The sequence below is a fragment of the Bacillus sp. N13C7 genome, assembly GCF_026790065.1.
Lineage (GTDB): Bacteria > Bacillota > Bacilli > Bacillales > Bacillaceae > Bacillus.
In genome coordinates this window covers 586695-702037 of sequence record NZ_JALAMO010000007.1, presented here as the reverse complement: position 1 = coordinate 702037, position 115343 = coordinate 586695, and the positions used below count along the sequence as shown (strand labels likewise).

Here is a 115343-nt window from a genome sequence, read left to right as displayed (position 1 = left end):
AACCAGACTCACCATATTTGTTTGTATCGTTGTGTTAATCGCACTGCTTATTACATTTTTTACAGTCGGTGCCCAAACCACCAAGCGGATTAGAGATCAGGAAAAGGCCACAGCGTTACAGACTGCTGAAATGGTAGCCGAAGCGCCGATCACAGCCTCCGCTTTAGAGAACGGGAAAAAACAGAAGGAACTGCAGAGCTACACAAAACGGGTTCAGAAAATCACCGGCACAGAATTTGTCGTCGTCATGGATATGAACGGTATTCGCAAAACCCATCCTGACCCAAGCAAAATCGGAAAAAAATTCATGGGCGGCGATGAATCCGAAGTATTAAAAGGACATGTCCATATCAGCACGGCCTCTGGCACGCTCGGGAAATCGCAGAGGGCTTTCGTCCCTGTCTACGCGGAGAACGGAAAACAGGTCGGTGCAGTCGCGGTCGGAATCACCGTAAATGAAATAGATGAAGTGATCAGTCACAGCTTACGGCCGCTCTACTTTATTATCTGCGTCAGCATCTTCGTCGGAGTGATCGGGGCTGTGATTGTTGCCCGCACGGTAAAAAATATTATGTACGGACTTGAACCTTATGAAATTGCCACTCTTCTTGAAGAACGGAGCGCGATGCTGGAATCGACGAAGGAAGGAATACTCGCTGTCGATGAACACGGCAAAATCAAACTTGCCAACGCGGAAGCAAAGCGCCTATTCGTGAAAATGGGCATTCATGCGAATCCCGTTGACCAGGATGTCAATGACATCCTGCCGAAAAGCCGCTTGAAAAATGTCATTGAGACAAAAAAACCGCTTCAAGACAGAGATGTCCGCATTAATGGCTTAGAGCTTGTGTTCAATGAAGTTCCCATCCAGCTGAAAGGACAAACAGTTGGAGCGATTGCGACATTCCGGGACAAAACCGAGGTAAAACATTTAGCTGAACAGCTTTCAGGTGTTAAAATGTATGCAAACGCACTGAGAGCGCAGTCTCATGAATTTATGAACAAACTGCACGTGATATTAGGTCTCGTCCAGCTGAAAGAGTATGACGATCTTGGAGATTATATTAAAGATATCGCCATTCAGCAAAAATCAGAAACAAGCGAAATTATAAATGATGTCAAAAGCTCCGTGCTGGCCGGTTTTCTGCTTGGAAAACAAAGCTTTATCCGGGAGCAGGGCGCAAATCTTGATATTGAATGCAGCGGTGTCATCCCGAACGCGGCAGACCCTTCAGTCATTCATGAACTCATTACAATCATCGGAAATCTCATCAACAATGCCTTGGACGCCGTTGCCAATATGCCGAAAAAACAAATCACCATGTCCATGCGTTTTCATAACAGCATACTGGATATTGAAATTACTGATACAGGAGCAGGCATGTCTGAAGAAGATCAAGCCAAAGTCTTTGAACAAGGCTATTCAACAAAGGGCAAAAACCGGGGATTCGGCCTTTACTTTACACAGCAAAGCATCGAGAATTTAAAGGGCCAAATGATCCTCACAAGCGAAGAGAATGAAGGAACGACATTCAGTCTTCGCATCCCGTACGAACCGAAGGAGGAAAATCATGATTAATGTACTAATAGTTGAAGATGACCCCATGGTGGGTGAATTAAATAAACGATACTTAAGCCAAATGGAAGGCTTTCAGCTGAAAGGCATCGCCTCTTCCTTCCAAAGCGCACTGCATATTTTAGGAGAGCATCACATCGACCTCATTTTGCTCGATATTTATATGCCGGGAAAAAACGGGCTGGAACTGCTAACGGAGCTGAGAGCCCAAAATGAAGCGGTTGACGTCATTGTCATTTCAGCAGCAAGCGAGCTTGACGTTATCAAAAAAACACTTCGTTACGGAGCTGTCGATTATTTAATCAAACCGTTTGAATTTGAGCGTTTCCAAACTGCCCTGTCCGATTACAGACGAAAACAAAAGGTATATTCAACCCATCGCAACATGAGCCAAAAAGAACTGGACGCCGAGCTGTTCCAAAAGAAAGAAGCAACAGAAAAAGTGCAGCTTCCTAAAGGCCTGACAAAAAGCACGCTGAAGCTGATTTGGTCCAGCATCCAGTCATTTGAAAATGAATCATTTACAACAGAGGACTTGGCAAAGCACACAGAAATCTCTCAAGTGTCCATTCGGAAATACTTAAAATTTCTTGAAGATATTCAGGTTTTAGATGTAGAAATGGCGTACGGAACAATCGGAAGGCCTGTGTTTCAGTACAACGTCAACACAGGAAACCTTAACGGAATTAAACAATACCTATAAAAAAATGCACTGTTCCCTCTGGACAGTGCGTTTTTTCTGTCATATCACTTGCCAAGATGCTTGATTCTATTGATGATACGTTATACAAGAATAATAAAGGGTTTTTTGCGTTTTTGATCAAACAATTCTAAAAATAGATATTTTTAAAAAAATTATGAGAAATTCTATTTCTTTCTTATGAGTAAAATGATAAATTATGATTGGTTAGTTGATCCCAAAAACTAAGTCATAAGTCTCACTTCAGAACGAGATGTCACGGTTTTCCGCCCGGAACGCCTTCCGCATCCTTCTCTTCCCCGCCTTTCGAAGGAAACACTCACACCACGCTTATACAGGGAAGATCAGACGGTCTAGCGCATTCCATTTGTTATTATCAGAAAATTTTATCGATTCTAAGAAATTGTTCAGGACAGCTCATCACATGACTGGCCGGATCAGCTATGAACCAAATTTTTCTGGGGGGTTATATCTTGAATAAACGAAAAATCGGATTGGCGATGTCCCTTGTGATCGCAGCAGGCACCATTTTAGGAGCATGCGGAAACAGCGAGAAAAGCAGCAGCACAAGTGCTGACAAAAACAAATTCAGTGTGGCGATGGTTACTGACGTCGGCGGAGTGGATGACAAATCCTTCAACCAATCAGCATGGGAAGGCATTCAAGCCTTCGGGAAAGCAAACGGTCTGGAAAAAGGAAAAAACGGTTACGATTATCTTCAATCAAAGTCAGATGCTGACTACACCACAAACTTAAATAAGTTGGCGCGTGAGAACTTCGACTTAATTTACGGCGTCGGCTACTTAATGGAGGACTCCATCAGCGAAATTGCTGATCAGCGCAAAAATACAAACTTTGCGATTATAGATGCCGTTGTAGATAAAGACAACGTTGCAAGTATTACGTTTAAAGAGCAGGAAGGCTCATTTCTCGTCGGAGTGGCCGCAGCTTTATCAAGCAAATCACAAAAAATCGGATTTGTAGGCGGCATGGAATCAGAGTTAATTAAAAAATTCGAGGTCGGCTTCCGAGCAGGCGTGAAGGCCGTAAAACCTCATGCAACAGTTGAAGTGAAATATGCAGGCGGTTTTGATAAAGCCGATGTCGGCAAAGCCATTGCCGAAAGTATGTATAAATCAGGCGTGGATGTTATTTATCACTCCGCTGGCGCCACAGGCACAGGTGTTTTTACTGAAGCGAAAAACCTGAAAAAAGAAGATCCAAAACGCGATGTCTGGGTCATCGGTGTCGATAAAGACCAATACGCAGAAGGCCAGGTAGAAGGAACAGATGATAACGTCACCCTCACTTCCATGGTCAAAAAAGTAGATATAGCGGTTGAAGATTTAACGAAAAAAGCGAGCGAAGGAAAGTTCCCGGGCGGCGAAACGCTCACCTATGGCCTTGATCAGGACGGGGTTGGCATTTCCCCATCAAAACAAAATCTTTCAGATGATGTAATCAAAGCGGTTGATGAATGGAGGAAAAAAATCATCGGCGGATTGGAAGTGCCGGCGACTGAGAAAGAGCTGAAAACCTTCAAAACTGAATAAGAATCGCAGGGATAAGGAGGTCGAGCCCTTATCCCTTGTTTTTCTTTTATTTTGAATAAAGGAGCGGTCAAATCAATGGAATATGTCATTGAAATGCTCAATATCCGAAAGGAGTTTCCAGGGATCGTCGCCAATGACAATATCAATCTTCAGGTCAAAAAAGGCGAAATACATGCGCTGCTCGGTGAAAACGGAGCGGGGAAATCAACGTTGATGAATGTCCTGTTCGGGCTGTATCAGCCGGAGCGGGGTGAAATTCGGGTGCGCGGCGAGAAGGTTCACATCAACAGCCCCAACAAAGCAAATGACCTTGGAATCGGAATGGTGCATCAGCACTTTATGCTTGTTGACACCTTTACAGTTGCTGAAAATATTATTCTCGGGAAGGAGCCAACAAAGTTTGGCAGAATTGACCGAAAACGGGCTGTCCAAGAGGTGCAGGACATTTCTGATCGATACGGCCTTCAGATTCGTCCAGAAGCAAAAGTCTCTGACATATCAGTCGGCATGCAGCAGCGTGCAGAGATATTAAAAACCCTCTACCGCGGGGCAGACATTCTGATTTTTGATGAACCGACGGCCGTATTGACCCCTCATGAAATCAAAGAGCTGATGCAAATCATGAGGAATCTGGTCAATGAAGGGAAATCAATCATTTTAATCACCCATAAGCTGAAAGAGATTATGGAGGTTTGTGACCGCGTGACCATTATCCGCAAAGGGAAAGGCATCAAAACACTTGATGTCCGTGATACAAACCAAGACGAGCTCGCCAGCCTAATGGTCGGCCGAGAGGTCTCGTTCAAAACCGAAAAGAAGACGGCTCACCTGGGCGCGGAAGTGCTTGCGATTGACGGAATGACCGTAAAGGATACCCGCGGAGTAGAGGCGGTCAGGAATTTATCGCTTTCTGTCAGAGCCGGAGAAATTGTCGGTATAGCCGGCGTCGACGGAAACGGCCAGTCGGAACTGATTGAAGCAATAACAGGGCTCCGCAAAACAGATTCAGGAACAATCACCTTAAACGGAAAACAGATCCAAAGCCTGACGCCCAGAAAAATCACCGAATCCGGTATCGGGCATATTCCCCAGGATCGCCATAAACACGGTCTCGTCCTCGATTTTCCGATCGGAGAAAATATCGTGCTGCAAAGCTATTATAAAAAGCCGTATTCAACATTTGGCGTGTTACATAAAAGTGACATGTACAAAAAAGCACGCAGCCTGATCAGCGAGTACGATGTCAGAACGCCGGATGAATATACACACGCCCGGGCATTGTCAGGCGGAAACCAGCAAAAAGCGATTATCGGGCGGGAAATTGACCGGAACCCTGATGTATTAATCGCCGCCCAGCCGACTCGCGGCCTTGATGTCGGGGCGATTGAATTTGTCCATAAAAAGCTCATTGAGCAGCGTGATGCCGGAAAAGCCGTTCTTCTCCTCTCATTTGAGCTTGATGAAATTATATATCTAAGTGACAGAATCGCCGTTATTTTTGAAGGACACATTATCGCCATCGTCAATCCGCAGGACACCACTGAGCAGGAGCTCGGTCTTTTGATGGCGGGTAGCACGCAAAAGGAAGCGGGGAACACAAATGGTTAAACGACTCTCTCATTTACTCGTGCCGCTCATTGCAATCATACTCGGTCTTGCGGCCGGCGCGCTGATTATGCTTGCGAGCGGATACAGTGTAATCAGCGGATATTCGGCTTTATGGAACGGGATATTCGGAGAAATCTATTATATCGGCGAAACCATCCGCCAAATTACGCCTTATATTTTATCCGGGTTGGCTGTCGCTTTTGCGTTCCGAACCGGACTCTTTAATATCGGCGTCGAGGGCCAACTGCTCGTCGGCTGGACAGCGGCAGTCTGGGCCGGAACGGCATTTGACGGGCCGGCTTATCTTCACATGTCGCTCGCTCTGATTACTGCGGCAGCTGCAGGAGGATTATGGGGTTTGATTCCCGGCGTTTTGAAGGCGCGCTTCTACGTTCATGAGGTCATTGTCACGATTATGATGAATTATATCGCGCTGCATATGACCAATTACATCATTTCAAACGTCTTGACTGATCGTCAGGATAAAACGGAGAAAATTCATGAATCCGCCTCCCTTCGCTCGCCGTTTCTAGAACAGATCACCGATTACTCACGGCTGCATTGGGGGATCATCGTCGCCCTACTCGCAGCAGTTGTTATGTGGTTTATCATCCACAAAACAACAAAGGGATTTGAACTTCGTGCAGTTGGATTCAATCAGCATGCCTCCCAGTATGCCGGCATGAGCGTTCGGAAGAATATCATGACCTCCATGCTCATCTCAGGTGCTTTTGCAGGCCTTGCCGGTGCCATGGAGGGCCTTGGAACATTCGAATACGCAGCAGTGAAAGGCGCATTTACCGGCGTAGGCTTTGACGGTATCGCTGTCGCTCTTCTCGGGGGGAACACAGCTGTCGGAGTTGTGCTGGCGGCATGCCTGCTTGGCGGCCTGAAAATCGGCGCGTTAAATATGCCGATTGAATCAGGCGTTCCGTCAGAGGTCGTCGATATTGTGATTGCCATTATCATTCTGTTTGTGGCTTCTAGCTACGCCATTCGTTTTGTCATGGGCAAATTGAAGAAAAAGGGGGCGAACTAAGTGGACTTTGTGCAGATTTTATCTATCATTGTCCCAGCCACACTCGTCTATGCGGCCCCGCTTATTTTAACGGCTCTCGGCGGCGTGTTTTCCGAGAGATCAGGTGTTGTGAATATCGGACTTGAAGGCCTCATGATAATCGGGGCGTTCACCAGCGTGTTATTTAATTTATTCCTTGGCCCGGTATTGGGTGCCGCCGCGCCTTGGCTTTCTCTCCTTGCCGCCATGGCAGCAGGCGCGCTGTTCTCACTGATTCACGCGGCAGCAGCAATTTCGTTTCGCGCAGATCAGACAGTCAGCGGAGTGGCCATTAACATGCTGGCGCTTGGCGCAACTTTATTTATTGTAAAACTGATCTATGGCAAGGCGCAGACTGACAAAATCCCTGAGCCTTTTTACAAGACGAAAATTCCCGGCTTAGGCGACATTCCCGTATTGGGAAAGATTTTTTTTTCGGATGTCTATTATACGTCTATTTTGGCAATTGCACTGGCGTTTATTTCTTGGTTTATCTTGTTTAAAACGCCGTTCGGCCTTCGTATTCGTTCTGTCGGGGAGCATCCTTTGGCAGCGGATACGATGGGAATCAACGTATATAAAATGCGCTATATCGGCGTGATGATCAGCGGACTGTTCGGCGGACTCGGAGGCGGCGTATATGCCTCAACAATTGCGCTTGATTTCACGCACTCTACCATTTCTGGGCAAGGCTTTATCGCCCTGGCAGCGCTTGTATTCGGAAAATGGCATCCGATTGGAGCACTGGGCGCAGCCCTGTTTTTCGGATTTGCCCAAAGCTTAAGCATCATCGGCTCACTGCTCCCTCTTTTTAAAGACATACCAAATGTGTATATGCTGATGGCTCCTTATGTATTAACGATTCTCGCTTTAACAGGCTTTATCGGGCGTGCAGATGCGCCTAAAGCCAATGGCGTGCCTTATATCAAAGGAAAACGATAAACCATTCTCCCTGGGAAGGCCGCTTCTCAGGGATTTTTTCTAATTCAAAAGACCCTCTTAATTTAGTTGTTTATCACTTTTTTAAATTAAAAAAATATAAAGTGTTAACGCTTTCTTGTAGACTGTAACAAACAATACATGGGGGTGTATGACATGGGAGCAATTCCAAAAACGGGGACAATTTCATCTGAGGAAAAAGACCCACAGGAGAAAAACCTGTTTCAAAAAATATGGTCCTGGGAAATCGGTGTGATTCCTCTGCCATTATACACAGTATTAGCTATTATTATTATTCTTGCAGCCTATTACAATGAGCTGCCCGCAAATATGCTTGGCGGGTTTGCCATCATCATGATTCTGGGCGTGTTTCTAGGAGACATCGGTCAGCGCATACCGATATTGAAGGATATTGGCGGCCCTGCCATTTTATCTTTGTTTGTTCCTTCATTTTTAGTCTTTTACAATGTGCTGAATCCAGCATCTTTAGACGCTGTAACCAATTTGATGAAAACGTCTAACTTCCTTTATTTCTATATCGCTTGCCTGGTTGTTGGAAGTATCCTTGGAATGAACAGAACTGTTTTAATACAGGGTTTTATCAGGATGTTCGTCCCGCTTGTTGCAGGAACGATCGCAGCAGTTGCGGCCGGCATACTTGTCGGATTTATTTTTGGCTACAGTGCCTACGATTCCTTTTTCTTTGTTGTTGTTCCGATTATTGCCGGGGGAATAGGCGAAGGAATTTTGCCGCTCTCCATCGCTTATTCACAAATACTCGGTTCATCTGCTGATGTGTTCGTGTCTCAGCTGGTCCCTGCTGCTATTATCGGAAACGTTTTTGCTATCATCTGTGCCGCTTTAATGAAAAAGCTTGGAGATAAGCGGCCTGATCTAAACGGAAACGGACGACTCGTTAAATCTAAAAAAGCAAATGAAATTTTCAATCAAAAAGAAGCTGAATCAAAAATTGATTTTAAACTGATGGGAGCCGGCGTTCTGCTCGCGTGTACCTTCTTTATTTTCGGCGGGTTATTGGAGAAATTCATCTTCATCCCGGGCGCGATCTTAATGATTATTTCAGCTGCTGCTGTCAAGTATGCGAATATTCTTCCAAAAAAAATGGAGGATGGCGCTTACCAGCTTTATAAGTTTATTTCATCAAGCTTTACATGGCCGCTGATGGTCGGTCTCGGCATCCTCTTTATTCCATTGGATGACGTGGCATCAGTGATCTCTATTCCATTTGTCATCATTTGTATTTCAGTTGTTGTCGCGATGATTGCTTCTGGTTATTTTGTAGGCAAGCTGATGAACATGTACCCGGTTGAATCCGCCATTGTTACCTGCTGCCACAGCGGTCTCGGCGGAACGGGTGATGTTGCAATTCTATCAGCGTCAGGAAGAATGGGCCTTATGCCATTCGCCCAAATTTCCACCCGTCTCGGCGGTGCAGGCACAGTCATTTGCGCGACCGTTCTGCTTCGTTTTTTCACTTCATAATGAGAAAAAGAGTTCCGTTCTATGCGGAACTCTTTTTTTATCTGTTCACAATTCGAATATACTCCCGTGGACCGAACGGCAGATCCTTTGATTCCATTTCACTCATTCTGGTTGACAGGTGGTGCTCCAATAAATACAGCTCCCACTCATCACTAGCCGCACCGCTGCGTCCGTCATATTGATTCAAAATGAATGCCCCTGTGAATACTGAGCAGAATAAACCTGAGCACATCATAACCTTTCTCTTCACATGACCAGCTCCTCACATTCAGCTTGATCAGGATTGATTTTAAATATACAAATAACATCTTTTTTGTTAGACTTATTTTGAGGTCAAAAGAACTCATAAAAACCTATTGCAGCAGTTCGAAGCATGGCGGCTTCCAAAAAAGTGCGATATAATTTGGACTGGGTCGTTTGACCGTATATTTGATACATAGCGCATTTCTTAATTGAGAACGAGAAAAAGGAGGTCTTATTTTTGCAGCTCTTACATTTTGCTATTTTATCGCCTTTTTTATTTGCTTTTATCATTCCCTTCTTGGCTAAGTACGCAAAAAGAGTGCACACGGGCTGGTTTGTTCTGATCCTGCCCGTCTTGCTGTTTATATACTTTCTCCCCATGATCAGGATGACACAGTCGGGAGACACACTGCGTTCGGTACTAGAGTGGATTCCTTCACTTGGCATTAACTTTACTGTTTATATAGACGGTCTCGGATTGTTATTTGCCTTGCTGATCACAGGCATCGGCTCTTTGGTCACTCTTTACAGCATTTTTTATTTATCGAAGGAAAAAGAACAGCTTGGGCCGTTTTATGTCTATTTATTGATGTTCATGGGCGCCATGCTTGGGGTCGTTCTTGTAGACAATGTCATGGTTCTCTATATGTTTTGGGAACTCACAAGCCTTTCATCCTTTTTGCTGATCGGCTATTGGTATCAGCGTGAAAAGTCACGCTACGGCGCCGCCAAATCACTTTTGATTACGGTCAGCGGCGGGCTGTGCATGCTCGGGGGATTTATTCTCCTTTATCTGATAACGGATTCCTTCAGTATTAGAGAAATGATTCATCAGGTTCAATTAATTGCCGGCCACGACTTGTTTATCCCGGCTATGATTCTTATTTTATTAGGGGCATTTACAAAGTCCGCGCAATTCCCTTTTTATATCTGGCTTCCCGATGCGATGGAAGCTCCGACGCCTGTCAGCGCTTATCTCCATTCAGCTACCATGGTAAAAGCCGGGATTTATGTGATTGCGAGATTCAGTCCTGTTTTCGCCTTTTCAGCTCAGTGGTTTTGGATTGTGTCCCTCGTTGGGCTCTTTACGATGGTTTGGGGTTCATTCCATGCGGTGAAACAAACTGATTTAAAATCGATTTTGGCGTTTTCAACCGTCAGCCAGCTCGGTATGATCATTTCAATGCTTGGGGTCAGTGCGGCAGCCCTTCATTACGGCCATACAGAATATTATACGGTTGCTGCGATGGCTGCCATTTTCCATTTAATCAACCACGCTACCTTTAAAGGAAGCTTGTTTATGGCAGTCGGGATTATCGATCACGAAACAGGCATACGGGATATCCGGAAGCTTGGCGGACTAATGGCGATAATGCCGATTACGTTTACGATTTCCGTAATCGGGACATTTTCAATGGCCGGACTTCCGCCATTTAACGGATTTTTGAGTAAGGAAATGTTTTTCACGAGCATGCTTCGCGTGACACATTTCGATTTGTTCAACGTGCAGACATGGGGTGTTCTGTTCCCTGTTCTCGCCTGGATCGGAAGTGTATTTACGTTTATCTACAGCATGAAATTGCTGTTTAAAACATTCAGAGGAAATTACCAGCCTGAGCAGCTTGAAAAACAGGCTCACGAAGCGCCAGTTGGCATGCTCGTGTCACCTGTCATTCTGGTCGCGTTCGCTGTCAGTCTCTTCTTTTTCCCGAATATCCTGTCCTACAGCTTGATAGAGCCTGCCATGAACTCCATCTATCCGACACTCCTGGACAGCCATGAGAAATTCCATGTTCACATTTCGCAGTGGCACGGTTTTACAACGGAAGTGCTGATGACTGCAGGGATTATTATTATCGGCACGATCGGATATTTGACGATGAATAAGTGGAAGGGAATCTATAGGCTGTTTCCTTCAAAGCTCACGCTCAATCGGTTATACGACAAGCTTGTCACTCTGATGGAAAAAGGCTCTTACCGAGTCACTAAACAATATATGACCGGGTTTTTAAGGGATTATTTGCTGTATATCTTCGCTGGTTTCATCATTCTGATGGGCGGAGCTTTTGTCATCAAAGGCGGATTTTCCTTTACGACGGAAGGCATGGCTAAAATCGGTGTATACGAAATCATTCTGACGCTTGTCATGATCAGCGGCACAGCGGCGACTGTTTTTGCAAGATCAAGACTGACAGCGATTATTTCACTCGGTGTTGTCGGTTATACGCTCGCATTGTTTTTTGTGATTTTCAGAGCCCCGGACCTGGCATTGACCCAGCTCGTCATTGAAACCATTTCTGTCGCACTGTTTCTGCTTTGTTTCTACCATTTGCCGAAACTGCGGCTGAAAAAGAAAACGAGAACGTTCCGGATGACGAATTTTATCATTTCTTTAGGCGTCGGTTTGATCGTCACTCTGCTCGGCATTGCATCTTCAAGCCAGCGCACAAAAGACAGCATTGCAGCCTTCTTCACAAAACACAGCCACGATCTCGGCGGTGGAGATAATGTCGTCAATGTCATCCTCGTTGATTTCAGGGGCTTTGATACGATGTTTGAAATAACTGTGCTGACGATTGCCGCTCTTGGCATTTACAGCATGATTAAAACAAAAGTAAAAGAGGAGGGGAAAAGCGGTGAATGAACAAAAAACAAATGACTTAATTCTTCAAACCGTGACAAAGCTTGTATCCTTTATCATTTTGCTTTTCTCTTTCTATTTATTTTTATCAGGGCATAACGCGCCTGGAGGAGGCTTTGTCGGCGGGCTGATTACATCCTCTTCCATCGTTCTATTGCTGCTGGCATATGATTTAAAAACCGTGCGTTCGATTCTGCCGGTTAATTTCATATATGTCGCGGGAGCCGGACTTCTTCTCGCTGTATTAACCGGCGTTGGCTCCTTTGTCTTCGGGGCTGCTTTTTTAACCCATACATTCGGCTATTTTCAGCTGCCGATCCTTGGGAAAACGGAGCTTGCCACGGCGACTATTTTTGATTTAGGCGTTTATCTTGTTGTCGTAGGCATTACCATGACCATTATTCAAACGATTGGAGAGGAAGAATAATGGAAATCTTAATGGCTGTTTTAGCCGGTATTATTTTTATGGCTGCGACGTATTTACTGCTGTCTAAAAGCCTGCTTCGCGTCATTATTGGAACAGCTTTGTTAAGCCATGGCGTTCATTTAATGCTTTTAACTATGGGAGGATTAAAGAAAGGCGCCGCTCCAATTTTGAGCGAGCATGCCAAATCATTTGTCGATCCGCTTCCGCAAGCCCTGATCTTGACGGCAATTGTCATTTCATTTGGCGTAACATCATTCATCCTCGTCATGGCCTTTCGGGCTTATCAGGAATTGAAATCGGACGATATGGATCAAATGAGGGGAAATGATCAACATGAATAATTTCGTTATTTTGCCAATCCTGATCCCGCTCCTGTCGGCCATTCTGCTGATTTTCATGACGAAAAATCTGATGCTCATGCGAATCTTCAGCACTGCGGCATCGGCAATCGGGATTGTGATCAGCGGCATACTCGTACAGACTGTCTTTACAAAAGGTATCCAGACACTCAGTCTGGGCGGCTGGAAAGCGCCGTACGGCATTGTGCTCGTCGCAGACCAATTCGCCAGCCTGCTCGTTCTTACAACAGCGGTCATCGGTTTATTGGTTGGGCTTTATTCCTTCCGTTCCGTCGGTGAAAAACGCGAGCGTTCCTTTTATTACTCTGGCGTGCAGTTCTTGCTTGCCGGCGTCAGCGGAGCGTTTTTAACAGGCGATTTATTTAATATGTACGTATTTTTTGAACTTCTGCTTATTGCTTCCTATATGCTGATTGTATTAGGCGGCACAAAAATTCAGCTGCGGGAGTCCATTAAATATATTGTGTTTAATATCGTGTCGTCGGCTATGTTTGTCATCGGTGTCGGCTTTTTATACGCTGTAACCGGTACGTTGAACATGGCGGACTTAAGCGCCAAAATCAGCGAATCAGGACAAACTGGGCTGATTACTGTCATCGGTGTCCTGCTGCTGATTGTATTTGGTATGAAGGGCGGAATCTTCCCCCTCTACTTCTGGCTTCCAGGCTCGTATTACGCGCCTCCGGCGGCAATCTCGGCATTGTTCGGCGCATTGCTGACCAAAGTCGGTTTATATGCGATCACCAGAGTGTTCACATTGATTTTTATTCATGATACAGCCTTTACCCACCAGCTGATGATTTGGCTGGCGGCGCTGACTGTGATTTTCGGTGTTATCGGTTCACTCGCTTATTCGGATGTCATGAAAATTGTGATCTACAACATTATCACCGCTGTCGGCGTGATTTTGTTCGGTGTGGCAGTTCATACCCCGGCATCCATTCAAGGTGCGATTTACTACCTGATTCACGATATGCTGATTAAAGGCGCTTTATTTATGCTGGCGGGCACGCTGATCGCGTTGACTGGAACTGCGAGCCTGCATAAAATGGGCGGACTGATCAAACGCTATCCTGTTCTTGGATGGATGTTTTTCATTTCAGCTATTTCACTCGCGGGCATCCCGCCTCTCAGCGGATTTGTCGGCAAATTTAAGATTGCGGAGGGCGGCTTCGCGGAAGGTGAATTTACGATATCCATGCTGATTCTGCTTTCAAGTCTGCTCGTACTATACTCTGTGCTGAGAATCTTTATACAAGCGTTTTGGGGCGAAGAAAAAGAAACACCAAAACCAAATCAAAGAACAGCTAAAGGCCTTCTTTATCCGGCAGCGATTTTTCTCTTACTGTCTCTCCTCTTCGGTTTGGGTACGGAATGGGTGTCACCTTACGTTGATCAAGCGGCTGAGACGCTGCTGAATCCGGAAAAATATATTGAAGCTGTTTTGAAGGAGTAGATCGCATGGCTTTTCAAATGTTATTAAATGTGTTTCTCGCATTTTGCTGGATGTTTTTGAGCAATGATCCAAGCGCCGCAGGATTTATCACAGGCTATATGCTGGGAATGCTCTCTCTCTTTTTCTTCCGGCGCTTTTTTACCCGCCGGTTTTATCTATGGAAAATGTGTTCTATCATCAAACTCTTTTTGATTTTTCTAAAGGAACTGTACCTTGCCAATGTCAGTGTGATGAAAACAGTCCTATCGCCGAAACTGAATATCAGACCGGGCATTTTTGCTTTTAAAACAGAGCTCACGAAGGATTGGGAAATCACCCTGCTGTCACTGCTCATTACATTAACGCCGGGAACCCTGGTGATGGATATCTCCGATGACAGGACGATTCTTTATATTCACGCGATGGATATTGAGGATGCAGAAAAAGCCATTTTTGATATTCGAGAGTCATTTGAGAAAGCCATACAGGAGGTGAGCCGCTGATGTTTACGCTGATCTTGCAAATCGCGCTCGGCATTATGGCAGTGTCTACCCTTTTGTATGTCATTCGTGTTATCAAAGGGCCGACTGTGCCTGACCGGGTTGTGGCTCTGGATGCAATCGGCATCAATCTGATCGCGATCACGGCGCTTGTCTCCATTTTGCTGAAAACAAGTGCGTTTCTGGATATAATTTTGCTGCTGGGGATCTTATCGTTTATCGGAACAATCGCATTTTCCAAGTTTCTGGAGAAAGGAGAGATTATCGAAAATGATCGAGATCGCTAAAATCATCGTGGCAGTATTCATTTTGCTCGGCTCTCTTGTTTGCCTGGCCGCTTCATTTGGGACGCTGCGTCTTCCTGATATGTATACACGCTCACACGCTGCTTCTAAAGGGTCTACGTTAGGCGTTAATATGGTTCTGCTCGGTGTCTTCTTCTTTTTGTGGTTTATAACCGGGGAAATATCAGCTAAAATCCTGCTCGGGATTTTCTTTATCTTTATTACGTCGCCTGTCGGGGGACACTTGATCTGCCGTGCTGCGTACAACTCCGGCGTCAAGCTTGATGAAAGAAGTGTACAGGATGACTATAACGGGATCAGAAACTTTGTAATTAAACGAAAAGAGGATTCTTACTTATAAAAATAAGCAGCCGGACAGGCAGAGTTCCGGCTGTTTTTTTATTTTTTGATGACAGCCAGCGTACATCTGGATATACAGATCAGCCTCTCTTGCTCGTCATAAATGTGAATTTGATAGACAATGGTCGTTCTGCCTTTATGGACAGGCTCTGCTACTGCCTTTACCGTTCCTTCCTTTACGGATTTCAAATGATTGGCGTTAATCTCCAAACCGACACAAGCTTGTGTTGTGTGATCAATCAGATTTAGCGCACCTGCACTCGCTGCGGTCTCCGCCAGAGCAACTGAAGCGCCCCCATGCAAATATCCGAACGGCTGCACTGTCCGATGATCCACCGGCATGACCGCAACGCATCGTTCCGCTGTGCTTTCAACAATCTCAATTCCAAGCGCTTCAAGCAATGTGTGTTTCATATCCATCATATACAACTCCCTTTATTTAAAGTACACCGTCTGATTTTGCAATCAAAACCGCTTCCGTCCGGGAACCGACATTCAGCTTATTGAAAATCGATGTCAGGCTGTATTCAATGGACCGCTTGCTCAAATGAAGCGCATCTGCGATTTCTTGGTTTGTAAATCCCTTTTCAACTTCTTGAAGAATCAGGCATTCCCTAGGTGTGAGCACATCTTGTTCTTTTTGAGAGGAAGGAGCCGGCTTTGTTTTTTGCTGAGTCATCAGCTGTTTAAAATAAGCAAAATCGACTAAAATTTCTCCGTTGAGTACGTGGTATATGTATTGGGTGATCTTTTCTTTAGATTCCGTTTTGCTGATGGCACCGTGCAGACCCGCGCGAATCGCTTCCTCGAAATAATCCTCGACCTCATAACCGGTATACACGATAATTTTGCAATGAGGATTCTCTTGTAAAATCTGTTTAGAAAGCTCCATCCCATTGACTTCGCCGCCTAAATTCAAATCCATTAAAATGAGATCATATGACGAGAAATCATGCTGCTTGATAAACTGTTCGCTCGGTTCAGGACTGAGACAATCAACAGACAAATTCGAATCCGTTTCCAAAATTGTCTTGGTGCCTTCCATGACAGCCGGATGGTCATCAATCACTAGTATCTTTTTCATGTTTTCCTCCCTTTTACTCACTCTTTTCCATTTTATAAAAAAGACTTGGCCTGTGCCAAGTCGTTTACGTTATAAAACCATTACAATTCGATTTCAATATCAGCCTTAAAGCCCTTCCCTTCACTTGTTTCAATCCGAAGGCGCCCATCTAAAGCCCTGACTCTCTCCTTAATGCCAGAAAGCCCCATGCTCATGGAATGCTCACTAGTTTTTTCTTGATCAAACCCTACGCCATCGTCCTCATAATGAAGAACGATTTTGTTTTGAATGCTGATCAGCATAATCAGCACATCCGTCGCCTGAGAGTGCTTGACCGCATTAGACAGAAACTCTTGGATAATCCGGTACAAATTCAGCTGCGAATCCAAATCAAGCGACGCCGTAAATCTGCCGGTATTTAAACGGATATGAAACGGAACCCGCTCCTGCTGCTGCGCCACCAGCTTCGACAGCGCCTTCACCAATCCCAGATCATACAGAAGCTGCGGCCGCAGCTCATGACACGTCTCCCTCGTCATCGAAATCACATCAGACATCTGCTCATTCATCTGTACAAGCTTGTCCTGCACCTCTTCCCGGCACGGATTATCGTCCTTCTTAAAATCAGCCAAAAACAGCTCACACTGGCGTTTTAAGGAGATCAGATCCTGAAGAACGGAATCGTGGAGATCGCGAGCGAGGTCGGAACGTTGTTTTTCTTCGATCGTGTACATGAGTTTTTTGAGCCATACGGGGTTGGATTCTTGTTGTTTTAAATCCTCAAGATGCACCATCAATTCTTCGATTTTCATGACGTTTTCCAATGAGACATTTGTATAAAACGCTAACGTTTGAAGCCATGCAATTTCATCTCTTGTTAATTTAAAAGTATTATAACTTGAGAAACAGAGTACTAAAAATGATCTGTCTCCCCGTTCACCTATTTTAATAATAAAACCTTGTTTAAACTCTTTAATTTTACCGATATCACCAGAAAATTTTTTCACATATTGCTCATGACTTTTATAAGTCAGATCTTTACTGTTGTTCTTACTAAGGAGGGTGATTTCCCCTTTAGAATTATCATACACGCAAGCATTATCTATGTTTAATACTTCTAGGATTGTATTTTTAAAGTGATTAAGTACTTGATCTACCGATGATGCTTGCTTAATCAACTGAGTAAATTTAAAAATTCCATCTTGATAATTAAATTTCTCTGTGAATCTTTTCAACTTGAAACGAAAATCAATGATTTCTTTAAAGTAAAAGACAGCAAACATAAGCAAATATATTACAACTGTTAGTTTAACGGAGTAAAAGTTATCTTCTGGTTTTTGAATGTAATTAAATATGGTGACCACAATAACAGTCGGTGTAATGGCTAAAAATCCATAGTACTTAAGCCGTCCTACAACAAAGTCAATATTATAAAGTCTATTTGTCATAAATTGATACACTAAAGAAAAAGGTATAACAAGTGTAAAAGCTGCCAAACTAAAGGGTGAAAGATACTTATCAAACAACACATAAGGAATAACAAAAAAGATAATAAAGGGACTAAAAGCCAGGATATTTATATAAGCAAGAATTTTTAAAATTGACTTTTGCTCATTTTGTTTGATTTTTTTAATCCCTTGATGGATAAGAATAGATACAGTAAGGACAAGGATAAAAAAGGAAATCAAGTTCAAGTTAGACAAAAAAGCCGAAGAATTTAATCTATTACTCAAAACAGCTTCTAGTAACAGGTTTACAAGTGGAAGTATATACATAATAATTAAAATCTTCTTTTTGAATAACTTAGTGCCCAATTCCGCAAAGTATTTATATATGAAATGTATATATAAAATTGGACAACTTACTAAAGTAAGGACAAGCAGGTAAGTGCTGACCTCTTCACCTCTTCTTGCCCCGCAGGCACTTACATATGCTACTGATACAAATAACAAAAATAAGATTAAAACAAAAGCAGAAGGTGATTTTCTTACTTTATTTATTCTGTAAACAAAAAATATACAAAATAAACAGATTGAATAAGATATGAGTGGAATGAGATACATAAATAAATTTTCTTCACTTATTAGACTTACATTTTGTAAATGAAATGATTTATTATCTCTCTCAACTGTTAAACTTTCTACGTTAACCAATCTTCCGCTCTCTAATTGGATTTCGTTTCCTTTTTGCCCATTAACTTCAAGAATAATGTCACCTTTTTTTACACCTGAATAATATTCATCTGTATAATCCACAACTTTGGTAACCTCTAACTTACCCTGTTCATTAATCTTCACATCCGCACCTACAAAGATATTAAAAACAGAAATATAAGAGAGGTAGATAACATAAACAAAACTTAAAATGATAAAAGCTAGAGACAAGTATTTATAGAAGTTATTATTTCTGTGCATCTCATCATCCCATAATTAAATAAAACTTTTTCTTTTATCGTCCTCAAAAAAACTACTGATAGTTTCTATAGGAGGCCAATTGCTTGTTCTCGGTGCCTCTCCTTCTTCAAACGCATATAATATTGCTTTCTTTTCTTTTTCATTTATATTTAGCAAGGTTAAATTCCCATTCTTAAATTGATCAAAAGCTTCCGGATTGTTTACTAGATGGCTGATGATTTTATCGATATGTTTCAATTTATATTCCCCCTTAATAATTGATCAAGTAGTTGATTCTTTCTTTGTTCATCTAATCTCAGTTTTTTGAATGATTCTTTAAAATTTTCCAGTGCTATATTTTTAATAACATTTAAATATTGGATTACACCTGATTCTTGTAACTTCTTTTTCAATTCATCCATATTATTTATCTGATTATTTTCTTGCGCATAAAAATTTAATAAGTCAATCGATGATTGGTTATATTTATTTTTTAGATAGTAGAAGGCAAGATTGTGTCTAGTTTTTATGTCATTATTGTCAGGATAATATAGCCCATGGTGATCATTCGCAATTTGTTCGACTATACCCAAATAACGTGAATACTCCTCAACTGTTTCATTAAATTCTCCAGTTGCCAAATATACACCAAGAACACTAGGCAATGTTACAAGAGAACCTGACTTAAGTTTAATCATTTCAATATACTCTGATTCTGAAGAGACTGTTACATTTAAATCTGCATGTTGCCCTTGTAAAGATTGGAGTGAATATTGTAAAGTCAGACTTAAATGTTGCGGATTGTCAGAAACTAAACTTATCACTTGCAAACTTAATGTATAAAGTACAGTGGCTGCGTTAATCACTATCGAAGGATCTATTTTCATCCAAGAAGCCTGAAGATTGTCCTTATCCTCAATATCGTCAAAAATGTCAGCAGATAAAATTAAAAGTTCTATACCAGAAGCCAACAACTCAATTGCTGTAACATCTTTTCCGTCAAAAGCTATGTAATGGTGATACGCTAATTCTGCAAATGAAAATTGTTTTTTTTCTTCAATAAAAGATATAAGTTTTGTTTTTAAGTCTTCATTTAAAATATTTTCAACTACAATCTCCTTCATTTTCTCCTTGATTCGGACAGAATCTAAACATATCTGCTCAATAACGACTTCCCCCTCCCCTTCCATTTTACTAAATGGGACATTTAAAGGACAGCAGGTTTTTCGTTTTTTAACAATCATATAATACTTTATCCATTTATTGTACGGGAAGAACGAAAAAAAAGACTTGTTTCCAAGTCTTTTTCACGAAATTTTCATTGCATAATTGTATTTATCGAGCTGATCAATGCTTTTGTTAATGTTTCGTAATGAATCTGTCGTTTCTTTAATATCAAGTTCGAGTCGGAATAATAATTGTTTTACTTCTTCAAGTTTCTTTTCCATCGTTTCCACACTCCTTTTTTTGAAAGATCAATGAATTGTGTATGGTGAACGAGTCCTAGGTATTTGATCTGTTACTAATAGTGTATCTTCTTTCGGCTTATTTTTCACCGAAAAGTATGCAAAAAGATCCTGCGTGACACCGCAAATCTCAATAGGTCCTTATACTCAAAGGGATCACACCAAGAACGGGACTATATTTCTATGAAAGGGAGCGTTTATTTCGGCTGAAATTGAGAAAGATTCTTAATTCCCTTGATTTTATGGTGTTTCGCATTTTTACTTAGCAAGACTATAGTCCTTCGTCCCGTATTTTCAAAATTGAATATGCGATTCTTGGCGTATCCTGACCGACAAACACCGAAAAAGACCGCAACGCTAAAGTTGTGGCCTTTTCGCTTTGTCATATTCGGCTATTTGAGATCTATATATATAGAAACATCCTTTTGTGTGAGGTGCTCCCATGAGATATCGTTATCCTTGGTTTTACGCCTATCCGTATGAGATACGCCGCCCTCCTGCTCCCGCAGTCAATACAGATACCTTTATCCGCTCAGCACGGGAGGCAGCAGGGCTCTTCACCGATGCGCAGCTCGTTCTCAGCCGCATTGCGGGCTCGCGGGAGCTCTCGCGCCGCATCCTGACCGCAGCCGAGCAGTCAGATAAACCATCTGTAAAGCGCCTGGTCAAACAAATGGGCGTCCGGCATGAAGTGGATGCGGTCTTTAATCCCGACGGCATCTACATCAGCCTTATCGGAACGCAAAGCCGAATCATTCTTGCTTTGCGGTGGTCTGAAGACCGCAATTATTTTGCGTCCATAAGCTTATGACACCATTCCAGAGCCTCAAGATAACATTCGTACGCTTCTTCTTTGTCCAGTTCTTTGCCTAATTCTGTGCAAGTGTCCCAGTTGTTGCTTTCAATTAATTTCACAAGCTCAAGCATTTGATAGTAGTCGTTTTGATGGCCTAATAACGCTTGCCCGACTTCATCTATTAAAGGCAATTCTTGAATAATCTCCTCTATCTCTCTATGCAGCAGGGTGTCAATGAGTGAAAACATGCCAATCAGCATATAAGAGGCAGGCTGCGGCCGGGCAGTTTTTCTCGCCAGCAGTTCACAAAGCTTTGCTCTCATCAGAGAAATCTTAATGATTTCGTGCTTGCTGGAATTCCCTTTTCTGCTTAAATCCTTAAAGGAAAGAATGTAGATCCATCGTTTGATTTCATTAAATCCAAGCAGCATGATGGCCTGTTGAATGCTTTCAATTTTCTGGCTCAGCCGGCTGTGGGATGAGTTTAAAAATTTTAAGATTTGATAGGACAATGATAAATCCCGTTCTATGTACTCTGTCACACGTTTTATGTTGGGCTGCTCTTTGCTCAATTCGTTCAGCAGTTCATAGTAAGAATAGAAATGAGTCGACAGGTCATGCCCGCTGATGATGCGCGGTTCGCTGAAAAAGTAGCCCTGGAATAGATGAAAGCCGTCTTGGGCAGCCTGTTTATATTCTTTTCTGGTCTCTACTTTTTCCGCTAAAAAAATCAAGCCGCTGCAGCCGTAGGTTTGCAAAATTTTTCTGCGTTCCATTCGTGTTGTTTTGAGGAAATCAATTTTCAATATATCAATATAGCTCATGAGCTTTTCCAGTAAGTCTTCATTTTGCGGGTTTATTGCATAAAAATCATCGAGCGCCAGCATATACCCCATTTTTTTCAGCTCTTTGCATCTTGAGATGAGGGCCGGCGTGATCGGTATATCTTCAAGGATTTCAATGACAAGCTGTTTCGGATTGAAGGAGGTAGGAAGATTCGAAAACATCAGGCTTTCCGTGAAATTCACAAAACAGCGTTTCCCTTCCGTCAGCTTCTCAATTCCGATGTTTAAAAAGCTGTTGATCACCAAATCTGTTGTTGCCTGGTCGCCGTCTTTAGCGCTATACACATTCTCTTCGCTCTCTCTATACAGCAGTTCATAAGCAACAACCTGTTCTTTTCTATTAAAAATAGGCTGTCTTGCAACAAACACCCTCATTGGTTTATCCCCCTTACAATACGCGCGGCATTCACCCCTAAGTATATCAAATAATTTGACGAAAATTGTCTAAACATGAAAAATAATATAACCATAAAGAAAACTGGCCTCTGCGCGAACGAAAGGCCAGTTTTTCTTTATTCTTCCTCAAGCTCTTCTTCAATTCTGCTTTTCACTTCGTGGATCCGCTGCATTTTATTGCTCCAGCAGTCCTCGCTTAGATCAACCGGATATTCCTCCGGCTTGCTGATTCGCTTATATTCCTCCCACAGCTGGCTGAGATTATCCTGTACATACTGCTGTATGTCTGAGATCTCAGGGTTTTGGTAGCAAAGAATACCCTTTTCAAAAATCAGCTCATGAAGATCCTTCGCATAAAAATTCGTAACAAATTTGCTGATGAATGTATGAACCGGGTGGAACATTCTGAGCCGCTTCTGATCATTCACCTGCTCATCATAAAGCGCAATATAGTCGCCTTCAGAATGATGATTGGACTGATTGATAATGCGGTATACTTTCTTTCTGCCCGGCGTCGTTACTTTTTCAGGATTGGATGAAATTTTGATTGTATCGACCATTTTCCCGTTTTCTTCAATGGCAACGAGCTTATAAACCGCGCCGAGAGCCGGCTGGTCATAGGCTGTAATCAGCTTTGTGCCGACACCCCAGACATCAATGCGCGCTCCCTGGGCCTTTAAATTCATAATGGTATGCTCATCCAAATCGCTTGAAGCAATGACTTTCGCGTCTGTAAACCCTGCTTCATCGAGCATTTTCCGGGCTTTTTTAGACAGATAGGCCAAATCCCCGCTGTCCAGGCGGATGCCGATGAAGTTGATACGGTCTCCGAATTCCTTGGCAACCCGAATCGCATTCGGCATGCCTGAACGAAGCGTGTCATACGTGTCGACTAAGAAGACGCAATCCTTATGCGTTTCTGCGTATTTTTTGAAAGCTGTATATTCATCGCGGTAAGCCTGCACAAGTGCATGCGCATGTGTGCCGGATACCGGGATATTAAAGCGCTTTCCAGCTCTTACATTGCTTGTTGCGCTGAAGCCGCCGATTAATGCTGCTCTCGCTCCCCACATGGCCGCATCCATTTCATGCGCCCGTCTTGTTCCAAATTCAAGCGCAACTTCATCGCCGATGACGCCTTTAATCCGGGCCGCCTTTGTAGCGATTAATGTTTGGTAGTTCACAATGTTGAGCAAAGCCGTTTCAATCAGCTGCGCTTCTACTAGGGGGGCTTCCACCCTCATAATCGGCTCATTGTTAAAAACGAGCTCTCCTTCTTTCATGGAGTAAAGTGAACCTGTAAACGATAAACCGCGCAAATATTCAATAAAGTCTTCTTGATACCCGAGTTCATCCTGTAAATAAGTCAGATCGCTCTCCGTAAACTTGAAATTTTCCAGATACTCGATGGCTTTTTCTAAGCCCGCAAATACCGCATAGCCATTTTCAAATGGAAGCTTTCTGAAAAAAAGCTCAAAAATCGCTTTCTTTTCATGAATGCCGTCTCTCCAGTAAGTTTCTGCCATATTGATTTGATAAAGGTCTGTATGTAATGACAGGCTGTCATCTTTAAATCCGTACTCTAACACTGTTTTTCCCCTTCCTTACTCTGCCACTTGCGCTCCGATGCTGTTTGCAAAATGGGAAAGAGCCCACGTGTGCCCCTCCTGATTAAAGCTGGCAACAGCCTGTTTGTGCACAACAATCCGGTAGCCTTTGTTGTATGCGTCAACCGCTGTATGCAACACACAAATATCTGTGCAGACGCCGGCAAGATGCAGTTCGCCAATCTGCCGCTCTCTGAGTTTAAGCTCTAAATCAGTTCCCGCAAAAGCAGAATATCTTGTTTTTTCCATGTAGTATACATTTGGTTCATGTTCATGTTTCTGATATAGAGGCAAAAGCTTTCCGTACAGATCTTTTCCTTCCGTTCCTTTCAAATTATGCGGAGGAAAAAGACGGGTTTCAGGGTGATATTGATCCCCTTCCTCATGAGAATCTACTGCTAATACGACGTAATCACCGTTTGTGATGAATTCTTCAGTCAAATTGACGATCGCCTCTTCAATCCTTCTGCCGGGCTCCCCGCAGGTCAATTTTCCGTCACTCGCCACAAAATCATTCGTATAATCAATACAAATAAGTGCTTTTTTCATAGCCGGCCTCCCCGCCATCAGTATGAGAACATTATATCTTATCTCCAGTTGTAAGTGAATTGCCATGAATAAAAAGACAAACGGTCCGTTTGTCTCTTAAGGTTTCAGCACTGACCGGTTAAAAATGTCGTCCTGAATATATATCGATTCACGATTTACAGCGATGTCAGCAGCAATCACAAGGCCTAAAGGCGTATGAAACTGAAGATCAGATACGATCTTGAAGTGCACTCCGTTCCGGTTCGCCATTTGGATATAGGGAGAGTAAGACTGATACTGCAGCTCTCCATTAATCAAAAGAGTGATGTTTTTGCTGTTTTTGAGCGCATGCTCCGCTTCTTCATACGGCTTGTGTCTGAGCACCTGCCCTTTCGTCAGTGCCAAAACCACTCTTTCCCTTAATGAGCCTAAAAACAAATGGCGCTCGTCAGGCTTTGTCTCCAAGGGTCCATACATTCCTTGCTGCAAATAGAGATCCATTTTTTCATCACTCAAAGGCTCGTCCTCCCGTCTTGTTTGTCTTCATTATCACCTGTTCAGGCAGGAGCTAAACTTTCAAAGGCCGTTACATTTCTGTTACCCAATGAATGATTTTTTTGGCTAGCTCACCAGCCGGGCCTTCCTCTGTATGCCGGCGCAAAGAAGCTTCCAGCCGTTCAGGCAGAGATGCTTTATCTTCTTCATAAGAAATGATCGTGCTCCACTCCAGCTGCGGAACCGCTACAAGCGTGCGCAGTTCTTTTCTGTTTTCATGCAGATACACGTCCGTGATCATTCCGGTTTGCGTATTGATATTTGCTTTTCTGATTTTCATAAACATAACCTCACTATTTCAAGACTAACCATATTATACAATAAAAAAAGCAACAGCCTCTCTGAAAAGGCTGTTACCCGTTAAAGGACACTGTTTCATCAATGATATCAGCATCATTGAGGATGGTTTTACTGTGTTCATTATTGATCTTTATATAATCACCTAATTGAAACGCGCCCGATCCAGCGCCTGTGTGATCAACGCTCTTTGGTGAAATTGCAAACACATCTCCAAAGCTGGCCGCTGCATCACCTGATATGGACATAATATAAATCGGACCTACAATTGCAGGCATTTCCCCACCTCCGCATTGATTTACAGCATCATATGCAAAGAGGCGCAATTGGTGCCCGCCTATTCGGCAGGCTTTTCGTTTCCGTCAAGGCGTGACCGCTGGCGCAGCTTGATTAATCGGACAATATTCAGGAAGAAGGCCTTCAATACCGCGTAGGCTGGCACTGCTAAAATCATGCCGAGAATTCCGCCGAAGCTTCCTGCTCCGATCAGCAGCAAAATAATCGTAAGCGGGTGTGTATTCAGCCGCTTTCCGATTACGAGAGGAGACAGCAGGTTCCCGTCGAGCTGCTGAACGACGACAACCACAATAATCGCAAACAGCGCTTTGGCCGGTGAGTCCATAAAACCGACAATGACAGCCGGCGCAGCGCCGAGAAAAGGCCCGACATAAGGAATGATATTGGTAATCGCCATGACAATCCCGAGAATCAGGGCGTACGGGAGCCCGGCAATTAAGTAGCCGATAAAACACGCTGTTCCGACAAAAAGACAGATTAACAGCTGCCCCTGAAAATAAGCCGCAAGCGTATCGGATAAATCCTTGAAAATCTTTAAGCCTTCTGTCCGATAAGAAGCCGGAAGAATTTTCACCGCTAAGTGCGGAAAGCGGTGTCCGTCTTTCAGCATATAAAAAAGGATAAATGGAACAGTGATAATAACAAGCGTGATATTTGTCACGACGCCAAACACCGCAGATAAACTGGACGTGATATTTTGCGGCAGGTTTTGGAGAAAGCTAGTCAATGACTGTTCAATTTTTGATATCGATACATAATCCTGATTCATCATCCAGGTAAACCATTGAGAATGGGACAAATCTTTTGTCAGCGCCTGAATCTGTTTTATATAATCAGGAAGATTGTTAAACAGTCCGGTCACTTGCGATGTAATGACAGGTCCGACGGACGCTGAAACAAAGGCAAGCAAACCGATAAAGAGTAAATAGATCAATAGAATGGATAATGTCCGCGGAATTTTTTTCTCAAGCAGACGGACGACCGGATTAAAAATGAAATACAAAATCCCCGCAATCAGCATCGGGAAAAACAGTGTCGAGATAAAGACAATAAACGGCTGAAATACAAATGAAACTTTTGTTGCTACATAAATAATCAGCAAAACAAATAAAATCTGCAATGTCCAAAAATGGACTTTTGATTTCAACAAGCTTTGTTCCTCCTAGTTTTTCTTTGTCTGTCAGATAAAAGGACTTATACCCCATCATTGTAACAAAAATGAACTCATATCAGAACTCTTAATATAATGAAAGGAGTGTTGGTGATGAAGGCAGTGACATACGATACAGATTCAGAACTGGCTTATATCTATGTTCTTCCTCCGAAAAGGAACAGGAATATACGGTCTGAGGAGATTAAAGTCAATGATTGTATCCTGCTGGATATCGACCAAGACGGCAAAATTGCCGGATTCGAATGTTTTGGTGAGGCAGCACACCTCTGTGCCCCATTTACCGGGAAATCACAGTTGTATGTAAAAGATTCAGACGGTTATCATTTTCGTGTCCGTCAGCATGCTGCAGTCCGCTCCTGCTATACAGTGTACGGCGTCACTTTCTGTTTTTCAGATGGTGACTATCAGGAATTCGCCGGTTTTGACCTTGACGAAATGATGTATCGCAGTGTGTTTTTACAGCGCTTAACTGAAAAATAGGACGTCCTGGTGTACGCCTATTTTTCATGCGCAAGCACTGTTAGACCCGCTCACTGTAATCTGGGGTGACGGAAATCATGTGCTGGATTCTGATCAAACAAACAGAGTTTCGGGCTCCTTCAATTGTGATATGGTCAGGGTTGACATCGATCAGTCTGCCTCTGACCGTATCTCGTACTGTCTGTATAACGAACCTTGAGCCGATGAGCTTTTTAATGGTCTGATAGACATAAGGATCGACTAAAGAGACCAGTTGCGGACTACCTTGGTTGACCATACTTTTATCCCCTTTGTGTGTTTTCTCTCAGCTTATGCCGTAATTATGGATAATGACACAGGCTTCCCTGATAAAACGAGGGGGCGGGGACAGACTTTAGGAGAATATGTTTTGAAGCGGGTATTAGGAAATGGCCAAGAAGCGGAGACAGCGGAGAAAGCTGGACGCTGTTCCGGGTAAGCTGCGGGACTTATACGGGTTTTATCATGGAGCTCTGGGCTTGGTCGATTAATCGGTCCAGCTTTTCTATTTTTTTGCGTGCAGTCGAAGGATCAATTTGGCGGTAATGATGGTGGCCGCCCGGCTCTTCATCAAGTTCGTCCGCTTTTTTGACAATCTGCTGCAGCGTGTTTTTATCTAATTCGCCTTCAGGCAAATAGGAATCGGTATGAAGCAAAATGGCAAGGGCAATCTCTTTGGCCGCTTTCGGTTCCTCGCCAAGCCGAATCAAAAGCTTATGTGCCCGTTCCGCCCCTTTGATGGCATGAATGTCATTTCTTTTGTATTTCTCATAATCCCATTTTCCGTCTGTATACCATTCATAATGGCCAATGTCATGCAGCAGTGCCGCTTTGGCAGCTAAATCAGGGTTGATGTCAGCCTTTACAGACATCCTGTATGCATGATAAGCGCAGGCAATCGCATGTGCCACACCTGAACGCTGTAGATACTTTTGTGCAATTGGATGGGTGAAAACATCCATTAATGTAACCTTTCTCATGGAAACCCCTCCTTTAGATATTTTTAGCATCCTAACATAATTTGCAGAGAAACTCAATTCTTATGTCACATCATTTTATCTTCATATCATCATTGTTATACCCTAAAAGCAGAGTTTCAGTCAGTATATGCGGCTGTTCAATAAAATGCGCAGGCTGTTGCCTTTTTTATAAAAAAAAGAGCAGAAAATATCTGCTCTACAAAAACTCTTTTATATCATAAATGCGGCCGTTTTCCGTGCCTGTTTCTAATAAAGAAAGCAATGTGCCGGCAATAAAGGCCGGACTGCGAAGGCTTCCTGTTTCATTTAATGTCCGGAATCGTTCAATGTCGTGGAAATCCTTTTTCGATGAAGAACGGATGACGGCTTGCATCTCAGTGTCCATAACACCCGGTGAGAAAGAAATCATGTTCACCGGCAGTTCTTCGTCCTCCTGTTCAAATCCGAAAGTCCTCGTAAACATGTCGAGCCCGGCTTTTGAGCTGCAATACGCGCTCCATCCCTTGTATGGGTTTTTGGCGGCGCCTGACGTAATATTGACAACCGTTTTTTTGCCGCTGTATGAAGCCAACCGTTTTGTAAACAGCTGACTCAAAAGCACGGGTGCTGTCAGGTTCAGCTGATAATGGCGCTGCAGTTCATCAAGAGATGCTTCACCGGCGCGTTTGATCGGCGTTACCATTCCGGCATTATTGATTAGGGTAATACCCGAGTAACGTTCCGGATTGATGGATGAAAGCAATGTTTCAAATTGCTGTTCAGCTTCTTCAAGATTGATGAGGTCTATCTGATGCTGCGTCAGTTTTTCATGAGAGACATCAGCCTTTGTTCTGGATAAGGCATGGACTTCATGGCCTTTCTCTAAAGCCTGCCATGCAATGGCTTCACCCAGTCCTTTTGACGCTCCGGTGATGATAAAAAGTTCCATTGGAAACCTCCTCCTTCCGTTATTATTGTACGTACCGCTTACACTCAATACAAGCACGGGAGCCTATGCCTTTTTGTTCTCCTGCGCTGTGACTTTTGGGATGAGGAACACAATGCCTGCAATTCCGAGCAGGATCAGCACGACATAAATCATCGGGAGCAGCAGTGAAGATGTTTCTTGTTCTTCCTCTGTTTCCGTTGAGGATGCCTTTGTCATTGGTTTTTCAGCAAAGGTAATTCCGAGCTGTTTCGATTGGAAGGTAATCGTGTTGGATTCCTCGGGATCCGTTGATGTAAACAAATCTTTTATCAGCTCGGCATCCTCATCCTTCGGCTTATCAAAGGTAATATCCTTTTGTTCCTCAGGCAGTTCTGTTTTCTCCTCATAGTAGGTATCTTCATGCAAATAATTCGTATCGATTTCAATGTCTTTTTTCTCATATTGGTTTGGCGCGACATCTGTAGTGTCTTCGGTTTCGGCAGCGGCGGCAGAGGGTATGAAAAGGGAAAAGGAGAGCATACAAATCATGATCCCCTTTTCCATGCTGCGATTACGCTTCATACGTTTCATCGCTTTCTGCTGTTTTTTCTGCCATCAGCCGGATAATAAGCGGCAGAGCCGCGGCTATCACCGTAATGATCAGCAGAACCGATATTCCCATTGCAAACAAATGCCCAGTGCCATACTGGATGTCGATATATACTTTCGATACCGGATCTTCAAATGTAAAGTTCGGCATAATCAAATCAATAAGCGGCGCGACGTAGAATAGAATCATGGCCGCTGAAGCAGCCCATCCAGGGATCGATCCGAACCTGAATGCTGTCCGGATGAAGGCAGAGCTTGCGACCAGCAATAGAATCGTAAACACCGACCACTTAATCGTCTGATCGTCCGGCAGTGAATAAATATTCAAACCGAACAAGCTGATCATCAATCCGACAAGGATATTCAGAATTCCGAATAGCGCTCCTTTGACGAGAAGCGGCGCATTTTGGTAATAGGAGCTGAAATAGCCGATTAACAGACTGCTGATCAACACAATAACAAGGATGACGACCGGCGGCACCGTCTGAATTTTTTCTTCTGGAACCTCTCCGCTGATTTTAAGCGGATTCGCCAAGTAATCATATACATAGCCGTTGTTCTGTCCGTCTACTAATGTATTTCCGAGTATGCCGTATACGTCCTTGCGCACGAGTTTCGTGGCAGCGACATTTTTCCCCCAGTTGTTGTTTAAGGTGTCGGCTTTCGTTTGAACATCATTGACGCTTTGCTGCATGTTGGTCGTGTATTCAATAATGCCTGACTGGCGATCAGACAATGAACCCATCATGTCCGACATTTGCAGCACTTCTTGGCCTACCGTATCTTGAACACTAAGCGCCATAGTGCCAGACAGCCCGTCGTTGCTGAACGTCGCAGCTTCTTGCGTGGTGCCCGTTACTAGCTGTTCTGACGCTTTTGCGGCACTTTCAGAGATTTTTGTCAGCTCGTCGAGAACACCTGCTTGAGAGTCACGGATAAAGCCGCTGTAATCGTCCGCAAATTTGGTCATGCCGTCGATGAAGCTATTGATGTCTTCATCAGTTTTCATTGTGTTGTTTTTGAGATCTTCCCAGCTGGAAGATTCTGCCGGCGAGAGAGCCAGGACTGATTTGACCTTGCCCTGCTGGCCTTCAATAGCGTTGGCTTTTGCAGTGCTGTCTATCGTTCCGGATAGCACTGAATCATACACAGATAGGTATTTATAGTATCTCATTAAAGCGGAGATGCTTTCTGTATTGATTTCTCCTGGGAATTGGAGCTGATCTTTATTTTCCAGCTCGCGAATCGCCCTGTAAATCCCTTCAAACTCTTGCTTTCGTTTCGCTTCAAGATTTTCAAGCTTCGTTTCGAGCTTTTTCACTTGGTCTTTCAAATCATCAATTTCATTATTAAGGCCATCCATTTGCTCTTTTAGTTCTTCTAGCTTCTTTTTGAGCTCTTCATTATGGGCAGTTTCTTTTTCCTTGAGCTCTTCTTCAATTTGCTTGATTCGCTCAGACGCTTTGCTGAGCTGTTCTTTTGCTTTGGCGATATCAGAAATGTCGTCGTTTCCTGGTTGATCTTGGTCCCCAGGCTCCGTCGTATCTCCGCCGCTGCCGGTATCTCCAGAATCTCCGGTTCCGTCTTCATTTGCCAGCTTGATCAATTGAAGGGCTGAGTCAGATGAAGCAGTCTGTTCAGCAGATGTGCCCGTTTCGGATTGTCCGCTGTCTGACTTACCATTAGAGGCCTCGCCGTTCGGTTCCTGACCATCTGTTCCCTGCTGGTCTTGATCGCCTTCTGTTTGTCCGTCATTCCCGGTATCACTATCGGTATCACCGTTTCCGGTATCTCCCTTTGTATCATCGGGATCTGTGTTACTTCCGTCATTAGGATTTTCAGGGTTGTCGGTGGAAGGCTCGTCTGTTCCCGGATTTTCAGTTCCCGGGTCCTCTTGCTTCGGCTCCTCTTTTTCAGGTTCCTTCAGATTGTCTGAAATGTCCTGAATATCCGCGGCGATGTTTTTCAGTTCTTCACGCTGTTTTTCAAGATCAATTTTCAGTTCCTCAGGGTCCTCTTCTTTCGGGTTTTTTCCTTTATCATCCGAACCATTATCTCCATCAGGCTTCGGTTCGGCTTTCGCAACAGTGAGCGCCTCGCGCGCTTCAACTAGCCGTTCGTACACCTGGTTTAGTGCAGCCTGTTTTGATGCGGCCTGATATTGATCAATTAGATTACTTTGGATATTCGCCATGCCAAGTTCCTGCTTTGGCACTTGACCCTCCCTAAGCTGCTGGGCATCTGTCAACACTGTACTTGTTTGTGCAAGCTGTGACTTCGCTTGGCTGATCCCAGTTGCCAATCCGCTCATGCGTTCGCTGAACTGATTCGCCTTTTGCTGTGCTTGGATGGCATCCAGACCTGTGTGGATTTGCTGCTGTGTTGAATCCTGGGCTGCCAAAAGCAGCTTTTTCTGGTTTTCTTGGTATTCTTTGTATCTTTCAACTGTATCAATGAATTCTTTCAGCGTGTTTTTGGCTTCCTCCGCTGTGGAAGCTTTTTCTTTTGTCGTGCCCTGCGCTTCGTTCATTGATTTCTTCAGCTCGTCGATTAAGTCTTTTTGCTGTTTGATTTCACCGGCTAAATCATTAGAGCTTGGTTTGTAAAAGTTGTACATGACATTCTGGAATTCAGATTCTTTATTGACGATGTTGTCAAATTCTCCTCTAATGTTGTCCACCTTTTGTGAAACAAAGTTCCAGTATAATGCCGACATTTTTTTGTTCATTGTCTTTTGGGCATCCTCAAGCTCACGCTGCACTTTTTCTTTGTTGACGGCATTCAGGTTATCTTGAATGCTGAATTCGAGCGTTGCTTTTTGAGGATGGTCCTTGTCATAGCTTAAAATGTTTTTTGAGAAATCGGAGGGAATATAGACGATCGCATCATATTTCTTTGATGCGAGACCACTTTCAGCCGCGCTTCGGTTTACGACCGTCCATGAATAATCGGGACGTTCACCCAGAACGGCCGCAACTTCCTTGCCGAACTGGGCGGATTTGTCCTCTTCATCAGACTTCACCTCATCACTCAATACGCCTGTGTCTTCATTCACCACCGCAATTTGCCGCGTAGAATTGACTGCTTTTTTTGTCGGATCGTCTCCGATAAAACGGAAAAACAAAACCGGCAGCAGCAAAATGATGATGACGGCGGATATTAACTTAATCAAGTTTTTTCGTTGTTCTGTCATCTAGCACTCTCCCTTTCAGCAGAACATAAAGGAATTTGAACTTTTTGCTCCTTCCCGTTTTCCACAATATATCCGAAGCCCGGCTGAATCTCCGGCTCCTGTCTTTGGTACGGGAGAGGAATGACATTTTGCTCAGATTTTTTCATCAGCAGAATCGCGTGGCGGATCTGCTTCATCTCTGTCGTCAAGGAGTCATAGCCTTTTGAGAATTCGCTGTGGTTTCCGCCCGGGATAAAGCTGAAGCCAAGATGCGCATATGATTTCATGAAGTTTGCAAGACGGTCTTGTATTCTCGTATCAATCGTCTGCTGGAATCTTGTAATCCCGTCAATCATCAGCACCACTTGAGAGAATCGCAGATTTTGCGCGTCTCCCTGGCGGACAGCTTCTACATACATGGCTTCTCTTGTTTTGAAAATGTCTTCTGCTGTTTCGATCCACTGCTCTATATCTTCTTTCGTTTCCAAGTATGAGACGTCTGATTCCTTCGCATATTGGGACAAGCCGCGGTCAATCGAGTCAAACAGGCCGATCATTTCGGTGTCATCATCAATCAGGTGTTCAAGCATTACTTTTATGACGTTCGTTTTTCCGCGCTGGGTCTGGCCTAAAATCAGGCAGTGCTTATGCTTGCCCAAATCAAAATAGACTGGGCTGACTGTTTCTTCATGAAGCCCGATCGGTACAGATAAAGGCTTGCGTTCCAGCTTGAAGCGGAGTGAAAATTCTCTCGTCGACAGGCTCTCAGGCAGCATCGGAATCGGCGCCGGCTGCTCCATTGAAGCAAAGCGATCCTGAAGTTTCTGGACGTCTGCTTTCAGCCCGTTGAACATGCCGATATCATCATCGGCGTCAACAGGCAGGAACATTTGCGCGAAATAAAGCTCTTCCTTTTGAATGATGACGCGACCCGGAATCGGTTCGAGATTGAACTTCGGCCGTCCGTAAATGGAATATCCCTCGGATTGATCCATGAGATAATGGACTACCTTTGTTTTCAGGTTATTTAACAATGACTGGCGGACAGCATTCACACGCGTTGCTGTCAGCATGAAGTAGATACCCAAACTCTGTCCGTCTCTGGAAAGCTGGACAAATTCCGATTCAAGCTCATGCATCTCGTCCTTGACAATGTCAAAGTTGTCGATGGTGATGAAAAGGAACGGAAGCTCTTCTTCGCTCAGCGCATTATACATTTTGATGTGGCTGATTTCTTTTTCCCGGAACAGACGCTTACGGCGGTCAATTTCTTCTTTGATTCGAATCATGAACTTTTCAATTTTTCTTGACTGATCCATCAGGAAGTAATCCGCGGTGTGCGGGAGCTTCGCTAATGGAAGCAGCGTTCCGTTTCCGAAATCAAAGATATAGACATGAAGCTCTTCAGGTGTGTATACGTCCGCAAAGCTCATCAGGAATGTTGCGGCTGCAATTGATTTTCCGTAGCCGGAAGAGCCGAATATACCGATATTTCCGTCTTCCATCATCTTATAAGCAATCGGCGCCTGTCTTTGCAGATCAGGTTCATCGACATACGCGAAGTGGAAATGGTCTTTTTCGTCTGAAGGGAAGAGAGTGCGCGGGATACGTTCCGCAAGCGGCGGCAGCCAAGGGCTTGGCAGCTTCTCAATTCCCATTTCATCTTGGATGCGTTCGATTTCGTCAACTACAGCTTCGATTTCTGTTTGAACGTCTTTTTTCGCAATATCTTCGGTATCCACTTCAGAAAGCGGGATCAGGCCCGTATCCGTGACGATCGCGATTTCATCCTCAGTTCCGTAGACTTCCTCTAAGTAAGGCGCCCCGCTCCAGGCGGATTGGAACAGCTCATATACTTCATTGTTGCCGACCTGCAAATAACCGCGTCCTGTCACGGTAATGTTTGCGGCATCGCTGTTTTTCAAAATTTCTTTACTGTCGGTAGCATCCTGAACCTTCAGCGCTACTTTAAAGCGCGAGTTACTCCAGATCTGGTCGTCGATGATGCCGCCCGGCTTCTGTGTCGCCAAAATCAAATGCACGCCGAGGCTTCGCCCGATACGCGCTGCACTGACAAGCTCCCTGATAAAATCAGGCTCCTCGCTTTTCAGCTCGGCGAATTCATCAGAAATTAAGAACAAGTGAGGCATTGCGACTTCTGCTTTCCCCTGCTTGTACAGCTTTGTATAGTCATTGATGTGATTGACTTGATACTGGTCAAACAGGCGCTGCCTTTTTTTCAGCTCGCTTTTAATGGAAGCAAGCGCCCGCATACTGAAGTTTTTGCTGCCTTCAATATTTGTGATCGTGCCGAGCAGGTGGGGAATATTGCGAAATGGCTGCGCCATCCCTCCGCCCTTATAGTCAATTAATAAGAAAGCTGCTTCATGCGGGTGAAAATGCACCGCAAGTGACAAAATGTAGGTTTGGAGAAATTCACTCTTCCCTGACCCCGTTGTTCCTGCAAGCAGCCCGTGCGGACCGTGGGCTTTTTCGTGAAGGTTTAGATACACAATGTCATCTTTCCCTTTATAGCCGATCGGCACAGACAGCGACTTCGACGATTCACTCGTGAGCCATCTTTGCTGAATGCCGATTTCTTTTACTTCCTTCGCATGGAAGAGCTCCAGGAACGATACCGTTTCCGGAATGGAATTCGTAATGCCGACCTGGTGATTCAGCGTCCGCAGCGTCCGTGAGAATCGTTCGTTGTCCCCTCGCTGATGGTGATCGAGGCGGAACGGAATTCTGACCGCTTTTTTCTTTTGGATTAAAATGTCGCCTTCATGCTCATTGATGTAGCGGACAAGTGTTGTAATGTTTTCCGACAAGCTTTCCTTTGTTTCTGCAGCGACAATTGTAGAGATGCCCAGATGCTCATGCTGTCCCTCTAAATATTCGAGAATGACGTGTTCTGAGATCAGCTGCTGATTCGTGATGACAAATACAAAATGCGGTTTGAACTGCAGTTTTTCTTTGTCATCTTCGAGATCGCGCTCTCTGATCAATTCGTAAAGTGAAGACAGGAGCTGATCTCTGGTTTGCTCATTATAAATAAATCCTTTTGCATAAATATGGGGCATTTGAAATTGCGGCAGCCATTTCATCCACTCCCAGTCTTTATACTCTTCTTCATGAAAAATAAATACAAAACGCAAATCGTGATAGCTGTTGAAGAACGACAGCTGTCCGATCAGCTGGTGAATCTCATTTTTTACAATTTGCGATTTACCGACGAGCCCCATCGGGCCTTCCGCCAAATCGACCGTAACCGGCGCATTGCGGATGTCCTTATAGACACGCTGCATATGCTGCGATTTCTCCATAAGGTCATCGATATCACGATTGGCTAAGTCTCCGCCGCTCATATTGATTTCATAGCTTGAAGGGACTGTTCCCGTCCCCAGACGCAGCTGGAGATAATCCTTGCTTTCAAGTGACTTTTCCCAGATTCGGTCACTGATTTCACTAGTTAAGTATTTCATTTGTTCAAATGAAGGGAAATGAAATTCAAGAACCTGCTTTTGCTTTTCAGCAAGCGCCTGAAGCTCTTTCCGCTTATTGTCCAGGTAAAGCTTATACACGCGCTCCCGTTTTTCCTCGCGTTTTTTCCGCTGGTTTTTATCCCGGAAATATTGCACTGTCGAGGTAATGAGGGTCATCATAAACATCGCCAGAGAAACGAGTATGAATATGCCTCGCGGCTGAATGATGGCGACAACGCCCATCACGATCAGCATCACAAGCGGAGGCAGAATGACGAGCCACAGCCCTCTGTTGGTTTGATCGCTCTCCTGAGAGGGAAAACTGAAAGAAACGCGGTCATCCGGCAGATCGTATACCATACGAGGCGTTCTTCTGTACTGCGGATATTTTTTCTGCATCTCTGTGCTAGGTTTGACCGTTTCTGTTAATGATGTTTCAAATGAGGGGAAATGAACAATTTCTAAAAGGTCTTGGTCTGTCACTCTCATTTGCGTAAAGTTCCAGAATATTTCATCCCCCGGCTGTAGCCTTGTATTGTCGGTGATCCTCTCTCCGTTCAAAAAGATTGTCCCGCTTTCAGGCTGAACCAACCAGCTTCCGCCGACGCGAAGCAAAGAAAACGTGCTTTGTGTTGCAAAAGCAAAATCTTGCGGATTTAGATAAATATCTGCATTCGTTTTTTCAGAAGAACATACAATTTCATCTCGATTTCCCATAAAATAAACGGATTTCTCAGGCTCACTGCCCGTCAATATCAAGCGTACATCCTGATCGTCCGTTTGGAGAGAAAAGGATGTATCGGGCTCAATCGTACCGAGACAATCATTTCCCAGGAAAACTTCGTATTGGCCGCCGGAATCCTTTCTTTGAAGAGAAATCACTCCGTTCTTAAACGGAATGGTGCCGATCGTAACGGAATCCTTCACGTCAGGCCCTATGGTCACCGGATGGGACGATGGGAGGTCAGACAGTTTCAGTTTTTGAACGTTATTTTGGTAAAAAACCCATAATAGACTCAAATGGCGAACCCCCTAACGGCCAAATGGCAGCATGCGATGACCTGTGTTTCATGTCTCACGTTATTTGTCATCTTTTTTCTCATCTTTCTTTTCTGTTTCTTTCTTCTCTTGTTCTTCTTTTTTCTTCTGTTCTTCTTTTTTCGCTTTTTCCTCGGCTGCGGCTTTTTCTTCTGCCGCTTTCTCTTCAGCTTGCTGTTTTTCTTCGTCTGTTTGTGTTTGTTCTCCAGATGTTTCAGTTGTTAAAGCATCAGTGTTCGATTCTTTTTTCTGTTCAGCGTTATCTTTATTTACTTTATCAAGTTCGCTTTCTACAGATTCAAGTTCTTTTTGAGTAGCTTCATCGTTACTGTCCTCAGCTAAAAGCTGCTGTTTATATTTATAAAGACCAAGCCAAATGTATGGGTTGTATTCGAGCTTATGTCCAATACTAATTGCTTCTTTATAATCCCCTCTACCAATATCAATCCAATAAAGAAAATGCTGTGGTTCAGATTGCAAAGTTACTAGCTTTTCAATATTATCTCGTTGATAATCCAAAAGCTGCTTTTCAACTTCTACATAGGAATAAGCCAGCTGATACTGCACCGATTCAGGCAGGCTTTCCGCATCGTACTTCGACAGTGTGCTGATGACTTCACTGTACTGCTTGTTGAGGAAAGCGCGGTTGCTGTCCACTATCGCCTGGTGCTTTGGCTGGGCGAAAAATAAGGCATACATTGAATAAATAAGGGCCGGCACAAGCAAAACTATGAGCCCCAGGCCGATATACCGCTGGATGTTCCACTTCTTTCTCGGAATATGTATGTATGTTTTTGCTTTGGCTTCAAGCTCGTCAATATGGGTTTGAATCAGCTCGAGCAGGTCATCATAGGACGCCGCATCCAATATCGCCTTAGCCTCTGCGGAGAACGTCAGCGTTTCATTGAATTTCAGGTAGTCTTCAAACGCAAAAGCGCCGTCAACTGCCAAAGCCGCTGTAGCTTTCAGTTCCCGCCACACTCTTTCCTCATCACGCCCGTAAGGAGGAATGCTTTCTTTTACTCCATAATGGAGAAAATAAGGCGTAAGCCCTTTATCAAATACAATGTTTTCAGGAGCGACAATTACATTCAGCCTCGACAGATTGTGCTGCTGCACTGCTTGAACAAGCTGATAGGCAAACTGCCATTTGCTTTTTTTATCTTTAGCTTTCATGAAGCGGAATGCTTTATAGGAGGGAGGAGGTTGGATTGTGATGATTACTTCATCATCCGTCACATCGATCTCTTTATGAAAAAATGGATTTACATCTTTGATCACGTTGGCTTCGAGACCGTCCAGAAGCTTTATTTTTTCCCGCTGAAAGGTAAATGTATAGCCGGCATCTGTTTTCTCGGCAACGGCTTCTAATTGGTTTTCTAAATATGATTTTTGTTTACCTGACATTCAACCAGATCCTTTCATAATATTTCAAGCCGGTCTCCGTTTGTAATGCCGCAATCAGACAGCTTGCATTCTCCGGAAAACACCGCATCCTTATTAACCACTCTGATCCAGTGCCCTTCGCGCGGAGGTATAGCTACGCTTTGAGCCTGCCAAGCAATATCAATTACTTTTTTCACCGGGTGGTAATCTGACAATCTGAGATCAAAGACACTGCCGTTATAATGTTTCAAATCTATTGTAATATCAATATACATTTAGGATCACCCTTACATAGAAAAAGCGCCGTCTTCTTGTGAATCAGGCGCTCCTTCCCTTTCATACTGTTATCCGCGGATTTGATTTGCGATGTCTTGGTCAGTAGACTCAAGTGTATTTGCTGTTTGATCAAGCTGCTGATTCACATCTTGAAGCAAATCTGACATTTTGATAAATGAAGGTTTGAGCTGCTCGTATTGATCTGCGAACGCTTCGCTTGAAGCACCTTCCCACATGCTTTTCAAATCAGAGATCATTCGGTTTAAGCGATCAACCTGATTTAATACTTCTTGGCTTTCAACGCCGTATTGCTTCGCCATCGCTCTTAGCTCTTCGGGTGTGACACGAATTAATCCTGCCATATTCCTCATTACCTCCTGTGCCATCAGCCTAAATATGGGCTAATTCACTTATTTTTAGAACGTCATTATTATAAAAACAGTTTTTCGGTACAGTCAAACAAATATGTTTTAATTTTACAAAATGAGTCCAATGGTTTACCCCAAATCACTTAAAAATGACATATACTGTAAAACAAGTAGGTTTATTTTCTTAATCTTCTCTTCATTCGCCGAATAATCCAAAAGACCCAAATGATTCCCCAACTCCCAAAAAAAACCTTTCAGAAAATTTGATGCTACAGCACCATTTCTGAAAGGCTCTGTTTTTTATTTCCTTAATCAGTCTCGCCTCCGATGACTTTCTTAGAAGAATAATAGGATAAGATTTTATATCATATAAGGATACAACTACGCTGTAAAAAGACGATTACACTGTCAATCATATGTAAGGTGTTTCTCTCAGTATGTCCTATAATTGTTTTTTGGCTTCCGCTCTTTGTTGTTGATTTTCACAAACAACAACAATCATAATAAAAGGAAGGAGATGAGATGTCAAAGAGAAATCAAGCATGAAAAGTAGGGAGATTTATGACCATACCCAATGATCCGTTTAAATACAGTTTTGATAGACTTGAAGATGTGGCTGATCATATCAGCGACGTTCTGCGCTGCCCGATTACCATAGAGGATTTCAACCACAAACTGCTTGCCTACAGCACACACAGCGACTGCACAGACCCTGCCCGAACGGCTACAATCATTGGCAGAAGAGTACCGGAGAAGGTCATTAACAAGCTGTGGAAAGACGGGACGATTCCAGCTCTTTTAAAAACGGACCAGCCGATCAGAGTAAAGCAAATAGATGAAGTCGGACTAAGCAATCGCGTTGCAATTTCCATTTGGAAAAACAACCAAGTGCTTGGCTTCATATGGGCGCTTGAGATTCAAAAAACATTGTCTGACGATGATTTGATGACATTGCAAATGGCGGCAAAAGCAGTGAGAAACAAGCTTCTCAAACTCCAAATCAGGAAGACGAAAAATGAAGAACGCAGCCAAGAGTTTTTCTGGAAAATGCTGACCGGACACATTCATCATGAGCAGGACATGGCAGATGGGTTCCACAAGCTTGGAATGGCCGCCCCTTCTGAGTTTTCCGTTATGATCATCAGGATAAACGGCGAGCTGACGGAAAAAATCGAACAGCAGCTGCAATATTTGCAGGAAACGACCCAGCAGGTTCACGTTCTGCTGACGACAGTGGATTCCAATGAACTCATCATTTTAACTGCGCCCAAAACAGACCACCCTTTTCAAGATTTAAAGCAATTTGCTTTAAGTACGCAAAAACAGCTGAAGGAGCGTTATAAAATAGAAGACGTGTCTATCGCTTTTGGCGGAATATACAACTCTATTTCTTTTGTCTCCCGCTCCTATCAGGAAGCATTGTCCGTCTTAAAAGCAAAGGAGCGGTTCGCAGAAGAGACAAAACATCTATTCAGTTTTTCTGAGTTAGGCATTTATCAATACTTGGATGTCTTGGATGAAAAACGGAAGCAGACAGGATATTTCAATTATGCGCTTTCTAAGCTGGAACAGTATGACCGAGACCACCAGTCAAATATGGTAGAAACGCTAGAGCGTTTTATTGAAGCAGACAGCAACGTGAATACAGCCGCCAAGGTGTTAAATATTCATGTTAATACGTTAAATTACCGCCTCAAGCGCATCAGCCAGATCGCTGAAATCGATTTGAAGAATATCAATCAAAAATTCACTATCTATTTAGATATCAAGCTTCGGCACATGGATTTGTGAAATTTCACAAATCCATGTTTTTTTATTTTCTTATTCAAACAAAGAATTTTCCAAAAAATCAAGCTACACTAAAAACATCACAGATACAGGAGGAGACAGATATGATCATAGGGGTTCCTAAAGAGATAAAAAACAATGAAAACCGCGTCGCACTAACACCTGGGGGCGTTTCTCAGCTTATTTCAAACGGCCACCGGGTGCTGGTTGAAACAGACGCGGGCCTTGGAAGCGGATTTGAAAATGAAGCCTATGAGTCAGCTGGAGCGGAAATCATCGCTGATGCTAAACAGGTGTGGGACGCCGAAATGGTCATGAAGGTCAAAGAACCGCTGCCGGAAGAATATGTCTACTTCCGCGAAGGACTTGTGCTGTTTACGTACCTTCATTTAGCTGCTGAGCCTGAGCTTGCACAGGCCTTGAAAGATAAAGGGGTTACGGCCATCGCCTATGAAACGGTTAGTGACGGCCGGACATTGCCGCTCCTGACGCCAATGTCAGAGGTTGCAGGCAGAATGGCAGCGCAAATCGGAGCGCAATTTTTAGAGAAACCTAAAGGCGGAAAAGGCATTCTCCTTGCCGGCGTGCCAGGCGTTTCCCGCGGGAAAGTAACGATTATCGGAGGAGGCGTTGTCGGCACAAACGCGGCCAAAATGGCTGTCGGCCTCGGTGCAGATGTGACCATCATCGACTTAAACGCAGACCGCCTGCGCCAGCTTGATGACATCTTCGGCCATCAAATCAAAACGTTAATTTCGAATCCGGTCAATATTGCAGATGCTGTGGCAGAAGCGGATCTTCTCATTTGCGCGGTATTAATTCCGGGGGCTAAAGCTCCGACTCTTGTGACTGAGGAAATGGTAAAACAAATGAAACCTGGTTCAGTGATTGTTGATGTTGCGATCGACCAAGGCGGCATCGTCGAAACTGTCGACCACATTACGACCCATGATCAGCCGACATATGAAAAACACGGTGTTGTTCACTACGCTGTGGCCAACATGCCGGGTGCTGTCCCTCGCACATCGACAATTGCGCTGACTAACGTTACTGTTCCATACGCGCTGCAAATCGCTAACAAAGGGGCATTGAAAGCGCTCACAGACAATGCGGCACTGAGAGCAGGTTTAAACACAGCAAACGGACACGTGACCTATGAAGCTGTCGCAAAAGATTTAGGATATGAGTATGTCCCTGCCGAGAAAGCTTTACAAGATGAGTCATCTGTGGCAGGTGCTTAATTCACATTGAGCTTGCAGAAAGATTTCTGCAGGCTTTTTTTATCTTTTAAAAGGAAAAAAGAGACCATTTCACGAACTAAAGCTATGAAGTTGATCATAAAGGAGGATTCATATGGCTGTTCAGCAATATGGCGTGTTAAAAGGCATTGTCTTAGACATGAAGCGTGAAACCGATGATGACAGTCCTCATTTCCAAGTCAAGGTGCTCGGTGAAGAGAATACGTATTACAGGTGCGCCATCAATGTGATGTCAAGTTCTGAGGAATCTGAAGTATTGTATTTGGCTGACGATCAGTTTGATTCAAGCTCGATTACGATCCTTCCGAACATGCCGTATGGATATACCAGGATCAATGAAGCAAATCGTGAAGTGGCGCTGGATTATGTGCGGGGGAATTTGTTCGACCCGCGGGACATGAAGCCTTTGCCGCATGAAATCACGGGGCCTGATAATGATTTAAATGATTTTATTGAAACGTATATGAAGAAAGCGAAAGATGAGAAAGCGCCAGTTTATATTTTCGGCTCAAAATTCGGGCCCGAACAGGCTCCAGATAAGATATTCGGTTTTACCCCGACCAACGGCATGCACAATATCCATATGAATCAAGGGAATGCAATGGATACCCGCTGGAAAAAAGACAACGGCTCTTGGCATGACGGAGGCATTCTGATTCAATTTGCCGATCAGTGGGCCGCTGTGTTTTTAGCGTTTTTATCCCAGTCTTGGTGTACGGATGAAAACGGAAACCCGGTCAGAGATTGTGATCATACCCAAACACCTGCGTAAGATAAAAAAAGAGACTGCAGCAAGCAGTCTCTTTTTTATTCGATTACACATTTTCAACAGGCTTTAAGCTACTTGGCCTCATATCGCTCCAATGCGATTGGATATAGTCCAGACAAGCTTCACGCCCTTTTTGCTCGTGAACGACTGTCCAGCCGCTCGGCACATCGATAAAACCGGGCCATAGGGAATACTGGCCCTCTTCATTGATCAGCACCAAATATGTGCCATCCGCATTTTCAAAAGGATTTGCCATCTATTGCTTCCCCCTTATTTATTCATCTCTTCCAGCTTGACAGCGAGAACCTTGCCAATTTGAGCAAGCGGTTCCGGCTGACAAAGGTCTTTATGACGGCAGTCGATGTCGATTTGTTCAATTTGTCCGTGAATATATGGCTTCCATTCATCAGGTTCAATTGGATCAAACCATTCAGGAATAATCGTTGATCTGAAAAACAAGACATCTCCCCGGAAGGCTTTCGGCTTATAGGAGCCTAAAATGCCGACAGAATTAACATACGTATTCTTCAGATTTAAAATGACCGATTCCTCCAGGCTCGCAAGCGCGCTGCCGTCACGGCGAAGAATCTCGATCGCTGTTTCAAAATCAAGCGGTTTGTCTCCTAAGCTGTCCGGGTCATACCCGCCTAGCGCCAGAAGGGCAATAAGCGCTTCCTCATCATCCGGCGCCTCTTTTATAGGAAGGAAATGATTCGGATAGGCGTCCAGCATCACCAATAGGGATACCTCTTCTCCTTGATTTTGCAGCTGGGTGGCCATCGCTTGAACGACATTCCCACCAAGGGACCAGCCCAGCAGATGATACGGTCCTTTCGGCTGGATTGTTCTGATTTGTTCAATGTAATCAGCTGCCATGTCATCAAGCGTTTTTGGAAGCTCCTCGCGCTGCCCGATTCCGCGTGCTTGCAAGCCGTAGATCGGATAATCTGTTCCTAAATTGGTCATCAAACCGGCATAGCACCAGCTGAGTCCCCCTGCCGGATGAACACAGAATAAAGGAAGCTTGTCTCCGCTTGTTCGGAGCGGCAGCAGAACGTCGAGTGCGCTTTGGCTTGAGCCCATTTCAAGTCTTTCGGCAAGCCCGGCTACTGTCGGTGCCTCGAACAAGTTGCCGATGCTGAGTTCAACGCCGAGCGCTTCACGAATGCGGCTCATCAGCTGAACAGCAAGCAAGGAATGTCCGCCTAAATCAAAGAAACGGTCATCAATGCCGACACGCGGCAAGTGAAGCACCTCCATAAACAGGTCACAGAGGATTTCTTCCTGCGGCGTTCTCGGTCCGCGCCCCGTCACTGCCGCAGCGAAATCCGGAGCGGGCAGCGCTTTACGGTCAAGCTTTCCATTCGGTGTCAGCGGCAATTCTTTCATCACCACAAAGGCAGAAGGCACCATGTAATCCGGCAATCTCTTAGCAGCAAATATGCGCAGTTTTGCCGTATCAAACGTTTCTTCCGAAGAAGGGATGACATAAGCTGCCAAACGTTTATCTCCCGGCTGATCCTCACGCACGATTACTGCTGCGTCTTCAAGCTGTGGATGCTGCACTAGCGCAGCTTCAATTTCTCCCAGTTCAATCCGGAAGCCCCGAATCTTCACTTGGTGATCGGCACGGCCGACATAGTCGAGAGAACCGTCAGCGCGAAGGCGGGCCACATCCCCAGTACGGTACATCCGGGTGCCCGGGGGACCGAACGGATCAGCTATAAAGCGTTCCGCTGTTAAATCTGGCCGACCTAGATAGCCTCGTGCCAAACCAGCTCCTGATACATACAGCTCTCCGGCAACACCCGGCGGAACCGGCTGCAAGCGCTCATCCAGCACATATACGCCAAGATCCGGAATGCCGCAGCCAATCAAGCTGTTTGCCCGTAAAGCTGCAATGCTACGGTCTAATTCGATATAACTTACATGAACCGTTGTTTCTGTAATACCATACATATTGACCAGCTGCGGTCTATTTTCGGGGTGGCGGTTATACCAATCCTCAAGGCGGCTGAGTTCAAGCGCTTCTCCGCCAAAAATGACACAGCGCAGGCTGAGCGCCTTTCCGAGATCCGGCTGCTCCCGTTCCGCCTGCATAAACTGATAGAATGCGGAAGGTGTCTGATTCAGCACTGTCACACCCTCTTTTACCAGCAGGCGCAGAAACGCTTCTGGTGACCTGCTGACGTGGTGAGGCACGATCACAAGACGTCCGCCATGCAGCAGAGGACCCCAAATCTCCCACACTGAAAAGTCAAACGCATAGGAATGGAACATGGTCCAGATATCGGCTGAGCTGAAATGGAACCAGTGATCAGTCGCTGCAAATAAACGCGTGACGTTTTGGTGAGGAATCATCACACCTTTTGGCACACCCGTTGAGCCGGATGTATAAATGACGTACGCCGTATTCAAAGGAGAAAGCGGATGGATTCTATCTGTATTATTCGGATTCTCAGCAGGGTATCTGTTTAGCTTCTCTGCCAATTCGGGATCATCCAGCACGATTTTCGGCACGTTTTCCGCTGGCGGATTGTGCTCTGCAGCTTTTGTATTCGTCATGATAACTGAAGGCTGGGCATCTTCCAGCATAAAGGCGATTCGGTCAGCTGGATAATCCGGATCAAGAGGGAGATAAGCCGCTCCAGCTTTCAGCACCGCCAATAGCCCCACAGCCATCTCCAATGACCGCGGCAGTGCCAAGGCCACAAATTGCTCCGGTCCGACGCCTTCACTGATCAGCATTCGCGCAATCCGATTTGCCCGTTCATTCAGTTCTGCATAGCTCAGCGCCTGATCTTCATAAACAACGGCAATGGCATCAGGACTTAAAGCAGCCTGCTTCTCAAACTGCTCCGGCAAACACGCGTGCGGAATCTTGTCAGAAACACTTTGCCAATCTGTCACCATGCTGCTGCGCTCCTCCGGTGCAAGGATGTCCAGATTTCCGATTTGCTCGTCGGGATCAGACTCGGCAGCCTCCAGCAGGCGCATCAGACGGTCAACAAGAGCCTGAGCGGTTTCCCGCTTGAAAAGATCAGTGCTGTATTCGAGCAGTCCTTCCAATCCGTTTGGTGTCCCGTCAGCAAGACGGTTTTCACTGATTTCCAGCGTCAAATCAAACTTGGCAGAACCGACACTGTGGATCCGCAGGCTGCTTTCCATGTCGGGAAGATGCAGTTCAGCGTCTGGTGTGTTTTGGAACGCAAGCATGATTTGGAATAAAGGATGCGTCGCCCGTGAGCGAGCCGGATTGAGCACCTCTACAAGTCTCTCAAACGGCAGATCTTGATTTTCATAGGCTGCCAGATTCACTTCCCGCACTCTGTCAAGAAGCTCACGGAAGCTTGGGTCACCGGACGTATCGGTTCTGAGCACCAATGTATTGATAAACAGTCCCACAAGATCGCCTAGCGCATCATCATTCCGACCCGCGATCGGACTGCCGATCGGAATGTCAGTGCCCGCTCCCAGTCTTGTCAATAAAGCGGCGAGACCGGATTGAAGCACCATAAACAGGCTCACCCTATTTGCGCGAGCCAGCTCCTGCAATCGCTTGTGAAGCTCAGGCTCAATACGGAAATGTATCGTATCCCCATCATGACTCGGCTCAGCCGGACGTGAATAATCGGTTGGCAGTTCAAGCTGATCAGGAAGATTCTTCAAGGTTTCTTTCCAGAAAGCAAGCTGTCCGGCAATCAAACTATTTGGATCATCCCCGCTCCCAAGCAGTTCTTGCTGCCAAAGCGCATAGTCTGCATACTGCACAGCAAGGGGCGCCCATTCGGGAGCTTTTCCGTGACAGCGAGCCTCATAAGCCGCCCCAAGGTCACGGGTCAGCGGCGTTAAGGACCAGCCGTCCCCGACAATATGATGCACGAGGAGAAGAAGCACGTACTCGTCAGGCCCGATGACAAATAGCTCGGCACGAAAAGCAGGTTCAGCTGCAAGATCAAAGCTGTAACGCACGGCTTCAGCAAACCGCTCAGAAAGCTCCTTCTCAGTAATCTCAGTAACATGTAAATCAGGCCTTGCTTGATCAGCGTCTAAAATATGCTGATAGGATGTCCCCTGTGATTCAGGGAAGATCGTCCGAAGGCTTTCATGGCGGCAGACGAGATCATATAGTGCAGCTTGCAGCACTCCTTGGTCCAGTTCACCCGACAGACGGACAGCAACCGGTATATTATAAGTAGGGCTCGGCCCTTCAAGACAATGGAGGAACCATAGCCGGCGCTGAGCAAAAGAAAGCGGAATTCTTTCAGGCCGCTCAGCTCTCTGCAATGCGGGACGTGCACTCTGCGCCTGATCAAGATGGGCAGCGAGTCCGGCTACTGTCGGTTCGTCAAAGAGCTTGGCAATACCAAGTTCGGCTCCCATTACCTCGCGAATGCGGCTCATCAGACGGGCTGCAAGAAGAGAGTGACCGCCCAGCTCGAAGAAACTGTCATCGATGCCGACCCGTGCCAAACCGAGAACCTCGGCAAACAAGTCACACAATATCTCTTCCTGAGGAGTTCGCGGTCCCCTATCGCTGACAGATGTGCTTAAATCAGGCGCCGGCAATGCTTTCCGATCGAGCTTGCCATTAGGTGTCAATGGCAGTTCGTCCATCTCTACAAATGCCGCCGGCACCATATAATCAGGGAGACTTGCACCCACATAACGGCGGAGCTCGGCAGTATCAATAGCCGAAACAGCGACTGCATATGCCACCAATCGTTTGTCTCCAGGCTGATCTTCCCGAACGACAACGGCTGCCTGTTCGATGTCCGGATGCTTAGCAAGCACGGCATCAATTTCTCCAAGTTCAATTCGGAATCCGCGAATTTTGATTTGATGATCCGCCCGTCCGATATAATCCAAAGACCCATCAGCGCGCCAGCGGGCCTGATCTCCGGTCCGATACATCCGAGCCCCCGGCGGTCCGTATGGATCTGCAACAAAACGCTCAGCCGTTAAATCAGGGCGGCGGAAATAACCTCTAGCCAAGCCGGTTCCTGCAATATAAAGCTCTCCGACAACTCCCGGCGGCACCGGCTGCAAACCGTTATCAAGCACATACACCTGCGTATTCCAAATCGGTTTGCCAATTGGCGGAACGCCCTTCAGTCCTTCTTCAAGAAAAGCTGCTGCAGACCAAATCGTTGTTTCAGTCGGACCGTATAAATTCGTGACTGGACAATGAAGCTCATGAAGCGCCTGTAAAAGTCCGCTTGGCAGCGCCTCGCCTCCGACAAGCACTCTAAGCCCCCGAAGTTTCTCAGGTTCATTCGTCACCAAGGCATGCCACAGTGTCGGTGTCGCCTGCATGATATTGATATCGAAATATTCAATCATTTGAGCTAATGCCTGTGGCTCACGGATCGTTTCTTTCTGTGCGATCACGATTTGCGCCCCGCTGATAAGCGGAAGATATAACTCTAATGCCGAAATATCAAAAGCGACAGTCGTCACAGCCAACAGCTTGTCTTCTTCTCCTAGAGAAAATGCCTCCTGCATGGACAGCAGGAAATTGCTTAAGCTTTTCAGTGTTACAACGACACCCTTCGGTCTTCCTGTTGATCCTGAGGTATAGATGATATACGCAGGATGGGCAAGTGAAACCGATACATTCGGATTGTCAGGCGAATAGCGTTTTACAACCTCCTGTGTGACAGCCTGATCAAGCACAAGCTGCGAAACAGCAAGGCCATCTGGCAGACGGGATGCTATTTCCTCAGTCGTTATGATGCATGAAGGATTCGCATCCTCCAGCATGTAGGAAATTCGGTCGGCCGGAAACTCCGGATCTAGCGGAAGATACGCTGCACCAGTCTTTAACACAGCGAGCATCGAAGCTACCATCTCTGAAGAACGCGGCAGCGCCAAAGCGACAAATTGCTCCGGCCCAACTCCTTTTTCGATCAGCAGATGCGCGAGGCGGTTTGCCTCTTCATTGAGCTCTTGATAGTTGACTTGGACATCATCGCATATGAGAGCGATACGTTCTGGCGTAAGAGCCGCCTGCTTCTCGAACATCTCCTGAAGGCTGAGCAGTTTCTCCGATTTTGCCGTCTCATTCCATTTATGAATGACTTGTTCTTTCTCCTCTGGCAACAGGAGCTCCATTTGCCCAATCAGCATGTCCTCCCCGGCCGAAGCTGTTTGCAGCAGCTGCAAGATACGCTGCTGATGCAGCTTAATATCAGATTCGCTGTATACCTCAGGATTCGCATCAACATCAATTCGCAGCCCGCTGCCATCCGTCCTGTCATATACATTGATTGATAGATCATCGACAGGACCGGCTGAAAGATTATGCGTCGTGCCCCGGGCTCCGGCAAAGTCGAGACCGTAATCAAAAGGCATGAGATTGATTTGAGGGCCAAATAATCTATGATTTTCTCCTATTAACTTCAGGTCGCGCCGAAGCTCTTCATGGCGATACTTATGATGTCGCCGAATACTGCGGATTTCCCGGGAAATTTGCAGAATAAGCTCTGATAAACTCATCGAAGAGCTTACTGACAGCCGGAGCGGGAGAAGATTCATCACCATAGCCGGCACATTCAGTGATGCGGACCCTATTCGCCCCATCATAGGCAGGCCGAGCACAACATCCTCAGAGCCGGTCATACGTTGCACATAAACAGCTGACACTGCAAGCATGACTTCATGCCAGCTACCCGAGAAATAGCGTGCCGCTTCTTTTAACGCGTTTACATCAGACGGAGGCAGGTATGCCGTATGGCGAAGAAAACTGTTAGATGTTCTTGGCGCCCGATCTGCCAAACTCACAACTTCAGGTTCATCTGCAAAACGGTCCAGCCAGAATTGGCGATCCTTTTCATACTGCTCTGAGCTGCGATAATCAGCATCTTCCTCCAAAATGGCCTGGAGAGACCCAAAGGAACGATCTTTAGCTGATTGTCCTTTCATAAGCGCGGTATATGTACTTGCCACACGCTGGGCAATCAGGGAAAAACCGAAGCCGTCGATCGCTATATGGTGAATGCGCTGATACCAAAAGAAACGATCAGGCCCGGCTATAAACAGCGCTTCATTGAACAAGGGGTCATGTCCTAAATCGATCGGATTTGCCAAATCTGCTTTCATCCAGTTTAATGCTGTTTTTTCCGGATCAGGCTCAGAGCTGACGTCAATGACATGCAGCTGTACATCCGGAGACGGGTTCATCTTCTGCCAAGGCCCGTCCATATTTTCACCGAAGCGGACATGCAGCGATTCCGCTTCCTTGATCACGTGCCGTAAAGCTTCTTCAAAAAGAGCAAGATTGATTGGTCCATTGATTTCTATATATTCCGCAGTATTGTATATTGGATTGTCCGGATCAAGCTGCTGGGCAAACCATATGCCGGTTTGCGCTCCGGTCAAAGAATATTGAAGATCTTTTGTATCAGGCATCCGTTTGTTGACCCTCCTTTTTATAAATAATCCGCGTTTGGCAGCACTTGCTGGCTGCGGATGGTGAGCAATTTCTGCCATTCTTCGATCGTCGGGCGTTCTGCCAGTTCCACGAAGGTCACCTCGGCTCCTTCACGGCGCCATTGTTCTACCAATGTCATGATTCTTACCGAATCAAGCCCCCGTTCCAGCAAATCCTCTTGATCTGTAATCTCCTCAGGTGTTTCTTGAAGAAGCTCAGCAATTTGCTTACGGATGTTCTCACATGTAAACACTGCTTTGCCAGTAGTTACTGACGTTTTCTGAGCAGGAGCCTGCTTCAGCTGGTCGAGAAGACTGTCAGTCATCACGGTAAACGCACAGCGCCCAGCCGCATAATCCAGCGCCATTTGATGTTTTTCTAATGAAAAATCAGCAACTGCGTCTCCTACAAAAAATGCTTCGATGTCCTCCATAAATGCTTCACATGCTGTAACGAGACAGCCGATATGGGCGTAAATGCCGGAAATGATCAGCTGGTCGCGTCCCTGCTTGCGCATAATCTCAAGCAGATTCGTTCTCTTGAACGCGCTGTATCTCCATTTTGTCAGCACGAGATCATCATCTTCAGGGGCGAGCTCGGTTATAATTTTCTCCTCATAAGGGCCGCTGTTTAATCCCGGACCCCAAAAGTCTGTCAGCAGCGCTCGGTCTGCTGGATTTTGACTTCCTGGCTGTGCGGTATAGACGACAGGTATCCCAAACTGAGCACATTGATCCTTCAGCTTGCGTATATTCGCCGAAAGCTCTGTTACCGGAGACGCTCCGGCTGTGAAAGCATCGACAAAATAGTTTTGCATATCGTGTATTAACAGAACTGTCCGACTTGGATCAGGCACCCATGAGACTTTGTTTTGCGGCATATCTGACGCTGTCGGCATTTGATACGGCTGAATGGCAGGTATAGCCATTTGAACACTTCCTCTCGAATTGTTGTTTTATTTTTTTGATCCTGCAAGAAGCTTCTCGGAAATGGCTTCACGAAGCGCTTTTTTGCTGACTTTTCCTACCCCTGTTTGCGGGAAGGAATCGACAAATTCTATACGGTCAGGGATTTTATATGCCGCCAGTCCGCGCTCTCTCAAAAACGCTTTGAGTTCTGCGGCTTTCGGGGCTTCATCCCGGGGGATAATGAACACACAAGATCTTTCGCCAAGAAACTGGTCAGGCATAGAGACCATCGCGGCATCATGGACAGCCGGATGCGCCAGCAAATGATTTTCCACCTCTTCAGCCGCAACTTTTTCTCCTCCGCGGTTAATTTGATCCTTCGCCCGGCCTTCAACGACGATATAGCCGTCTGATGTCAGCCTCACGATATCACCCGTGCGGTAAAAACCGTCCTCAGTAAATGAAGCAGCATTATGCTCTTCTGCCTTATAGTAACCTCGAATTGTATACGGTCCCCGCGTGAGCAGATGCCCTGTTTCACCGGGTTTTACGTCGCGCTCCTGATCATCCCAAACACGGACTTCATCGTATGGAGACATCGGTTTTCCTTGGGTGTTGACAATGACTTCCTCAGGGTCATCCAGTCTCGTATAATTGACGAGCCCCTCTGCCATTCCGAACACCTGCTGCAGCGTGCAGCCGAAAACAGCTTTTACCCTGCGCGCGGCTTCAGCACTGAACTTGGCGCCGCCGACCTGCAGCACTTGAAGGCTGGATAGATCGTCTTGACGTGAGGATGCCGCATCCATCCATACCATCGCAAGAGGCGGAACAAGAGCGGTTATCGTGACCTTTTCCCGATCAATTAAAGGAAATGCGTCATCAGGACTTGGAGAAGGAGATAATACCACTCTTCCTCCAGCGTATAATACGCCGAGAACCCCAGGCGAGCTCAGCGGATAATTGTGCGCCATCGGCAATGCAGCCAGGTACACTGTGCTGTGGTCGAGCCAGCAGACCTCCACACTCCTCTTCAGGCTGTAAATGTAGTCATCGTGGGTTCTCGGAATCAGTTTCGATAGGCCGGTGCTTCCGCCAGACAGCTGAAGGAACGCTACATCCGAAGACTTGACGTCAGGCAGTTGTACAGGTTCTGTATGCAAATCCGCTAGCGGCAAAAATTCTTCTGCCTCACCTGCCACAATGATGTGTTTCAAAGACGGCAGCTTGCTTTGAACCTGTCTGGCAAGTGAACGGTAGTCAAAACCGGAATAAGAGTCGGGAATGATATAAGCAGTTGCTTCTGCAAACTCGCAAAAATATGTAATTTCACTGCTTCGATGTGAAGGCAGTGCAAAGACCGGGAGCGCACCTAAGCGGAAGAGCGCAAAAATGACTTCAAAAAACTCTGCGATATTCGGCAGCTGCACTACGACACGATCCATCTGTTTAATGCCGAGCTTCTGAAATCCAGCAGCCAGACGATCAGCCCTCGTATCAAGCTCATGATAGCTCCAATGGGTGTTTCCGCAAGTAATGGCGATGCGGTCACCATGTTTGGCTGCCCGGTCCCTTAACAAATCTCCAAACGTCTGGCCGGCCCAGCAGCCGTTCTTCCGATATGTCTCAGCTAACTCTTCAGGCCAAGGAGTAAATCCATTCAGCATGTTGCATCCCTCCACCAATTCATTCTGATCATATGTGATTCACGCCCATTGCCCGCAGCATTGTCCGAAACTTCGCGGATGTCTCCTGAAGCTCGTCCTCAGGTTTTGATCCAGCAACCACACCTGCTCCTGCATACAGGCGGAGTGAGCGTTCTTCTGCCTCTGCGCAACGGATCGTTACGACCCATTCTCCGTCACCCGCATCGTCACACCAGCCAACCATGCCAGTAAAGAAACCGCGGTCAAACGGTTCAATGCTGAGAATTGCTTCTCTTGCAAGGTCAGTCGGTGTTCCGCAGACGGCCGGTGTCGGGTGGAGCGCCGCTGCTAACTCCAGTGAGGTTACAGACGGATCGGAAAGCTCTCCCTTAATTACGCTGGACAGATGCCACATCGTCTCCGTTTTGATCAGCGAGGGCTTTTCCGGAACCTCCAGCGTCCGGCAGAAAGGCCGCAGCGCTGCTGCAACCGCGTCAGCCACAACCGCGTGCTCATGGAGATCCTTTGCGGAAGAAAGCAATTCGTTAGCCCGGCGCTGGTCTTCAGCAGGATTGTCACTGCGAGGCCTTGATCCGGCTAATGGATTGGAAACGACCTGCGTGCCCATTCTTGAAACGAGAAGCTCCGGACTTGCACCGAGCAATGTTCGGCGGGAGGACGTTTCCGCTTCGCCGGACACGTCCGCGGCAAACGTGTAGCCATGCGTGTTGTGCTGCGCCAGATGCCGAAGCAGCTCATCCGTGTGAATCGGTTCAGATGATGTCAAATGCAGCGATCTGGATAGGACAATCTTACTGAGAGTCCCATCGGCAATGCGTGCCAGTCCTTGCGCCACACCATCTATATAATCCTCTGGTGCAGGAACAGGCTCTATCTGGTATGTATGCTCAGCCTGCTGTTCCTTCTCCGCATGGTCAAATTGAAGCGGTCCTGACCAGCGCACTTCTACAGGAACAACGAGCCGAGCTGCTTGTACATGATCAAAAGGAACAGCGCCGACAACAAGCGGACGGCTGTGCCCCGATTGCTTTGCTTGATTCAGCGTCTCTGCAATACGGCCGGATAGGGTTTCTATTTGGTTTTGCCCGTCTGCTTCCGGTACGATTTGACTTACGCCTTTCGCTAACAGAACGCGCTGAGGAGATGCTAGGAAAAAAGCCCCCGGCTGATACTCATGAAGCAAATGCTCCGCTTTTGTTTGTGATATAACGTTTTGTTCCAACATTCTTATGAACCTCCTTTAAATTGAGTTACACGCCTAAGGTCGCGCCGCCATCAACACATAAATTATGCATCGTAATATGCCCTGCCTGGCCTGAAACCAAAAAGAGCACGGCATTCGCAATATCTGAAGACTGAGCCAGTTTTTTGAGAGGGATCCCGGTTTTAAAGGTCTCAAGTGATCCTTTTATGACTTGCTCTGCTCCAGTTTCATCAGCCCATAATGACCACTGCATGTCTGTTTCCGTTGATCCGGGAGACACAATATTGCAGCGAATATTGTATTCTGCAAGCTCAAGGCCAAGGCATTTCGTAAACATCACAGCCGCAGCCTTTGAAGAGGCATACGCCGCCATAGATGTCCTCGGCACACCCGCAGCATTTGATCCGACCGTTACAATCGAACCTGATCTCCGCTCCATCATATATTTGCTGACTGAGCGAGAGGTGTTAAATACACCTGTCGCATTCACTGAGAACGTGGCTTCCCATTCCTCATCACTGAGTGAATGGATCAGTCCCGGGCGGAGGACACCCGCTACATTCACCAGAATATCGATCGGCCCCATTTCACGTTCGATGCGCGCCGTCATGTCGTCAATCGCCGCGCTGTCTCTTACATCCGCAGGAAAGGCTTCCGCATGGCAGCCTTCCGCTTTAAGGCTGCTCACAACCTTTTCCAGCTTTTCAGGATTATAATCTACTGCCGCAATGTGTGCGCCTTGATCGGCAAGCGTCCGCGCAACAGCTTCACCTATCCCTTGGGCAGCTCCTGTTATCAAAGCAATTTTTCCCTTTATACCCATAGCATTCATGTCATCAATTCCTTTCTTCGCCTCAGATGCCGAACGGGCATCCAGCGAAAAAGACTGCTGCGCCCCGAAAAGAAAGAGCGCTTTTTTATTGATAATGATTATCATTATCAATTATAAAAATAATCATATCCAAATGTCATGTGACAGTCAAATATAATTTCAGTGACGAAGACGAATATTTTATTTTTAGAAGCAATGCTGAGAATGAATGTCTCAGCCCATTGACCTATGCGGTCCGTCAGGGTGAAGCGCAAAACGCAGCGCCCGGCTGACCAAAACAGGAAGAACCGAAATATGCCCTTCTCCTGAAAACTCGCAAAATTCTGCCCGTATGCCTTGTTCAGATAAAACGGCCATCCGCTCGTAAAGCTCTCTCGCGTTAGCATTCATTCGGCTCTTGTGATGCTGCTCCAATTCTCCTGCGGCAAGGAGGATATTGATAGGCTGATTGTTTTTCTTGAAGCGGGCAGCGAAATGGTCCGCTTTCTCGAGAATAAATGGTTTATTCCAATGAATGGACGGGCTTCCCGCGACATACGTTTGAAACGCATCCGGCTTCGTTAACAGCACCTGCAGCACGAACAGTCCGCCAAGCGAGTGGCCAAAGATTGTTTGTCTATTTTTATCAATCTGGTAATCTCGTTCTATTTCCGGTTTCAGATCCTCTTCAATAAATCTGAAAAAGCCCTCTGCTCCGCCATGCTCCGGCCATTCTTTGCCGTCGGGCCTTTCCGGCAGCTTTGACTGAGCTGTCGGCATGGTAAAATCCCGGTGGCGCGCTGAGGAGAATGGCTCTGCTGTCTCATAGCCGATGCCGACGATCACTGCAGGAATCACCCCGGTTTTTTCAGGACGGCGCCCCTGTATTCGAACGGCCTCCGCCATTGTTCCAAAGACCGAATTGGCATCCAGCAGATAAATAACCGGATAACCTGCGGACGGCGGCGGCGTACTCGGTTTTGAGATGAAAATTTGATAGGCACGGTTTTCAGTGCGTGAAGACATCAGGCGCACTTCTGTACCAGGAATGGTAAATGCGTTTTGTATCCCGCCTTTCGCCCGGTCTGTTGTTTTCTCATTCATGCAGTACGACATTCCTCTCCTTAAACTAAACCGCAATTTATGATAATGATTTTCACTATCAACTAGACAACTCAAATAATAGGTTTTCTTCCAGAGAAAGTCAACTTTTTCCCAAATAAAAAAGGCACCTTCATCAAATAAGGTACCTGAAGACTATCCATATGGAAATAAAAACCTGATAAAGATGCGGATTGTCCCGCTTAAAATAGAACCTTAATCCCATGTAAATCTTTGATTTTGCCAAGGATCGCCTCTCATGTGATAGCCGTTCTGCTCCCAAAAGCCGGGGTGATTCTCTTTCGTAAATTGGATGCCTCGCAGCCACTTGGCGCTTTTCCAAAAATACAGATGCGGAAACACGCCTCGCAGCGGGAAGCCGTGTTCGGGCGTTAAAGGCTCGCCATTATGTGCATAAGCAAGAAGTGAGGTTTCAGCCAAAAAATCATCAAGCGGCAGATTGGTCGTCCAGCCTTCCTCTGCATGTAAAATGACGTAGCCAGCCTCTTTTTTCACACCCGCTTTTTCCGCTATATCACGAGCCCGCACGCCTTGCCACACATTATCAAGCCTTGACCAGCCAGTGACGCAATGAATGTCATTTTTCGATTCATACTGAGGAAAGGCTTTGACATCTTCAAAGTTTAGCAGCATCGGATGGTCAACCAATCCGTATACTTGAAGATTCCATTTCGCCATATCTTCGTAATATGGGACATTTCCGGTATGAAGCACAGGAAATGAAGTGGTGACGTTTTGATTCGGCGGCACTCTACCAGATTGATCGGACTGTTTTGTTTTTCCGAAATACATACAGAACCCTCCCTTTTGTTAACCTTATTTTAATTTATGTTGACAATCCATTTGTTCTTTATTACGCTATGATTGTGTATGTCAACCTAAGGGGGAACAACGATGAAACAACGTAAACTTCGTGCGGGAGATATGGCGCTGATTGGCATGTTCGCCGCACTTATGGCTGTCGGCGCCAACATTACATCAGTCGCACCCTTTTTACAAGTAGCCGGCATTCCGCTGTCGATGCAGCCGTTTTTCTGTCTCTTGGCAGCCTTGCTTCTCGGCAGCAAACGAGCAGCGATTGCCATGATGGTCTATGCCCTAGTCGGATTGGCCGGGGCGCCTGTGTTTGCTCAATTTTCAGCAGGCTTCGCACCGTTTGCAGGAAAAAGCGGCGGGTTTATTATCTCATACATCCCAGCAGCATTTGCAGCTGGATGGTTTTTAGAACGCAAAATGCAGCCAAGCAAAATCCGGTTTCTGATTGCTTCTCTTATCGGAACGGCCATCATGTATATTATTGGAACTACTTATATGTATCTTGCACTGAAGCTGTGGATTCATACGCCAGTGAGCTACGGTACGGCTTGGGGCTTTATGGCTTGGTTTATGGTAAAAGATACAGCGCTGGCCGTGATATTGGCGTTTATCGCACCTGCGATCTACCGCTCTATTCATAAAGCAACCGGCTTTAACCGACATCACATATCGTCCACGTAAAAACCGTTCTTTGGACGATTTTTTTATCATAACGGAGAAAAGGCTCCCCAGTAAAGGGGAGCCTTTTTCCTATAAAACAAGCGCTGCAATCCAGCCAAAGATGACAAGCGGGATATTATAAAATATAAATGTCGGCACACAAGTGTCCCAAATGTGGTGATGCTGGCCGTCCGCACTCAAACCTGAAGTCGGCCCAAGTGTACTATCACTTGCAGGTGAGCCGGCATCGCCTAGCGCAGCGGCTGCGCCTATAATCGCAATTGTCGCCATCGGGCTGAATCCGAGCTGCATGCAAAGTGGCACAAAGATCGTTGTAATAACTGGAATTGTCGCAAAAGATGAACCGATCCCCATTGTAATTAACAAGCCGACAATGAGCATCAGCAATGCGCCTAAGGACTGACTGTGTCCGATAAAACCAGCTGACGTTTTGACCAGCGACTCGACATCTCCGGTTTTCGTCAACACATTTGAAAATCCGGCAGCAACGAGCATAACAAAACCGATAAAGGCCATTAGGACCATTCCGTCAGTAATCAGTGAGTCCGCTTCATCACGCTTCATCACACCGCTGACAAACAGGATAATTAGGCCTGCCAGCGCCCCCATAATCATCCCTTCTACTCCCAAGGTCTGGGATAAGTAGAGCTGGACGCCGAGTGACACAATAATGGCGAGAACAGCGATAGCCAGGCTTCTTTTCGTATATGGAGAAGCTTTCGTACCAGATATTTCTTTTGTTTCGTATGTTTTCGGTTTACGGAATACAATCACTGATAAAATAAGACCGACAACCATACCTGCAACAGGAATAATCATTGCATAAGGTATGTCACCGAGCGGAACGTTTAATCCTGCATCTGCCATATTATCCTTGAGCATTCCCTGGAAGATTTGGCCGAAACCGACCGGCAGCAATATATAAGGCGCCGTTAAACCGAATGTAATCACACACGCAATCAGACGGCGGTCCATTTCAAGTTCATTAAAGATTTTCAAAAGCGGTGGAATCAGCACCGGGATAAATGCAATGTGAACCGGAACCACGTTTTGCGAAAAACAGGATACAATTAAAATAATCAGCACAATCAGCACTTTAGACAGTGCTTTTTTGCGAGAATCTTCTTTATTTCCTATTAATTTAACAGAGGCCTCCACCATTGCGTCCGGAAGACCCGTTTTCGTTAAAGCCGCAGCAAACGCGCCTAGCATGGCATAGCTGACTGCAACGGTGGCATTACCGCCGAGTCCGTCCGTAAAAGCTTTAACCGTTTCGCCAAGACCGAGTCCGCCTGTTAACCCGCCGGCCAGGGCGCCTATAATTAATGCGATAACAATATTGACACGCAGCAGGCTTAAGACAAGCATAAGCAGCACCGCGATGACGACTGCATTCATGATACCCCTCCAAAAATCCTTTAGTTTGCTAATGTAGTAGATAAATAAAGTATGAACGTATCGTATCATAATCGATACGCTTTAGTCAACTAAAGATTTTGGAAGGGAAAATCCCTGCCGCATGATGCAGCAGGGCTATCTCCTTATTCTTTTTCCAATGTAAATCGTTCCGCCAGTGTGGCCAATGTTCTTGCCATAACACCGGTGGCCCCGGACGGCCCGAAGCAGGTTGCTTTATTGGAAGTCGCAGTGCCCGCAATATCAAGATGCACCCAAGGTGTGGTTTCAGCAAATTCACCAAGAAACGTTCCAGCCATAATCGCATGCCCTTCGCGTCCCGGCGAATTGCTGAGATCCGCCATTTGGCTGCTTTTCACACGCTTTTTATCCTTCTCCGTGATCGGCAGCTGCCAGATCGCCTCACCGCACTCTTGTGCAGCTTCAGCTACCTGCTGGTAAAAGCTTTGGTTATTGGTCATAGCGCCAGTCGTTTCTGTGCCTAATGCCACAACGACGCCGCCGGTCAGCGTAGCCACATCAACAAGAACTGACGCACCATGCTGTTTCGCGTATGTAATGCCATCCGCAAGCACAAGCCTTCCTTCAGCATCCGTGTTGAGAATTTCAATTGTTTTTCCGCTTAATGATACAATCACATCATCAGGCTTCATTGCCCCGCCGGAGATCATGTTATCAGTGGACGGAATGACCGCCAGAACGTTTTGCTCGGGACGAAGCTCCCCGATTGTTTCCATAGCGCCGAGTACCGCAGCTGCTCCTCCCATATCTGATTTCATGCCGACAATTCCAGATTTCGTTTTAATGGAGTAGCCGCCTGTGTCAAAGGTAATGCCTTTCCCGACAAGTCCGACGACGTCTTCCCATTCCTTTTTGCCCTGGTATTTCAACACAATCATCTTTGGCGGTTCTGCGGAGCCTTGGTTTACCGCAAGTATTCCGCCCATGCCGAGCTCTTCCATCTCTGATTTCTCCAATATCTCACACTCAAAATCATATTTCGCCGCAAGCTCTTCCGCATAAGAAGCGAGGTCAGTCGCTGTCAGCATGTTCCCAGGCATATTCGCAAGCGTTCTTGCCGAATTTGTCCCTTGCCCGTATGCCTGGCCGACGCGAAGCCCCGCCTGCACTTCCTGTGTATCTTCATCTGTGACGGCGTACACGGTTTCAATTTGTTTGTCAGGTTCATTTGATTTGTGCTTATAATCCTGCACCTCATAGGAAGCAAGCAGGCAGCTCTCAGCTAAAGCATGAGCGGCGTCGGCTGCTGGCACGTCTTCCGAAATAAACGTGTCAAGCAGGACAGCTGCTTCTTGTTTCCGGTCTTTATGAAGGGCTTGAAAAACATGGGCAAAACATTCCTTCGCCTGTTCAAACGAATAATTCGCTTCTCTCCCCAGACCAACGAAATAAATCCGTTTCATACCCGCAGAAGATGGAGGGAATACTTTTGATACTTGATTTGGTTTCGAAGAGACATCGCCATCTTTTAAAAGCTGTGTCAGATGGCCTTCCAGCATCTCATCAATTTCCAATGCTTTGCCTGTCAGCTGGCTTTTTTGAAAAAGCCCGATCACAAGGGTTTCCGTATGCTCTAATTGCTGAACCGCATAAAACATGAGGCTTACACTCCTAACGTAATGGGTATTTGTAACGAACAATGGTATAATAGGAAAAACATTCTTTCCATTACACTTATTTTATCAAACAACAGTCTAAGACTTGCTTTTTTCTTTTGAAACACGAAGGATTTTTCAAATAGAAAGGATGTCGCCTATGGAACTTTTAACGAATTTCCCTTTATTATCAAGCTTGGCTGCGATTATTTTTGCTCAGGTCATCAAAGTGCCCATACAGTTTATCGTGTCCAGAAAACTGGACTGGTCACTGGTGACAAGCACAGGCGGCATGCCGAGCTCGCACTCCGCGGCGGTCACCGCACTTTCAACTGGCGTAGCCCTAGATCATGGATTAGGCTCCTCTCTCTTTGCGGTTTCCGCGATTTTCGCCGTCATAACCATGTTTGACGCAACCGGCGTCAGACGTCATGCCGGCGAGCAGGCAACAGTCATCAATAAGCTCGTCATTGATTTTAACCGCTTTGTAAATGAAGCAAAGGACTTCCCAAAAGCCAAAGATAAAGAAAAGCAAAAAAAGCTGAAGGAGCTTCTCGGACATCAGCCGATCGAGGTCTTTTTCGGAGGCTTAACCGGTATTTTTCTGACATTGATACTCGCTTACTTTTTCATGTAAAAAACGCCCCAGCCGCGGCTGGAGCGCTCAGATTGCTGACAAAAACCTAAAACGATTTAAGTTTTAGGTTTTTGTTATCTTTTCACGTGATTGAAAACCCTTGAAGTCTAGGAAGGGCGAGCATCGGAGCACAGCGAATGTTCTAATTCGTGAGCACAGACGTGACAATGAATGCGAGGGTTTGTCAACATGCTGAACGCCTCTGCTTCCGCTGGAGCGTTTTATTCTTTCACAGTTTTATATTGATTTCTGAACACTTGCAAAGATTTTGTCTCATTGAGCTTCTCAAGCTCATCCTCGGTAACCTTTCCCGTTCCCTTTTTAATTACATATACATTAAGGGTTTTTTTGCCCCATTCATTGTACACATCTTTGACGGTTTCGAAGTACAGATCAAGGCGGTTTCCCTTAATCGCGGATCCTGTGTCGGCCACCACTCCGAGACCGTAGTTCGGGATAAATAAAATCGTGCCGATCGGGAAAACGGACGGATCAGCGGCAACCGTGGAGTATAAATCCCGTTTCACTTTCACACCTGAATATGTAAGCCCGTATAATGGATCACCGGGCTCCTTACCCGTCGACTCAGCTCCTGCTGTGTAGCCTGTTGCGGTTACTCTTTGGACCGGATACTCGTCCCAATCAAATGCTTCTTCTAACGGTTTTGTTTTATCCTTGGCCGCTGACATGGTTTGTGTTTTTTTCTGCTGCAATGCTTTTAATGTCAGTCCTGCATGCTTTAAGTGCTTTTCTTGATGGTCCCGCACCCATTTTGACAAGTCCTTCGCTTCGATTCCTGACACTGATAAAAATGTCGTGCCAAATGCAAGCAGAAATAAACAGGTCATCAGCAAACGTCTGATCATATTCAACATCATTCACCTCTCCTCCGAATCATTGTTCCCAATTGGAGAGAGCAATATTCAAAATGGTGAATGAGCGGAAAGCATAAAAAAAGCTTTCTTTAGAAGAAAGCGGCATTTAAAACATTTGATATCCTCTTTTTCTGAGCATGTTGATCGCTATACCGGACACGATGGCACCAGCCAAACCGCTGGCCAAAATCAGCACATCGGCAGCCGCTAATGATACGACACGATGAAACAGGCTGGCAAAGGATTCTCCAGGTGACTGGACATAGCTGATCAGCTTTTCCTTGCTGATAATGAAAAGGCATACAATCGGATAAATCACAGCCATAATCCAGGACATTCTCAGCAGCATGTTTAATAAGAAACCGATTCCAAAAAACAAGACAAAAAACAAAACTATTGAGATGATTACGACTGGCAGACTAATCAACCTATCCCACCCCCCTGCGTTGTTTTTAGTGTAACGCGGAGGCTGAATTAAAGTCAACGGCTGGAAAAAGAATGACTGTCTTTTCCTGTCCCCTGGCAAGACGGACAAGTCTCTGAACCGCCGAGGATCAATTGAAAATACCCTTTTCCTGAGCAAAATGGGCATGCATGCGAAGCGGTTGTCGTTGCAGTTTTCATCTGATCATCACCCTTTTTCTTAATTTTCTGATAATATAACATATCGAGCTGTCAACAATAAAGTCAGATCATGTGACAAATCGTTTGATGTAAGCGGAAACATGCCTGTTTTCCTCTCGTTCTCTTTATATTTTGGCGTTTTTTAATAAAAAAACCCGCAAATGCGGGTTTTTAGAAAAACTTAAACTTTCCTTTTTTCAGCGTCAGTCCTAGTCCGCCGATCAAAAACAGCGAGCGGTTGTCGATGACTTTTTTCATAAATGAAGCCGGTGTGCCTTTCAGCTTCCTGCCATAAACGACTCCGACCGCGTTATGCTCGCCTAGTGATGCCACTGTTCCCTTAATGTCCGGCTTGAATTGCTCAAGCTCTCCGCCTTTAATGAGCCTGCCAAGGTTTTTGGCAACCGTTACCCCTTGCTGCATTGCAATTTGGGCAGTCGGCGGATACGGGCGCTCTGTATCTTCATTCATAAACAGTGAGCTGTCGCCAAGAATAAAGACGTTGTCATGTCCGGGTGCGCGCAGATCCGGATTCACTTTGACCCGGCCGCGCATATTTTCAAAGCCGGCTTCCTCCACAATCGGGTGGCCGCGGACACCTGCCGCCCACACAACAGTTTGCGATTTGATTTGCTCCGGCTCTTCATCTTTTTTCCCGACTCTGACTCCCTCCGGTGTACATTCTTGTACAGCCGTGCCGATCTTAAACTCAACTCCATTTTCCTCAAGATAATGAACCGCATAATCGACAAGCTCAGGATCAAAGCCCGGCAAAACGGTCGGCGCCGCTTCCACACAAATGATGCGGACAAGGCTTCTGTCCACGTCATACTCCTTGCAGAGCTCAGGCACGCGGGCTGCCAGCTCGCCAAGAAATTCAATCCCCGTAAATCCGGCTCCGCCTACAACAATCGTTAACCTGTCCGGCCGTTTTTCCGCTTCCGTATTGTAAGTTGCAAACTGCAGCTCGATATGTTCCCGCAGCAGGCGTGACGTGTTGATGTTGGCAATCGGAAACGCATATTCTTTTAACCCTTTAATGCCGAACGTTTCAGGCACTGCGCCTAGTCCGATGACTAAATAATCGTACTGCAGCTCTCCATTTGCAAGCACAACTTTTTTGTCTTCAATTTTGATTGCCTTTACAGTATCCTGTACAAAATTGACCCGCGACTGGTTGATTACGTCTTTTATCTGATAACGGCAGCGGTCATGATGGAGCGTACCCGCGCTCGCCTCATGCATCCATGTCGTTTCATAATGATAATTGTGTTTATTCACAAGCGTAATATCAGCATCATTCGGTCCGACAAACTTTGTCAGCCTAGTTACCGTCATCAATCCGCCATATCCTGCACCTAAAATCACGATTTTGGGCTTATTCAATGCCATCACATCCACCTTCTCTTTTTTTGCTTTTGTTAGACGCATAATAAAATTATCATTTGTGTTAGCTTCAGCTTATTGGCAGGATTTTATGAAATATATTGAAAAGTTTTTTGTGAAGTCCTTACCCAAAGCACTACTATCATATTTATCCGGCTGGCCCGAGAAACATTCAAAAAAAGATCAATTCATTTGGTTATCATCGTAGCGGCCGGCGGAAATATTTTCAAGAACGGATGCGCACGCCAAACACTTACGATTTTTTCTGCTGACTCGTCAATTTGAACGGCAATATGGTATAATTAATAACAATTTTCATTTAGGAGGCAATTTTCGTATGCGAGAGGATACAAAGGTTTATGATATTACAATTATAGGCGGGGGACCGGTCGGCTTATTCACCGCTTTTTACGGAGGCATGAGACAGGCAAGCGTCAAAATTATTGAAAGCCTGCCTCAGCTCGGCGGACAGCTTAGCGCCCTATACCCTGAGAAATATATATACGATGTAGCGGGATTCCCGAAAATCCGCGCACAAGAGCTTATCAACAACCTAAAGGAGCAAATGGCGAAATTCGACCAAACCATTTGTCTGGAGCAAGCGGTTGAATCTGTTGAAAAACAAGCGGACGGTGTGTTTAAGCTTGTGACAAATGAAGAAACCCACTACTCCAAAACAGTTATCATCACTGCAGGAAACGGCGCATTCAAACCAAGAAAGCTGGAGCTTGAAAATGCCGAGCAGTATGAGGGCAAAAACCTTCATTACTTCGTTGACGATTTGCAAAAATTCGCCGGCAGACGCGTTGCCATCCTTGGCGGAGGAGATTCAGCGGTAGACTGGGCTCTTATGCTCGAGCCAATCGCAAAAGAAGTATCCATCATTCACCGCCGCGATAAGTTCCGCGCGCACGAACACAGTGTGGAAAACCTTCATGCATCGAAGGTTAATGTCCTGACACCATTCGTCCCTGCAGAGCTGATCGGCGAAGACAAAATTGAACAGCTTGTGCTTGAAGAAGTGAAAGGCGACCGCAAAGAGATTTTAGAAATTGATGACTTAATCGTCAACTACGGTTTCGTTTCATCTCTTGGCCCGATCAAAAACTGGGGTCTGGACATCGAGAAAAACTCTATTGTCGTAAAATCAACAATGGAAACAAACATCGAAGGCTTCTTTGCAGCAGGTGACATTTGCACATACGAAGGAAAAGTCAACCTGATCGCAAGCGGCTTCGGCGAAGCACCGACAGCAGTAAACAACGCGAAAGCTTACATGGATCCAAAAGCCCGTGTACAGCCTCTTCACTCAACAAGTCTGTTTGAAAATAAATAACAAAAAGGAGCTTGTGTCAGCGACACAGCTCCTTTTTTATTTGAAGATATTTATATAATTCAACACAGTTCCAAGAACAAGCGCAATCACAAGGGCTGCGACAATCCAGATCATTGCCATAATAATGCGGTCTTGGATCTTTTGGGATTTCGGTGTTTTTTCTTCATTTTGTGTCATCTCATTCGCTCCTTCTTTCCAAATCATAAAGAAAGCCTGGTGCTGAACAACCAAGCTTTGCTGAACGTATATCATTCGCGTTTTGATCCGCTCTCTAAGACTTTTCGTTAAGACTATGATACCCAAACTCACTGAGCATGACAAGCTTCGGCACTTGTACATACGTGCAAGCAAATAATAATGTTTGACATCCTAAATAAAACAGAGTACATTATAGAAGGCGAACATTTCATGTAATATAATTTTAAATATTCGTTTTTAGGAGTGAAAACCATGGAAAACGTATTTGATTACGAAGATATTCAGCTAATTCCTGCAAAATGCATTGTAAATAGCCGTACAGAATGTGATACATCCGTACGTTTAGGCGGACGTACCTTTAAATTGCCCGTCGTTCCTGCCAATATGCAGACGATTATAGATGAAAAGCTGGCCATTCAATTAGCCGAAAATGGCTACTTTTATGTGATGCACCGATTTGAGCCTGAAACACGAATTGATTTTATTAAAGATATGAACGCACGCGGGTTATACTCTTCTATCAGCGTAGGAGTGAAAGATGAGGAGTATGAATTTGTCCGCCAGCTGGCAGAAGAAAACCTGGCCCCTGAATACGTGACAATCGACATTGCACACGGTCATTCAAATGCGGTCATTGAAATGATTCAGCACCTCAAAAAGCATTTGCCGGACAGCTTTGTCATTGCTGGCAACGTTGGAACGCCGGAAGCGGTCAGAGAGCTTGAAAATGCGGGAGCGGATGCCACTAAAGTCGGCATCGGACCGGGAAAAGTATGTATTACGAAAATCAAAACCGGCTTCGGCACAGGCGGCTGGCAATTAGCGGCGTTGCGCTGGTGTGCAAAAGCAGCCAGCAAACCGATTATCGCGGATGGCGGCATCCGCACACATGGCGACATCGCAAAATCAATCCGATTTGGCGCAACGATGGTCATGATCGGTTCACTATTTGCCGGACACGAAGAATCACCAGGCCAAACGATCGAAAAAGATGGAAAGCTTTACAAAGAGTACTTCGGCTCAGCCTCTGAATTCCAAAAAGGCGAAAAGAAAAATGTAGAAGGCAAAAAAATGCACGTGCCGCATAAGGGCTCAATCAAGGATACGCTGATTGAAATGGAACAGGATCTTCAATCTTCTATTTCTTATGCTGGCGGAACGAAGCTTGATGCGATCCGTAATGTGGATTATGTGATTGTAAAGAATTCCATTTTTAATGGAGATAAATATTAATAATAAAAAAGCCAAGTCAGCGGTTTGCCGCTTGACTTGGCTTTTTTTCTGTTTAGCACTCTTCTGGTGTACCTGCATTCGTCGCTGTTCTGAACGAAGAACCGCAGCCGCATGAAGCGATGGCGTTTGGATTGTCGATGGTGAAGCCGCCGCCGAGCATGGATTGCTTATAATCAATCACGGTGCCGGTCATGATATCAAGGCTTTCTTTGTCAACAAGAACAGTGATGCCGTGCTGATCAAACACACTGTCTGTTTCACCCTTTTCATGCTCAAAGCCCATGCCGTAAGAAAGGCCGCTGCAGCCGCCGCCTTTGACGCCGACACGCAGAAACGCGTTTTCTTCTTCATGCTCTTTCATCATATCTTTTATATGCAAAGCTGCTGCTTCTGTAATTGTTACCGGGTTGCCCATCATTGTGAACCTCCTTTTAAAAACCGGATGCTTTCTTTTATTATAAACATGATCGGTTCAATTCTCAAACAAGGTGTCTTACAAAAAATAGACACCGTCACAAACGGTTTCAGCCGGTCCTGTCATCATGACATGGCCGTTATCTTTCCAATTAATCACCAAATCTCCGCCTGCTAAATGCACTGTGATGTCTTGATTTCGTTTTGATACGCCGTTTAACACAGAGGCGACGGCCGCCGCACATGCGCCTGTTCCGCATGCCTGGGTAATGCCAGATCCCCGTTCCCAGACGCGGAAATGCAGTTCATGGTCGTTCACGGTTTCAACGAATTCTACATTGACGCCTTCCGGAAATCTCGGATCCTTCTCAATCACTGGTCCCAGTGTCGTCAGTGGTGCCTGTTCAATGTCAGCGATCGGAAAAACGATATGCGGATTCCCCATTGAAACGGCAGTGCCTGTTAGTTCTACTTCACCAAATGCCATCGTTTCATTGATTGTATGCTCTCCCCCGCCGCCAAGCATCGGAAGCTCGGCTTTTGTCAGGCGCGGCTCGCCCATGTCGACAGTGACAACATTCACTTTCCCGTTTTCAACTTGCACCTCTGCTTTCACGAGCCCGGAGAGGGTTTCAATCAGAAAAGATGTTTCCTCAACCAGCTTATGCTCATACGCGTATTTTGCAACGCAGCGCAGGCCATTGCCGCAGTTTTTCCCTTCGGACCCGTCATTATTAAAAATCCGCATTTTGACAGGCGCTTGATCTGAAGGACATATTAAGATCATCCCGTCGGAACCGATCCCTGTATATACAGAAGAAACCTGAACGGCAATCTCAGACAGTTTTTCTTCTGGAAGCTGTTCTTCAAATTGATTCACATAGATATAGCTGTTTCCCAGTCCGTGCATTTTGGTAAATCGAAATGAGTTCATAGGTGCCTCCAACTTTTTTTCTTTTTCTTAGTATAAAAGCTATTATAAGCGGACACAATACAATTATCCCCCGTTTTTCATACATAAAAGCTCCTTGCACTGACGCAAGGAGCTTTTATCGTTTATATAAACATGCCGGCAATGGCTGCGCTGAGCAGATTGGCTAATGTTCCCGCAAGGACAGCCTTCAGGCCGAGGCGCGCGATATCTGAACGGCGGCTCGGCGCTAAACCGCCAAGCGTACCGAGCATAATTGCAATTGATGAAAAATTGGCGAATCCGCATAAAGCAAAACTGATAATGGTAGCGGTTTTTTTAGAAAACTCGCCAATGTGCGGACCGAAGTTAGAATAAGCAACAAACTCATTCAGCACCAATTTCTGGCCGATATAGCTTCCCGCCTGCAACGCTTCATGCCAAGGCACGCCAATCAAAAAGGCGATTGGAGAAAACACATAGCCGAGAATGGATTCTAATGTGACACCTTTTAAGCCGAACAAGCCGAAAAACCCGCCGAGAATACCGTTTACTACCGCGATTAATGCAACGAACGCAAGCAGCATCGCTCCAACGTTTAAGGCAATTTGCAGGCCTGTTGACGCTCCCTTTGCAGCTGCGTCAATGACATTGGCTGCGCCTTCGCCTTCATCCATTTTGAAGTCGCTTTTGACGGTTTGCGGCTTTTCGGTTTCGGGAATAATCAATTTACCAAAGACAAGACCCGCCGGAGCAGCCATAAAGCTTGCCGCAAGCAAGTATTCAATCGGGATGCCAAGAAGCGCGTACCCAAACAAGGTTGAACCCGCTACAGCCGATAGACCGCTCGTCATAATCGTGAACAATTCAGAGCGCGTCAGTCCTGCAATAAGGGGCCTGATCACTAACGGAGATTCAGATTGGCCTACAAAAATATTAGCAGCAGCTGCAAGAGATTCCGTTTTGCTTGTCCCAAGGAGCTTCGACAAGCCGCCGCCAATGACACGGAAAATGAGCTGCATGATTTTCAAATGATATAAAACAGCAATCAGCGCTGAGAAGAAAATGATAACAGGCAGTACACTTAATGCAAATGCCGGACTGTCACCAACTTTTAGAAGCGGTCCAAAAATAAAACTGATGCCCTCATTCGCATAATCAATCAGAAGCTGTACGCGGCTTGAAAACCATAAAAAAACAGCGCGTCCCGCTTCCCATTTCAACACGATGTATCCAAACGCCACCTGTATGCATAAACCAACGATGACGGTTCTTATCTTAATATTGCTTTTCTTTTCTGAAAATAAAAACGCGATAGCAATGACCGCAACTGCGCCCAGCAGTCCCCACAGAACACTCATGAATACACCTACACCTCTTAAAATTTTATTTAAAAAAGATCTTTTATACGATAACAATAATATTTTTTGATGTCTACACATTTTTTAGTTCTTTTGTACGGCAAAATAAAAAAGGGCCTGCACAGGCCCTTTTCATTAAAACATTGGGTTTTCTTCAATAAAGGTATATATATTCTCAACAAGCTCAGCAGGCGTTTCACCCATGACAACTTCTCCGTTTACCAGAGCGAAGAGCGATTCCATGCATGTCCCGCAGTAGCTTAAGCAGCCGTATTCGAGGACATCCAAGTTGGGATCTTTCTCCAAAATCGCCCGGGCTTCCTGAGAGCCGTGAGCCAAATTGCTGACACAAAATTCAATCATTGGATTCATGCGGTTTCACCTCACATATGTCCATTATCGCGAATTTTACATGATTCGTCAAAGACACAGATTTATCGAAATTTATTATCGTAACATATCATTTTCTTAATAACGTTTTACTATTTTGCAATTTGAAGCTAATTTGTAGGTTATTTTGAATCTATTATTGTGATTTTAGATCAAATTCGATATAATTCTAGATGTTATTTTACATAGTTCGTAGTTTCTTCAATGTGTCTATCATACTCTTCGGATTAAAGGGGAATTCAAATGAAAAAATTGGTCTTGATCGGCGGAGGTTACGGGAACATGCGTGTTCTTCATCGCTTATTGCCAAACCAGCTGCCTGAAGATGTTTCAATCACGTTAATTGACAGAAATCCTTATCACTGCCTGAAAACAGAATATTATGCCCTTGCCGCAGGCACAATTTCTGACCATCATATCAGAGTGTCATTTCCAGAGCACCCTCGCCTGGATATCCAGTACGGTGATATCTCCTCAATTGATATTGCACAAAAACAAGTGCTGTTCCATGATCGTGAACCGATTTCTTACGATGACGCCGTGATCGGGCTCGGCTGTGAGGATAAATACCACAATGTGCCGGGAGCGCCTGAATTCACCTATAGCATTCAAACCATCGACCAGTCCCGTGAAACCTACCAAAAGCTGAATAACCTAAGCGCTAATGCTACTGTCGCCATTGTCGGAGCGGGCTTAAGCGGCGTTGAGCTTGCAAGTGAATTGAGAGAAAGCCGTGATGACCTGAACATTATCTTGTTCGACCGCGGCAATCTCATTTTATCAAGCTTTCCCGAACGTTTGAGCAAATATGTGCAAAAATGGTTCGAAGAGCACGGTGTCCGCATTATTAACAGGGCAAATATCACAAAAGTAGAAGAAGGCGTTGTGTATAATCACGATGATCCGATTTCTGCAGACGCCATCGTGTGGACAGCCGGCATCCAGCCAAACAAAGTCGTCAGGGACTTAGATGTGGAGAAGGATGCACAAGGGCGTGTCGTATTAACGCCTCATCACAATCTTCCTGGTGATGAACATCTGTACGTAGTCGGCGACTGCGCGAGCCTTCCTCATGCACCGAGCGCCCAGCTGGCAGAGGCTCAAGCAGAGCAGATTGTCCAAATCTTGCAAAAACGCTGGAATGGAGAAGCCCTTCCGGAATCAATGCCTGAGTTCAAGCTAAAAGGCGTTCTCGGTTCACTCGGAAAAAAAGCCGGCTTTGGTCTTGTTGCTGATCGACCGCTGATCGGCCGTGTTCCGCGTATGCTGAAATCCGGCTTGCTGTGGATGTACAAACACCATAACGGGTAATGATAGAGAAGAACCGCTGATCACATCAGCGGTTTTCTGTATACCCATGCTTCTCCATTGCCTCATAAACATCTTTTAATTTTGGATTGCCTTCACCGACAATTTTGTCTTCTACGAGCACAAGCGGATAAAAATACTCGTCATTTCTGATTTTTTCTGCAAGCTCTTTCGCATGTTCATTGTCAGGCGGCTCATAAATATCGATATATTGCATCAAAAAAGGCTGATTTGGATATTTTCTTTTGAGCGCAGCCTCAAGCCATTCGTATGTATCCTTAGCTGTCGGCATATTGACACAGCTTGCACAAACGGCTTCTGCCCCGTATATGCTAAGCATGACTGGTTTCGTCACTGATAAACGCCCCCTTCTCCCTATGTAAGTCCTTTCTTTTCAGTATACAGAGCGAATACACATTTTTATAGAAAAAAACCGTTTTTGTGTTCAAGTCTGAATGTGCTATAATAGGGAAAGCAACTTTGCAAACCAAACAATAGATTTTTATTGTTACACTGAATATAATGGTTTTATGATGACGAAAGGAGCGAATGTCATGACTGAAGTTGAAATGAAAGAACAGGTGCAGGAAGTACTGGACAAACTTCGTCCGTTTTTACTTCGTGACGGCGGTGACTGTGAACTTGTAGATGTAGATGAAGGTATCGTTAAGCTTCGCCTACTAGGCGCATGCGGCAGCTGCCCAAGTTCAACAATTACGCTGAAAGCCGGAATTGAACGCGCTCTTCTTGAAGAAGTGCCGGGTGTCGTTGAAGTAGAACAAGTCTTTTAATAAAGCAGCCAGGCTGAAATTTGATCAGCCTGGCTTTTTTATTAGAGATAGTTGTCAAACCATGAGCTGATATAATTCAAACGCTTGATCCGCTGTCCCGGGTGGCCGCTGCGTGATAAATTGTGCGACGCTTTCGGAAAACGGACGAACATGGTTTCCTTGCCCATTTTCTTCAAGGCAATAAACAGCTGCTCGGCCTGCTCGATCGGGCACCGGTCATCTCGCTCGCCATGCAGAATTAAAAGCGGTGTCTCAACGTTTGCTGCGTACTTTATAGGGGAGCGGTCCCAGAGCTTTTCTGTGTCTTCAAACACATCATGCTCAAGCTGCCAGTCTGTGAAGAAATAGCCGATATCACTGACGCCGTGAAAGCTGATCCAATTTGATATCGAGCGCTGGGTGACGGCAGCTTTAAAGCGGTTCGTCTGCCCAACGATCCAGTTGGTCATAAAGCCTCCGTAGCTTCCGCCCGTGACACCGAGCCGCTTTGGATCAATCTGCGGATCTCGTTTGATAGCCTCGTCCACAGCCTGCATCACATCATCATAGTCCTTTCCTCCATAATCTCCTCTGACGGCATTCACAAATTCCTGCCCATAGCCGTGGCTTCCTCTCGGGTTGATATAAACGACCGCGTATCCTTTGGCCGCCAGCACTTGAAATTCATGAAAATATGTATGCCCGTACATCATATGCGGACCGCCGTGTATGTTGAGAATAAGAGGATATGATGCCTCACCTTCCGACTGTGCAGGCTTCATCAGCCAGCCGTTCACCGTCACTCCGTCTTCTGTGACAAATTGAATATCTTCAGGTATTGAAATCGTATGCTCATCGACAAACTTGTCATTCGCGCCAGTCAGCCGTTCCTCTTCCTGCCCAAGCGGGATGCTGTATAGCTCACTCGGTCTGTCCGGTTTTGTCACACTGGCAATAAAGTGTTGTTCGTCAGGTGAAATGGAAAAGCTATTGATGTACTCTTTTTCGAGACGAATCGGATACACAAGGCCTTCAATCGAAATATAATAGATTCCCGTGCTTCCTTGATCTGTGCCGATAACATAAAACCCTTGGCAGTCTTTCGTCCAAATCGGGCGCTGTTCGGCACCTCCGATCAAAGAATCTCCAATCAGCGCATCCGCTAAATGAACGTCCAGCATCTCTGTCAGACATGTGAGGCGGTCTTGTTCGATATCATAGAGCCACGCCTTTGCGAGCGTTGCATTCTTATATTCCTTTTCATTCCCAAGCAAAGCAAGATATCTTCCGTCCGGTGAAAATGAGCTTGGTCCGAATGAGCCGCGATGAGGTGTAATCTGCTTAAGATCTCCAGACTCCAGCGACATTATATACACATCATACGGCTTGCTGGCATCATTCGTCTCAGTCAAATTAGCTGAGAAAACAAGCGATTTGCCGTCAGGAGAAAAAGCAGGGTCGCCATGATCGGCTTTGTGATTTGTCAGCTGCTTCACCTTACCAGACTTCACGCTGACAAGCACAAGCTGGGCATACGCACCTCTCGTCAGCCCTTTGCCGTCCCGTTTATAGGAGAGGCCTTGCACTTCAACAGGTTCAAAACTGTCCGGCTCCGTTTTTTCTCGGTCATCAATCCTTTCCCCCTCTCCCAAACTGACAGTGACAAGCACCGACTCACCATCCGGAGACCACAGCGGCTTTGATACGCCATACGGGATTTCAGTCAGTTTTCTCGCTTCTCCGCCTTCAGCGCTCATGATATACAGCTGTGCTGTATCGCCCTCACGATCAGAAATAAAGGCAAGCGTTCGCCCGTCCGGAGACCATCTTGGGTCGGTGCTTCGCTTTTCTCCATGTGTCCATGGAACAGACCCGCCCGTTTTTGTTTCATAGATCCATATATTTGATGTATATGCATCTTTCTCTTGGTTTACTTGTGACTTCACATATGCGGCATAGGTGCCATCAGGGGCGTATTGAGGATCGGTCACAGAGACAATCGCTGTGATGTCTTCTGCGGTTATCAGCTTTTTCATATTCATCTCCTCCTTTTTACATGTATTTCGTTTTCCTAAATAAAAACTCCTTTATCTCCAGCAAAAAAAAGCGCCCTCAGCTACACTGAGAGACGCTTGGCATGATCTAGACACTTTTTACTTGATATAAAGGATTTCGCTCTATGATACTTCCCTCTTTTGGAACGGTCAAAGCGTCTACTTCACAATGAGGGAAATGAAGCGCGAGCTGTTCTTTTAGCTCTTCTCCCTTTCCTTTTTCGGTCATGACGAGAATCGTCGGGCCTGCCCCGCTGAGAGCCGTTCCATATGCGCCCTTCATTTCGGCGACATGTTCTACTTTGGACAGCTCAGGCACAAGCATTGCCCGGTATGGCTGGTGGAACATATCCTTCTTCATGATTTTCCCGACGAGCGGCCAATCCTTAGACATGATCGCAGCAATGAGGATATTGCTGACAGCACTTGCCTTTACGGCATCGGCATATGGAAATTCCTTCGGAAGCACGTCTCTTGCGTCTCTTGTCAGCACTTCGTAAAAAGGAATGACAACGACAACGTCAATGCCGGCATCCGGGACGCGGATCATTTGGGTCTCTTCTTCTTCATGCAGGCCGATCACAAGTCCGCCAACGAGAGAAGCGCCCGCATTGTCCGGATGTCCTTCCTCAAGACTGGCTAAATGCAGCTTGTCCGCTTCAGACAGCTTTAAGCTGCATAATTCATCAGCCAGTTCAATGGCCGCTACAATCGCCGCGGCGCTGCTGCCAAGGCCGCGTGCGAGCGGAATGTCGCTCCACACCTTCACATGGACAGGCGGCATTTCTTTGCCGTACAAATCTGCTGTCCGTTTTGCCACTTGATAGATCATATTATCTGTACCCGCCGGAATTCCGGCGACTGTTTCTGTTTCAGCTTCAAAAGACCATTTGTCGCTTTCAAAGACGGTCAGCTTCAAATATCTGCTGAGCGCCATTCCGACTGAATCAAAGCCGGGGCCTAGGTTAGCTGTGCTTCCGGGAACAGTGACAGTGAACAGCATGTCGGCTTCGTTCATACACGGGCCGCTCCTTTTACATATTCAAGGATGCTGTCTTCATCAGTCGGCAATGTGACTGGCTTGATTTCTGAAATGTCGACCGCTGTGTTCGGATCTTTCAGTCCGTTTCCTGTTAGCACAGCGACGACCTTGCTGCCTTTCGGAATTTCTCCGGATTTCACCTGTTTCAGCACCCCTGCGATAGACGCGCAAGAACCCGGTTCTGCAAACACGCCTTCTTCACGGGCGATCAGCTGATACGCGTGAAGGATTTCATCATCAGTGACTTCGTCAATTTTCCCGTTGGATTCCTCGGCTGCCTTTACAGCTTTGTCCCAGCTTGCCGGGTTTCCGATACGAATGGCTGTCGCTATTGTTTCCGGATTTTCAATCACTTCATTTCGCACGATTGCCGCCGCGCCTTCCGCTTCAAAGCCGCGCATTTTCGGAAGGCCTGTGCCGTTTTTCTCATGATATTCCTTGAAGCCCTTCCAGTACGCAGTGATGTTTCCCGCATTTCCGACCGGGATCGCTAACACATCCGGCGCTTCTCCAAGCTGTTCGCACACTTCGAAGGCAGCAGTTTTTTGGCCTTCAATGCGGTAAGGATTCACTGAATTGACAAGGGCAATCGGTGATTTCTCACAGATGGAACGGACAATTTTAAGTGCATCGTCAAAGTTTCCGTCAATTGCGATAATCTCAGCTCCGTACATGACAGCCTGAGCGAGTTTTCCAAACGCAATTTTTCCGTTCGGGATGATGACGATGCATTTCATGTTAGCGCGGGCAGCATAAGCAGCCGCAGCCGCGGAAGTGTTTCCTGTTGACGCGCACATAATCGTGTCGTTTCCCTCTTCTTTTGCTTTCGCCACAGCCATGACCATTCCGCGGTCTTTAAATGATCCGGTAGGATTGACGCCCTCTGTTTTGACATGAAGCTCAATTCCGAGCTGCTCAGAAAGCTTCGGCAGATAAATAAGGGGTGTGTTTCCTTCATGTAAAGTAAGCGCCGGTGTTTGATCAGTTACAGGTAAAAATTCTTTATATTGATGGATAAGTCCTTTCCACATTAGCTCCAACCGTTCCCTTCTACACGATATGTGCTTTTGACTTCTTGAACGACTTCCAAATCATTTAGGTTTTGCAGGATATCACTGAAATCAGCTTCAGATGTATGGTGTGTGACAATGACGATTTCGGCTAACTCATCATGGCCTTTAATCGGCAGCTGCAGGATCTTTTCAAAGCTCACGCCCCGTTCAGAGAACACAGACGTAATTTTCGAGAATGAACCGACCTCATCTTTTACATGAATTCTCAAAAACTGCTGGGCGTAAATGTCAGACGGCGATTTCATGTTTTTCTCATATTGCGGCCCAACAAAGCTGTTGCCGGTTACGCCGAGTCGCATATTTTTCATGACAGCGACAAGGTCAGAAACAACGGATGTCGCAGTCGGCATGCTTCCGGCTCCCGGCCCGTAGAACATCGTCTCACCGACAGCCTCACCGTACACATAAACGGCGTTAAACTCATTATGCACAGCAGACAGCGGATGATGGTCAGGAAGCAGTGTCGGCTGAACGCTGACCTCGATTTTGCTTCCGTCACGCTGTGCAATCCCGATCAGCTTCATCGTATAGCCAAGGCGTTTGCTGAAGCTGATGTCCTCGTCTGTAATTTGGGAGATTCCCTTTACTTTGACGTCTTCCAGATCCACGTTCATCGAGAAACCGAGACGCGCCAATATCGCCATTTTCCGTGCGGCGTCAAGCCCTTCCACGTCTGAAGTCGGATCAGCTTCGGCAAAGCCGAGATCCTGCGCTTCCTTGAGCACTTCCTCGTAAGGGCTTTTTTCTTTAATCATTTTAGTTAAGATAAAGTTCGTTGTTCCGTTCACGATCCCCATCATCTTTGTAATCCGGTCTGATGAGAGGCCTTCCTCTAACGTGCGCAAAATCGGAATGCCACCGGCAACACTGGCTTCAAAGTAGATGTCGCAGCCATTTTCCTTCGCTTCCGCAAGCAGCTCGGAGCCGTACACAGCTATTAAATCCTTGTTTGCTGTGACCACATGCTTTTTCGATCTCAGCGCGTCGAGCAAATATTGTTTTGTCTGTTCAACTCCGCCGATCACCTCAATGACGACATCAACATCTGGATCATCGATGACATCATACACTTCTGTTGTGAGCACTTCCTTCGGCAAATCTACTTCTCTCTTTTTCTCTAGATCTTTGACAAGCACTTTTTTTATCGTAACCGGACAGCCGACCTGATGCATCAGCTTATCCTGATGGTCTTGAATAATTTTAACGACACCGCTTCCGACGGTACCTAAACCTAAAAGCCCTACACGAATCGCTTTCAAAAAAACTCCACCTTTCATTTGATTGTCTTCTCTAAAAAGACAATTGTTAACTCAACACAGACATATAAGTTACAAACATTATATAAGCCCATCCCCCTTTTGACAAGATAGCAAATGGCTGAATTTTGGGAATGTAAACGCTTAACGCGTTGATATGACAAGATTCTTTATTTTCTAATTATTTTTCTGCCTTTTCCGAGCCAGCCCACGCGGGGAACAAACAGCTTCTGCGCCCGCATATTCATGAATTCCTGTGCTGTATTGAGAAATTGTTCATAGCGTCCGCAGTCACCAAGAATGAAGTCAAGCTGCTCTTCATAATAATGTTTTTCTGATTCTGACGACATGTAGTAGCTCTCCACGGTTTCAAAATAATGAAGCGGGAAGAGCAAGCGGCTGTACAGAAGGCGTTTCGAAAACGAAGACAGCGGGGTGACTTGCCCGTATTCCTGTAAAAAAAGAAAGCCCTGCTGGTTAAAATCTTGTCTGTGATGCAAAAACGTATGCCTCATATATTCAGCCAAATCGCGTGAGGCGTGGTCAAATACCCAATCCGACGGAATCCTGATCAACGATTCGAATGACCATGTATGTCTTTCCATCCGCTGGTGGCATATCGTTCCTGAATCAGCGGCTTGGGGCTTGTCATCCAGCTCAGTGTCCACTAAATATTGTATCGCGTTTTCCGACAGTCCTAAATAATATGGAAATGATTCGATCATTTTTTTATCGAATGGCTCATGCGGAGGGGTCTGAACCTTTCGCTGCCAAAACGCTTCCAGCTGATCAATGCGTTTTCCCCACAGATCCTTCCACTGCCCGATTCTTCCGGCTGCTTTCACTTCATACGGGTAGCCTCTGCCTTTCCGGTGAAATTCCGCCAGCTCCGCCCCAATGGAAAACGCCCGGTTTGACAAAGGAGGTGCCGCCTTCAGCAGTGCGTACGTTTTTCCTTCATGTTCAAACGTCAGCTCACCTTCTTTTGTAAAGATAAAAACCGAAACGTATGGGTCACTTTGTTCTTGTAAATACTGACTCATGTAATAAAGCTCCGCCAGCTCCGTATCTGAGAATTGGGAAACGGGGACAATCAGAAAGAGTGAATTCGGCGTCTGAAAGCATTGATAAGTGTTCTGGTACATGGAAAGCTGCCTGATATGAATACCGTATTTTTCTTTTATTGTACCTTTCACAATGATCACCTGCCTGTAGAATTAGGGCTCATCACATCGTAGTCATACACGTCCGGAATTATGAATACATATTTTAATCCGACGAAGGCGCAGGAAAAAGTCGTAAACATCTCAAACATTTTGTATAAACTAGTAAAAAAGATTGGGTGAAGCTGATGTCAGAAAAAGAACAAGTCAGTCAGATGGAAGCAAAAGCAAGAGCACGGATGAAGGAGCGCGGCGTTGAGGTATCAGACATTGCCGAGCTTGTCTTTTTTCTGCAGAAAAAATATCATCCGGATTTAACCATTGATGAGTGCACGTTGAATGTCAATCGCGTTCTCGCAAAACGCGAGGTGCAAAATGCGATTTTAACGGGCATTGAATTGGATGTTCTTGCCGAGCAGAAAAAACTGTCTGAACCGCTGCAAACAATGCTTGAAACAGATGAAAGCCTATATGGAGTAGATGAAGTTCTGGCATTTTCCATCGTGAATATTTACGGATCGATCGGGTTTACGAACTACGGCTACATTGACAAAGAAAAACCCGGAATCCTTAAACATTTAAATGATAAATCAACCGGCGAATGCCATACCTTTCTGGATGACATCGTCGGCGCGATTTCCGCCGCAGCCTCAAGCAGGCTCGCACACCGCGCGCGGCACACAGAATAAGGGCACCCTTTGGGGTGCCCTTATTTATTTAAATGTATGGAATCCATTCAGTCAGAGAGTCAATGGCGTGAGTCGGTTTTTCCATATCGTCTGTCATATGCTCTCTTTTCGTTACGCCTGTGTGAACAAGCAGTGTATCCATACCGGCGTTAATGCCGGCCATGATGTCTGTCGCATAGTTGTCGCCGACCATAAGTGTTTCCGACACATCCGTGCCAAGAACGCGCATCGCCTGCTCCATAATAATAGATTCCGGTTTGCCGATAAATACCGGCTGTACGCCTGTCGATACGGTTAAAACAGAAGTCAGTGAACCGTTTCCTGGCAGGAGGCCTCTCTCCGTCGGAATCGCAATATCTCCGTTAGTAGAAATAAAGCGGGCGCCATTTCTGATTGCCAGGCAGCCAACAGCAAATTTTTCGTATGTAATGGAACGGTCAATGCCAACCACCACAAAATCCGCGTTTTCCCCGCCAAACGTCAGTCCGTTTTCTTCAATGGCCTGGCGGATCCCTTCTTCCCCAATCACATACACAGACGCGTCTTTTTTCTGCTGGGCGATATGCTGGGCAGTGGCCATGCTGGTTGTGAAGACTTGTTCTTCTGATGCCGGAATATCAAAAGACACGAGCTTGTCCGCCACCTGCTTCGGTGTGCGCGAAGAGTTGTTTGTCACAAATAGATAAGGCACGCCGCGATCCTTCAGCGTTCTGACAAATTCACACGCTTCCTCGATTTTTTCTGTGCCATTGTACATCGTTCCGTCTAAATCAATTAAATACCCTTTATATGTTTTCATTTCAACACTCCTGTGGCTTTCCAGTTGTTATTTAAACGCAGAAACAGGGCCAAGCTCTGTTTCCAAGTAGCTTCTGATCCGTTGCGGGAAGTCTTGAAGAGCAGTCTGATGTGCCGTGATCAGCCTGTAAAGCTCGGCACTGTCAGCAAACAGATACTGCTGAACCAATGTTTTGCGGTAGGCGATCAATTTTTTGAGCTCAGTTCCCTCTTTTTCCGTGACAACTTTTTCATCGACAAGTATGTCCATAATATCATCATAGCTGCCTGGATCCCGCATAATAAAACCGTCAATCATGTCATTGCCTGTATCAAGAATGCATTCGATTAACAGATGGCCTATTCGCTGAAGCGCCAGTCTCCCGATTTCAGTCTCCCAGTCTGTTTGTGAGTTGAAAAGCGCAAGCTGTTGTTCAAAGAACCCGAGTGTTTGCTCGATCTTGTTTCTGTCAACAAAATACATGACAGCATCCCCTTTGTGTATATTTATTTTCTGATCCGTTTCAAGACAAAATACGCACAGCCGAAATTGCAGTATTCGTAAATGTATTCATCTAGTGTGCTGATTTTCGTTTCGAAGGTTGCCTTTTGATTCTGGTCGTCAAAGAAGCCCTTGAGCCTAAGCTGACCGTACCCCCAGTCTCCCACAATATAATCGTATTTATTTAAAATATCGGAGTAGCGGGCTTTAAAAGCCTCTTCGTTGAAGCCGTCTTTGAAATTGTGCACCAATTCAAATTCGGCATTTTGAATAAGAATCATGATCTCACCTCTTTTTCACTCATTCCTATCATAATTCATTGCCCGTTCCCCATCAATTGCTAAAGAATAAATCATGCGATTTGGCTACCCTACATATGAGGAGGGATTTACAAATGAAACGAACTGCTGTCAGTCTCTGCCTGTTCACCGGGCTTTTATCCGGGTGCGGGGGTACAGGACTCGATAATGCCGAGCAAAATGTCCAGAATCAGGCGCAGAATCAAACCAGGCCCATTCATGTGTCTGACCGCAACGAGGCTTTTAACCGCCATGATGAAAACGAACAATTTGGCTATGTCCGCTATCAAAAAGAACAATTTGACGGCGAACAGCAGAAAGCGCCAGTGATGAACCGGGAAGAAACCGCTCACATGATATCAAGTGTAACGGTTCAGCTCCCCCATATTCAAGATGCTGCCACACTGGTGACAGATCAAGAAGCGCTTGTCGTGTACAAAACCGATTCCAAAAACCGCGAGCTGACCGCCGATCAGGTGAAGAAAACGGCGGCTTCTGTAATACCGCGATACTATCATGTGTATATTTCCGATAATCCAAACCATATGCAGTCGATTGAAAATTACAGCAATCTCGGCTCCGGTTCAAGAGACATCAGAGAGATCATGTCTGGGACGATTCAAGAAATGAAAGCCTCCCCGCAAGGAAGCCCTGTCTCAGATAATGAAAATGCCAACGGAGAAACCCGCCAGGACATGAAAATCAATAAGAATGACAAAAACGCCAGATGATCTGGCGTTTTGGCATTATGCTTGTGCTTGGCGCTTTTTAGATGCTTCGTTCACCTGTTCATCCGCGTGGTAAGATGAACGGACAAGCGGACCGGCTTCGCAGTGGCTGAAGCCTTTTTGCATGGCGATTTCTTTTAATTCTGCAAACTCATCAGGGTGATAGTATTTTTGGACTTTCAAGTGTTTCTTCGTCGGCTGCAGATATTGGCCGATTGCCATAATATCCACGTTGTTTGCCAAGAGGTCGTCCATGACTTCAATAATTTCTTCCTTCGTTTCGCCGAGTCCGATCATGATGCTTGATTTCGTCGGAATGTCAGGCTGCATTTCTTTTGCACGGCGCAAGAATTCCAACGAACGGTCGTACGTCGCACGCGCACGGACTCTTGGCGTCAGGCGGCGAACCGTCTCGATATTGTGATTCAGGATATCTGGGCGTGTATCCATCAAGGTTTTCAGGTTATCATAGTTTCCGCCCATATCAGACGGGAGCACCTCAATTGTTGTAAATGGGCTTTTTCTGCGGATTGCACGGACAGTTTCCGCGAAAATGCCTGCCCCGCCGTCTTTCTGGTCGTCACGCGCAACAGCGGTGATCACCGCGTGTTTCAGGTTCATAAGTGCGACAGAATCCGCTACGCGTTCCGGCTCCTGCAGATCAAGCTCAGTTGGAAGGCCCGTTTTGACAGCACAGAAACGGCATGCTCTTGTACAAACAGAACCTAAAATCATAAATGTAGCTGTACGTCTGACCGCCCAGCATTCATGAATATTCGGACATTTTGCTTCTTCACATACGGTATGCAGGTTGTTTTCCCGCATGAGTTTTTTGAGCCCTGTATAGTTTTCATTTGTATTTAATTTGATTTTGAGCCATTCGGGCTTTCTGAGGTGTTCGTCTTTCTTTGCCAATTCCCATCATCTCCAATATCCAATATACTCAATTTCTGACACGAAACATTCTGAAAACGAGAAAGGTGCAGGTTCTATTTCTGCAACAAAAATAATGTTTTTCTAACTAAAGAAAGTCTTTTCTCTAGACACTTTAACATAGGAAAAATTTCTCGACAAGGGAAGATGATTACTGACATTTTTAAGCCAGACTGCCGCAAACTATGTGTATTCAATATGAAAGGAGATTATTTTGTGAAAGTTTTGTTATCCGCCCTTCTTCTCCTTTTGTTTGCGTGTGAGCCTTATGCGTCTGGAAAAGAGCTTTCAGATCCAGTGCTGTCGAAACGGATGGAATTATATCATAAAGTCGAGGCTGTAACGCAGATTCCTTGGTATGCGCTCGCCGCTGTAGATCAATACGAGGAAAACGTGCGGAGCAACCGAAAAGATCTGCCTGACAAAGCGGGAATCATCAGCATTTATATACCGGATGAAATCTGGAGCGGGCCTGAAAACCCGAATCCGAAAGACGATGCGCCGTTAAGCATTAAAGTGTTTGACGGAATCGGAATGGATGGTGACGGTGACGGGAAAGCAGAGGTCAGCAACGATGAAGATATTTTGTATACGTTCAGCCAATACTTACTGTCATATGGCACAGATGAGGACAACATCCGTATTGGGCTTTGGAATTATTACCGTCGTGATCAGACAGTGGGGATCATATCTGAATTCATGAAGCTGTTTAAAGCCTACGGCCATATTGATTTAGGCGAGCATGCATTTCCGCTTCCAATCAGAACCGATTACAGCTATCGCAGCACGTGGGGGGATGCCCGCGGCTTCGGGGGGAGACGGATTCATGAAGGCACGGATATCTTTGCCCATTACGGCCTTCCTGTCAGATCGACCTGCTACGGCATAGTTGAAATGAAGGGCTGGAACCGCTTCGGAGGATGGAGAATCGGCATCAGAGACATTAACAATACGTATCATTATTTTGCCCATCTCAATGGGTTTGCCAAAGGGATTAAAACAGGACAAATTGTTGAACCCGGCCAAGTCATCGGATCAGTCGGAAGCTCAGGATACGGCCCGCCGGGAACCGCCGGGAAATTCCCGCCGCATCTTCACTACGGCATGTACAAAGATAACGGAAAAACCGAATGGTCATTTGATCCATACCCGCATTTGAGAGCGTGGGAGCGTTATGAATACAAAAAGAAGAAATAATGAAAAGCCGCCTCTTCGAGAGGCGGCTTATTTGCTGCTTTTTTCACTTTTCGAATCGGCACTGTCCTCTTCTTTGCTGCTCGGAAGCTGGACAGAAGGCGTGACACCGGAGGCGCCGCTTCCGTTATAAAACTGCGGCACTTCGCCCTGTACGGCTTTAATCGATACAGGCACATTATTGGTGACGACAGCGGTTTTGCTTGCGAACGGAATGATGACCTTCACTTTGATTTCGACAAAGATGCTGATATCAATAAGTGCATTATTAATGCCATACGGCTTGATTTTGGTTTTGACATCTGTAAAAGCGTCACCGATTAAATTGAACCGAACCGGGATTTTCGGGCCGAGGTTTCCGAGGAGGCTGTTGCCGGTCACCTGTCCCAGCGGAATGTTGATCAAAATGTTTTCACTAGCCCCGCTGTGCCCGGTGTGGGTTTCCATCTCTTTCAGATGAGCCTGAAGCTGCTTCGTTACTTTTGTTTTCACACTGTTTACAATCTGTGTATTAAAATCGATTGTCGTTAAGTTTCCGTTTTCATCAGAATTCATTTGAAACATATCTTTCATATTCTCACTGTCAGACATATAATCCTCTATCGAATCCTGGATCACCTCTGTCGCTATACGCTTCGTTTCCATCTCGCCGATGTCCATTAAAACAGGTTTGATCGAGCCATTGATCATCCAAAGGCTGACTGTTGTTGACAGGATAAAAAAGACAACTGACAGAAGCATCACGTACCGGAAAGGCAAAGGTCCTCTCTTGCGAAAAGGGCCGCGGTATCTTGGCAAGAAAATCCCCCCTTACATATCACAATGTATGCTTGTAAGGGGGGACATAGTAATAGCCGGGCCAAATTATTTTATTTCACCATTTTTAAAAGTGCGTCTCTGCCGCTCATTCCGGCATGGATGCCGAGATCTTCCGCGGCGTACGTGACGGATTCTAAAGGTGCGTCTAGCAGCTGGTCAATGGTGCGAACCCCAACTGCACGCCCCGCCACAATGCCACGCTCCTTTAATTTTTCATTGAGCAGCGCCACATCAAGCGCACCGCACATAATGTATCCGTGATCATTGGTGACGGCCATAAAATTTGTTTTTGGAAGCTTCACTGTCACAGCTGTAAAAGGCTGTCCTTCTATCATGATTGGTGTCAGATTTACCACGTCAACCACTCCCTTCATTCATCACTTTATGATGAAGGGCACAGCTTGTTGTGGGCTGACCGCCTTAATGCGCGAGCTTCCAGGCGAGCAGATCCCGCAAAAATTCCGGCATAAAATATTCTTTTTCTGCGGCGTCGCGAATCATCGGAAACAGTCTGCCGAGCGTAAACATGTCAAGCACTGCGACAGAGTATGGTTTATGTTTTTCAATATCCTCCCCGTTCAGGGTGATCCGTGTGACATGCGTGATTCCATCATCCAGCCGTTCCGTTTCTACATCAACACCCGCGTACACCATTTTTCCCATCACTTCTCCGCGGAAGCCGAGCCCTTTGATCCGGAGCTGTTCCATTTGTTCTGAAGCGGCATGGATAATCGTCTCTTTCAATTCTTCTCCCGTCAAGCGGACAGCCACCGGGTTGATCGGATGAGGACAGATTCGGTGCAGATCCAGCTTTGTCACAGGACCTGCTTTCAGCGGACCGAGAATGACACCGGAATTCACCATACTGATGTCGGTTCCGCACCATTCCTTTAACGCATACGCCAAAAGCAAAGGCAGCTCTGATTCTTCAAACCACTTGACCTCAGCATCCTGGGCAAGCTCCGCAACGGCATCGGACAGCTTCTCCTCGGCTTCACGTTCTTTTTCCTTGAGAAATGCTTTTGTTTCTGCGGATTCTCCTGTCCAATCCGCCATGTTCTGCACAGACGCTGTTTTGCTGATGATACTTCGCTGTTCGCTGTCTACCGTGATTTCTACACAGCCGACATAATGCCCGTATTTCTCGGCGCTGGCAAGCAACACGCCGTTCACCACTTGTCCATCTTCAAGCAAATGGTGAGTGTGCGATTCAAGGATCACATCAATCTCAGGCACCGCTTCAGCCACCGCCTGATCGTCAAGAATGCCTAAATGTGACAGCAGAACGATGATATCAGCCTGTCCTTTCACTTCCTGAATGGTTTCCTTGATGCTTTCAAGAGCATCGGTTACCGTCCATCCCAGCTTGTCATAGACAGGATAATATGGCACGGTTACGCCTAAGAACGCAATGGTCATTCCGTTTTTCAATGTTTTGATATGGTAAGGAACCGCCCAGGACGGACGGTTTCCGTTTTTGTCATACAGATTGGAAACGATAACGGGAAATTCTGCATGATTATACAAGGCAGCGAGCTCTTCATGCGGAAGCGTAATTCCTTCGTTATTGCCGATTGCCGCTCCATCAATGTGAAGACGGTTTAAGAGATCGACATTCGCTTTTCCGAAAGTCGCCTCTGTCACGAATTGAAAACGATCAAGATGATCGCCAATATCAAAAACGAGCGTCTCTTCGCTGTCTGATTGATGCTCTTTTCTTTTCTGCTCGATATAATCTACAATTTTCGGCCAGTTTTCAAAATGGCTGTGCAAATCATTTGTATGATATAAGCGGAGCTTCTCCTTCATATTATCTCTCCCTAATCGTTCAGCTGAACATGCCTTCATAAATGAGCTGGCAGCCGATCAAAATCAATACGATCCGCATGATCATAACGATCGTTTTCGTCTGCATTTTTCTGTTGATGGCGGCGCCAAGCTTTCCGCCGAACCAAGCGCCGGGCACAAGCGCCAGGGCATACAGCCAATTGACGTGCCCGGAAATAATATGTGAAACAGACCCTGTCATAGAAGACAGGAAAATAATAAACATGGACGTTGCCACCGCAACCTTCGGCGGAAACAGGAACAACAGCATCATCGCCGGAACCATCAGCGATCCGCCGCCAATTCCGAAAAGCCCTCCCAAAAAGCCGACAACAAAGGCAATGGCAATTCCGACAGGGGCCTGATATGAGTACGTATAAGGCTCACCGGCATCATCCTGAAATGTCCGAATAATCCCTTTGTGCGCTTTGTTGATCGGCCGGGCTTTCGTTTTCAGCATTAAAGATAATGAAATCAGAATCATAAAAATGCCAAACCAAACGGAAAATGAGTTTGAATTGAACATCTTTGACACGTAAGCCCCGATAATGCTGCCGGGTCCTGAACCGATAAAGAAAATGAGCCCGCTCTTATAATCAACGGTTTTATATTTAATATAAGCCAAAGTTGAAGAAAGACCCGTAAAAATAATGACCAAAAGCGAAGTTCCAATCGCGACCTGCGGCGTTACATCCTGAAACAGCGGCGTCACTGTGCTCAAAAACATCAGAGCCGGCACAATGACAATTCCGCCGCCAAGCCCGATCAGGCTTCCTACCGTACCTGCGATTAATCCCAGTACGACCAAAATCACAAACGACATCAGTAAAAACCTCTTTTCTAAAATAAATCGAGCTGTCTCGGAGCAAGTCCGCTGTACTCGATATCAAGCAGTTCAAGCATCTGCTTGCCGTTATCCGCGGCGTCTCCGCCGGAATTGTTATTGAACAGGACAAAAACATCCTTACATTGCTGCTGCAATTCATTCAGGTGCTTTTTCCAATCCGCCAGCTCCTGTTGATTGTAGCGGTATAAGTACCTGACCTCACGCCAGTTTTTCCCGCCATCAGGCTTCATCCAGCCCTGCTTGTTGCGTCCGTGAAACCTGACAAGCGTTTTGTTTTCATCGGTGGCGCGCAGCACAGTCGGAACGCTGCCTTCTCCGATTTGCGGTTCATCACAGACACTGTGAATCCAGCCTTCCGCTTTCATAAATGAAAGCGTCTGCTCATAAAACTGCGGCGAGAACCAGGAGCGGTTTCTGAATTCAAGCGCACAAGGAATATCTCCCATTTGGTGCTTGCACCATCTCAAATAGGCGACATTCTCCTTCTTGCAGTCAAACCACGGCGGAAATTGAAACAGCACCATGGCGAGCTTATTGCTATGTAAATATGGCGTTAAAGACACCTTAAACGCGTCAAACATCTCCTCTTTTGAGTCAAAGGGAATTTCGCCGCGCTGATGCCCTGTCATGCCCTGATACGCTTTCACGATAAATTGGAAGGTTTCCGGCGTCTCCTTCACCCACTTTTCATTATTGCGTGCCGGCTGAATCGCGTAAAAGCTCGCGTCTAATTCCACGATGGGAAAATGGGAGGAATAGGCCTGTAATTTTTTCTGGCTGGCCGTCTTTGGCGGATAGATGCTGTCATGATCCCCCCATCCCGTCAGTCCGATATAAATCACAATCATTCACCTCTCTTCCAGTTTATCACACGTGTTTTCAGGTTTCCTCGGAAATGCTGTTCATATGGCGGGAAAATGCGGAACGAAGATGCTGATATTGTTCCTCATTTGTATCTAAAAACGCCTCTTCTCTTGAGGAAGGAATATGCTGATATTCAATAGGCGTTTGAAACTGTTCACTCGTAAAGTCGTACATCACACCATTGATGCTGTTATAAAAATGCCAGCTTTCACCGGCTTTTGTTTTGAAAATAGCGCCGGCGAAATGGTCCTGAATGACCAACGTAGTTACCCCGCATTGGCCGCATGACGGGCATTCTTCCGTCCATTTAGAGCTCGTATGGCGCGACCAGGATTGCTTCAGTATGCACTTCACATGCTCCATTGCTCCCGCCTCCTTTTAAAAAAGATACCACGTTGATGGAATTTTAAAAACTAGAACGGCGGAAATCAAAAAACCCGGCGGGAAAATCCGCCGGGCTTACGAAGGAACGACAAGTGCCCCGTCAATTCTGCTGACTTTTTCCCCATCACTGTACACGCAACGGCCTTTGCTGTAAGTGGCCGATATGCGGCAGGGAAATGTATGTCCTTCGTAAATGCTTTGCTTATGCTTAGCAAACATCGATTCTTTTGTCACAGTGTACGGCTCCATACTGACGAGCACAAAATCTGCATCACACCCCGCTTCAAGCCGCCCTTTTCGCTGAAGGCCGAAACGTTTCGCAGGTGCTGCCGCTGTCCATTCGGCGATAGCTCCAAACGGAATCTGATGCTCAAGCGCCAGTTCCAGCATGCCTAATAAAGTAAACTGCCCGCCGCTGATTCCGCCCCATGATAAAAACAGATTGTCCTCCCGCTTCAAGGACGGACGGCAAGGAGAATGGTCTGAGGAGACCATGTCAATGTGCCCCGCCATGAGCGCCTCGATCAGCGCCTCCTTCGATTGCCGTGGCCGGAGCGGTGGCGCGCATTTTGCGACAGAGCCCTTTTCCCGTAAATCGTCATGGCTGAACAGGACATAATGCGGGCATGTTTCAACTGAAACATCAAGCCCTTCCTGTTTCGCCTCTCTGATCAGCCGGACCGCTTTCGCCGTGCTGATATGGACAAAATGAACCGCACAGCCTGTCACCTTTGCATATTGAATCGTGCGATACACCGCTTCAGCTTCGGCTTCCTCCGGGCGGGAGTCGGCGTACGCATCCGCATCCACTTTTCCTTTATTGGCCAAAACCATCTGCAAATAGCTTGTAATCGCGTCGCTTTCTGCGTGAAGAGCGAGGATTTTTCCTGCAGCCGCGATTTCTGTCATGCCTTTAAGCAATGTCCGTTCGTCAACAGAGCGGAACTCGTCGGTGCCTGATTTTGATAAAAACGCTTTAAACCCAATCGCTCCCGCTTCGGCCATTGGGCGGATGTCCTCAATATGCCCGGGCACGAGGCCGCCCCAAAGCGCAAAATCCACGACCGATTTTTGCCTGCCGAGTTCAGCTTTTGCGAGAAGGTGTTCTGCCGTTACAGTTGATGGAATGCAATTAAGCGGCATATCAAAATAGGTGGTGCAGCCGCCTGCCGCCATCATCTGCGAACCTGTTTCAATCCCCTCCCAATCCTCTCTGCCCGGTTCATTGAAATGAACATGGCAGTCTATCGCACCGGGAAATACGTATTTTCCGTCTGCCTGGATCATTGCTGCTCCGCTGCTTGCTTCAATGTAAGAACCAATCTCGGCAATCACACCGTTTTGAACTGCAATATCGGCTTCTTTTACGCCACCTGGCGTAACTGCCTTCGCACCTTTTATCACCAAATCGTAAGCCATATTGATCCCTCCATGTAAGGATAACGATTTTTTATGTCAGTTTATGTAACACAACCAGTTCTATTTTCAACAGTTTACTGCTACTATGATCGTATTACATCAGCAAAACCGCTAGAATTCCTATTGAAAATTATTCATCTTAACCAATGTTTTTATAGAAAAGGAGAATGCGCTATGAATATTTTTGATGTGATGAAAATACCGGCCTATGAAAACGCCAATTTCATTGCGGGAAAAGCAGGAGGAGAAAGAGAGGTGCAGCATGTGAATATGATGGATGCTCCGGATATCGCAGACTTTTTGCACAAGAATGAATTGCTCGTCACCACTGCGTATCACCTGAAGGATAACCCGCACCAATTATCTGAACTGATTCGGCAAATGGCAAAACGCGGCTGCGCGGGCCTCGGCATTAAAACAAAGCGCTACCTGGAGAATATCCCGAAAGAAATCATTGAATTGGCTGATTCATATAGGTTACCGATCATTGAGCTTCCAGAACACATCCGCCTCGGCGATATTGTGAATGCAACACTCAGCCATATTCTTGATATGCGTTCTAACGAGCTGCAGCAAGCCATTTACGCGCACAAAAAATTCACAAACCACATTATGAGCGGCAAGGGGCTGCAATCCCTCCTCAAAAAGGTGTCAGACCTTCTTCAGCTTCCCGTGCTGCTGCTTGACCAGCATGCCAAAATGCTGTCCGCGTCTCATCAGATTTCAGTTGAGACCGAAAAGCTGAAAGGCACCCTGAATACCGTATCCGGGCCGTTTTTCACTTGTTTCTCTACAATCTCAGATCAGAAAACATATTCTGTCCTGCCTATTTATAATCACGAAAAAAACTGCGGATACCTGCTGATACCGGACATGGTGCAGGCCGGCGATAAAGGATTGATCCTCACGATTGAACAAGCGGCCAACGTGATTTCCTTTGAACTGCTGAAGGAAAATGCGCTGAAGCAGTTCAGCCGGCGGGCCCGCAATGAGTTTTTCAGCAATTTTATTGAGCGGTCCTTTTCTTCAGACGATGAAATTAAAAACCGTGCGAAGGAATTCAAGCTGCACTGGGATCAAAAATACATGTGCATCGCCGGCAAACTCGACCGGAATGACGAAACGATCAGCTTTACAGAAAACCAGCTCGCCTCCGACGGCGTATTCGAATTTCTTGAAGGCGAATTATCGGCCTTCCCGTTTCCACCCCACCTCTTTATTAAAGGAAACGTCGGCATTATTTTGATCGAAGCGACTGACAGCTGGAGTGAAATGCACGCCTCGGTGATCAGCTTTTTAGAACAGTTTCAAACACAGGTGAAAGCCCAATTTAAACGGACTGTGTCCTTTGGCATCAGCAATATATGCCAAAGGCTCAATGATGTTCCCGACGCGTTCACAGAGGCGTCTGATGCTCTGCAATCAGGGCATTTGTCAAGAAGCACGGAGTTTATTCAGGTGTATCACGCCAAGGATGTGCCCGAGCTTCTCCGCCTGCTCCCGGTTGAGGATTTGAAGAAATTTTACACCTCCACACTTCAAAGCCTTGCCGAAAAACAGCAGGAGGATCAAAGCCTGCTTCATACACTGTCCGTCTATTTAGAGACACACTGCCAAATTTCCGAGACGGCAAAGCGTCTGTACGTTCACCGCAATACAGTTATCTATCGCCTTGAAAAATGTGAAGAGCTGCTTGGCAAAAGCTTAAAAGACCCTGAGACAACGATGCGTTTGCGGCTTGCCTTACGGATGCAGCAGCTGATCAGCTAATGTTTGTCACATTCTCTTACAAACTAAACCGTTTTTCGTTATTTTCAGCAGTAACCCCTGTCTTTTTCGGCTACTGTATCTAATGACACCCGACAATCAGCACGCTATCATGTTACTAAAGTTCACATATAAAAGGAGGGACTAACGTGAAACAAAGAACGTTTGCGGTGTTTACTCTTGGCCTTCAGCAAGTGCTGGCTATGTATGCAGGTGCGATTTTGGTGCCCCTGCTTGTCGGCAGGGCGCTGAATTTGACAGATGAACAGCTATCCTACCTATTGGCAATTGACCTGTTAACGTGCGGCGTTGCGACGCTTTTGCAAACCTTGCGAGGAGCATACATCGGCATCGGGCTTCCCGTCATGCTTGGCAGTTCATTTGTGGCCGTCACTCCGATGATTGCAATTGGCGCCAACTACGGCGTTCACGCCATTTACGGTTCAATCATCGCGGCAGGTGTGTTTATCTTTTTGTTTGCACGTTTTTTCGGCAAGCTGACTGTGTTATTCCCTCCTGTCGTAACAGGAACCGTTGTGACCTTGATCGGCCTTTCTCTTGTGCCGACAGGTGTAAAAAATATGGCTGGCGGCGAAAAAATAAACGGCAGCGCCAACCCCGAATACGGTTCGCTCGAAAACCTTCTTCTCTCTGTCGGCGTCCTTGTCCTGATTTTAATCCTCAACCGCTATCTCAAAGGATTCGCCCGAACGCTGTCCGTTCTGATCGGAATCGCTGCCGGGACAGCGGCAGCAGCCGCCATGGGCAAAGTCAGCTTTTCTGCTGTCGCTGAAGCCCCGCTCTTTCAAATCCCGAAGCCGTTTTACTTCGGAGCCCCTTCATTTGAAATCGGCCCAATCTTAACGATGCTGATCGTTGCAATCGTCATTATTGTGGAATCAACCGGCGTCTTCTACGCAATCGGAAAAATATGCGGCAGACCGATAACCGAAAAAGACCTTGTCAAAGGCTACCGGGCGGAAGGAATCGCCATTCTTATCGGCGGACTGTTTAACGCCTTCCCCTATAACACCTTTGCGCAAAACGCCGGCTTACTACAGCTGACGAAAGTGAAAACAAGAAACATCGTTGTGACCGCAGGCTGTATCCTTGTCTGTCTCGGATTGCTTCCGAAGATTGCCGCCCTTGCTTCTGCCGTTCCTGCTGCTGTGCTTGGCGGCGCAACCGTCGTCATGTTCGGCATGGTAATTGCATCCGGCGTCAAAATGCTCAGCACAGCAGATCTCACCAATCAATATCATTTGCTCACCATCGCATGCTCAATCTCACTCGGCATCGGCGCCAGCACGGCGCCTGGGATTTTTGCTGAATTCCCCGCTCCGATCCGGATTCTGGTCAGCGACGGCACCATCACCGGAAGCCTGACCGCCATCTTTTTGAATCTATTTTTCAGCTTACGCGACAGAAAAGAAAAAACAGTAGCTCAGAAAACAGAAATCCCGGTATTAGACCATACACTCGCACTAGAAAAAGAGGTGTAAAAAAAGTGAAGAAACAGCACAATGCCTTTCAGCTGATGATGCTCGGACTTCAGCATATGCTTGCCATGTATGCGGGAGCCATTCTCGTTCCGCTGATCGTCGGGGCGGCGATCGGGCTGAACGCAGGGCAGCTGACGTATTTAATTGCGATCGATTTGTTCATGTGCGGGACGGCGACTCTTTTGCAGCTGTGGAAAAACCGGTACTTCGGCATCGGCCTCCCCGTTGTGCTCGGATGTACGTTTACCGCAGTCGGCCCGATGATTTCCATTGGCAGCACATATGGTGTCTCAGCGATATATGGAGCCATTATCGCCGCAGGGCTGATTGTCGTCTTAGCTGCGGGCTTTTTCGGAAAGCTTGTCCGTTTTTTTCCGCCTGTCGTGACCGGCTCAGTCGTCATGATCATCGGCATCAGCCTGATTCCAACAGCAATGAATAACCTGGCCGGGGGTGAAGGAAGCAAAGACTTCGGCACACTGGACAACGTGCTCCTCGGGTTTGGGGTCACAGCTTTTATCTTATTGATGTTTTATTTCTTTAAAGGCTTTATCCGCTCCATTGCGATTTTGCTCGGGCTTGTCGCCGGAACGGCGGCCGCATTCTTCATGGGAAAAGTCGATTTTTCTGACGTCATAGAGGCATCCTGGCTTCATGTTCCGTCTCTGTTTTATTTCGGCCCGCCGACCTTCGAGCTGCCGGCTGTTGTCACGATGCTCCTCGTTGCCATTGTCAGCCTTGTTGAATCGACAGGTGTTTACTTTGCGCTCGCTGATATCACAAACCGCAGGCTGTCAGAGAGGGATCTGGAAAAGGGCTACCGGGCGGAAGGCATTGCGATTGTGCTGGGCGGCTTATTTAACGCGTTTCCCTATACCGCCTTCTCGCAAAATGTCGGCATCGTTCAGCTTTCAAAAATGAAAAGTGTCAACGTCATCGCGATTACAGGAATTATGCTGATGGCGATCGGACTGGTTCCGAAAGCCGCAGCATTGACAACAGTGATTCCAAACCCAGTTCTCGGCGGCGCGATGATTGTCATGTTCGGCATGGTCATTTCTTACGGGATCAAAATGCTCTCCAGCGTTGACTTCGATTCGCAGGGCAATCTGCTGATCATCGCCTCTTCCGTCAGCTTAGGGCTCGGCGCCACAACAGTTCCCGCGTTGTTTTCGTCTCTTCCGGGCGCTGCCTCAGTCTTGGCAGGAAGCGGAATTGTGATCGGCAGTTTGACGGCAATTGCACTGCACGCTTTTTTTCAAACCAAACAGCCGGATGGCGCTGAAATGAAAACGTAAAGGAAGATGCCAATGTTCACAATGGATGACCTGAATCAAATGGACGCACAAACACTGACTGACACGCTTGGATCTATTTTTGAACACTCTTCATGGATTGCGGAGGAAGCCGCGGCATTGCGGCCGTTTTCTTCCCTTTCCGACCTTCACCACAAAATGGCCGGCATTGTAAAAGCCGCGGATCGCCAGACCCAGCTTGATTTAATCAATAAGCACCCTCGTCTCGGAACAAAGAAAACAATGAGCGCTTCCTCGGTAAGAGAGCAGCAAAACGCGGGGCTCAGCACGCTTGAACAGCAGGAATACGAGGAATTTCTCAAGCTGAATGAACACTATTATGAACACTTCGGCTTTCCTTTCATTTTAGCGGTAAAGGGAAAGACGAAGCAGGACATTCACCAAGCCCTGCTGGCAAGGCTGAAGAACGAACGGGAAACGGAGTTCCAGCGGGCTCTAGAAGAAATTTACTGCATCGCCCGCTTTCGTCTGGCGGACATCATAACTGAAAAAGGAGAGACGCAAATGAATAGAACCATGTCTTACGGCAAAGGCAATGTATTTGCATACCGAACGTTTTTAAAGCCGCTCACAGGAGTGAAGCAAATCCCAGAGTCAACTTTTACCGGGAGAGACAATACCGTTGTCGGCGTTGATGTGACATGTGAAATTGGCGGAGATGCCTTCTTGCCATCATTTACAGATGGAGATAATACACTCGTCGTAGCTACAGACTCAATGAAAAACTTTATTCAGCGCCATCTCGCTTCCTATGAAGGGACAACAGCCGAGGGATTCTTACACTATGTGGCTCACCGATTTTTAGATACCTATTCTCATATGGACACGATCACTCTGACCGGCGAAGACATTCCATTTGAGGCGATGCCTGCTTACGAAGAGCAAGAGCTCGGCACAAGTCAGGTCGTCTTCAGAAGATCGCGCAATGAACGTGCTCGGTCTGTTCTGAAAGCGGAACGAACCGGGGATACAATAACGATCAAAGAGCAATACAGCGAAATCATGGATCTTCAGCTCGTCAAGGTGAGCGGCAACTCCTTCGTCGGCTTTATCCGGGACGAATATACAACACTCCCGGAAGACGGCAATCGTCCGCTGTTTGTCCATTTAAACATCAGCTGGCATTATGAAAACACAAATGACGCATATGCTGCCGATCCCGCCCGCTATGTTGCGGCTGAACAAGTCCGAGACTTAGCGAGCACCGTTTTTCACGAGCTCGAAACCCCTTCAATCCAAAACTTAATCTATCATATCGGCTGCAGAATATTAATGAGATTCCCGCAGCTCACTGACGTCAGCTTCCAATCTCAAAATCACACATGGGATACCGTTGTCGAAGAAATCCCCGGATCCAAAGGAAAAGTCTACACCGAACCGCGCCCGCCATTCGGTTTCCAGCGCTTTACCGTGACTAGAGAAGACGCCGAGAAAGAAAAACAGAAAAACGCTGAAACCGCAGGGAGCCTGAAGGCCTGATGGGAAAGCTGACCACCCATATTTTAGATTTAACCTGCGGCAAACCAGCGGCGAACGTCAAAATTGAATTGAAGCGGCTGGGCGAAAGTATAATGAAAGAGGTATACACTAACAAGGACGGAAGGGTCGATGTCCCTCTGCTGGCAGCTGAAGAGCTGGTGTCCGGAGAATATGTGATGGAATTTCATGCAGGAGACTATTTTGCGAGTAAAAACATGAACGCAGCCGATCAGCCGTTTTTAACCATCGTCACCGTCCGTTTTCACATTGCAGATCCAGATACGCATTACCATATCCCGCTTTTGCTGTCGCCTTTTGGTTATCAGGTGTACAGGGGGAGTTAACATGTCAAGCCCGGTCTTCATGACCGGGCACTTTCATTTTTTTCCTGTTATAATCATGAAGACAGCATTCTTCTAACATCTATTGCCATCACTTATCTCCTTTATTTTTTCATTTTTTGAACTCTTTTCAGCCAACAGCCGTATATAGTAACGAAACCAAGTTTCGAGGTGGGGTATGGACATTCTTTCTGACGAAGAATTGATGGAAAAAGTTAAACAAAAGGATATGGAGGCTTACAACAGTTTATATGCCCGTCACGCTCCAAAAACATATCAATTTATATTTCTGTACATCCGTCAAAAACAGGCGGCCGAAGATCTTCTGCAGGAAACTTTTATCCGGGTATATGTAAAATGCCGCAGCTACAAAAGCGAAAAAGCGAGCTTTCGTACCTGGCTCCATCAAATTGCTCACAGGCTATGTATTGATTATTACCGAAAGCATTCTAAATTCAAATGGCAGCAGATGGAATTGGACGATTATTCGGAAAAGCACCAGAGCACCATTGAGCAAAATATACAAAATAAAATATTGATTCAACAGTATTTGGGACAGCTGCCTGAAAAAGAACGATCAATTCTGATTCTCGCCTATTATCAAGGGTTTACAGGCAAAGAGATTTCTCACATTCTCAACATACCGGAAGGAACAGTCAAATCCAAGCTTCATTATTCTCTAAAGAAACTGAACAAATCCATTGAAAAGGAGCTGAATGACTCATGAATGAGCAAGATGAAGTTAAAAGCATGATTGAAGGATTACAAGAACACATGCCCGATCTGAATGAATTCCTGGATATCAACCGCCTGTCTCTTCCAGAACATATGTTAAAACCACCTTCTCCACCGATTACTTGGTTTGACCGTTTGAGCCATTGGCTAGCTTACCCTAGCTGGCAGCTGCCAGACCTTTTCTCATTCCGTTCTGTTGCTCAAGTAGTGACGATTTTGCCAATTTTATCCGGGAGCATAGCAGCACAAATACTTTTTTTCTTATTCTTAGGAAGGTGATCATATGACAAGCGGTACTGTGATAGGACTAATAAGCGGCGCAGCAGCTCTTACTGTCGGTACACTAGGTGGAGTCATGGGGTCTGCATTTAATCGGCAGATTTTAAATTCAATTGGAGTGCATTCACTTCCACAGAACCCTAAACAGAAATATTCGCTGATTGCTAAACATTGCAGATTTTTAGGCGAATGGAATCGTTTTGACAGCTATAATGTGTTTGTCTTTTTTTTAGGGATTCTATTTCTAATTGGTGCAGGCGTATTATTGATTGTGAGATTCGAAACGGGCGGCACCCCTTTCCAAGACACACTTCAGCTCGCTTTTTTAGTTAACTCTCTCACCTGGATCTCCGTGTCCTCTATTTTATTGTTAGGACGGCTTGTACAATTGATTCACATCTATAAATACGGTATTCAACATATCAGTAAGGAGGACACAGCCATTACCAAGACCAAAGAACAGCAAAATAAAAACAAATTCTCTTTATATTGGATCATTATTTCAGCAGCAACGATCCTGTTTATTGGGGGAGGCCTTCTGCTGCTTCAATACCCTGTCGGTTTTTTAAGTCTGGCAGGCGCCTACTTTTTGTTTATGTTTACTTTTACCTCGGTTTATCATAAAAACAAGCGGAAATAAAGAACTTCAGCTGTTAGGCTGAAGTTCTTTATTATTATTTTATATCAGTTGTGTTTTTTGATATTTGCGCGAGCAAAGCTCCGAGATAAGCCTCTTCTATCGGCCACACCCCTAAACGGTTATTCATCATATGAATATAGTGAAAGGATAGATGAGAAGCAGAAATTCTAATCTGATCGGACTCTTGTATCTGTGAAAAAGCGCTTTTCAGCTGTTTTTGGTACCCATTCGTTGACTTGATGGCAAAAGGGTTAGAGTACATTTTTTCTAAGACAACATTTATTACATCAATCCGTTTTTCCGCAGCCTCCTTCAGCTTCGTTTTATAGGTTATTCCATCAGTATAATCAGCTCCGCTCCAATAATGCAGCATGCTCTCCCAAAGATCCTGTGTTTGGTCTGCTGATAAAGAAGCTTGTTCGGCTGTTTTTTTCATAAGAAAGAGAGCGAAATCAAAACGGTCACTATCTTTAAATACAGGATCATTCAATAATGAAAGAACCAATTCACTGGAAGATTGAAAGATGTCTTCAGCTATATTAACGCCTTGGATGCCGCCGTATTTTTCATACTCTGGCTCATATTCTTCTTGTTGGAATCCTGATTCAAAATTTCTAGTATCGGTTTTGACAGGCAGCAGACGGCTCATTTCTGAAAGAGGTTCAGCCAGGACTTTAGATAGACTGCCGTTCAAATGCTCTTCCGTAATCTCTTCAACGATATCAATGTCGTCTTCATTTACCAAAAAACGCAAACGGATATGAGGCCCTTGCATATCAATGTATCTGATAAAAAACCACTTATGTACTTGAACACTGTCTTTTACCTGCTTAACAACGGGCGTTACAATGTTGACGATAATATTTTCCAAATACTCAGCCTTCGGCACATAAATGCTGTAAAACACCCATTCCTTCATATAAAAACCCCTTTCTCATTTGCTATAGCCGATTCTTGCTTTCTTTCAACAGGCCATTGGAATAAAGACATATACTCAGAAGCAATTACGTGCCCTTCAGCGTTTTCCAGCCAATGCTGGTGGCGATTAGGAAGGCCTTCAGTGAATGTTACAGACAAAAGGTCATCTTCAACAATCGTGTTTACAGCAGCTGCGATAGAATGGTAGCTATTGAAATTCAGATACATTGGTTTTCTTTGTTTTGGATTCAGCATCACACTTGTTCTCTCTCCAGAAAGAAACCCCTCATCCGGAAGGCTGTACTTCTTTTGGAATGCTTTCATTCGTATAAAGTATGCATAGTCACTCTCTCGATTCTCTTTTAAAGGGAATAAGAATACCGGGATCCGCCAGCGGGCACGCCTTTGTACAATCCTTCCCTCCTGCATACGCGGATGAAATTCTACTTTTTCCGGCGGAGGTGATTTAGGAAATAGAGGTGATGTCACCCAATTGGTTTGGTACGCATTAATCCATGGGTTCATAATGGTAAATAAATATGAGACAGGCCCATGCATCATGTGCTGTGGCACAGCACCAAAATACATAGGAGCAACAGGACGCCCCTCTTTGTTTACAAATGCCAGCGTACCGCTCGGATCATGCACCAATAACAGATCCTTTAACAAAAGATCATTTTTATCTGCTGTTGGATTTTCACCAAGCCACCTTAAGGACTGGGCTGTAATACCTGGATCAGTTTGCAAATTGCTGAAATCTGAGATCATCGGAAAATGAACGATATCTGAGTGAGGGTTCATCACGTGAATCCATCGCTTTGTAATACTGCTTAAATTTCTCTGATCCTCATTAAACATTGATTGGAAGCGGAGTACCAGCCCCAAACCGGAACTGATCTGGTTGATAACAAGCTGGTAGTCACCATCGGAAATGTCTTTACTGCCATTATTTGCTGCTAATTGATAAAACACAACCGCACTTGGGGGAACTGAGCTGCCGCTGCACGGGGCAAACACTCTGGACTCCTCCAGGTTTACAGCTGTCTTTTTATCTTTCCGCAAGGCATTTTTAATCAGCCGCGGCCTATCTTTCCTCATTTCAAACTGATACAAAAACTCCTGAATGTCATGGCATACGCCTCCTTCCCCATACATCTCTATGAAGTGCTCACACAACAAATCATAGAGATGGGTCCGGAACTGATGTTTTCTCAACTGTCCAGAAAGCTGTTCTAAATCACGTTGGACCTGCTGGCCTAACGGCGGGTGATCTTCTACAAATTTCACATTTTCGTAAACAAGCTTTTCAGTTACTACACTTTTCGGTATTTTATCCGTAAGCTCACTGAATGCACGTTTTGACAGTCTGTAAATGAACTGATGATAACGCAGTCTATGCTTGGGCCCGCTTTTCGCAAGCTCCTCTACACAATGGTTCATCCATTTCACAATTCTTGCTATCCTTCTTGCTGTTTTGGTTTGTATCGGCTGTAAAAAATGGTATAAACTGAGCAAAGGCTTTTCTGTTTTTCTTGAAAAAGGAAGTACCGGCTTGATCCATTGTTCAGCTGACAAGTCAGGTATTGTAAAAGAAGTATTTTTCAGCAATTCCTGTATCTCCGCATAACTCCCTGAACGGAGAGAGTTGATCACCTTCAATTGTTCTTCTGACGAAATTTCTTCTGACACCATCTTATCCTCACGCCATGCAAATCCGTTTAAAATGGTGTAAGAGCTTTTCAGGAGGCGCATATTGTTCTTTTTATCGGTGTGGAGGGTTTGATTTTTTTCGTAGTACAAGTACTGGGATAATTCGTTATGCTGCGCCATCTCAAATATAAGTTCACTGCATATTGACTTAGAAATGCTGCAAAAGTTCGTTTTTTGATTATTTGTATCAGGAGGCGTGTTATCAGCTGAAAAAGAGGTCAAGCCAATCTTGGTAAACGTACTGAATGGACTTGTTTTCATCGTTATTCTTCCTAAATAAGACATACTGGTGCGGGCGTATTGTTTGTGGGGCCTCCATAGTTTAGCCTTTTTCTTGTTATAAGCGGATAGATATTTCGGATTTGCCAGCGCCAATCCTTTTTGCCATTCTTCATTTTCCATTTCATTCGCTAACAGTTGGCCAGCCTCTTCAATCTCTTTCTCAAAAATTAGTTTGGTATGTTCCATATACCTTTGTCTGTCGTGAACGGCCATATACCATCGGTTAAATAATTTATAATCAGAAATAGTCAATCGTTTCTGCAGTTCACTTCTACTTTTATCATCAATTTGAAAAGGACGGCTGTTAAAGATATCTCGTTTTACTTTTAAAAGAAAACGAAGAAAGGTCGTTTCATCATCGTTGAGACAGGAAATCAAATGAAAGAAAATGTCGCTTAAAGGTTCCTTCATTACTTCAATTTCTGTTTCCAGATTCAAAATCTTTTCTATATTTTCAGATGTCTGTTTTACATCAACACATGCCAAGCTGTCGATACTGCCCCCGGCAGCCCTCAGCATAACAAAAGGCGCTATATGTCCCTTCATGATACATCACCCCATATATCCAAATGCATTTCGTAAAAGAAAGAAAAATGCCGATAGCAAACAAAAAAGATAAGTAAGTGAGACTAAACTGTAGGCAACGTAAATGATTTTTCTATTTTTCGCCACATGCTGTAAGTAAGCAGGAGGTTTTCTAAACGTGCTTACATGCAGCAAATATGTTAAGGCTCTTTTTCTCAGTGATAACTCCCCTGCAGCAGCCTCTACCGCGTGATATCCATCAGTAGGAAGCAGTAAATTCAAATTGCTAAGAACAAAAAGGATTTGCAAAAATGAAATAAGGTGCGCTGTCTCGCTTATGGTGCCTTGAGGAGCCAACATTGAGACGGCTGCCCACAAACCGCAAGCTAACAAATCTGAATACGGCCCGGCTAGCGCGATATGAATTCTGCTTTTCTTGCTTTTCAGCCGGTAGGTGTCTGTCCGGTCAACGTACGCAACTGGAATAAAGTAATAGAGCAGCGCGACACCCGCTTCCCGTATGGTGATACCGTAAGCCTTCGTTACTAAGGCGTGAGCCATTTCATGAATAATCAAATGAAAAGCAATGACACAAACCAACAATATCCAATGAATTGAAGCCCACTCGATCTGCCATCCTTCTGTCACGTTGAGCAGAATAAATAAAGAAATGGCACAAAAAAACAGAACATACAAGGTTATTTTTTGAAGCATCTTGGGAATAGAATGGTAAAGATGAAGCAGTGTTTCTGTTGATTTATTGAGAGACTTCGCCAATGGCAATCGAAGCATCGGTTTATCAGCTGCGCGGCGAATTGCCTGCTTCACCTGATGTTCAGGCAGCGGTTTTATATTTAGGACATTGGCTTTTCTTAAAGATGAAAAAAACATATAGACAATTTCAGGAAAGTTACCGTAATTTGCATAATTTTTTTCTAGTTGATTTACAATATCCTGGCCCGTGTTTGAACCGTCCATTAAGTGAAAAATCTCCAAGCCAACTTTTGAAAGCCTGATATATTTCCCGTTCTGTTTGTCAAACAACATGGGTTCTTCATTGGCGCCTATTAACAACTCGACTCCTTCACCTAAATAGAGGGGATTGACCAATAGTTCTTCATCGTACTGGTATTGAACTTGACCGTTGTTCATGGCTTCATTAAACTCCTTTTATTAACATACAAATACGGTATAATAGATAAAGGAAAGTAAGACATGCGCCTGCTCGCAACAGGCACCTGCCTTACTTATCTAAATAAGGGCTGATCACCCGTAGCTGCTTGCTGTGCCAGCAGTTGACGCTGTAGTTGCCGGACACGAAGCTGTTGTAAAAGAGGAAGCAGTGCTAGCTGTTCCTGCAACAGTCGCCAAATCCACTTGGGCCGGCAGCTCTTCAGCGTATAATTCCAATGTTTTAATAGTAGTATCCTTTTCAGACATAATGTCACCGCCTCATGTTTTTTAGGTTGATAACATCCTAATTTACCGTTGAAATGGTAGCTATTGTGGAGACAAACGTCGTCCACGACGCATAGGAAGCTCCTGTCGACATCGTCGAGACAATTGACGACATGTCCACTTGGGCCGGAAGCTCCTCTGCAAAGAGTTCCAGTTTTTCTGTGTGCTCGCAGTTAACCTTCAACGCACTCATCTCCTATTTGAATCAACCGTAGCAGCTGATCGTTCCGGCTGAAGCTGCTGTTGTTCCCGGACATGAAGCCGTACTGACTGATGACGTCGAACTGAAAGATGCCGCAATCGTTGCTAAATCAACTTGCTCCGGCAGTTCTTCTGCAAAAAGCTCCAATTCAAGAGTTTTATCCTTTTCCATTTTTCATTCCCCCTTATTATCCGCCGTATGATGAGATCGTGCCGGCCGTAGAAGCCGATGAACCCGCACATCCAACTGTACCGAATGTTGCTGATGTAGTGAAACCAGATAATGATTGAATTTCTGTCATTTCTTCAGCATAAAGTTCCAGTTCACACTCTTTTTTCTCTATCATTAGTAAACCTCCTTTTATTGGATTTAAATAATGAATTATTATCCAGAAAGTGATGATGCCGTTGATGCCGTTCCCGCTGTGCTTCCAGGGCACGAAGCTGAGCCAACAGTTGTGGCTGAAGCCCAAGTCGACAATGGCCCCATTGTAAAATCCATTTGCGTTTCAAGCTCTTCTGCAAATAATTCCAATTCAACTTTTTTCTCTTCCATCTCTATCACCTCCTTTCAAGTTATTTGCTTTGAAGAAGGTTTATTTTTCAGAAAAAGATAGCGGTTTTCCAAATGAAAACGCGCACAGTTGAGTACGATGCCGGCCGTCAATAGGCGTGTATTCCCTTAGCGGTCTAGGAAGCGCGCCAGCAAAAATCGTTCCCTGAAGTCCAAGTGTTAAAGCAGAAAGCCAAGCATTTTGAGCCGCTGCGCCGCCGCGCACCATCAAATGCCTGTAGCCGTGTCCGCCGTACTGCTTTACCGCCTTATTCATTGTCCCATTAATGATGATAATGGCAGGAGCATACACAAATTCTTTTTGGAGAAACCAGTCATCCGCTTTTTCTTGTTCCGGTATCTCGCCCATAGGATTTAAAGAATGCGTTTCGGCGCAATAATCATAGAAGAATGGACACCGCAGATTTTGGACACGCCACGCGATAACAGATACCGTAATATCAATTCCCTGGCCGATCTGGCGCGCCCAATTTCTGTTATCTTCTTCCTTGACCGTCGCTAAAATCGTCCCCAAATCACTCAAATCTATTGCATGCTGATCATAAAATCGAGTGGCGGTACGCTCTTTTAATATGTGAAAAAGTTCTTTGCCTTCATATTGTTTTTCCGGCAGCAGACATGATTGCCTTGTATTCAGGTTCTCTTGTCGCGGTCTCTCTACGGCACGATCGATTTCGCAGTCAAGATGAAAGGTTTTCGTTTCTTCGATTAATTTGTCTATCAGCTGAAACGGTTCAAAAGAAGCCATTGTCATCACCATCCGTCATCTAATCCGGCTAAGGCTATTACCGGTTCTTTTTTAGGATCGATTCCAAAACAGGATAAAAGCGCTTGCTCATTCCACTGATCAATTGTATTTACTTTTATCCCGATACCTGCAGATACAGCTTGCATTTGTGATAGAGCGACCCCTCCATCTAAATGAATAACTTTATAAGCAAAACCATTGTATTTGCTGGCAACTCTTTCATAAGCCCCTGTCAAGAGAACAAGGGCCTTTGGAATATTGTCTTTCTTTTGGCCTGTTATATCAGTTATTTTGTTCTTGATTTCTTCTATTGTTAATGATGGACCGACTTTCGCCAATGAGTTATCTAAGTACTGGTAAAAGTAGCAGTTAGGAGCTAGTCCGTTTACTGACAGGGCAAGAATATAAATCTGGCAAGATCCCAAATTGCCCCCGGTTGGCGCCCACCTCTGCACTTTTCCAGTTGCCTGGCCGCTGTCTGCGTCTCTTAACCCCCCGCTAGTTAAACATAAGCGAGTTAACGCTTCCAGATTCAATTCCTCTCTTCCAGACATAGGCTGTATTCTGTTTTTCAGGAAACCGCCTTTTGGCTTCGGCAAAAACTCTTCGGTCGGCAGCTCATATAAGACAGCACTCGGATAGCTTTTTGCTTCATTTGTTAGTAACAAGTTTTTTGGGTTGTAATGGACTTGATGACTTTTAGGGTTAATCAAATGTTTTGATGGAAAGGCAATTGCATTTTCAAACTGCAATACAGGATGAAGCTCATTCTCGGAGTCGCCGGTGCAGCAACTGCCGTCCGGTCTTAGTTGGACCTTTTTGCTGGTGCACGTCCAATCATCGAATCGGAATGTAAGATACTCTGTTCCGGTTGCAGAAGGAGCAAGCCTCGTAATGAAATAAACAATTTCAACCGCAGAATAATATTCCCACATTTCAATATGTTCAAGGCTTGGTTTGCCTTGGCTATCTTCTGATTCAACTGTTATTTGATAGTCTCGATAAGTGGCAGTTTCATTTTTTTCAAAATATGGCCCCAGAACACCGACATTTTCTGCTGCTCGTGTTAGTATCCATGGAATATTCTTTTCATGGCAGATATGATCCAATGACCTTAATTGTTTGTGGTTCAAAGGATTGGTGCAGAAGACAATCACAAGGTCGGCTTGACCGATGTTTACTTCACCTGAGAGCCGGGCTGTTATAACATTTTCTCCTCCCATAAACACAAGTTCATCATGAAGGATCTTGCCATACTCTGAATCAGTCAATAGCAGAATCTCAGCTGTTTTCAATTTATGTAATCCTTCTGCCGCACTTCTGTTTACTCTTGTCGAATCAGTACTTCGCTGAAAAAATTGGTAAACATCAGGCTCAAAACAAATTGTATCTATTCCTTCATCACCTTCTGCATCATCTAGCAAACCGCGCATGAACAATAAAGAAAGAATGTTGCTGATGTCTCTTGGAGAATATTGGTCAAACTTCGCCATAATGTCTTTAATGGTATACGAACCATTTAGAAATGGTATTAGATTTGGCAAAAAGCGCGTAACAGCATTTCCTTTCAGCACCTGCAAATGTTCTGTTCCATGAAATAACAAAGAATCTTGATCCGGAATCATTTGAAGACTTGCGATTAAGCGCGGCTTTTTAGGCAATCGAAAATTCGGGTCAAAGTAAGCCGCATGGCCAACTTGCTCAGCTGACATGACTGATGCAGGTTTCATTTCGTAAGCACTTCCCCTCTTCTATGACTTAACAATGATTGAAGGTCTTCAGATAACTGTGCCACGCTGCGGTTTTCTTCAGAGCGTTTTAATCCACATCTCGGGCAGCCATGCACAGATATTGTTTGTGAACTGAAGGATTCTCTTGTCAGCATGTTTAATTGCCAAACTCGCCCAGATTGTGATTGCTCATTCTCGTCAATTGATTTTATAATTGTCGAAGCGAAAACGGCTGACCAGCCGGCAAAGCTGCGTAAAAATCCCTTTGGCCCCGCATCTGGATGGCTATGATAATATGCATCTATTTTTTTGACATACTGAGGAACCGGTGAATGCTGTAAATAACGAGATTCAAAACAATGATAGCATGTCCCTTCACCAGGTATAACAAGCGGACCTATTCTGATATACGGATGATCCATAGTAATAGGAAGCCACGGTTCATTCCATTTAAAACAAAGCTGGTCGAGCTGTTTTGAAATAAAAGAAGATGATTTCCAAGAGGCAAAGATATGCAATCGAGCAGATGGAAAACGGTCTGACGGCAATAAGTAGAGCGGCTCGTTTAATGGCGTAATCACAATATGATCGATTTTTTTAGAAAGCTGCTGTGCGACTTCCCTGCCAAAGTCTCCTGTTGTCATGATATGAATGGGTTTCATTTATAAAATCTCCTTCCTTATTAAGCAAACGGCTGAGGCCAAGGATTAATTTCACTCTCCATTTTCACCGGGTAACCCATCGCTTTTGTTGCTTCATAAAGACGCTGGTGCCCTAAAAAGCGGCAGCGGTAACTGAAGGACAAAGGCTGAAGGCCGGGTATAATGACACGAACCACACGCATATCAGCATGAATGGCTTCATCGGTTGTCAGATCAACTGCAAATGCCTCAAGTCCCTTTTCCTCAAGACGATTTAATAGAAATTTTAAATTTTCTCCCGCATTTTCTTGCTCAAGGTTTGGTAATTCTGAAAGATTGGATTGATTCGGCGAATGTACTAGAAAATCATAAGCATGCAGCCTTTCAGCTTTCCCCATATAGGTCGCGCCGTGGAACACATTGTAGAAATCATCGATATCTTGCGGCGCAGGGCGCTCTGCCATCATGGCGATGCGTGAAGAAGCGGCTTCCCTCATAACTTTGTTTATTGCTTTATGAGGATTTAAATCAGTCGCACACATAATCAAGGCAGCCAGTTTTTTATTATGAGGTGTCAGCTGTAAGGAATAGATGGTTGGAATGCCTAAGTCCGTTGTACCATCGAACAGGTATTGCTTGATATTCCCATTCTCGAATGTTTTATTTAAAAATTCAGTCATTTCTTGATCTGGCTTTTTATCAAAGATGATATGAGGAAGAGGAAGTTCTTGATACCAAGTTAAAGAGATCGCGTCTCTTTCAATGACTTCGCATATCGCATTTACAAGAGCTTGTTCATAAGAGGTATGTGCAGCACAGCCGGTTGAAATCGGAAGCCAAAAGCGCTCACCTTGGCTCATAGCCGGCAAATGCAAATAGGTCATGATGGCTGGAATCCATGTCTCTTCTTGTGTGTGAAGAGACATGCCCTTTACCCACCTCAACGGAGCATCTAACAATGGTTTATTTACCGGGCAGCGGGGATGAGATCGTTCAGTTTCTGAGCAGATGGGGATTTTTTTCAAATCTAAAGCTTTCGTCCCTAATTCTTCAGCTGTTGCCCAAATGAACTGTTCCTCACTATACACACAGCTGGAATATCGTTCTAATGCTTCAGCGATCGCTTTAATTCGACTATCTTTTTCGTGAAGTGATCCTCCTGCACCATCCATATCTCCCGCCAACGACTTCCCCGGATTTAAGCTTGATATATGGGACAGCGACTGAGAAATATCTCCCGTAGATGCAACTTGAATTGGGAAATCAGGTTCACCAGGATAGGTCGGGAGGGAAGATACTCTGTTTATGAATCCTCCTAAAGGCTGTACTAGTTTTTCCAACGAATGAGCCATTCACGCACCTCCATTTTTTCAAAAAAACGTAAATTCTATGCTATGAATTTATTATATTAGATATATCAATCTGGATCTATGTCGAAAAACTTAATATACGTTAAGATTAATAATACTTTTTTCCTAATTTTATAAGTTTTGGCATTTTCATCTAAACTGAATTGTCTTTGCTCCCGTATATGCTACTGAAATCATACGTCTCAGTTGTCTTATCTAAAGGAGGAGATTCAGATTAATTACACAAAAAGAGAAATGCTTCTAATTGGCGATTGGTTATTAGACTCTGAACGTGAAATGCTGGTGAATGAAAATTCCACTATTCCCCTTTCCAGAATTCAATTTCGTTTGCTTCATTGTTTAGCTGTCAATAACGGCAGACCTGTATCCAAAGCCAAACTCATAACATATGCGTGGGGAGAGGAAGGGTTCGCTACAAAGAATGCATTGTATGTATATATTAATCGGCTGAGACGACTAATCGAGAAAGATGTAAAGCGTCCCAGGCATATCTTATGCCTGAGAAAAGAAGGCTACATTCTCTATCCAAAACATTAAAGGAGTGTGACAGTAACATGAAGTCCAGCTTACCTATCACCGTGCAAAATCTAAATAAGTCTTACGAGGATCATCAGGTCATAAAGGGAATTTCTTTTGATTTGAGAAAAGGGGAAGTTTTCGGGCTTTTAGGACCGAACGGAGCGGGGAAAACAACAATCTTAGAATCTATCATCGGATTGCGCAAGCCAAGCGGCGGCGAAGTTTCAGTGATGGGTTACAACCCATTGAAACAGCCTGAAAAAATTCGTCCATTTATTGGGGTTCAGCCTCAAGAAACGACTCTATTTCCTTATTTGAAAGTAGGAGAAACTTTGAAATTATTTTCTTCCTTATATAATAAATCAAGATCTCCTGAAGAAATATTAAAGCTGGTAGGTTTAGAAGACATGATGAACAAACCCACTCGCAAACTATCAGGGGGGCAAAGGAAAAGGCTGCTGATCAGCATTGCACTTATATCTGATCCTGATATTTTGTTTTTAGATGAACCGACCGCCTCTTTAGATCCTCATTCACGCCGGCAAATCTGGGATATTATCCAATCCCTTAAGGGAAATGGGAAAAGTGTCTTCTTAACAACACACTCAATGGAAGAGGCCTATACACAATGCGACCGTACCGCTATTTTAAATAATGGGAAGTTTGCCGCCCTTGGAACGCCGGTAGATTTAATACAAACCCATTGTCCTCAGCAGCGCTTGTTCTTAAAGTACACCGATCAGAAAAAAGTGGCTCAATTGAAAAATATTCCTGAAATAAAGAAATCTTCAATAAAAACACTGCCTATTGGCTACGAGCTTGAAATCGTGGCCGAACCCATTACCAAAAATGTAATTTCTTCGATTATCAAACAGATTGACGCAGAGTGGTCCAGCATCCGCATTGAACAGGGAACCTTGGAAGATGTTTTTCTTAAGCTTACGGGAAAGAAAATACGAGAGGGTGTTTTGGTATGATGAATAAACGTGCTTTTTCTGCGCTTCTATTCATGAATATAAAAGAACTGATTCGAAATCCTTTAACCTTTTTTATGGTTCTCGCCTTTCCGTTTCTATTCCTGATTATGTTTGGCGTTCTCTCCAGCTCTACGGGAGTCGGTACAGATTTATTTGAGTTTATCATTCCTGGTATTATTGTGATGGCCTTCTTTACGCTTGCTATAAACGGAACTTCCACTCCTATCATACAAATGAGGGACCAGGGAACTTTGCGATTAATTGGTTTAACTGAAGCATCAAAGCTGACCTTTGTGCTTTCTCAAATATGCGCCCGTTTTGTTTTAGCAGCTTTTCAGCTAGTCGCGCTGCTTAGTATCGCTTATTTCAATGGAATGTTACAAGCACAGAATATCCCTCAAATCATGCTTGTTTCACTTATCGGGCTTCTCATGCTGTTTGCACTTGGTTATACTGTGGGAAGCATGCGTCTCTCTATTGAAGCTGTAAATGGGCTTTCCGGTGGCATGCTCGCCCCTCTGCTGATCGTGTGCGGATTAATTATGCCGATGAACCTGCTTCCCTCTTGGCTTGAAACAGTGTCGAAATTTATCCCTCTCACCTACTTTGGAGAACTTCTTCGTTATTATTTAAATGGAGACAGTCCATCTCTTGGCTTGTTATTCAGCTATCTTATTTTAATCGCTTCAACTGCACTTCTGGCTTTTGCAGCTGTCCGTTTGTTTCGCTGGGATAATATCCGCGGATAACATCATAAAAAACCAGACCATCTCTTGGCGCAAGCCCGCTGCCTAATCCCGCCATACCCAGGCCGACAGGACAAATCCCTGTTGGCCCTTCTTTATGATTTACTTTTTTTCCAAACAGAACGCAAACATCACCCTCCTGGTATGCAGCAGCATTTGAGTCTGTTTTAATAGTGTTTAATCTTTCTTACACCTTTAGACAAAATATTCATTTTTTCTTTTTTAGACTTAAATCTATGTCGACAATGATCGTTTGGCATATCTTATTCTATCTCCACTAAAGGAGGTGACATTATGGGATTCTACAACTCTGGCGGAAACTCTGGTTATTCAAACGGTCTCGGCAGCTCTTTCGCTTTAATCGTAGTGCTATTCATTTTGTTAATCATTGTTGGAGCTTCTTTCTTTAGTGGCTATTAAGTTTGACTTTGCCTAATCCTCTGCGGATCAGCACCTCCCTGTCCGGCAGACGCCATAAGAAATTTTTATGGCGTCTTTGCTATGTGATTCACTAATGATACCTGGCTAATTTTCTGAAGCTGATGCTATCAAACTCTAGAAATTTATCGTATGTTTACCCATACGCTGTCTGACTGCTTTTCCATAGTAAAATGTCAGGCTAAAAAAGTCCGGCTTTTAAAAGCCGGACTCCCGTCTATCTCCGTTCAACTCTCTTCTAATCCTCCAAGCTGACCGCATAATCCCGCCATACCCGGTACATCGGCACAAATTCCCCGCCAGCCCTTCTTCTATGTCTTCCTCTGTGGGATGCGGTTTTTCCTTAAACAGCGCTTTGAGCGCAATTGTCATTCCCGGGGTGCAGTAGCCGCATTGGAAGCCGCCTTCTTCCAGGAAAGCGGTTTGGCAGATATCCAGTTCTTCTTTTTGTACTCCCTCGATTGTTGTAATGGAATGGCCGTTCACTTGGTAAGCCATGGTCATACACGCATTGGCCAGCTTTCCGTCGATTAAAATAGAGCAGGCTCCGCAGCGGCCGATTCCGCAGGAAACCTTTGTCCCGGTCAGCTGAAATTCCTTTCTAAGCAGGTCACTCAGACGTGTCGTAGGAACGGCTGTAACCTCCCGCTCCTGTCCATTCACGGTCATTCGGAACTGTTCCTTTTTTACAGGAAATGGTCCGGCCTCTTTTACGTCCATTGCTTCAGCCCCTTTCTGTCTATTGCTTCAAGCAGCTCTTCTCTTGAAATCGGCAGCTTGTTTATCCAGCAGCCGACCGCATCATGTACTGCCTTTACAATTGCCGGAGTGATGGCGATCGTTCCTATTTCGCCAACACCGCGCGGGCCGTAGGAATCTCCTTCCATCAGCTCTTCTATCACGGTCAGCTTCATAGCGGGAACATCTTTCACACCGGGTATGACATACTGGTCGAGATTATCCGCCGCGTAACGGCCGTCCGTCATTTTCGCTTCCTCCATCAGTGTGTAGCCGAGTGCCATGGCAGCGCCGCCTTCGATTTGACCTCGATAACCTTGGGGACTGACAACCGGACCTGCCGCAATGGCGTGCTCACAATCTATCACTTTGACGTCGCCTGTTAGTAGATCTACCTCCACTTCAACGGCAGCCGCTCCAAATGAGTAGAGAAAATGGCCGCCCACTACAGGATCAGGCGTTGTCGGGAAATCGAATGCCGTTTCCTCTGCCAAAGGGCCTTTTTCAGCCAGCTCTCTATACGTCACCACGATTTCCTTTGTGTTTTGATCATGCAAGCCTCCGGCGCCAAGAGCAAGATTTTCTGCTGAACAGCCGCTCTGTTCCGCCGCCCGTTTTTTCAACTGAGCTAGAAACGGCTTCTTCAAACGCTGGATCGCGTGCCACACCATGCTTGTGCCGCGGGATGCAGTAGAGGAGCCTGACTTCGGCACTTTTGCGGTATCTCCAATAACAATAGATATATCCTCCGCCGCACAACCCAGCTCCTCCATGACAATCTGTTCAATTGCCGCCAGTATCCCCTGTCCGCATTCTTCAAATCCAAACGAAGCTGTGATTTTGCCGTCACTCGAAAGAGACAAACGGCCTCCTGCCGAATCCATTCGGCCATACCCCAGCCCGCCTCCATGCATCGTTATGGCCGCTCCCGTCCCTCTCCGTATATACCCGGAGTGCTTGCGTTTTCTTGTGAGAATGGGAGATTCAGAAATGGCATTCAATACTTGCGCCGCTCCGTCAGTCGGCGCAATCCGATGCTCAAGCGGCCCTACATCATGCGGTTTTCTGATATTTTTTCTTCTCAGCTCCAGCGGGTCGATACCGATCCGATCACTGAGGCGATCAAGATGGATTTCGAGAGCAAATGTGATTTGATTGCCACCAAATCCTCGGAATTCTCCTGCCACCCCATTGTTCGTAAACACCGAGATCCCTTCCGTCCGGATATTTGGAATACGGTAAGGACCCGCGGCATGCTCGACAGAAAAGTCAAGAACGGCGGGTCCAAGCGTGGCGTAAGCGCCTGTGTCCGCCACAATTTTCACATCATGAGCCAAAATTTTTCCTGATTGATCCGCACCTGTTTTGATTCTAATCTTCATCGGATGGCGCTTAATGCCAGAGCGTACAGATTCCTTTCTGCTCTGATGAATTTTGACAGGCAGTCCGCTTTTCAAGGCCAAAAGCGCCGCATACGGTTGGATATTCAGCTCATCCTTCCCGCCAAACGAGCCGCCCATCGGACTTGACACAACTCTGATCTTCTCTTCAGAAATGTCAAACACACGGGAAAGCTGAAATCGGTCTTTATAGCCGTGCTGCGTTCCTGCATACATCGTAAAGCCCCCATCGTCTTCCGGAACAGCTACGCCTCCCTCTGTTTCCATATACGTATGCATCTGCCGTGGCAGATCGTAGGTTTCTTCAAGGACTGTGTCACATGCTCGAAAGCCCTCTTCCACATCACCGTGTGCAAAAAACGCACGGTGCAGAATGTTGCCGTCCTCATGCAGTCTTTGCGCGTTCGGCTGAAGCGCTTTTTCGGGTGAATCAATGACCTCCAGTTCTTTATACGTAACGTGAATCAGCTCCAGCGCTGCTTCTGCGATTTCCTCCGATTCTGCAGCAACAGCGGCGATCGCATCCCCCACATACCGCACCCTGTTCTCACATAAAACCGGCTGATCAGGGATAACAATGCCAAATCGGTTTAAGACGGGAACGTCTTTATGCGTGACGACGGCCCGCACACCTTCCATTTCTTCAGCTTCCTTGGTGCAAATCGACACGATCTCCGCATGAGGATAAGCGCTTCTCAGCACTTTGCCGTACAGCATTCCGGGAAAGCTGAGATCGGTCATATATTTCAATTCCCCTGTGACCTTTCCCCTTCCGTCCGGCCTGACTCTTGACGGTTTGTTGATCATGATTTATGTCCCTCCCTCAGCCATCAGCTCTGCCATGATGACGTTGGCAGCAGCTTTTTTTCTGTATGCCGCTGACATAAAAGCATCTGCGGAAAACGGCAGTTCATGGATAAGCGTCTCGTATAGCTCATGCGGATTCCAGTCCTGTGCCAGCCATTTTGCTTCGCTTTCCGTTAACCTTTTCGGTGTGATATCGGCATGGCCAGCGGCAAGACGGATGCCGCCGTCTTTCAAAAAATGGCCAGCGGCAACAGCAGCCGCTCCTGTAAAGGCCTGGCGCCTCCCAAGCTTGCGGTAAAACACACGCTCTCCCTCCGCACGCGGAATGATGACACGCGTCACAATGGCAGATCCATAGCCTTCATCCACGAGCCAATCACCAAGCGGCACCCTGACAAGCTCCCTTTGGTACACCATAAGATCAGCATCAAGCACAAGCAAGAGCGGAAGCAAATCGCCGACTTTACTCGCGATGTTGCCGCCAATTGTGGCCCGGCTGCGGATTCCGGGTGCGGCAACAGCAGAAACAGCATCGCTGAAACAACCAAGCGCACTCTTGATCAGGGGATTCTTTCTGCATTCCCTTAGGGTTGTGAGCGCTCCGATCGACAGGTGGGTGTCACTGGCGGTAATCCCTCTCATCTCGTCAATTCCTTCAAGGCTGACGAGATGCTGTTTCGGAAGAACCCCTTTGTCCCACTGAAGCTGAAGCAGCGTGCTTCCCGATGCGGCACACACATCCGGTGCAAGCTGCTGCAAAAGCAAATAGGCCTCATCGAGCGCTGACGGCCTCCATAATTGAAGATTCATCCTAGCTTTTGTCACTTGGCCGTTCAAACCATCAACCTCCTTGCCATGTCGTATTCCTCCGGAGTATCAATATCGTTCAGCTCCACGCTTTCCTTTGCCTCCAAAACCGCTCCTCCTCCAAGCTGTCCGTTTTTCAGGAGCCTGCGAGCTCCCTCATCTCCCTTTAACTCCTTTACATAAGGAAAACAAGTCGATGAGAAATAGATTGGCGGGGTGAGCGCGCCTAAAGATGCAGACACAACAAATGACTCAGAAGCCATCTCCACAAGGGCGTTCAGATGATTGACGGAAAGCTGCGGCTGGTCAGCTAACAAAATGACAACGCCGTCCGCTCCCATGCTTTCTGCTTTTCTCACCCCGCTGCTGACTGAATGCCCCTGCCCCTTTTCTGCGTCTTTGCATACGTGCAGGCTCCAGCGTTTTCGGAAGGGCGGAGCATGATAGGGCGCTCCTATCCACTCAAGGGAATCACGTTCTGTCCGTTCGACGATCAGAACGTGATTCAGGCGGGACAGCAAAGCCGTTTTCAAAGAGAGCGACCCGATCGTTTCTCCTTTTAGCGGCAAAGCC

At 45.6% G+C, this 115343-nt stretch carries 115 protein-coding genes and 1 pseudogene (2 of these 116 cut by a window edge); 41 read left to right on the top strand and 75 right to left on the bottom strand.

What is annotated here, in order from left to right; all coding sequences use genetic code 11:
• The 7 genes from maeL to maeN form a co-directional block, all read left to right on the top strand.
• Positions 1–1579 carry the 3' portion of a two-component system sensor histidine kinase MaeL gene (maeL, locus tag MOB98_RS11680; RefSeq protein WP_268359274.1) on the top strand. 23 nt of this gene lie to the left of the window's left edge, so only the last 1579 of its 1602 coding nucleotides appear in the window; its start codon lies beyond the left edge, outside the window; it ends in the stop codon at positions 1577–1579.
• Entirely contained in the window at positions 1572–2279 is a 708-nt protein-coding gene (gene maeM / locus MOB98_RS11675) for a two-component system response regulator MaeM (protein WP_268359272.1), read from the top strand. Before maeL ends, maeM begins: the two co-directional genes overlap by 8 nt.
• A gap of 470 nt (positions 2280–2749) precedes the next feature.
• Complete coding sequence (locus tag MOB98_RS11670) at positions 2750–3829, top strand: BMP family protein (protein WP_268359271.1); 1080 nt, start codon at positions 2750–2752, stop codon at positions 3827–3829.
• Between the two features lie 75 nt (positions 3830–3904).
• Positions 3905–5437: an ABC transporter ATP-binding protein gene (locus MOB98_RS11665; RefSeq protein WP_268359270.1), complete on the top strand. Its 1533-nt coding sequence runs from the start codon at positions 3905–3907 to the stop codon at positions 5435–5437.
• The gene (gene nupP / locus MOB98_RS11660; RefSeq protein WP_268359268.1) at positions 5430–6476 is read left to right on the top strand and encodes a guanosine ABC transporter permease NupP; all 1047 of its coding nucleotides are present in this window, start codon (positions 5430–5432) and stop codon (positions 6474–6476) included. The genes MOB98_RS11665 and nupP overlap by 8 nt, the downstream gene beginning before the upstream one ends.
• On the top strand, positions 6477–7436 hold the full coding sequence (gene nupQ, locus MOB98_RS11655; protein ID WP_268359266.1) for a guanosine ABC transporter permease NupQ: 960 nt from the start codon (positions 6477–6479) through the stop codon (positions 7434–7436). It abuts the gene before it with no gap.
• Between the two features lie 153 nt (positions 7437–7589).
• Positions 7590–8936, top strand: coding sequence for a sodium/malate symporter MaeN (gene maeN / locus MOB98_RS11650; RefSeq protein WP_268359265.1), 1347 nt, complete (start codon positions 7590–7592; stop codon positions 8934–8936).
• Between the two features lie 37 nt (positions 8937–8973).
• Here the strand turns inward: maeN and MOB98_RS11645 are convergent, their stop codons facing one another.
• Positions 8974–9186 (bottom strand): hypothetical protein, encoded by a 213-nt coding sequence (locus MOB98_RS11645; protein ID WP_268359263.1) that lies wholly within the window; start codon positions 9184–9186, stop codon positions 8974–8976.
• Between the two features lie 231 nt (positions 9187–9417).
• Between MOB98_RS11645 and MOB98_RS11640 the strand changes: the two genes are divergently transcribed.
• Genes MOB98_RS11640 through mnhG form a run of 7 tightly spaced genes read left to right on the top strand, consistent with a single transcriptional unit; the run spans position 9418 to position 15186 of the window.
• Positions 9418–11823: a Na+/H+ antiporter subunit A gene (locus tag MOB98_RS11640; protein ID WP_268359262.1), complete on the top strand. Its 2406-nt coding sequence runs from the start codon at positions 9418–9420 to the stop codon at positions 11821–11823.
• Positions 11816–12247 carry a Na(+)/H(+) antiporter subunit B gene (locus tag MOB98_RS11635; RefSeq protein ID WP_268359259.1) on the top strand — a complete coding sequence of 144 codons (432 nt, stop codon included), beginning with the start codon at positions 11816–11818 and terminating at the stop codon, positions 12245–12247. Before MOB98_RS11640 ends, MOB98_RS11635 begins: the two co-directional genes overlap by 8 nt.
• Complete coding sequence (locus MOB98_RS11630) at positions 12247–12588, top strand: Na(+)/H(+) antiporter subunit C (protein WP_003220730.1); 342 nt, start codon at positions 12247–12249, stop codon at positions 12586–12588. The genes MOB98_RS11635 and MOB98_RS11630 overlap by 1 nt, the downstream gene beginning before the upstream one ends.
• Positions 12581–14062 carry a Na+/H+ antiporter subunit D gene (locus MOB98_RS11625; protein ID WP_268359258.1) on the top strand — a complete coding sequence of 494 codons (1482 nt, stop codon included), beginning with the start codon at positions 12581–12583 and terminating at the stop codon, positions 14060–14062. The genes MOB98_RS11630 and MOB98_RS11625 overlap by 8 nt, the downstream gene beginning before the upstream one ends.
• A gap of 5 nt (positions 14063–14067) precedes the next feature.
• On the top strand, positions 14068–14544 hold the full coding sequence (locus MOB98_RS11620) for a Na+/H+ antiporter subunit E (protein WP_268359257.1): 477 nt from the start codon (positions 14068–14070) through the stop codon (positions 14542–14544).
• Positions 14544–14828 (top strand): Na(+)/H(+) antiporter subunit F1, encoded by a 285-nt coding sequence (locus MOB98_RS11615; RefSeq protein WP_268359256.1) that lies wholly within the window; start codon positions 14544–14546, stop codon positions 14826–14828. Before MOB98_RS11620 ends, MOB98_RS11615 begins: the two co-directional genes overlap by 1 nt.
• Complete coding sequence (gene mnhG, locus MOB98_RS11610) at positions 14812–15186, top strand: monovalent cation/H(+) antiporter subunit G (RefSeq protein WP_129507721.1); 375 nt, start codon at positions 14812–14814, stop codon at positions 15184–15186. The genes MOB98_RS11615 and mnhG overlap by 17 nt, the downstream gene beginning before the upstream one ends.
• 38 nt (positions 15187–15224) lie before the next feature.
• Here the strand turns inward: mnhG and MOB98_RS11605 are convergent, their stop codons facing one another.
• From MOB98_RS11605 to degQ, 6 genes are all read right to left on the bottom strand, one after another.
• The gene (locus tag MOB98_RS11605) at positions 15225–15605 is read right to left on the bottom strand and encodes a hotdog fold thioesterase (RefSeq protein WP_268359254.1); all 381 of its coding nucleotides are present in this window, start codon (positions 15603–15605) and stop codon (positions 15225–15227) included.
• A 19-nt stretch (positions 15606–15624) separates the two neighbouring features.
• Positions 15625–16269: a two-component system response regulator ComA gene (gene comA, locus MOB98_RS11600; RefSeq protein WP_003220716.1), complete on the bottom strand. Its 645-nt coding sequence runs from the start codon at positions 16267–16269 to the stop codon at positions 15625–15627.
• Between the two features lie 80 nt (positions 16270–16349).
• Complete coding sequence (locus MOB98_RS11595) at positions 16350–18662, bottom strand: histidine kinase (RefSeq protein WP_268370866.1); 2313 nt, start codon at positions 18660–18662, stop codon at positions 16350–16352.
• 15 nt (positions 18663–18677) lie between these two features.
• A complete protein-coding gene (gene comX / locus MOB98_RS11590) occupies positions 18678–18899 on the bottom strand; it encodes a competence pheromone ComX (RefSeq protein WP_014114983.1) in 222 nt (73 codons plus the stop codon).
• Positions 18896–19765 carry a polyprenyl synthetase family protein gene (locus MOB98_RS11585; protein WP_419901045.1) on the bottom strand — a complete coding sequence of 290 codons (870 nt, stop codon included), beginning with the start codon at positions 19763–19765 and terminating at the stop codon, positions 18896–18898. Before MOB98_RS11585 ends, comX begins: the two co-directional genes overlap by 4 nt.
• Positions 19766–19948: 183 nt before the next feature.
• Positions 19949–20089, bottom strand: coding sequence for a degradation enzyme regulation protein DegQ (gene degQ, locus MOB98_RS11580; RefSeq protein ID WP_003220708.1), 141 nt, complete (start codon positions 20087–20089; stop codon positions 19949–19951).
• A 224-nt stretch (positions 20090–20313) separates the two neighbouring features.
• Between degQ and MOB98_RS11575 the strand changes: the two are divergent.
• Positions 20314–20436: pseudogene (locus tag MOB98_RS11575) on the top strand (hypothetical protein).
• Positions 20437–20549: 113 nt separating this feature from the next.
• Entirely contained in the window at positions 20550–20918 is a 369-nt protein-coding gene (locus tag MOB98_RS11570) for a hypothetical protein (RefSeq protein WP_268357990.1), read from the top strand.
• On the opposite strand, the gene pdeH is transcribed toward MOB98_RS11570, so the two are convergent.
• The 7 genes from pdeH to MOB98_RS11535 form a co-directional block, all read right to left on the bottom strand.
• Positions 20894–22123, bottom strand: a complete 1230-nt coding sequence (gene pdeH, locus MOB98_RS11565) for a cyclic di-GMP phosphodiesterase (RefSeq protein WP_268357991.1) — start codon at positions 22121–22123, stop codon at positions 20894–20896. The two genes, MOB98_RS11570 and pdeH, sit on opposite strands and share 25 nt — an antisense overlap.
• Positions 22124–22260: 137 nt before the next feature.
• Positions 22261–23733, bottom strand: a complete 1473-nt coding sequence (locus MOB98_RS11560; RefSeq protein ID WP_268357993.1) for a nicotinate phosphoribosyltransferase — start codon at positions 23731–23733, stop codon at positions 22261–22263.
• A 15-nt stretch (positions 23734–23748) separates the two neighbouring features.
• On the bottom strand, positions 23749–24300 hold the full coding sequence (locus tag MOB98_RS11555; RefSeq protein ID WP_268357994.1) for an isochorismatase family cysteine hydrolase: 552 nt from the start codon (positions 24298–24300) through the stop codon (positions 23749–23751).
• A 96-nt stretch (positions 24301–24396) separates the two neighbouring features.
• Positions 24397–24795: a YueI family protein gene (locus tag MOB98_RS11550; protein ID WP_268357997.1), complete on the bottom strand. Its 399-nt coding sequence runs from the start codon at positions 24793–24795 to the stop codon at positions 24397–24399.
• 70 nt (positions 24796–24865) lie between these two features.
• The gene (locus MOB98_RS11545) at positions 24866–25114 is read right to left on the bottom strand and encodes a YueH family protein (protein WP_268357999.1); all 249 of its coding nucleotides are present in this window, start codon (positions 25112–25114) and stop codon (positions 24866–24868) included.
• Positions 25115–25187: 73 nt separating this feature from the next.
• The gene (locus MOB98_RS11540) at positions 25188–25409 is read right to left on the bottom strand and encodes a spore germination protein (protein WP_268358000.1); all 222 of its coding nucleotides are present in this window, start codon (positions 25407–25409) and stop codon (positions 25188–25190) included.
• Between the two features lie 59 nt (positions 25410–25468).
• The gene (locus MOB98_RS11535) at positions 25469–26578 is read right to left on the bottom strand and encodes an AI-2E family transporter (RefSeq protein WP_268358001.1); all 1110 of its coding nucleotides are present in this window, start codon (positions 26576–26578) and stop codon (positions 25469–25471) included.
• 114 nt (positions 26579–26692) lie between these two features.
• Here MOB98_RS11535 and MOB98_RS11530 point away from each other — a divergent pair, with 114 nt between their 5' ends.
• On the top strand, positions 26693–27082 hold the full coding sequence (locus tag MOB98_RS11530; protein WP_268358003.1) for a DUF2283 domain-containing protein: 390 nt from the start codon (positions 26693–26695) through the stop codon (positions 27080–27082).
• Positions 27083–27122: 40 nt separating this feature from the next.
• Here MOB98_RS11530 and MOB98_RS11525 read toward each other — a convergent pair whose 3' ends face one another.
• The 9 genes from MOB98_RS11525 to MOB98_RS11485 form a co-directional block, all read right to left on the bottom strand.
• Positions 27123–27359, bottom strand: a complete 237-nt coding sequence (locus MOB98_RS11525) for a YuzF family protein (protein ID WP_010329921.1) — start codon at positions 27357–27359, stop codon at positions 27123–27125.
• A gap of 190 nt (positions 27360–27549) precedes the next feature.
• Positions 27550–28080 (bottom strand): HD domain-containing protein, encoded by a 531-nt coding sequence (locus tag MOB98_RS11520; RefSeq protein WP_268358004.1) that lies wholly within the window; start codon positions 28078–28080, stop codon positions 27550–27552.
• Positions 28081–28276: 196 nt separating this feature from the next.
• Positions 28277–29008 (bottom strand): (S)-benzoin forming benzil reductase, encoded by a 732-nt coding sequence (locus MOB98_RS11515; RefSeq protein ID WP_268358006.1) that lies wholly within the window; start codon positions 29006–29008, stop codon positions 28277–28279.
• 63 nt (positions 29009–29071) lie between these two features.
• The gene (gene essA, locus MOB98_RS11510; protein WP_268358063.1) at positions 29072–29527 is read right to left on the bottom strand and encodes a type VII secretion protein EssA; all 456 of its coding nucleotides are present in this window, start codon (positions 29525–29527) and stop codon (positions 29072–29074) included.
• Between the two features lie 31 nt (positions 29528–29558).
• Positions 29559–32789: a type VII secretion protein EsaA gene (gene esaA, locus MOB98_RS11505; RefSeq protein WP_268358008.1), complete on the bottom strand. Its 3231-nt coding sequence runs from the start codon at positions 32787–32789 to the stop codon at positions 29559–29561.
• Positions 32786–37273, bottom strand: coding sequence for a type VII secretion protein EssC (essC, locus tag MOB98_RS11500; protein ID WP_268358009.1), 4488 nt, complete (start codon positions 37271–37273; stop codon positions 32786–32788). The genes esaA and essC overlap by 4 nt, the downstream gene beginning before the upstream one ends.
• Positions 37274–37333: 60 nt before the next feature.
• Positions 37334–38698 carry a type VII secretion protein EssB gene (essB, locus tag MOB98_RS11495; RefSeq protein WP_268358010.1) on the bottom strand — a complete coding sequence of 455 codons (1365 nt, stop codon included), beginning with the start codon at positions 38696–38698 and terminating at the stop codon, positions 37334–37336.
• 14 nt (positions 38699–38712) lie between these two features.
• On the bottom strand, positions 38713–38952 hold the full coding sequence (yukD, locus tag MOB98_RS11490) for an ESX secretion system protein YukD (RefSeq protein ID WP_003220663.1): 240 nt from the start codon (positions 38950–38952) through the stop codon (positions 38713–38715).
• Positions 38953–39021: 69 nt separating this feature from the next.
• Positions 39022–39315 carry a WXG100 family type VII secretion target gene (locus tag MOB98_RS11485; RefSeq protein ID WP_003220661.1) on the bottom strand — a complete coding sequence of 98 codons (294 nt, stop codon included), beginning with the start codon at positions 39313–39315 and terminating at the stop codon, positions 39022–39024.
• A 567-nt stretch (positions 39316–39882) separates the two neighbouring features.
• Between MOB98_RS11485 and adeR the strand changes: the two genes are divergently transcribed.
• From adeR to MOB98_RS11470, 3 genes are all read left to right on the top strand, one after another.
• A complete protein-coding gene (adeR, locus tag MOB98_RS11480; RefSeq protein WP_268358011.1) occupies positions 39883–41112 on the top strand; it encodes a sporulation transcriptional activator AdeR in 1230 nt (409 codons plus the stop codon).
• A gap of 101 nt (positions 41113–41213) precedes the next feature.
• On the top strand, positions 41214–42350 hold the full coding sequence (gene ald, locus MOB98_RS11475; protein WP_268358012.1) for an alanine dehydrogenase: 1137 nt from the start codon (positions 41214–41216) through the stop codon (positions 42348–42350).
• Positions 42351–42462: 112 nt separating this feature from the next.
• Positions 42463–43140, top strand: coding sequence for a YukJ family protein (locus tag MOB98_RS11470; RefSeq protein ID WP_268358013.1), 678 nt, complete (start codon positions 42463–42465; stop codon positions 43138–43140).
• 43 nt (positions 43141–43183) lie between these two features.
• Here the strand turns inward: MOB98_RS11470 and MOB98_RS11465 are convergent, their stop codons facing one another.
• The 8 genes from MOB98_RS11465 to MOB98_RS11430 all read right to left on the bottom strand — a co-directional run bounded on the left by MOB98_RS11465 (position 43184) and on the right by MOB98_RS11430 (position 57073).
• Positions 43184–43393 carry an MbtH family protein gene (locus tag MOB98_RS11465; RefSeq protein WP_268358014.1) on the bottom strand — a complete coding sequence of 70 codons (210 nt, stop codon included), beginning with the start codon at positions 43391–43393 and terminating at the stop codon, positions 43184–43186.
• Positions 43394–43407: 14 nt separating this feature from the next.
• Complete coding sequence (gene dhbF / locus MOB98_RS11460) at positions 43408–50547, bottom strand: non-ribosomal peptide synthetase DhbF (protein WP_268358015.1); 7140 nt, start codon at positions 50545–50547, stop codon at positions 43408–43410.
• 20 nt (positions 50548–50567) lie between these two features.
• Positions 50568–51497, bottom strand: a complete 930-nt coding sequence (locus tag MOB98_RS11455) for an isochorismatase (RefSeq protein WP_268358016.1) — start codon at positions 51495–51497, stop codon at positions 50568–50570.
• A 27-nt stretch (positions 51498–51524) separates the two neighbouring features.
• Positions 51525–53144, bottom strand: coding sequence for a (2,3-dihydroxybenzoyl)adenylate synthase (locus tag MOB98_RS11450; RefSeq protein WP_268358017.1), 1620 nt, complete (start codon positions 53142–53144; stop codon positions 51525–51527).
• Between the two features lie 28 nt (positions 53145–53172).
• Positions 53173–54369 carry an isochorismate synthase DhbC gene (gene dhbC, locus MOB98_RS11445; RefSeq protein ID WP_268358019.1) on the bottom strand — a complete coding sequence of 399 codons (1197 nt, stop codon included), beginning with the start codon at positions 54367–54369 and terminating at the stop codon, positions 53173–53175.
• A gap of 25 nt (positions 54370–54394) precedes the next feature.
• Positions 54395–55180 (bottom strand): 2,3-dihydro-2,3-dihydroxybenzoate dehydrogenase, encoded by a 786-nt coding sequence (locus tag MOB98_RS11440; protein WP_268358065.1) that lies wholly within the window; start codon positions 55178–55180, stop codon positions 54395–54397.
• 213 nt (positions 55181–55393) lie between these two features.
• A complete protein-coding gene (gene besA / locus MOB98_RS11435; RefSeq protein ID WP_268358021.1) occupies positions 55394–56263 on the bottom strand; it encodes a ferri-bacillibactin esterase BesA in 870 nt (289 codons plus the stop codon).
• Between the two features lie 213 nt (positions 56264–56476).
• Positions 56477–57073, bottom strand: a complete 597-nt coding sequence (locus MOB98_RS11430) for a sulfite oxidase-like oxidoreductase (RefSeq protein WP_268358022.1) — start codon at positions 57071–57073, stop codon at positions 56477–56479.
• A gap of 102 nt (positions 57074–57175) precedes the next feature.
• On the opposite strand from MOB98_RS11430, the gene MOB98_RS11425 reads away from it, so the two are divergent.
• The gene (locus MOB98_RS11425) at positions 57176–57778 is read left to right on the top strand and encodes a biotin transporter BioY (RefSeq protein WP_268358023.1); all 603 of its coding nucleotides are present in this window, start codon (positions 57176–57178) and stop codon (positions 57776–57778) included.
• Between the two features lie 69 nt (positions 57779–57847).
• Here the strand turns inward: MOB98_RS11425 and MOB98_RS11420 are convergent, their stop codons facing one another.
• Positions 57848–59176, bottom strand: coding sequence for a Na+/H+ antiporter family protein (locus MOB98_RS11420; protein WP_268358025.1), 1329 nt, complete (start codon positions 59174–59176; stop codon positions 57848–57850).
• A 143-nt stretch (positions 59177–59319) separates the two neighbouring features.
• The gene (locus tag MOB98_RS11415; RefSeq protein WP_268358026.1) at positions 59320–60813 is read right to left on the bottom strand and encodes a leucyl aminopeptidase; all 1494 of its coding nucleotides are present in this window, start codon (positions 60811–60813) and stop codon (positions 59320–59322) included.
• A gap of 157 nt (positions 60814–60970) precedes the next feature.
• Between MOB98_RS11415 and MOB98_RS11410 the strand changes: the two genes are divergently transcribed.
• Positions 60971–61447 (top strand): divergent PAP2 family protein, encoded by a 477-nt coding sequence (locus MOB98_RS11410; protein ID WP_268358027.1) that lies wholly within the window; start codon positions 60971–60973, stop codon positions 61445–61447.
• 221 nt (positions 61448–61668) lie between these two features.
• Here MOB98_RS11410 and spsC read toward each other — a convergent pair whose 3' ends face one another.
• The 4 genes from spsC to MOB98_RS11390 form a co-directional block, all read right to left on the bottom strand.
• Positions 61669–62325, bottom strand: a complete 657-nt coding sequence (gene spsC / locus MOB98_RS11405; RefSeq protein WP_268358028.1) for a stationary phase survival protein SpsC — start codon at positions 62323–62325, stop codon at positions 61669–61671.
• 103 nt (positions 62326–62428) lie between these two features.
• Positions 62429–62749 (bottom strand): YuiB family protein, encoded by a 321-nt coding sequence (locus MOB98_RS11400; RefSeq protein ID WP_268358029.1) that lies wholly within the window; start codon positions 62747–62749, stop codon positions 62429–62431.
• A 53-nt stretch (positions 62750–62802) separates the two neighbouring features.
• Positions 62803–62946 carry a YuiA family protein gene (locus MOB98_RS11395; protein WP_003243733.1) on the bottom strand — a complete coding sequence of 48 codons (144 nt, stop codon included), beginning with the start codon at positions 62944–62946 and terminating at the stop codon, positions 62803–62805.
• Between the two features lie 171 nt (positions 62947–63117).
• Entirely contained in the window at positions 63118–64338 is a 1221-nt protein-coding gene (locus MOB98_RS11390) for an NAD(P)/FAD-dependent oxidoreductase (RefSeq protein ID WP_268358030.1), read from the bottom strand.
• A gap of 331 nt (positions 64339–64669) precedes the next feature.
• Between MOB98_RS11390 and yumC the strand changes: the two genes are divergently transcribed.
• Positions 64670–65668, top strand: a complete 999-nt coding sequence (gene yumC, locus MOB98_RS11385) for a ferredoxin--NADP reductase 2 (RefSeq protein WP_003220618.1) — start codon at positions 64670–64672, stop codon at positions 65666–65668.
• 36 nt (positions 65669–65704) lie between these two features.
• Here yumC and MOB98_RS11380 read toward each other — a convergent pair whose 3' ends face one another.
• Positions 65705–65845, bottom strand: coding sequence for a hypothetical protein (locus MOB98_RS11380; RefSeq protein ID WP_268358032.1), 141 nt, complete (start codon positions 65843–65845; stop codon positions 65705–65707).
• Positions 65846–66118: 273 nt separating this feature from the next.
• Between MOB98_RS11380 and guaC the strand changes: the two genes are divergently transcribed.
• Positions 66119–67099, top strand: coding sequence for a GMP reductase (guaC, locus tag MOB98_RS11375; protein WP_268358033.1), 981 nt, complete (start codon positions 66119–66121; stop codon positions 67097–67099).
• A gap of 52 nt (positions 67100–67151) precedes the next feature.
• Here guaC and MOB98_RS11370 read toward each other — a convergent pair whose 3' ends face one another.
• From MOB98_RS11370 to MOB98_RS11355, 4 genes are all read right to left on the bottom strand, one after another.
• The gene (locus MOB98_RS11370) at positions 67152–67514 is read right to left on the bottom strand and encodes a HesB/IscA family protein (RefSeq protein WP_268358034.1); all 363 of its coding nucleotides are present in this window, start codon (positions 67512–67514) and stop codon (positions 67152–67154) included.
• Positions 67515–67592: 78 nt separating this feature from the next.
• Positions 67593–68447 (bottom strand): diaminopimelate epimerase, encoded by an 855-nt coding sequence (gene dapF, locus MOB98_RS11365; protein WP_268358035.1) that lies wholly within the window; start codon positions 68445–68447, stop codon positions 67593–67595.
• 122 nt (positions 68448–68569) lie between these two features.
• A complete protein-coding gene (locus MOB98_RS11360; protein WP_268358037.1) occupies positions 68570–69784 on the bottom strand; it encodes a NupC/NupG family nucleoside CNT transporter in 1215 nt (404 codons plus the stop codon).
• 135 nt (positions 69785–69919) lie between these two features.
• Positions 69920–70156, bottom strand: coding sequence for a YuzB family protein (locus MOB98_RS11355; RefSeq protein ID WP_003222913.1), 237 nt, complete (start codon positions 70154–70156; stop codon positions 69920–69922).
• A 261-nt stretch (positions 70157–70417) separates the two neighbouring features.
• On the opposite strand from MOB98_RS11355, the gene MOB98_RS11350 reads away from it, so the two are divergent.
• Positions 70418–71485: an NAD(P)/FAD-dependent oxidoreductase gene (locus MOB98_RS11350; protein WP_268358038.1), complete on the top strand. Its 1068-nt coding sequence runs from the start codon at positions 70418–70420 to the stop codon at positions 71483–71485.
• 25 nt (positions 71486–71510) lie between these two features.
• Here MOB98_RS11350 and MOB98_RS11345 read toward each other — a convergent pair whose 3' ends face one another.
• A complete protein-coding gene (locus MOB98_RS11345) occupies positions 71511–71837 on the bottom strand; it encodes a YuzD family protein (RefSeq protein WP_268358039.1) in 327 nt (108 codons plus the stop codon).
• Between the two features lie 100 nt (positions 71838–71937).
• On the opposite strand from MOB98_RS11345, the gene MOB98_RS11340 reads away from it, so the two are divergent.
• Positions 71938–72273, top strand: coding sequence for a NifU family protein (locus MOB98_RS11340; protein WP_171017000.1), 336 nt, complete (start codon positions 71938–71940; stop codon positions 72271–72273).
• Between the two features lie 41 nt (positions 72274–72314).
• On the opposite strand, the gene MOB98_RS11335 is transcribed toward MOB98_RS11340, so the two are convergent.
• The 5 genes from MOB98_RS11335 to cotNH form a co-directional block, all read right to left on the bottom strand.
• Complete coding sequence (locus MOB98_RS11335) at positions 72315–74288, bottom strand: alpha/beta hydrolase family protein (RefSeq protein ID WP_268358040.1); 1974 nt, start codon at positions 74286–74288, stop codon at positions 72315–72317.
• Between the two features lie 106 nt (positions 74289–74394).
• Positions 74395–75324 (bottom strand): homoserine kinase, encoded by a 930-nt coding sequence (gene thrB, locus MOB98_RS11330; protein WP_268358041.1) that lies wholly within the window; start codon positions 75322–75324, stop codon positions 74395–74397.
• Positions 75321–76379: a threonine synthase gene (gene thrC / locus MOB98_RS11325; protein ID WP_268358067.1), complete on the bottom strand. Its 1059-nt coding sequence runs from the start codon at positions 76377–76379 to the stop codon at positions 75321–75323. The genes thrB and thrC overlap by 4 nt, the downstream gene beginning before the upstream one ends.
• Positions 76379–77680 carry a homoserine dehydrogenase gene (locus tag MOB98_RS11320; protein ID WP_268358042.1) on the bottom strand — a complete coding sequence of 434 codons (1302 nt, stop codon included), beginning with the start codon at positions 77678–77680 and terminating at the stop codon, positions 76379–76381. The genes thrC and MOB98_RS11320 overlap by 1 nt, the downstream gene beginning before the upstream one ends.
• Positions 77681–77847: 167 nt before the next feature.
• Positions 77848–78876, bottom strand: coding sequence for a spore coat-associated protein CotNH (gene cotNH, locus MOB98_RS11315; protein WP_268358068.1), 1029 nt, complete (start codon positions 78874–78876; stop codon positions 77848–77850).
• Positions 78877–79028: 152 nt separating this feature from the next.
• On the opposite strand from cotNH, the gene MOB98_RS11310 reads away from it, so the two are divergent.
• A complete protein-coding gene (locus MOB98_RS11310; RefSeq protein ID WP_268358043.1) occupies positions 79029–79529 on the top strand; it encodes a phosphatidylglycerophosphatase A in 501 nt (166 codons plus the stop codon).
• Positions 79530–79557: 28 nt separating this feature from the next.
• On the opposite strand, the gene nucF is transcribed toward MOB98_RS11310, so the two are convergent.
• Genes nucF through MOB98_RS11295 form a run of 3 tightly spaced genes read right to left on the bottom strand, consistent with a single transcriptional unit; the run spans position 79558 to position 81089 of the window.
• Complete coding sequence (gene nucF / locus MOB98_RS11305) at positions 79558–80328, bottom strand: 5' nucleotidase NucF (RefSeq protein WP_268358044.1); 771 nt, start codon at positions 80326–80328, stop codon at positions 79558–79560.
• A gap of 27 nt (positions 80329–80355) precedes the next feature.
• Positions 80356–80790, bottom strand: coding sequence for a DUF86 domain-containing protein (locus MOB98_RS11300; protein ID WP_268358045.1), 435 nt, complete (start codon positions 80788–80790; stop codon positions 80356–80358).
• A 23-nt stretch (positions 80791–80813) separates the two neighbouring features.
• Positions 80814–81089, bottom strand: a complete 276-nt coding sequence (locus tag MOB98_RS11295) for a YutD family protein (protein WP_003228682.1) — start codon at positions 81087–81089, stop codon at positions 80814–80816.
• Positions 81090–81202: 113 nt separating this feature from the next.
• On the opposite strand from MOB98_RS11295, the gene MOB98_RS11290 reads away from it, so the two are divergent.
• Complete coding sequence (locus tag MOB98_RS11290; protein WP_268358047.1) at positions 81203–81838, top strand: YhcN/YlaJ family sporulation lipoprotein; 636 nt, start codon at positions 81203–81205, stop codon at positions 81836–81838.
• Positions 81839–81853: 15 nt separating this feature from the next.
• Here MOB98_RS11290 and lipA read toward each other — a convergent pair whose 3' ends face one another.
• Positions 81854–82750: a lipoyl synthase gene (gene lipA / locus MOB98_RS11285; RefSeq protein WP_003222888.1), complete on the bottom strand. Its 897-nt coding sequence runs from the start codon at positions 82748–82750 to the stop codon at positions 81854–81856.
• A gap of 234 nt (positions 82751–82984) precedes the next feature.
• On the opposite strand from lipA, the gene lytH reads away from it, so the two are divergent.
• Positions 82985–83965, top strand: coding sequence for an L-Ala--D-Glu endopeptidase (lytH, locus tag MOB98_RS11280; protein ID WP_268358048.1), 981 nt, complete (start codon positions 82985–82987; stop codon positions 83963–83965).
• A 27-nt stretch (positions 83966–83992) separates the two neighbouring features.
• On the opposite strand, the gene yunB is transcribed toward lytH, so the two are convergent.
• The 7 genes from yunB to MOB98_RS11245 all read right to left on the bottom strand — a co-directional run bounded on the left by yunB (position 83993) and on the right by MOB98_RS11245 (position 90122).
• Positions 83993–84760: a sporulation protein YunB gene (gene yunB, locus MOB98_RS11275; protein WP_268358049.1), complete on the bottom strand. Its 768-nt coding sequence runs from the start codon at positions 84758–84760 to the stop codon at positions 83993–83995.
• Between the two features lie 71 nt (positions 84761–84831).
• Positions 84832–85137, bottom strand: coding sequence for a YunC family protein (locus MOB98_RS11270; protein WP_225514744.1), 306 nt, complete (start codon positions 85135–85137; stop codon positions 84832–84834).
• Between the two features lie 64 nt (positions 85138–85201).
• A complete protein-coding gene (locus tag MOB98_RS11265) occupies positions 85202–86590 on the bottom strand; it encodes a bifunctional metallophosphatase/5'-nucleotidase (protein WP_268358050.1) in 1389 nt (462 codons plus the stop codon).
• A 19-nt stretch (positions 86591–86609) separates the two neighbouring features.
• Positions 86610–87431, bottom strand: a complete 822-nt coding sequence (locus tag MOB98_RS11260) for a sulfite exporter TauE/SafE family protein (protein ID WP_268358051.1) — start codon at positions 87429–87431, stop codon at positions 86610–86612.
• Positions 87432–87448: 17 nt separating this feature from the next.
• Entirely contained in the window at positions 87449–88297 is an 849-nt protein-coding gene (locus MOB98_RS11255) for a DUF72 domain-containing protein (protein WP_268358070.1), read from the bottom strand.
• Positions 88298–88334: 37 nt separating this feature from the next.
• Positions 88335–88682 carry a YunG family protein gene (locus MOB98_RS11250; RefSeq protein ID WP_268358052.1) on the bottom strand — a complete coding sequence of 116 codons (348 nt, stop codon included), beginning with the start codon at positions 88680–88682 and terminating at the stop codon, positions 88335–88337.
• Between the two features lie 96 nt (positions 88683–88778).
• Positions 88779–90122 carry an allantoinase gene (locus MOB98_RS11245; RefSeq protein ID WP_268358054.1) on the bottom strand — a complete coding sequence of 448 codons (1344 nt, stop codon included), beginning with the start codon at positions 90120–90122 and terminating at the stop codon, positions 88779–88781.
• Positions 90123–90296: 174 nt separating this feature from the next.
• Between MOB98_RS11245 and pucR the strand changes: the two genes are divergently transcribed.
• From pucR to MOB98_RS11205, 8 genes are all read left to right on the top strand, one after another.
• Positions 90297–91892 (top strand): purine catabolism transcriptional regulator PucR, encoded by a 1596-nt coding sequence (gene pucR, locus MOB98_RS11240; protein ID WP_268358056.1) that lies wholly within the window; start codon positions 90297–90299, stop codon positions 91890–91892.
• A 146-nt stretch (positions 91893–92038) separates the two neighbouring features.
• The gene (locus MOB98_RS11235) at positions 92039–93391 is read left to right on the top strand and encodes a nucleobase:cation symporter-2 family protein (RefSeq protein ID WP_268358057.1); all 1353 of its coding nucleotides are present in this window, start codon (positions 92039–92041) and stop codon (positions 93389–93391) included.
• Positions 93392–93396: 5 nt separating this feature from the next.
• The gene (gene pucK / locus MOB98_RS11230) at positions 93397–94689 is read left to right on the top strand and encodes a uric acid permease PucK (protein WP_268358059.1); all 1293 of its coding nucleotides are present in this window, start codon (positions 93397–93399) and stop codon (positions 94687–94689) included.
• A gap of 12 nt (positions 94690–94701) precedes the next feature.
• Entirely contained in the window at positions 94702–96186 is a 1485-nt protein-coding gene (pucL, locus tag MOB98_RS11225) for a factor-independent urate hydroxylase (protein ID WP_268367168.1), read from the top strand.
• Positions 96186–96530 carry a hydroxyisourate hydrolase gene (gene uraH, locus MOB98_RS11220; RefSeq protein ID WP_268358074.1) on the top strand — a complete coding sequence of 115 codons (345 nt, stop codon included), beginning with the start codon at positions 96186–96188 and terminating at the stop codon, positions 96528–96530. Before pucL ends, uraH begins: the two co-directional genes overlap by 1 nt.
• A gap of 175 nt (positions 96531–96705) precedes the next feature.
• Entirely contained in the window at positions 96706–97254 is a 549-nt protein-coding gene (locus MOB98_RS11215; protein ID WP_268358076.1) for an RNA polymerase sigma factor, read from the top strand.
• Positions 97251–97541, top strand: coding sequence for a hypothetical protein (locus MOB98_RS11210; RefSeq protein ID WP_268358078.1), 291 nt, complete (start codon positions 97251–97253; stop codon positions 97539–97541). Before MOB98_RS11215 ends, MOB98_RS11210 begins: the two co-directional genes overlap by 4 nt.
• A 4-nt stretch (positions 97542–97545) precedes the next feature.
• Complete coding sequence (locus MOB98_RS11205) at positions 97546–98181, top strand: hypothetical protein (RefSeq protein WP_268358079.1); 636 nt, start codon at positions 97546–97548, stop codon at positions 98179–98181.
• Positions 98182–98215: 34 nt separating this feature from the next.
• Here MOB98_RS11205 and MOB98_RS11200 read toward each other — a convergent pair whose 3' ends face one another.
• The 12 genes from MOB98_RS11200 to MOB98_RS11145 all read right to left on the bottom strand — a co-directional run bounded on the left by MOB98_RS11200 (position 98216) and on the right by MOB98_RS11145 (position 108320).
• Positions 98216–99100 carry a thiopeptide-type bacteriocin biosynthesis protein gene (locus MOB98_RS11200; RefSeq protein WP_268358080.1) on the bottom strand — a complete coding sequence of 295 codons (885 nt, stop codon included), beginning with the start codon at positions 99098–99100 and terminating at the stop codon, positions 98216–98218.
• Entirely contained in the window at positions 99097–101637 is a 2541-nt protein-coding gene (locus MOB98_RS11195; protein WP_268358081.1) for a lantibiotic dehydratase, read from the bottom strand. Before MOB98_RS11195 ends, MOB98_RS11200 begins: the two co-directional genes overlap by 4 nt.
• A 6-nt stretch (positions 101638–101643) precedes the next feature.
• Complete coding sequence (locus MOB98_RS11190; RefSeq protein WP_268358082.1) at positions 101644–102768, bottom strand: PqqD family peptide modification chaperone; 1125 nt, start codon at positions 102766–102768, stop codon at positions 101644–101646.
• Positions 102769–102882: 114 nt separating this feature from the next.
• Positions 102883–103056 (bottom strand): thiocillin family RiPP, encoded by a 174-nt coding sequence (locus MOB98_RS11185; RefSeq protein WP_014665267.1) that lies wholly within the window; start codon positions 103054–103056, stop codon positions 102883–102885.
• A gap of 37 nt (positions 103057–103093) precedes the next feature.
• On the bottom strand, positions 103094–103267 hold the full coding sequence (locus MOB98_RS11180) for a thiocillin family RiPP (RefSeq protein WP_268425323.1): 174 nt from the start codon (positions 103265–103267) through the stop codon (positions 103094–103096).
• Between the two features lie 12 nt (positions 103268–103279).
• Positions 103280–103447, bottom strand: a complete 168-nt coding sequence (locus tag MOB98_RS11175; protein WP_014665269.1) for a thiocillin family RiPP — start codon at positions 103445–103447, stop codon at positions 103280–103282.
• A 16-nt stretch (positions 103448–103463) separates the two neighbouring features.
• A complete protein-coding gene (locus MOB98_RS11170; protein ID WP_268358085.1) occupies positions 103464–103622 on the bottom strand; it encodes a thiocillin family RiPP in 159 nt (52 codons plus the stop codon).
• A gap of 38 nt (positions 103623–103660) precedes the next feature.
• The gene (locus MOB98_RS11165; RefSeq protein WP_014665271.1) at positions 103661–103831 is read right to left on the bottom strand and encodes a thiocillin family RiPP; all 171 of its coding nucleotides are present in this window, start codon (positions 103829–103831) and stop codon (positions 103661–103663) included.
• A gap of 40 nt (positions 103832–103871) precedes the next feature.
• Complete coding sequence (locus MOB98_RS11160) at positions 103872–104597, bottom strand: nitroreductase family protein (RefSeq protein WP_268358086.1); 726 nt, start codon at positions 104595–104597, stop codon at positions 103872–103874.
• A gap of 5 nt (positions 104598–104602) precedes the next feature.
• On the bottom strand, positions 104603–106222 hold the full coding sequence (locus MOB98_RS11155; RefSeq protein WP_268425322.1) for a nitroreductase family protein: 1620 nt from the start codon (positions 106220–106222) through the stop codon (positions 104603–104605).
• A gap of 101 nt (positions 106223–106323) precedes the next feature.
• On the bottom strand, positions 106324–106989 hold the full coding sequence (locus tag MOB98_RS11150) for a TOMM precursor leader peptide-binding protein (RefSeq protein WP_014665274.1): 666 nt from the start codon (positions 106987–106989) through the stop codon (positions 106324–106326).
• 20 nt (positions 106990–107009) lie between these two features.
• Positions 107010–108320 (bottom strand): YcaO-like family protein, encoded by a 1311-nt coding sequence (locus MOB98_RS11145; protein WP_268361003.1) that lies wholly within the window; start codon positions 108318–108320, stop codon positions 107010–107012.
• A 252-nt stretch (positions 108321–108572) separates the two neighbouring features.
• Here MOB98_RS11145 and MOB98_RS11140 point away from each other — a divergent pair, with 252 nt between their 5' ends.
• From MOB98_RS11140 to MOB98_RS11125, 4 genes are all read left to right on the top strand, one after another.
• Positions 108573–108875: a helix-turn-helix domain-containing protein gene (locus MOB98_RS11140; RefSeq protein ID WP_311766044.1), complete on the top strand. Its 303-nt coding sequence runs from the start codon at positions 108573–108575 to the stop codon at positions 108873–108875.
• A 17-nt stretch (positions 108876–108892) separates the two neighbouring features.
• Positions 108893–109834, top strand: coding sequence for an ABC transporter ATP-binding protein (locus MOB98_RS11135; RefSeq protein WP_268361002.1), 942 nt, complete (start codon positions 108893–108895; stop codon positions 109832–109834).
• Positions 109831–110583: an ABC transporter permease gene (locus tag MOB98_RS11130; protein WP_268361000.1), complete on the top strand. Its 753-nt coding sequence runs from the start codon at positions 109831–109833 to the stop codon at positions 110581–110583. Before MOB98_RS11135 ends, MOB98_RS11130 begins: the two co-directional genes overlap by 4 nt.
• Before the next feature lie 291 nt (positions 110584–110874).
• Positions 110875–111000: a YjcZ family sporulation protein gene (locus tag MOB98_RS11125; protein WP_268360998.1), complete on the top strand. Its 126-nt coding sequence runs from the start codon at positions 110875–110877 to the stop codon at positions 110998–111000.
• Positions 111001–111216: 216 nt separating this feature from the next.
• Here MOB98_RS11125 and pucE read toward each other — a convergent pair whose 3' ends face one another.
• The 4 genes in view from pucE to pucB are tightly spaced (each overlapping or abutting the next) and all read right to left on the bottom strand, a layout consistent with a single transcriptional unit that may run on beyond the window.
• Positions 111217–111738: a xanthine dehydrogenase subunit E gene (pucE, locus tag MOB98_RS11120; RefSeq protein ID WP_268360997.1), complete on the bottom strand. Its 522-nt coding sequence runs from the start codon at positions 111736–111738 to the stop codon at positions 111217–111219.
• Positions 111729–113966, bottom strand: coding sequence for a xanthine dehydrogenase subunit D (pucD, locus tag MOB98_RS11115; RefSeq protein ID WP_268361007.1), 2238 nt, complete (start codon positions 113964–113966; stop codon positions 111729–111731). Before pucD ends, pucE begins: the two co-directional genes overlap by 10 nt.
• Positions 113967–114800: a xanthine dehydrogenase subunit C gene (pucC, locus tag MOB98_RS11110; protein ID WP_268360996.1), complete on the bottom strand. Its 834-nt coding sequence runs from the start codon at positions 114798–114800 to the stop codon at positions 113967–113969. It lies immediately after the preceding gene.
• Positions 114797–115343, bottom strand: the 3' portion of a protein-coding gene (gene pucB, locus MOB98_RS11105; RefSeq protein ID WP_268360995.1) for a xanthine dehydrogenase accessory protein PucB. The gene runs 71 nt beyond the window's last position; 547 of the gene's 618 nt are visible here — the last part of the coding sequence; its start codon lies beyond the right edge, outside the window; the stop codon is at positions 114797–114799. Before pucB ends, pucC begins: the two co-directional genes overlap by 4 nt.

Coding starts and splice junctions, on each gene's coding strand:
- MOB98_RS11530 (WP_268358003.1), top strand. CDS start 26,693: ATGAAGGCAGTGACATACGATACAGATTCAGAACTGGCTTATATCTAT.
- dhbF (WP_268358015.1), bottom strand. CDS start 50,547: ATGCCTGATACAAAAGATCTTCAATATTCTTTGACCGGAGCGCAAACC.
- MOB98_RS11585 (WP_419901045.1), bottom strand. CDS start 19,765: ATGAAGGAGATTGTAGTTGAAAATATTTTAAATGAAGACTTAAAAACA.
- MOB98_RS11160 (WP_268358086.1), bottom strand. CDS start 104,597: ATGGCTTCTTTTGAACCGTTTCAGCTGATAGACAAATTAATCGAAGAA.
- MOB98_RS11290 (WP_268358047.1), top strand. CDS start 81,203: ATGAAACGAACTGCTGTCAGTCTCTGCCTGTTCACCGGGCTTTTATCC.
- MOB98_RS11620 (WP_268359257.1), top strand. CDS start 14,068: ATGGCTTTTCAAATGTTATTAAATGTGTTTCTCGCATTTTGCTGGATG.
- MOB98_RS11295 (WP_003228682.1), bottom strand. CDS start 81,089: ATGATTCTTATTCAAAATGCCGAATTTGAATTGGTGCACAATTTCAAA.
- MOB98_RS11515 (WP_268358006.1), bottom strand. CDS start 29,008: ATGGAACTTTTTATCATCACCGGAGCGTCAAAAGGACTGGGTGAAGCC.
- MOB98_RS11440 (WP_268358065.1), bottom strand. CDS start 55,180: ATGAATGCTATGGGTATAAAGGGAAAAATTGCTTTGATAACAGGAGCT.
- pucE (WP_268360997.1), bottom strand. CDS start 111,738: ATGGACGTAAAAGAGGCCGGACCATTTCCTGTAAAAAAGGAACAGTTC.
- MOB98_RS11215 (WP_268358076.1), top strand. CDS start 96,706: ATGGACATTCTTTCTGACGAAGAATTGATGGAAAAAGTTAAACAAAAG.
- MOB98_RS11570 (WP_268357990.1), top strand. CDS start 20,550: ATGAGATATCGTTATCCTTGGTTTTACGCCTATCCGTATGAGATACGC.
- MOB98_RS11265 (WP_268358050.1), bottom strand. CDS start 86,590: ATGAAGGAGAAGCTCCGCTTATATCATACAAATGATTTGCACAGCCAT.
- MOB98_RS11145 (WP_268361003.1), bottom strand. CDS start 108,320: ATGGCTCATTCGTTGGAAAAACTAGTACAGCCTTTAGGAGGATTCATA.
- essA (WP_268358063.1), bottom strand. CDS start 29,527: ATGCTCTCCTTTTCCCTTTTCATACCCTCTGCCGCCGCTGCCGAAACC.
- MOB98_RS11355 (WP_003222913.1), bottom strand. CDS start 70,156: ATGAATCCAATGATTGAATTTTGTGTCAGCAATTTGGCTCACGGCTCT.
- degQ (WP_003220708.1), bottom strand. CDS start 20,089: ATGGAAAAGAAACTTGAAGAAGTAAAACAATTATTATTCCGACTCGAA.
- nucF (WP_268358044.1), bottom strand. CDS start 80,328: ATGAAAACATATAAAGGGTATTTAATTGATTTAGACGGAACGATGTAC.
- MOB98_RS11625 (WP_268359258.1), top strand. CDS start 12,581: ATGAATAATTTCGTTATTTTGCCAATCCTGATCCCGCTCCTGTCGGCC.
- mnhG (WP_129507721.1), top strand. CDS start 14,812: ATGATCGAGATCGCTAAAATCATCGTGGCAGTATTCATTTTGCTCGGC.
- MOB98_RS11335 (WP_268358040.1), bottom strand. CDS start 74,288: ATGAAAAAGCTGATAACCGCAGAAGACATCACAGCGATTGTCTCTGTG.
- MOB98_RS11630 (WP_003220730.1), top strand. CDS start 12,247: ATGGAAATCTTAATGGCTGTTTTAGCCGGTATTATTTTTATGGCTGCG.
- MOB98_RS11210 (WP_268358078.1), top strand. CDS start 97,251: ATGAATGAGCAAGATGAAGTTAAAAGCATGATTGAAGGATTACAAGAA.
- maeN (WP_268359265.1), top strand. CDS start 7,590: ATGGGAGCAATTCCAAAAACGGGGACAATTTCATCTGAGGAAAAAGAC.
- MOB98_RS11520 (WP_268358004.1), bottom strand. CDS start 28,080: ATGAGAAAGGTTACATTAATGGATGTTTTCACCCATCCAATTGCACAA.
- dapF (WP_268358035.1), bottom strand. CDS start 68,447: ATGAACTCATTTCGATTTACCAAAATGCACGGACTGGGAAACAGCTAT.
- thrB (WP_268358041.1), bottom strand. CDS start 75,324: ATGAACGAAGCCGACATGCTGTTCACTGTCACTGTTCCCGGAAGCACA.
- MOB98_RS11130 (WP_268361000.1), top strand. CDS start 109,831: ATGATGAATAAACGTGCTTTTTCTGCGCTTCTATTCATGAATATAAAA.
- MOB98_RS11350 (WP_268358038.1), top strand. CDS start 70,418: ATGAAAAAATTGGTCTTGATCGGCGGAGGTTACGGGAACATGCGTGTT.
- MOB98_RS11165 (WP_014665271.1), bottom strand. CDS start 103,831: ATGGAAGAGAAAAAAGTTGAATTGGAATTATTTGCAGAAGAGCTTGAA.
- MOB98_RS11360 (WP_268358037.1), bottom strand. CDS start 69,784: ATGAGTGTTCTGTGGGGACTGCTGGGCGCAGTTGCGGTCATTGCTATC.
- MOB98_RS11455 (WP_268358016.1), bottom strand. CDS start 51,497: ATGGCTATACCTGCCATTCAGCCGTATCAAATGCCGACAGCGTCAGAT.
- MOB98_RS11175 (WP_014665269.1), bottom strand. CDS start 103,447: ATGGAAAAGGATAAAACTCTTGAATTGGAGCTTTTTGCAGAAGAACTG.
- MOB98_RS11340 (WP_171017000.1), top strand. CDS start 71,938: ATGTGCTATAATAGGGAAAGCAACTTTGCAAACCAAACAATAGATTTT.
- comA (WP_003220716.1), bottom strand. CDS start 16,269: ATGAAAAAGATACTAGTGATTGATGACCATCCGGCTGTCATGGAAGGC.
- uraH (WP_268358074.1), top strand. CDS start 96,186: ATGGGAAAGCTGACCACCCATATTTTAGATTTAACCTGCGGCAAACCA.
- MOB98_RS11450 (WP_268358017.1), bottom strand. CDS start 53,144: ATGCTGAATGGATTTACTCCTTGGCCTGAAGAGTTAGCTGAGACATAT.
- MOB98_RS11170 (WP_268358085.1), bottom strand. CDS start 103,622: ATGATAGAGAAAAAAGAGTGTGAACTGGAACTTTATGCTGAAGAAATG.
- maeM (WP_268359272.1), top strand. CDS start 1,572: ATGATTAATGTACTAATAGTTGAAGATGACCCCATGGTGGGTGAATTA.
- yumC (WP_003220618.1), top strand. CDS start 64,670: ATGCGAGAGGATACAAAGGTTTATGATATTACAATTATAGGCGGGGGA.
- besA (WP_268358021.1), bottom strand. CDS start 56,263: ATGAATGAGAAAACAACAGACCGGGCGAAAGGCGGGATACAAAACGCA.
- MOB98_RS11555 (WP_268357994.1), bottom strand. CDS start 24,300: ATGAAAAAAGCACTTATTTGTATTGATTATACGAATGATTTTGTGGCG.
- spsC (WP_268358028.1), bottom strand. CDS start 62,325: ATGATGTTGAATATGATCAGACGTTTGCTGATGACCTGTTTATTTCTG.
- pdeH (WP_268357991.1), bottom strand. CDS start 22,123: ATGAGGGTGTTTGTTGCAAGACAGCCTATTTTTAATAGAAAAGAACAG.
- esaA (WP_268358008.1), bottom strand. CDS start 32,789: ATGACAGAACAACGAAAAAACTTGATTAAGTTAATATCCGCCGTCATC.
- nupP (WP_268359268.1), top strand. CDS start 5,430: ATGGTTAAACGACTCTCTCATTTACTCGTGCCGCTCATTGCAATCATA.
- MOB98_RS11525 (WP_010329921.1), bottom strand. CDS start 27,359: ATGGTCAACCAAGGTAGTCCGCAACTGGTCTCTTTAGTCGATCCTTAT.
- MOB98_RS11180 (WP_268425323.1), bottom strand. CDS start 103,267: ATGAGTGCGTTGAAGGTTAACTGCGAGCACACAGAAAAACTGGAACTC.
- pucL (WP_268367168.1), top strand. CDS start 94,702: ATGTTCACAATGGATGACCTGAATCAAATGGACGCACAAACACTGACT.
- yukD (WP_003220663.1), bottom strand. CDS start 38,952: ATGTATATTGATATTACAATAGATTTGAAACATTATAACGGCAGTGTC.
- MOB98_RS11260 (WP_268358051.1), bottom strand. CDS start 87,431: ATGTCGTTTGTGATTTTGGTCGTACTGGGATTAATCGCAGGTACGGTA.
- MOB98_RS11185 (WP_014665267.1), bottom strand. CDS start 103,056: ATGTCTGAAAAGGATACTACTATTAAAACATTGGAATTATACGCTGAA.
- MOB98_RS11300 (WP_268358045.1), bottom strand. CDS start 80,790: ATGTATTTTGTTGACAGAAACAAGATCGAGCAAACACTCGGGTTCTTT.
- MOB98_RS11420 (WP_268358025.1), bottom strand. CDS start 59,176: ATGAATGCAGTCGTCATCGCGGTGCTGCTTATGCTTGTCTTAAGCCTG.
- MOB98_RS11195 (WP_268358081.1), bottom strand. CDS start 101,637: ATGAAGGGACATATAGCGCCTTTTGTTATGCTGAGGGCTGCCGGGGGC.
- MOB98_RS11485 (WP_003220661.1), bottom strand. CDS start 39,315: ATGGCAGGATTAATTCGTGTCACACCCGAAGAGCTAAGAGCGATGGCG.
- essB (WP_268358010.1), bottom strand. CDS start 38,698: ATGTCAGGTAAACAAAAATCATATTTAGAAAACCAATTAGAAGCCGTT.
- MOB98_RS11430 (WP_268358022.1), bottom strand. CDS start 57,073: ATGTATTTCGGAAAAACAAAACAGTCCGATCAATCTGGTAGAGTGCCG.
- MOB98_RS11310 (WP_268358043.1), top strand. CDS start 79,029: ATGTCAGAAAAAGAACAAGTCAGTCAGATGGAAGCAAAAGCAAGAGCA.
- MOB98_RS11545 (WP_268357999.1), bottom strand. CDS start 25,114: ATGAAAATCAGAAAAGCAAATATCAATACGCAAACCGGAATGATCACG.
- MOB98_RS11140 (WP_311766044.1), top strand. CDS start 108,573: ATGCTTCTAATTGGCGATTGGTTATTAGACTCTGAACGTGAAATGCTG.
- pucR (WP_268358056.1), top strand. CDS start 90,297: ATGAATATTTTTGATGTGATGAAAATACCGGCCTATGAAAACGCCAAT.
- MOB98_RS11370 (WP_268358034.1), bottom strand. CDS start 67,514: ATGGGCAACCCGGTAACAATTACAGAAGCAGCAGCTTTGCATATAAAA.
- adeR (WP_268358011.1), top strand. CDS start 39,883: ATGACCATACCCAATGATCCGTTTAAATACAGTTTTGATAGACTTGAA.
- MOB98_RS11190 (WP_268358082.1), bottom strand. CDS start 102,768: ATGAACAACGGTCAAGTTCAATACCAGTACGATGAAGAACTATTGGTC.
- dhbC (WP_268358019.1), bottom strand. CDS start 54,369: ATGTTGGAACAAAACGTTATATCACAAACAAAAGCGGAGCATTTGCTT.
- MOB98_RS11200 (WP_268358080.1), bottom strand. CDS start 99,100: ATGAAGGAATGGGTGTTTTACAGCATTTATGTGCCGAAGGCTGAGTAT.
- MOB98_RS11380 (WP_268358032.1), bottom strand. CDS start 65,845: ATGACACAAAATGAAGAAAAAACACCGAAATCCCAAAAGATCCAAGAC.
- MOB98_RS11395 (WP_003243733.1), bottom strand. CDS start 62,946: ATGAAAACTGCAACGACAACCGCTTCGCATGCATGCCCATTTTGCTCA.
- MOB98_RS11540 (WP_268358000.1), bottom strand. CDS start 25,409: ATGCCTGCAATTGTAGGTCCGATTTATATTATGTCCATATCAGGTGAT.
- thrC (WP_268358067.1), bottom strand. CDS start 76,379: ATGTGGAAAGGACTTATCCATCAATATAAAGAATTTTTACCTGTAACT.
- MOB98_RS11150 (WP_014665274.1), bottom strand. CDS start 106,989: ATGAAACCCATTCATATCATGACAACAGGAGACTTTGGCAGGGAAGTC.
- ald (WP_268358012.1), top strand. CDS start 41,214: ATGATCATAGGGGTTCCTAAAGAGATAAAAAACAATGAAAACCGCGTC.
- MOB98_RS11135 (WP_268361002.1), top strand. CDS start 108,893: ATGAAGTCCAGCTTACCTATCACCGTGCAAAATCTAAATAAGTCTTAC.
- MOB98_RS11425 (WP_268358023.1), top strand. CDS start 57,176: ATGAAACAACGTAAACTTCGTGCGGGAGATATGGCGCTGATTGGCATG.
- MOB98_RS11465 (WP_268358014.1), bottom strand. CDS start 43,393: ATGGCAAATCCTTTTGAAAATGCGGATGGCACATATTTGGTGCTGATC.
- MOB98_RS11415 (WP_268358026.1), bottom strand. CDS start 60,813: ATGTTTTATGCGGTTCAGCAATTAGAGCATACGGAAACCCTTGTGATC.
- MOB98_RS11605 (WP_268359254.1), bottom strand. CDS start 15,605: ATGGATATGAAACACACATTGCTTGAAGCGCTTGGAATTGAGATTGTT.
- MOB98_RS11390 (WP_268358030.1), bottom strand. CDS start 64,338: ATGGCATTGAATAAGCCCAAAATCGTGATTTTAGGTGCAGGATATGGC.
- MOB98_RS11155 (WP_268425322.1), bottom strand. CDS start 106,222: ATGATTCCGGATCAAGATTCTTTGTTATTTCATGGAACAGAACATTTG.
- MOB98_RS11125 (WP_268360998.1), top strand. CDS start 110,875: ATGGGATTCTACAACTCTGGCGGAAACTCTGGTTATTCAAACGGTCTC.
- MOB98_RS11205 (WP_268358079.1), top strand. CDS start 97,546: ATGACAAGCGGTACTGTGATAGGACTAATAAGCGGCGCAGCAGCTCTT.
- guaC (WP_268358033.1), top strand. CDS start 66,119: ATGGAAAACGTATTTGATTACGAAGATATTCAGCTAATTCCTGCAAAA.
- MOB98_RS11615 (WP_268359256.1), top strand. CDS start 14,544: ATGTTTACGCTGATCTTGCAAATCGCGCTCGGCATTATGGCAGTGTCT.
- MOB98_RS11595 (WP_268370866.1), bottom strand. CDS start 18,662: ATGCACAGAAATAATAACTTCTATAAATACTTGTCTCTAGCTTTTATC.
- MOB98_RS11410 (WP_268358027.1), top strand. CDS start 60,971: ATGGAACTTTTAACGAATTTCCCTTTATTATCAAGCTTGGCTGCGATT.
- MOB98_RS11250 (WP_268358052.1), bottom strand. CDS start 88,682: ATGGAGCATGTGAAGTGCATACTGAAGCAATCCTGGTCGCGCCATACG.
- MOB98_RS11470 (WP_268358013.1), top strand. CDS start 42,463: ATGGCTGTTCAGCAATATGGCGTGTTAAAAGGCATTGTCTTAGACATG.
- MOB98_RS11665 (WP_268359270.1), top strand. CDS start 3,905: ATGGAATATGTCATTGAAATGCTCAATATCCGAAAGGAGTTTCCAGGG.
- MOB98_RS11245 (WP_268358054.1), bottom strand. CDS start 90,122: ATGGCTTACGATTTGGTGATAAAAGGTGCGAAGGCAGTTACGCCAGGT.